General features: G+C 59.0%; 99 protein-coding genes and 1 pseudogene (2 of these 100 running past the window's edge). 54 read left to right on the top strand and 46 right to left on the bottom strand.

Annotated elements, in window-relative coordinates:
• Nucleotides 1-5352, bottom strand: partial view of a leucine-rich repeat domain-containing protein gene (locus ICA16_RS03085; protein WP_228734119.1) — the 5' portion only. It extends 882 nt beyond the left edge of the window; only the first 5352 of its 6234 coding nucleotides appear in the window; its start codon is at nt 5350-5352; its stop codon lies beyond the left edge, outside the window.
• 174 nt (nt 5353-5526) lie between these two features.
• Here ICA16_RS03085 and ICA16_RS03080 point away from each other — a divergent pair, with 174 nt between their 5' ends.
• The 3 genes from ICA16_RS03080 (at nt 5527) to ICA16_RS03070 (ending at nt 8330) form a co-directional block, all read left to right on the top strand.
• Nucleotides 5527-5745, top strand: coding sequence for a DUF2970 domain-containing protein (locus tag ICA16_RS03080; RefSeq protein WP_210552873.1), 219 nt, complete (start codon nt 5527-5529; stop codon nt 5743-5745).
• Between the two features lie 448 nt (nt 5746-6193).
• A complete protein-coding gene (locus ICA16_RS03075; RefSeq protein ID WP_150615443.1) occupies nt 6194-7852 on the top strand; it encodes a nitrite/sulfite reductase in 1659 nt (552 codons plus the stop codon).
• Nucleotides 7836-8330, top strand: a complete 495-nt coding sequence (locus tag ICA16_RS03070; RefSeq protein ID WP_150602473.1) for a DUF934 domain-containing protein — start codon at nt 7836-7838, stop codon at nt 8328-8330. The genes ICA16_RS03075 and ICA16_RS03070 overlap by 17 nt, the downstream gene beginning before the upstream one ends.
• A gap of 63 nt (nt 8331-8393) precedes the next feature.
• Here ICA16_RS03070 and ICA16_RS03065 read toward each other — a convergent pair whose 3' ends face one another.
• Together ICA16_RS03065 and sohB are read right to left on the bottom strand one after the other, a co-directional pair.
• Nucleotides 8394-13226: an NEL-type E3 ubiquitin ligase domain-containing protein gene (locus ICA16_RS03065; RefSeq protein ID WP_228734118.1), complete on the bottom strand. Its 4833-nt coding sequence runs from the start codon at nt 13224-13226 to the stop codon at nt 8394-8396.
• A gap of 196 nt (nt 13227-13422) precedes the next feature.
• The gene (sohB, locus tag ICA16_RS03060) at nt 13423-14454 is read right to left on the bottom strand and encodes a protease SohB (RefSeq protein ID WP_150602474.1); all 1032 of its coding nucleotides are present in this window, start codon (nt 14452-14454) and stop codon (nt 13423-13425) included.
• Between the two features lie 204 nt (nt 14455-14658).
• On the opposite strand from sohB, the gene ICA16_RS03055 reads away from it, so the two are divergent.
• The 6 genes from ICA16_RS03055 (at nt 14659) to ICA16_RS03030 (ending at nt 21226) form a co-directional block, all read left to right on the top strand.
• Entirely contained in the window at nt 14659-15369 is a 711-nt protein-coding gene (locus ICA16_RS03055) for a histidine phosphatase family protein (RefSeq protein ID WP_150602475.1), read from the top strand.
• Between the two features lie 64 nt (nt 15370-15433).
• A complete protein-coding gene (locus ICA16_RS03050; RefSeq protein WP_007946492.1) occupies nt 15434-15748 on the top strand; it encodes an SCP2 sterol-binding domain-containing protein in 315 nt (104 codons plus the stop codon).
• Nucleotides 15749-16100: 352 nt separating this feature from the next.
• Nucleotides 16101-17831 carry a hydrogenase maturation protein gene (locus ICA16_RS03045; RefSeq protein ID WP_210699903.1) on the top strand — a complete coding sequence of 577 codons (1731 nt, stop codon included), beginning with the start codon at nt 16101-16103 and terminating at the stop codon, nt 17829-17831.
• Nucleotides 17832-18020: 189 nt separating this feature from the next.
• The gene (locus ICA16_RS03040) at nt 18021-18884 is read left to right on the top strand and encodes a LysR family transcriptional regulator (protein ID WP_042559420.1); all 864 of its coding nucleotides are present in this window, start codon (nt 18021-18023) and stop codon (nt 18882-18884) included.
• 123 nt (nt 18885-19007) lie between these two features.
• Nucleotides 19008-20153, top strand: coding sequence for a sterol desaturase/SRPBCC family protein (locus ICA16_RS03035; RefSeq protein WP_210699902.1), 1146 nt, complete (start codon nt 19008-19010; stop codon nt 20151-20153).
• Nucleotides 20150-21226 (top strand): SMP-30/gluconolactonase/LRE family protein, encoded by a 1077-nt coding sequence (locus tag ICA16_RS03030; RefSeq protein WP_210699901.1) that lies wholly within the window; start codon nt 20150-20152, stop codon nt 21224-21226. The genes ICA16_RS03035 and ICA16_RS03030 overlap by 4 nt, the downstream gene beginning before the upstream one ends.
• 132 nt (nt 21227-21358) lie before the next feature.
• Here the strand turns inward: ICA16_RS03030 and ICA16_RS03025 are convergent, their stop codons facing one another.
• Together ICA16_RS03025 and ICA16_RS03020 are read right to left on the bottom strand one after the other, a co-directional pair.
• Nucleotides 21359-21523, bottom strand: a complete 165-nt coding sequence (locus ICA16_RS03025) for a hypothetical protein (protein ID WP_191626417.1) — start codon at nt 21521-21523, stop codon at nt 21359-21361.
• A 109-nt stretch (nt 21524-21632) separates the two neighbouring features.
• Nucleotides 21633-21875: a DUF465 domain-containing protein gene (locus tag ICA16_RS03020; protein ID WP_042559423.1), complete on the bottom strand. Its 243-nt coding sequence runs from the start codon at nt 21873-21875 to the stop codon at nt 21633-21635.
• A gap of 206 nt (nt 21876-22081) precedes the next feature.
• Between ICA16_RS03020 and ICA16_RS03015 the strand changes: the two genes are divergently transcribed.
• On the top strand, nt 22082-22603 hold the full coding sequence (locus ICA16_RS03015) for a DUF4142 domain-containing protein (RefSeq protein WP_150602479.1): 522 nt from the start codon (nt 22082-22084) through the stop codon (nt 22601-22603).
• A 62-nt stretch (nt 22604-22665) separates the two neighbouring features.
• Here ICA16_RS03015 and ICA16_RS03010 read toward each other — a convergent pair whose 3' ends face one another.
• The 11 genes from ICA16_RS03010 to lexA all read right to left on the bottom strand — a co-directional run bounded on the left by ICA16_RS03010 (nt 22666) and on the right by lexA (nt 36818).
• Nucleotides 22666-22944: a hypothetical protein gene (locus ICA16_RS03010; RefSeq protein WP_150602480.1), complete on the bottom strand. Its 279-nt coding sequence runs from the start codon at nt 22942-22944 to the stop codon at nt 22666-22668.
• 106 nt (nt 22945-23050) lie between these two features.
• Complete coding sequence (locus ICA16_RS03005) at nt 23051-25684, bottom strand: excinuclease ABC subunit UvrA (protein WP_210699900.1); 2634 nt, start codon at nt 25682-25684, stop codon at nt 23051-23053.
• Nucleotides 25685-25916: 232 nt separating this feature from the next.
• Nucleotides 25917-28028: a hybrid sensor histidine kinase/response regulator gene (locus ICA16_RS03000; protein ID WP_210699899.1), complete on the bottom strand. Its 2112-nt coding sequence runs from the start codon at nt 28026-28028 to the stop codon at nt 25917-25919.
• A gap of 134 nt (nt 28029-28162) precedes the next feature.
• A complete protein-coding gene (locus ICA16_RS02995; RefSeq protein WP_042559433.1) occupies nt 28163-28852 on the bottom strand; it encodes a GntR family transcriptional regulator in 690 nt (229 codons plus the stop codon).
• 221 nt (nt 28853-29073) lie between these two features.
• A complete protein-coding gene (locus ICA16_RS02990; RefSeq protein WP_042559434.1) occupies nt 29074-29733 on the bottom strand; it encodes a DUF799 domain-containing protein in 660 nt (219 codons plus the stop codon).
• The gene (locus ICA16_RS02985; protein ID WP_150615432.1) at nt 29730-30098 is read right to left on the bottom strand and encodes a DUF4810 domain-containing protein; all 369 of its coding nucleotides are present in this window, start codon (nt 30096-30098) and stop codon (nt 29730-29732) included. The genes ICA16_RS02990 and ICA16_RS02985 overlap by 4 nt, the downstream gene beginning before the upstream one ends.
• A 29-nt stretch (nt 30099-30127) precedes the next feature.
• Nucleotides 30128-30814 (bottom strand): CsgG/HfaB family protein, encoded by a 687-nt coding sequence (locus ICA16_RS02980; RefSeq protein WP_191626419.1) that lies wholly within the window; start codon nt 30812-30814, stop codon nt 30128-30130.
• Between the two features lie 272 nt (nt 30815-31086).
• Nucleotides 31087-34164: an error-prone DNA polymerase gene (locus ICA16_RS02975; RefSeq protein ID WP_210699898.1), complete on the bottom strand. Its 3078-nt coding sequence runs from the start codon at nt 34162-34164 to the stop codon at nt 31087-31089.
• On the bottom strand, nt 34161-35576 hold the full coding sequence (locus tag ICA16_RS02970; protein WP_150602492.1) for a Y-family DNA polymerase: 1416 nt from the start codon (nt 35574-35576) through the stop codon (nt 34161-34163). Before ICA16_RS02970 ends, ICA16_RS02975 begins: the two co-directional genes overlap by 4 nt.
• Before the next feature lie 7 nt (nt 35577-35583).
• Nucleotides 35584-36201, bottom strand: coding sequence for a translesion DNA synthesis-associated protein ImuA (gene imuA, locus ICA16_RS02965; RefSeq protein ID WP_150602493.1), 618 nt, complete (start codon nt 36199-36201; stop codon nt 35584-35586).
• Nucleotides 36201-36818, bottom strand: a complete 618-nt coding sequence (lexA, locus tag ICA16_RS02960) for a transcriptional repressor LexA (protein WP_047301573.1) — start codon at nt 36816-36818, stop codon at nt 36201-36203. The genes imuA and lexA overlap by 1 nt, the downstream gene beginning before the upstream one ends.
• Nucleotides 36819-36871: 53 nt before the next feature.
• Here lexA and ICA16_RS02955 point away from each other — a divergent pair, with 53 nt between their 5' ends.
• Nucleotides 36872-37042 carry a hypothetical protein gene (locus tag ICA16_RS02955; RefSeq protein WP_210552882.1) on the top strand — a complete coding sequence of 57 codons (171 nt, stop codon included), beginning with the start codon at nt 36872-36874 and terminating at the stop codon, nt 37040-37042.
• A 6-nt stretch (nt 37043-37048) separates the two neighbouring features.
• Here the strand turns inward: ICA16_RS02955 and ICA16_RS02950 are convergent, their stop codons facing one another.
• Nucleotides 37049-37966 carry a LysR family transcriptional regulator gene (locus ICA16_RS02950; protein ID WP_150615425.1) on the bottom strand — a complete coding sequence of 306 codons (918 nt, stop codon included), beginning with the start codon at nt 37964-37966 and terminating at the stop codon, nt 37049-37051.
• A gap of 103 nt (nt 37967-38069) precedes the next feature.
• Here ICA16_RS02950 and ICA16_RS02945 point away from each other — a divergent pair, with 103 nt between their 5' ends.
• The gene (locus ICA16_RS02945; protein WP_210699897.1) at nt 38070-39812 is read left to right on the top strand and encodes an amidohydrolase; all 1743 of its coding nucleotides are present in this window, start codon (nt 38070-38072) and stop codon (nt 39810-39812) included.
• 145 nt (nt 39813-39957) lie between these two features.
• The gene (locus tag ICA16_RS02940) at nt 39958-40695 is read left to right on the top strand and encodes a TorF family putative porin (RefSeq protein ID WP_210699896.1); all 738 of its coding nucleotides are present in this window, start codon (nt 39958-39960) and stop codon (nt 40693-40695) included.
• Between the two features lie 141 nt (nt 40696-40836).
• Here the strand turns inward: ICA16_RS02940 and ICA16_RS02935 are convergent, their stop codons facing one another.
• The 11 genes from ICA16_RS02935 to ICA16_RS02885 all read right to left on the bottom strand — a co-directional run bounded on the left by ICA16_RS02935 (nt 40837) and on the right by ICA16_RS02885 (nt 51507).
• Nucleotides 40837-41160, bottom strand: a complete 324-nt coding sequence (locus ICA16_RS02935; RefSeq protein WP_210552886.1) for a DUF971 domain-containing protein — start codon at nt 41158-41160, stop codon at nt 40837-40839.
• The gene (locus ICA16_RS02930; protein WP_210699895.1) at nt 41157-42119 is read right to left on the bottom strand and encodes a HEAT repeat domain-containing protein; all 963 of its coding nucleotides are present in this window, start codon (nt 42117-42119) and stop codon (nt 41157-41159) included. Before ICA16_RS02930 ends, ICA16_RS02935 begins: the two co-directional genes overlap by 4 nt.
• The gene (locus ICA16_RS02925; RefSeq protein WP_150615420.1) at nt 42116-42964 is read right to left on the bottom strand and encodes an ABC transporter ATP-binding protein; all 849 of its coding nucleotides are present in this window, start codon (nt 42962-42964) and stop codon (nt 42116-42118) included. The genes ICA16_RS02930 and ICA16_RS02925 overlap by 4 nt, the downstream gene beginning before the upstream one ends.
• Nucleotides 42964-43746: an ABC transporter permease gene (locus ICA16_RS02920; RefSeq protein ID WP_414704727.1), complete on the bottom strand. Its 783-nt coding sequence runs from the start codon at nt 43744-43746 to the stop codon at nt 42964-42966. The genes ICA16_RS02925 and ICA16_RS02920 overlap by 1 nt, the downstream gene beginning before the upstream one ends.
• 142 nt (nt 43747-43888) lie before the next feature.
• Nucleotides 43889-45313: an ABC transporter substrate-binding protein gene (locus tag ICA16_RS02915; RefSeq protein WP_210699894.1), complete on the bottom strand. Its 1425-nt coding sequence runs from the start codon at nt 45311-45313 to the stop codon at nt 43889-43891.
• Nucleotides 45314-45522: 209 nt separating this feature from the next.
• On the bottom strand, nt 45523-45768 hold the full coding sequence (locus ICA16_RS02910) for a 4Fe-4S dicluster domain-containing protein (RefSeq protein ID WP_042559450.1): 246 nt from the start codon (nt 45766-45768) through the stop codon (nt 45523-45525).
• A gap of 26 nt (nt 45769-45794) precedes the next feature.
• Entirely contained in the window at nt 45795-47525 is a 1731-nt protein-coding gene (locus tag ICA16_RS02905; RefSeq protein ID WP_210699893.1) for a fumarate reductase/succinate dehydrogenase flavoprotein subunit, read from the bottom strand.
• A complete protein-coding gene (locus tag ICA16_RS02900) occupies nt 47522-48274 on the bottom strand; it encodes a GntR family transcriptional regulator (protein WP_210699892.1) in 753 nt (250 codons plus the stop codon). The genes ICA16_RS02905 and ICA16_RS02900 overlap by 4 nt, the downstream gene beginning before the upstream one ends.
• A gap of 186 nt (nt 48275-48460) precedes the next feature.
• Nucleotides 48461-49426 (bottom strand): Gfo/Idh/MocA family protein, encoded by a 966-nt coding sequence (locus ICA16_RS02895; protein WP_210699891.1) that lies wholly within the window; start codon nt 49424-49426, stop codon nt 48461-48463.
• 19 nt (nt 49427-49445) lie between these two features.
• Entirely contained in the window at nt 49446-50333 is an 888-nt protein-coding gene (locus ICA16_RS02890; RefSeq protein WP_210699890.1) for a Dyp-type peroxidase, read from the bottom strand.
• A 133-nt stretch (nt 50334-50466) separates the two neighbouring features.
• Nucleotides 50467-51507 (bottom strand): AraC family transcriptional regulator, encoded by a 1041-nt coding sequence (locus ICA16_RS02885; protein WP_210699889.1) that lies wholly within the window; start codon nt 51505-51507, stop codon nt 50467-50469.
• Nucleotides 51508-51717: 210 nt separating this feature from the next.
• On the opposite strand from ICA16_RS02885, the gene ICA16_RS02880 reads away from it, so the two are divergent.
• Nucleotides 51718-52665, top strand: a complete 948-nt coding sequence (locus ICA16_RS02880) for a SphA family protein (protein ID WP_210552894.1) — start codon at nt 51718-51720, stop codon at nt 52663-52665.
• A 178-nt stretch (nt 52666-52843) separates the two neighbouring features.
• Here ICA16_RS02880 and ICA16_RS02875 read toward each other — a convergent pair.
• Together ICA16_RS02875 and ICA16_RS02870 are read right to left on the bottom strand one after the other, a co-directional pair.
• A pseudogene (locus ICA16_RS02875) lies at nt 52844-52990 on the bottom strand (hypothetical protein); the annotation flags it as partial.
• A 256-nt stretch (nt 52991-53246) separates the two neighbouring features.
• Nucleotides 53247-53606: a DUF6124 family protein gene (locus ICA16_RS02870; RefSeq protein WP_150597920.1), complete on the bottom strand. Its 360-nt coding sequence runs from the start codon at nt 53604-53606 to the stop codon at nt 53247-53249.
• Nucleotides 53607-54302: 696 nt separating this feature from the next.
• Here ICA16_RS02870 and ICA16_RS02865 point away from each other — a divergent pair.
• Together ICA16_RS02865 and ICA16_RS02860 are read left to right on the top strand one after the other, a co-directional pair.
• Nucleotides 54303-55439 (top strand): polymorphic toxin type 44 domain-containing protein, encoded by a 1137-nt coding sequence (locus ICA16_RS02865; protein ID WP_210699888.1) that lies wholly within the window; start codon nt 54303-54305, stop codon nt 55437-55439.
• The gene (locus tag ICA16_RS02860; RefSeq protein ID WP_210699887.1) at nt 55426-55818 is read left to right on the top strand and encodes a hypothetical protein; all 393 of its coding nucleotides are present in this window, start codon (nt 55426-55428) and stop codon (nt 55816-55818) included. The genes ICA16_RS02865 and ICA16_RS02860 overlap by 14 nt, the downstream gene beginning before the upstream one ends.
• A 132-nt stretch (nt 55819-55950) precedes the next feature.
• On the opposite strand, the gene ICA16_RS02855 is transcribed toward ICA16_RS02860, so the two are convergent.
• On the bottom strand, nt 55951-56280 hold the full coding sequence (locus ICA16_RS02855) for a DHCW motif cupin fold protein (protein WP_210699886.1): 330 nt from the start codon (nt 56278-56280) through the stop codon (nt 55951-55953).
• A 315-nt stretch (nt 56281-56595) separates the two neighbouring features.
• Between ICA16_RS02855 and yfcF the strand changes: the two genes are divergently transcribed.
• From yfcF to ICA16_RS02825, 6 genes are all read left to right on the top strand, one after another.
• On the top strand, nt 56596-57228 hold the full coding sequence (gene yfcF / locus ICA16_RS02850) for a glutathione transferase (protein WP_210699885.1): 633 nt from the start codon (nt 56596-56598) through the stop codon (nt 57226-57228).
• 418 nt (nt 57229-57646) lie between these two features.
• Nucleotides 57647-58063, top strand: coding sequence for a VOC family protein (locus ICA16_RS02845; RefSeq protein ID WP_338049887.1), 417 nt, complete (start codon nt 57647-57649; stop codon nt 58061-58063).
• Between the two features lie 114 nt (nt 58064-58177).
• Nucleotides 58178-58798: a tyrosine-type recombinase/integrase gene (locus ICA16_RS02840; protein ID WP_024012638.1), complete on the top strand. Its 621-nt coding sequence runs from the start codon at nt 58178-58180 to the stop codon at nt 58796-58798.
• Between the two features lie 106 nt (nt 58799-58904).
• Nucleotides 58905-59426: a hypothetical protein gene (locus tag ICA16_RS02835; RefSeq protein ID WP_210699883.1), complete on the top strand. Its 522-nt coding sequence runs from the start codon at nt 58905-58907 to the stop codon at nt 59424-59426.
• A 39-nt stretch (nt 59427-59465) separates the two neighbouring features.
• Nucleotides 59466-59795 (top strand): hypothetical protein, encoded by a 330-nt coding sequence (locus tag ICA16_RS02830; RefSeq protein WP_210699882.1) that lies wholly within the window; start codon nt 59466-59468, stop codon nt 59793-59795.
• A 531-nt stretch (nt 59796-60326) separates the two neighbouring features.
• On the top strand, nt 60327-60755 hold the full coding sequence (locus tag ICA16_RS02825; protein WP_210699881.1) for an SMI1/KNR4 family protein: 429 nt from the start codon (nt 60327-60329) through the stop codon (nt 60753-60755).
• 505 nt (nt 60756-61260) lie between these two features.
• Here ICA16_RS02825 and ICA16_RS02820 read toward each other — a convergent pair.
• Nucleotides 61261-61701, bottom strand: a complete 441-nt coding sequence (locus tag ICA16_RS02820; RefSeq protein WP_210699880.1) for a carboxymuconolactone decarboxylase family protein — start codon at nt 61699-61701, stop codon at nt 61261-61263.
• A gap of 297 nt (nt 61702-61998) precedes the next feature.
• Here ICA16_RS02820 and pdxR point away from each other — a divergent pair, with 297 nt between their 5' ends.
• The 3 genes from pdxR (at nt 61999) to ICA16_RS02805 (ending at nt 64451) form a co-directional block, all read left to right on the top strand.
• Nucleotides 61999-63432 (top strand): MocR-like pyridoxine biosynthesis transcription factor PdxR, encoded by a 1434-nt coding sequence (gene pdxR / locus ICA16_RS02815; RefSeq protein ID WP_210699879.1) that lies wholly within the window; start codon nt 61999-62001, stop codon nt 63430-63432.
• Between the two features lie 123 nt (nt 63433-63555).
• The gene (locus tag ICA16_RS02810) at nt 63556-63849 is read left to right on the top strand and encodes a putative quinol monooxygenase (protein WP_042559480.1); all 294 of its coding nucleotides are present in this window, start codon (nt 63556-63558) and stop codon (nt 63847-63849) included.
• 200 nt (nt 63850-64049) lie between these two features.
• Nucleotides 64050-64451: a cupin domain-containing protein gene (locus ICA16_RS02805; protein WP_210552909.1), complete on the top strand. Its 402-nt coding sequence runs from the start codon at nt 64050-64052 to the stop codon at nt 64449-64451.
• Nucleotides 64452-64777: 326 nt separating this feature from the next.
• Here the strand turns inward: ICA16_RS02805 and ICA16_RS02800 are convergent, their stop codons facing one another.
• Nucleotides 64778-69673 carry an NAD-glutamate dehydrogenase gene (locus ICA16_RS02800; protein ID WP_210699878.1) on the bottom strand — a complete coding sequence of 1632 codons (4896 nt, stop codon included), beginning with the start codon at nt 69671-69673 and terminating at the stop codon, nt 64778-64780.
• Between the two features lie 505 nt (nt 69674-70178).
• On the opposite strand from ICA16_RS02800, the gene ICA16_RS02795 reads away from it, so the two are divergent.
• The 13 genes from ICA16_RS02795 to ICA16_RS02740 all read left to right on the top strand — a co-directional run bounded on the left by ICA16_RS02795 (nt 70179) and on the right by ICA16_RS02740 (nt 86783).
• Nucleotides 70179-70532, top strand: a complete 354-nt coding sequence (locus ICA16_RS02795) for a hypothetical protein (RefSeq protein WP_210699877.1) — start codon at nt 70179-70181, stop codon at nt 70530-70532.
• A gap of 610 nt (nt 70533-71142) precedes the next feature.
• Nucleotides 71143-72318 carry a YcaO-like family protein gene (locus ICA16_RS02790; RefSeq protein WP_210699876.1) on the top strand — a complete coding sequence of 392 codons (1176 nt, stop codon included), beginning with the start codon at nt 71143-71145 and terminating at the stop codon, nt 72316-72318.
• A 29-nt stretch (nt 72319-72347) separates the two neighbouring features.
• Nucleotides 72348-72803 (top strand): ABC transporter ATP-binding protein, encoded by a 456-nt coding sequence (locus ICA16_RS28150; protein ID WP_228734117.1) that lies wholly within the window; start codon nt 72348-72350, stop codon nt 72801-72803.
• 30 nt (nt 72804-72833) lie between these two features.
• A complete protein-coding gene (locus ICA16_RS02785; protein ID WP_228734116.1) occupies nt 72834-74057 on the top strand; it encodes an ATP-binding cassette domain-containing protein in 1224 nt (407 codons plus the stop codon).
• Between the two features lie 199 nt (nt 74058-74256).
• Nucleotides 74257-75216 carry an AAA family ATPase gene (locus tag ICA16_RS02780; RefSeq protein WP_003218556.1) on the top strand — a complete coding sequence of 320 codons (960 nt, stop codon included), beginning with the start codon at nt 74257-74259 and terminating at the stop codon, nt 75214-75216.
• Between the two features lie 5 nt (nt 75217-75221).
• Nucleotides 75222-76166, top strand: coding sequence for a DUF58 domain-containing protein (locus ICA16_RS02775; RefSeq protein WP_042559487.1), 945 nt, complete (start codon nt 75222-75224; stop codon nt 76164-76166).
• Nucleotides 76163-76660, top strand: a complete 498-nt coding sequence (locus ICA16_RS02770) for a DUF4381 domain-containing protein (RefSeq protein WP_210699875.1) — start codon at nt 76163-76165, stop codon at nt 76658-76660. The genes ICA16_RS02775 and ICA16_RS02770 overlap by 4 nt, the downstream gene beginning before the upstream one ends.
• Nucleotides 76653-77732 carry a vWA domain-containing protein gene (locus ICA16_RS02765; RefSeq protein ID WP_042559489.1) on the top strand — a complete coding sequence of 360 codons (1080 nt, stop codon included), beginning with the start codon at nt 76653-76655 and terminating at the stop codon, nt 77730-77732. Before ICA16_RS02770 ends, ICA16_RS02765 begins: the two co-directional genes overlap by 8 nt.
• A complete protein-coding gene (locus tag ICA16_RS02760) occupies nt 77729-79465 on the top strand; it encodes a tetratricopeptide repeat protein (RefSeq protein ID WP_210699874.1) in 1737 nt (578 codons plus the stop codon). The genes ICA16_RS02765 and ICA16_RS02760 overlap by 4 nt, the downstream gene beginning before the upstream one ends.
• Nucleotides 79462-81099, top strand: coding sequence for a BatD family protein (locus tag ICA16_RS02755; protein WP_210699873.1), 1638 nt, complete (start codon nt 79462-79464; stop codon nt 81097-81099). The genes ICA16_RS02760 and ICA16_RS02755 overlap by 4 nt, the downstream gene beginning before the upstream one ends.
• 220 nt (nt 81100-81319) lie before the next feature.
• The gene (locus ICA16_RS02750) at nt 81320-82564 is read left to right on the top strand and encodes an exonuclease SbcCD subunit D C-terminal domain-containing protein (RefSeq protein ID WP_210699872.1); all 1245 of its coding nucleotides are present in this window, start codon (nt 81320-81322) and stop codon (nt 82562-82564) included.
• Nucleotides 82561-86202, top strand: a complete 3642-nt coding sequence (locus ICA16_RS02745; protein WP_210699871.1) for an AAA family ATPase — start codon at nt 82561-82563, stop codon at nt 86200-86202. The genes ICA16_RS02750 and ICA16_RS02745 overlap by 4 nt, the downstream gene beginning before the upstream one ends.
• The gene (locus ICA16_RS02740; RefSeq protein WP_150602745.1) at nt 86199-86783 is read left to right on the top strand and encodes a glutathione S-transferase; all 585 of its coding nucleotides are present in this window, start codon (nt 86199-86201) and stop codon (nt 86781-86783) included. The genes ICA16_RS02745 and ICA16_RS02740 overlap by 4 nt, the downstream gene beginning before the upstream one ends.
• A gap of 104 nt (nt 86784-86887) precedes the next feature.
• On the opposite strand, the gene ICA16_RS02735 is transcribed toward ICA16_RS02740, so the two are convergent.
• The 8 genes from ICA16_RS02735 to ICA16_RS02700 form a co-directional block, all read right to left on the bottom strand.
• On the bottom strand, nt 86888-87145 hold the full coding sequence (locus ICA16_RS02735; RefSeq protein WP_042559497.1) for a hypothetical protein: 258 nt from the start codon (nt 87143-87145) through the stop codon (nt 86888-86890).
• Nucleotides 87142-87354 (bottom strand): hypothetical protein, encoded by a 213-nt coding sequence (locus ICA16_RS02730; RefSeq protein WP_150602746.1) that lies wholly within the window; start codon nt 87352-87354, stop codon nt 87142-87144. Before ICA16_RS02730 ends, ICA16_RS02735 begins: the two co-directional genes overlap by 4 nt.
• Before the next feature lie 252 nt (nt 87355-87606).
• A complete protein-coding gene (locus ICA16_RS02725; protein WP_150602747.1) occupies nt 87607-87786 on the bottom strand; it encodes a hypothetical protein in 180 nt (59 codons plus the stop codon).
• A 156-nt stretch (nt 87787-87942) separates the two neighbouring features.
• Nucleotides 87943-89118, bottom strand: a complete 1176-nt coding sequence (locus ICA16_RS02720; RefSeq protein ID WP_210699870.1) for a lactonase family protein — start codon at nt 89116-89118, stop codon at nt 87943-87945.
• Entirely contained in the window at nt 89105-89416 is a 312-nt protein-coding gene (locus tag ICA16_RS02715; RefSeq protein WP_210552918.1) for a DUF5629 family protein, read from the bottom strand. Before ICA16_RS02715 ends, ICA16_RS02720 begins: the two co-directional genes overlap by 14 nt.
• A 160-nt stretch (nt 89417-89576) precedes the next feature.
• Nucleotides 89577-91157: an aldehyde dehydrogenase (NADP(+)) gene (locus ICA16_RS02710; RefSeq protein WP_210699869.1), complete on the bottom strand. Its 1581-nt coding sequence runs from the start codon at nt 91155-91157 to the stop codon at nt 89577-89579.
• Between the two features lie 9 nt (nt 91158-91166).
• A complete protein-coding gene (gene araD1, locus ICA16_RS02705; RefSeq protein WP_210699868.1) occupies nt 91167-92159 on the bottom strand; it encodes an AraD1 family protein in 993 nt (330 codons plus the stop codon).
• 145 nt (nt 92160-92304) lie between these two features.
• On the bottom strand, nt 92305-93627 hold the full coding sequence (locus ICA16_RS02700) for an MFS transporter (protein ID WP_150602752.1): 1323 nt from the start codon (nt 93625-93627) through the stop codon (nt 92305-92307).
• A gap of 193 nt (nt 93628-93820) precedes the next feature.
• Between ICA16_RS02700 and ICA16_RS02695 the strand changes: the two genes are divergently transcribed.
• A complete protein-coding gene (locus ICA16_RS02695; protein ID WP_150615390.1) occupies nt 93821-95557 on the top strand; it encodes an IlvD/Edd family dehydratase in 1737 nt (578 codons plus the stop codon).
• 186 nt (nt 95558-95743) lie between these two features.
• Nucleotides 95744-96463, top strand: a complete 720-nt coding sequence (locus ICA16_RS02690; RefSeq protein WP_150592137.1) for a FadR/GntR family transcriptional regulator — start codon at nt 95744-95746, stop codon at nt 96461-96463.
• 206 nt (nt 96464-96669) lie between these two features.
• Here ICA16_RS02690 and ICA16_RS02685 read toward each other — a convergent pair whose 3' ends face one another.
• Together ICA16_RS02685 and ICA16_RS02680 are read right to left on the bottom strand one after the other, a co-directional pair.
• On the bottom strand, nt 96670-99054 hold the full coding sequence (locus ICA16_RS02685) for an efflux RND transporter permease subunit (protein ID WP_150602753.1): 2385 nt from the start codon (nt 99052-99054) through the stop codon (nt 96670-96672).
• Complete coding sequence (locus ICA16_RS02680) at nt 99051-100094, bottom strand: WD40/YVTN/BNR-like repeat-containing protein (protein ID WP_150602754.1); 1044 nt, start codon at nt 100092-100094, stop codon at nt 99051-99053. Before ICA16_RS02680 ends, ICA16_RS02685 begins: the two co-directional genes overlap by 4 nt.
• 448 nt (nt 100095-100542) lie before the next feature.
• Here ICA16_RS02680 and ICA16_RS02675 point away from each other — a divergent pair, with 448 nt between their 5' ends.
• The 7 genes from ICA16_RS02675 to ICA16_RS02645 all read left to right on the top strand — a co-directional run bounded on the left by ICA16_RS02675 (nt 100543) and on the right by ICA16_RS02645 (nt 105879).
• On the top strand, nt 100543-101133 hold the full coding sequence (locus ICA16_RS02675) for an amino acid synthesis family protein (protein ID WP_007917992.1): 591 nt from the start codon (nt 100543-100545) through the stop codon (nt 101131-101133).
• A 31-nt stretch (nt 101134-101164) separates the two neighbouring features.
• Nucleotides 101165-101998, top strand: coding sequence for an alpha/beta fold hydrolase (locus tag ICA16_RS02670; RefSeq protein ID WP_210699867.1), 834 nt, complete (start codon nt 101165-101167; stop codon nt 101996-101998).
• Nucleotides 101995-103476, top strand: a complete 1482-nt coding sequence (locus ICA16_RS02665) for an aldehyde dehydrogenase (RefSeq protein ID WP_210699866.1) — start codon at nt 101995-101997, stop codon at nt 103474-103476. Before ICA16_RS02670 ends, ICA16_RS02665 begins: the two co-directional genes overlap by 4 nt.
• Before the next feature lie 12 nt (nt 103477-103488).
• Nucleotides 103489-103974, top strand: coding sequence for a flavin reductase family protein (locus tag ICA16_RS02660; protein WP_210699865.1), 486 nt, complete (start codon nt 103489-103491; stop codon nt 103972-103974).
• A 127-nt stretch (nt 103975-104101) separates the two neighbouring features.
• Nucleotides 104102-104491 (top strand): carboxymuconolactone decarboxylase family protein, encoded by a 390-nt coding sequence (locus ICA16_RS02655; RefSeq protein WP_065259878.1) that lies wholly within the window; start codon nt 104102-104104, stop codon nt 104489-104491.
• 58 nt (nt 104492-104549) lie between these two features.
• Nucleotides 104550-105314, top strand: a complete 765-nt coding sequence (locus ICA16_RS02650) for a GntR family transcriptional regulator (protein WP_150602758.1) — start codon at nt 104550-104552, stop codon at nt 105312-105314.
• 1 nt (nt 105315) lies between these two features.
• A complete protein-coding gene (locus ICA16_RS02645) occupies nt 105316-105879 on the top strand; it encodes an NUDIX hydrolase (RefSeq protein WP_210699864.1) in 564 nt (187 codons plus the stop codon).
• A 138-nt stretch (nt 105880-106017) separates the two neighbouring features.
• Here the strand turns inward: ICA16_RS02645 and ICA16_RS02640 are convergent, their stop codons facing one another.
• Nucleotides 106018-106311, bottom strand: a complete 294-nt coding sequence (locus tag ICA16_RS02640) for a DUF1330 domain-containing protein (protein ID WP_210699863.1) — start codon at nt 106309-106311, stop codon at nt 106018-106020.
• A gap of 69 nt (nt 106312-106380) precedes the next feature.
• On the opposite strand from ICA16_RS02640, the gene ribBA reads away from it, so the two are divergent.
• The 5 genes from ribBA to ICA16_RS02615 all read left to right on the top strand — a co-directional run bounded on the left by ribBA (nt 106381) and on the right by ICA16_RS02615 (nt 111804).
• Entirely contained in the window at nt 106381-107490 is a 1110-nt protein-coding gene (ribBA, locus tag ICA16_RS02635; protein ID WP_210699862.1) for a bifunctional 3,4-dihydroxy-2-butanone-4-phosphate synthase/GTP cyclohydrolase II, read from the top strand.
• Nucleotides 107491-107847: 357 nt separating this feature from the next.
• Nucleotides 107848-108873 (top strand): ABC transporter substrate-binding protein, encoded by a 1026-nt coding sequence (locus tag ICA16_RS02630; protein WP_150602761.1) that lies wholly within the window; start codon nt 107848-107850, stop codon nt 108871-108873.
• A complete protein-coding gene (locus ICA16_RS02625; RefSeq protein WP_042559517.1) occupies nt 108870-109817 on the top strand; it encodes an ABC transporter permease in 948 nt (315 codons plus the stop codon). Before ICA16_RS02630 ends, ICA16_RS02625 begins: the two co-directional genes overlap by 4 nt.
• Before the next feature lie 6 nt (nt 109818-109823).
• Nucleotides 109824-110633 carry an ABC transporter permease gene (locus ICA16_RS02620; protein WP_007918021.1) on the top strand — a complete coding sequence of 270 codons (810 nt, stop codon included), beginning with the start codon at nt 109824-109826 and terminating at the stop codon, nt 110631-110633.
• Nucleotides 110634-110649: 16 nt separating this feature from the next.
• Complete coding sequence (locus tag ICA16_RS02615; RefSeq protein WP_210699861.1) at nt 110650-111804, top strand: ABC transporter ATP-binding protein; 1155 nt, start codon at nt 110650-110652, stop codon at nt 111802-111804.
• A 221-nt stretch (nt 111805-112025) separates the two neighbouring features.
• Here ICA16_RS02615 and map read toward each other — a convergent pair whose 3' ends face one another.
• Nucleotides 112026-112817 carry a type I methionyl aminopeptidase gene (gene map / locus ICA16_RS02610; RefSeq protein WP_210699860.1) on the bottom strand — a complete coding sequence of 264 codons (792 nt, stop codon included), beginning with the start codon at nt 112815-112817 and terminating at the stop codon, nt 112026-112028.
• On the bottom strand, nt 112814-113041 hold the full coding sequence (locus ICA16_RS02605) for a ParD-like family protein (RefSeq protein ID WP_042559521.1): 228 nt from the start codon (nt 113039-113041) through the stop codon (nt 112814-112816). The genes map and ICA16_RS02605 overlap by 4 nt, the downstream gene beginning before the upstream one ends.
• A 506-nt stretch (nt 113042-113547) precedes the next feature.
• Between ICA16_RS02605 and ICA16_RS02600 the strand changes: the two genes are divergently transcribed.
• A complete protein-coding gene (locus tag ICA16_RS02600; RefSeq protein ID WP_210699859.1) occupies nt 113548-114924 on the top strand; it encodes a pyridoxal-phosphate dependent enzyme in 1377 nt (458 codons plus the stop codon).
• Nucleotides 114921-115343, top strand: the start of a protein-coding gene (locus tag ICA16_RS02595) for a cystathionine gamma-synthase (protein WP_210699858.1). Its footprint extends 750 nt past the window's final position; the window shows 423 of its 1173 coding nt (coding positions 1-423); the start codon lies at nt 114921-114923; the stop codon falls past the right edge of the window. The genes ICA16_RS02600 and ICA16_RS02595 overlap by 4 nt, the downstream gene beginning before the upstream one ends.

The raw sequence follows: 115343 nt of genomic DNA, 5'->3' as shown, positions 1-115343 counted from the left end.
ATTCAACTTGCGCGTTAACGCTTCGCTTTCTTGACGCCATTGGCTAATTTGCTCGCCGATTTGCGGGTCGCTCATCGCGCTGTTGCGCATCCGCTGGATCTTCTCAAGAGCTTGGGCCTCGGTGATTTCCGGGCGAATTTGCTGCAGGCTATAAACAAAACTGTCGCCCTCAACCATTGCCTGTGGAAGCCGCGGCACGCGGCTGAGGACTGTCCACGACGTTTCCGCAGGCGGGAAAACGTTAAAAGGCATTTGTTCGGAGAGTCGCGCTAATGCGCCGGCGGACAAGCCTCTGGCCTGTTCAATCCGCTGTCGCGCCGTAGTCAGAACCTGCTGCCCCTGGTCGTTCAAAGGGTTATTGCCAAGCTCGGTTTTCAGCAGGATATCGTCATGTATAAACACATCCTGCGGCAACGATGAGAGCTGGTTATTGCGCAAGTCGAGCCACGACAGCTTCGGCAGGAATTCCGCGCCGGCTGGCCATGAGCGCAACTGTGTCGCGTTCAAATCCAGCGCTTCAAGCGCAGTCAGTGCCGCAACGTTGATGCTGCCGAGCGGATTGCCGCGCAGATTCAGCCGGGCAAGTTTGGCAAAGCCATTGAACTGCGCCTGCACAGCGGGCGTAAGGACAATATTATTGCCGTGCAGGTCCAGCTGCGTCAGGTCAGGGAGGCTTTCAGGCGCGGCAGGCAGCTCGGTCAAACGGCCGCCGCTGATTTCAAGTATCTGCGCCTTGCTGAAGGCTTTCAGAAAATCTTTTATCTGCGCCACGGGGGCATCCAGCCCGTCGAGGCGCAGCGTTCTCACGTGGGAAAAGCTGCCCGCTGGCAGCGGTGGCAGCTCGGGCAATGTAAAGAGGCGCAATGAGCCCGACAGGTTGTTTCGCAGGTCGATCTCCAGGAGTGACGCGTCAATGCGTGCACCGTACCGTTGGCGAACGAGTCCCCTCCAGTTCCTCTGCAGGGCGTTATATATCGTTGAGCGCGTGCCGCTTAACCAATTCGGTAAAGGTTGCGCCCCCCTTAATGCAGTACCTGTAGCCGACGGGTAGAAAGGTCGGAATATGCCCGCGTGTTCGGCAGTCAGGGCACGAATCCCGGCCAGCTGGTTCTCGGGTGAATCCCAGGTGTGCAGGACACTTTCCCCGACAAGTCCCCCCCCTCGATCGTCGCCAAGGAGATAGTTCAGCTCTCCACGACAATACTCATGCACCATCAGCGTTTCATCCAGACCACTGAGTGGCCCGTTTTTTCGCAGGTATTCATACGCAGGCAAGAATTCGTCATAAGAGAACTTCGACCAATCCAGCGACAGTCCTCTCCATAACTGCTCATGGCCGGTATACATGCTTTCAGGGATTGCACTAATGGCTGTCGCCCTCAGGTCGAGAAACTCCAGTTGGGGCAAGTTCTCGACATTGGCTGGCCATTGACGCATGTGCCTGGCGATAATCCTGAGCCGCTTCAAACCCGCCAACCCGCCCAGCCCTCCAGCACTGAACTCTGGCGAAATGCTCCCACGCATCACCAGATTGAGTTTTTCCAGAGAGGTCAACGCGTTCAGCCGGGTTGAAAATTCTGCCGTTAATGATGCGGAGGCTGATCCGTGACAAGTGAGCGTCCTGAGTGCCGGCATCTCAAGAACGGCCGAGGGCAGCGTTAAAGGCAGAATGGCGGAACCGGTGCCAGGCACGAGTTCGATATTGGATAACCAAAGCTCGCGGATATGGGAAAACGTCGAGAGAAATGCATTCAGGTTGTCATCCATCACTCTGCCCCATGTCACTTGCAGTGTCTGTACATGGGAAAAGTCTGCTTCCAGCACCGGCCACGGCGCCTCGCAGTCGAGCCGCAACATGACGCTGCCGGGTGTTTGCGCCGTTAGCGGTGCGGTACGCCAACTGTCTTTGAGTGCCTGCGCAACACGGACTTTTGCCCGGTATTCCGGCAGTTCAGACTGTGGCCCCGTCCATTGATCAAGTGTTGTCTCAAGCGTCTCCCATTCCCGTGTCTTCGCCTGCAGAACATGATGGATCTGCTGTGGTGTCTTGCCCTCCTGCGCACGCAGAAACGCCTGCGCCTGTTCGGGCGCCGGATAAAGCGCCTCCGCCCGCGCCGTTAGCTGGTCGTCGACCCCACGTCCACGGCCGCTGGCGTAATAACCTGTGCGTGTGCCGTTGATCCTCACGGGTGGTTTGTAGGATTTGGCGCGCGGATTCAGAGCGCTGGCGACTTCACCGCGATGCTCAACGGCGTAATCAATGATGTTGCGCTGCAGCTCGCCGCTCTGCCCGACATGAGGAAGGTCGATGGCGGCACGGGTATCGTCCGGCAGTGCATGCATGATCGAGGCATAAAAATTGTCCCCCTGACTGGGAATACTGTTGAGCGTTTCTCCTCGCTCATTGAATGCCTGGTAGTGGGGGCCGTCTTTCACCAGATACTTTATTTGGGTGGCGGTCTCATTGCCGATGCTGTCGAGCAGCAGGCCGGAAGGGCTTCCGTCACGAACTTCAAGACGCACTGATGCTGGCCAGCCCGGCAAGTTTTCCAAGGCATGCAAGGCCAGTCGACGGCTGTCTGCCGAAGCGATGTTTTCACTGTGCAAGCCGGCAAAAGCCTTGGTTTGTCGTGCTTGCCGCGCATACCAGCGGGCCTCTTCAAGCATTCTCAAAGGCGCACGTCGCGTACTGTCGAGCCGTAAAATTTCCTCGCCACTGGCGTGAGCCAGCACTTCTTGCGCGGCGTTCAGGCCAAGGCCTGGGCACTCGCGCTGCAACGTCCTGACTCGGGCATCGGCGGACTCGACGCCTTTGTAAAGGCTGTCGAAAATCGCCGGTTGCCGGGTTTGCGCATAATCGGCAAAACGTCGGTCCAGCACCTGGGGAATTGTTTCTGTAACCCTTGTGCCTTCCTGTCCAAGCAGGCTGATGATTTCCGGCTCGTCCAGCGCCTGCACGATCCGTGCGGTCAACTGGCCGTTGAGCACATCTGCGCGACTGACCTTGATGGGTGGCCGGGAGGTGCCATCGGGCAACCTGCGTTCAGCACCATAGCGAATAGAACTGCCAGACAGGTCGGCACGCTCGAACACCTCCAGTATCCGCCCCTGCGGCCAGCGCGGCATCTTCGTCAGCAAAGGCAAAGCATGCATGATCCGATCATCTGCCGGTTTCAAATGCTGCAATTGTTCGAGTACTTCACTTGCATCCCTGTCCGCCTTGAGCAGGTCCATGGCGTCTCTCAGCTCGGGAGGCGGTGCGGCATTATCCATGTGCATCTTGCGTAGCGCGTTATCCGTCACGCCACTGACATCGGCGGCCGTCAAAAGCAGCTCGTCCGGGAAGACTTCAGTCGCATGACCCATACGCCGCAGCAGCGTCAGGCGATCCCATTGCATGGGACGCTCTAACGTGTGACGCCATGCCCCGCGGCCGTTGCCCTCCAGAACAGGCTGGTACGCCTCGGCATCGGGGTGTTTGATCCGCCACTTGTTGATGTCCGGGTCGAAAGTTTGCTCAACCACTGTATCGTCCAGGCGTATGTAGGTTTTGCCGTCCACGACGTATTGACCCAGGGCATTCGGGCCAGCCTCCGTATCCAGCACGACATCACGCTTGTAAGCACCGAGATCGGGTTGCCACAGGCGGGTCTTGCCATTGGGCAGCGTGACCGGTTCAAGCCCTTCGATGACCGGCGTAGCCCTGACCGCTACCAGTTTGCCCACCCCTGCCCCGACACCGGCCATAACGGCAACCATTGCCAGGTTTTCAGCGACATCGATCAGGTGGGCTTTGGCCGCTCTCTTATCGCCTTCACCCCATTCAATGGCGCCTTCCAGTGTTTCGTACAACAACTGCCCGGCCATCGCGACCATCATCACTTCGCCCAGCACCGGTACAAACATCGACACAAAGTTGAGCCCCATCAACCCGATTTGCAGAAGATGGGCCAGTTTCTCCGCCCGCGCCTTGGCATCAACATCATCGGAGGGAACGGCATGACTGCGCGCATCAGCCAATACCTTCGCGCAGCTCTGCTTATAGAGGTAATCCCACAGGTCCTGGTTTGGAGACCAGGCAGGGCCGCCCCTCTGGTTAAAAGCAACTGCGCCAATAAAAGGGTCTTCAGCCGGCTCCATTTTGATGTTGCGTCGGGGAGGCAACTCCTTGATGCCCAAAACGTATCCTAATTCACCGAACTCGGTGAAAGTCCGCCAGGGCGATCGCAAGAAGTCAGTGGGTGAGTCGGCAGCCTCCTGCACAAACTGGCTAAAGTAATAAGGGCGTTGATCGTAGGACAGGAACTGGCTGAGGAATCGCTGATAGGCAGTGGGTGCAGCCTGATCAGGTTCGGCAGGATCCCTGGCCGTCAACAGGCGCTTGAATTCCTGCTTGAATTGATCCCAGGTATAACGCTTGAAGGGATGTTCCGGGTCATGGGGGATGTAGACAATCAGCTCTTCGGCATATCGATATTTTTCACAAATCACAAAGACAGCACAGCCCGTCATTCGCTTCTTCATCAGGCCCATGTCGCGAAACCACACTTGCTGCTTGCCCATCCATGGATTCACTTCGCCATTGATGACCGACTGGATCATGGCGTGATCGGCGGGCAAAATATCCTTCGTCAACAATGACTGATCCGCGGCGGCTTTCATCGTTGCTTTCTGCGCGGCGATAAAGTGCTCGCGAAGCGTCTTTTCAACGTCGGCCTCTGGCGGATGGAAGAAAGACCGCAGATAGGCCTGGTATTTCGCGCCGATATCAAGGCTGCGGCACAGGCTCAGAAACTCGCTGACCGAAAGCTTGAGAGGGACAGATTTATATGTGTCTGCGGGCGTCTCTTGCTCTCCAAAGCACGAAGTCTTGTGATAAGCCCCCGCTTTGCACTCCCAGGCTTCAAAATTATGCAGAGCCGCTTGCAGCAGTGTGAGCGTCATGAACTCAAACGAGGCGACTTCAACCTCGAGAATGCTGATTTCGAGGGGGCGTCGCAGAGTCAAAAGCGTTTTGGTGACATCGACCTCCACGCCGTACCGATCCTTCAACTCCTTGGTCAGCAAGGGTTCAGCGAATGCGTCGACGTCCTTGAAAGACGCCATGGTTTTATCCAGTTGCGCCTGTGCAGTCATGCTCGCACTGAAACTGGCATCCAGGGTTTTACGCTGCTCAGCTGACGCGTCTTGATACCACTGAGGCATGACGGTAGAGGTGTTCTTCAACGCTGCCCGTCGCGGCGATGAGGTGTCAATCAGCCACTGAGGAGTGGCTGCTTCAAGAAAGTCGCCATGAATGCTCTCGGTGATTGCGGGCTTGCTGGCATTGCGTATCGAGGGGTTCGAGGACATAAGTCGCTCCTTGTGAATGGAGCGCTAGCACACCATCCGGAACGACCTCGCCTGCGGTACATATATATTGCTTCAATGCGTATGTTTATCAGGATTTGTCGACACCCTCCGGCCGCCGGGAAGCCCGAAGTTGTCTATGCTGTGTGCAAGCAAGACCACTGAAGGAAGGGATTTATGGACGATCCAAAGGACAACAAGCCACCAACGTTATGGCAGATGCTGCACAGCGTGATGGCGGCAGCTTTCGGGGTGCAAAGCGGAAAGAACCGGGCGCGTGATTTCACTCACGGCAAGCCGAGTCATTTTGTGGTGTTGGGGGTTTTGTTTACAGGCGTGTTCGCACTGACGCTGTTCGGCATCGTCAAACTGGTGTTGCATCTGGCCGGGATCTGAGTCCGGCGGCGGCCCTACGGACGTCGCCCGGACTGTGTCGATTATTGATGACTGACCCAGAACACCGCCGTCCCTACTACCAGAATAATCAGGAACAAAATGGCCCATGCGTCAACGCTGCTGTCGCTTTTCCTTGCCTTGGTCGGGTTGCTCATTGCATCGCCTCTTATCGGTTTTATCGGTGATTGCAGAAAGACTCGACCACAGTTAAGACGATGATTGTCCGCACGACAAATGTGGAATAGGTAATAACTGTTCTCGTTAGGCGATTTGGTTCTTTACATATACTCAAACATCACTTTTGCGCATAACTGCAAACGGGTATATTGCCCCGGCTCCGTTATGGAGCGCGCGGCCGTGCGCGCAGAATTGCAGAGGCACCATCGGACTCCAGCAAGCGAAAACGCAGCGTTTTCCGAGTAGCCCAAAGCCTGAGAACAGGACTTATATGTACGTATACGACGAGTACGATCAGCGGATCATCGAGGACCGCGTCAAGCAGTTCCGTGATCAGACCCGACGCTATCTGGCAGGTGAGCTGAGCGAAGAAGAATTCCGCCCCCTTCGCCTGCAAAATGGCCTGTACATCCAGCGTTTCGCGCCGATGTTGCGTGTGGCGGTGCCTTACGGCCAGCTGACTTCGCGTCAGACCCGCATGATGGCGAAGATTGCCCGTGACTACGACAAGGGCTACGCCCACATCAGTACCCGGCAGAACGTGCAGTTCAACTGGCCGGCGGTGGAAGACATCCCGGACATCCTTGCCGAACTGGCCACCGTGCAGATGCACGCGATCCAGACCAGCGGCAACTGCCTGCGCAACGTCACCACCGACCAGTTCGCCGGTGTCGCTGCCGACGAATTGATCGATCCGCGCCCATGGTGCGAAATCGTCCGTCAGTGGACGACCTTCCACCCGGAATTCGCCTACCTGCCGCGTAAATTCAAGATCGCCGTCAACGGTTCGACCGCTGACCGTGCGGCCATCGAAGTCCACGACATCGGTCTTGAGCCGGTGCACAACGCCGCTGGCGAACTCGGTTTCCGCGTGCTGGTCGGTGGTGGCCTCGGTCGTACCCCGGTGGTGGGCGCGTTCATCAACGAGTTCCTGCCATGGCAAGACTTGTTGAGCTACCTCGACGCCATTCTGCGGGTCTACAACCGCTACGGTCGTCGTGACAACAAATACAAGGCGCGGATCAAGATCCTCGTCAAGGCACTGACCCCAGAAGTGTTCGCGCAGAAAGTCGATGCGGAAATGGAACACCTGCGCGGTGGCCAGACCACTCTGACCGAAGCCGAATTGCAACGTGTCGCCAAGCACTTCGTCGATCCGGATTACAAGGCGCTGGACAACCAGACTGCCCAGTTGGCCGATCTCGACAAAGAACACCCGGGCTTCGCCCGCTGGCGTACCCGCAACACCCTGGCGCACAAGAAGCCGGGTTATGTCGCCGTAACCCTGTCGCTGAAGCCGACCGGCGTTGCCCCGGGCGACATTACCGACAAGCAGCTCGACGCTGTCGCCGATCTGGCCGAGCGCTACAGCTTCGGTCAACTGCGCACCTCCCACGAGCAGAACATCATTCTTGCCGATGTCGAGCAGGACAAGCTGTTCACCCTGTGGGGCGAACTGCGTGAAGGCGGTTTCGCCACGCCGAATATCGGCCTGCTGACCGACATCATCTGCTGCCCGGGCGGTGATTTCTGCTCGCTGGCCAACGCCAAGTCGATCCCGATCGCCGAATCGATCCAGCGCCGTTTCGACGACCTCGACTACCTGTTCGACATCGGCGAACTCGACCTGAACATCTCCGGTTGCATGAACGCCTGTGGTCACCACCATGTCGGCCACATCGGCATCCTCGGGGTGGACAAGAAAGGTGAGGAGTTCTACCAGGTGTCCCTCGGCGGCAGCGCAAGCCGTGACGCAAGCCTGGGCAAGATCCTCGGCCCCTCCTTCGCTCAGGACGCCATGCCTGACGTGATCTCGAAGCTGATCGACGTGTACGTGGAACAGCGTACCGAAGACGAGCGCTTCATCGACACCTATCAGCGTATTGGCATCGACCTCTTCAAGGAACGCGTCTATGCAGCGAATCATTAAGAACAACGAAGTCGTCGACGAAACCTGGCACTTGCTGCCCAAGGATTTCAACATCGACGAGATCAGCAACTGCGACGATCTGATTGTGCCGCTGCAACTGTGGCGTGAACACAGTCGCATGCTCCAGGCCCGCGACGGCGGCCTGGGTGTGTGGCTGGACGCCGACGAAGAAGCAGAAGAAATCGGTGACGACGTCGCCGAGTTCCAGGTCATTGCGCTGAATTTTCCGGCGTTCACCGACGGCCGCAACTACTCCAACGCGCGTCTGCTGCGTGACCGTTACGGCTTCAAAGGCGAATTGCGGGCGATCGGCGATGTCCTGCGCGACCAGTTGTTCTACATGCACCGCTGTGGCTTCGATGCCTTTGCCGTGCGTGCGGACAAAGACCCGTACGAAGCCCTGGAAGGTCTCAAGGACTTCTCGGTGACCTATCAGGCGGCCACTGACGAACCGCTGCCGCTGTTCCGTCGCCGTTAACGAACAAACCTTGAACCCCGCCCGGGGTTCAAGGCGCCTGCCCCGCCACGTCGGAACTCAGAATCAAGCAACTTCGTCAGCAGGCAGCGTCACGGCTGGATGTCTCGCCAAGGCTGCAGATGTAAGGCGCTGGACCAGTCGCGCATTCTCGTTTTTGAAATTTTCGACAATCGCCTTCAGACGTCGAGAAGCTTCAGCGCGCTGCAGATTCTCCTGCACTTCAAACTCCCTGAAGGCTTGAGCGCTACGCTGGGTAATAGCGTCAAAATCTGCCGGATAAGTCGCAACCAGGTATTCGTACCAGAAGATCCGGTTATTGAATGAGGTCAGCAACGCGTCGTCTGCCTCGGCTTTGACGACCTCTTCGTAAGCGTGCTGAAGCTGTGCGGGGGTAACGTCAACATTCTGGATGAAATTCATTTCCCTGGGCTGAGCAGGCAGATCCAGACGCCGCGCCAGCCTCACGCGGTAGATCAGACTGAGTTCCTGTGCCTGGGCGTGGGTCATTGGCCCGACAAGCGTGCGACGACCGATCTCGATCATGGCCTGACGCTCTACCTCCTGCAATCGAAACAAGCCCCTCATCAGATGAACCAGCTCTCCTTCCAGTGTGCGATTTCCGGTGCGCGCCGCATGCACGGCTCGAAAACACAGGACCCTCACCTCGATATCGCTGAATTGCCCCGACACATTCTCCGCCCCCACTCGCCCGATGCGAGCCATTCGAAACAACGTGCGGCGCAGCATGTCATCTTCGCCCGCAGCCTCCAGCACGTTCCATACACGCCGACTCAAGTCGATTTGAAGCAGATTGAACTCCGCTGTGTCGTGCATCTGTGCGAGCAGATGAAAGAAATCCCTGGACCATGGATAAGCCGACAGTGAGTCCCAGAGTGCCTGTCTGGAGGCCAATGCATCACCGCTCAGGCCGCGCATCCAGATCGAGCCGCGTCTGGCCGAATCCGGCTGGACTGCCGCAACCTGATGGTACTCGGCGGCCAGAATTCCCAGACTGATGCCGCTGGATCGTTGGTACTCGGCTATTTCACGCAGACTCGAGGTAGAAAATGGATTGCCATCAACATTGGTCCCGCGGTTCAACGCAGGTTCAGCAGCAAAAACCGCCTGAGGGATTTGTGCGATCAGGTTGTCACGCAGATCAAGTGTGCGCAGCGTCGACAGTGCGTGAGCGCCGACTGGCCATTCGACTATCTTCGTACCGCGTAATGCAAGGCGTTGCAATTGTCGCAGCGCGCTGACGTCCGGAGTGCGGCCCAGGGCAGGATTGAAGCTCAGGTCAAGGGCGTGCAACTGATCCCTGTTCCCCAGCCACTGGACCGCTTCCGGCGTCAGTTGAATCTGGTTGTCGCTTAAATCCAGGCTTCTCAATCTGGACATGGCAGCGATCGCTTGAGGGACTCGGGTCAACTGATTGCGGGTCAGACTCAAGGTGCGCAGATTGGCGAAGTTGTGCAAAAACCTGATAAATCCGGCGCTGGTTCCCACGCTGTCCATTTCCAGCGTACCGACATGACTGAAATCGCCGACGATCATCGGCAGTTCGCCCAGAGGTTGCGGATCGAGTCTCAGAATGTAGAGCGTCTCCGGCATGTCGGGTGTAAGGCCGGTCTCCTTGCGCCAGGCGCGCAATATAGAGTGTGCTGCCCGCTCTTTGCTGTGCCTGGGGACCTTGAGCCTGGGTCCGTCACCCTCCTGATAATGCGTCGGGCGATTGATCCAGCGCTCCAGTGCAAAACGGATGGTCTGGAGTTCCTGGCGCATTGCCTCGAGCTTGCGAGTGACCAGCACGTCATCGGTGCCCAGCGTCGTCAGAAAGTGCTCGATCAGGGCGGGCGAGTGAGACGGATAGAGCTCCTGAGCACGCTGCACCAATGCCGCCGAATGTTTTGATGCAGGAGGCAGCCCCAGCAACGTAGCGTCCACAATCAACCGGTCGGCCAGCCCCATGGGTGAACGATATCCCGTGCGCTGCAACTTGATACCAATGGCCAGGGCAATGGCATCACGCCGCTTCAATGCCAGCTCGGTGATTTTCTTCCTCAAGCCGACACCTGCATCGTTGGCCTCGACGCCTAGTGCTTTGCGGGCACTGACCGGCAAGCCTTCCCAGAGCGTTTGAAAAAAATGCGCCCGGGTGCGCTGCAGGTGTGTGGCCAACACCTTGTTATGGCCATCGGTCGCTTTGAACTTGTTCGGGTAAGCCTCGATAAAGAGTTTATTGTCAGCGTCATTCGTACCAATGCTGGCCTTTTTCTCTGAATGCAAGGCCCACTCCGTGATCTCCACAAACACGTCATTCGTCCAGCCCGGCAAGTGTTTGACGGTGTTGAGCACCAATCGGTCCGAGTCCAGTCCGCCAGCCGCGTCAAGGTACAGCCCTTCGTAGGCCCGATTCAGGCGCACCACCTGCGCGTAGCGCCGCGCTTCCTCCACCAGTCGCAAAGGCACAATTGCATTGTCGAGCTCTTGCCACTCGCTGAAGTCGGCGTTGTGCACCAACTCATCAGCAACACTGAAGGGCAGGTCCGCAAACTTTTCCCGAATCACCGCGGCTCTCGGCTCCGTGCTGACATCCAGACGCTGGTAAACCCGGGCAAAAAGAGGCAGTTTCTTGCTTTCCGAATGCTCGGCTATCACTTTGCTCAAGGCTTGAGCCTGGCTCGCCGCATCCGTCGTCAGGCCAAGCAAGCGCGTGCGCTCCTCATCACCAAGGGCACTCAGCAGCGCGGGATAGAACTGTCCCTTTTCCAATAGATCGTTTGCGAGCGTTATCTGTCGGGGAGCAGAAACGGACCCATAGTGACTGACCTCGCTGCCGCCTGTATTGCGGATGCTGATGCTCACGTCCTTAGGCCAACGGCCCATTTCGGTCAACAGGTACAATTGCAGGTCGGGATCGGCTTGGGGCGCAGATAACGGCACGCGCATGCTTTCAACAAAATGGCTGACGTCTTTGTCTGCGCGAAAGCGCCGAACCGTGTCGACCAAGGTCGCCATGGGCCTGGCGCGGTCCAGGAAGAGCTGACGAAGTTGTTGTTCGTCGATGGCGCTGGTGGCGAGAATCTGTGCGCTTTCGCTGTCCGAAAACTCTTCCTCGCGATAGCCGAGGCGCCGGAACAACGTCAGCAGGTTCCATTTCTGCGGCAGTTCGGAATCGTGGCGCCACGCACCGACGCCGTTCGTTTCCATCACGGGTGAATAGCGCTCTGGCGAGGTGGGATGCTCGACCTTCCACAGATCAGTGCCCTTGATGGGACGTATCGCAAAAAGATCCGTGCCGGCTCGCATGTATTGCCGTTCACGCCACGTGACAAGCCCTTTAGCGTCTGCCGCGAGGCTGCCGGGCACCGATGAGGTCTGCTGATACGCCTTCAGGTCCGGTTTCCACAACTTTTTGGGAGCGGTGCCCACCGGAACTGACCGCAAGCGCCCGATCAAGCTCGAGGATTTCATCGTCTTGAAGCCCTTACCTGCCGCCTTACCCGCGCCAGCCATTGCCGCCATCAGCATCAGGTTTTCAATGACGTCAAACATGTAGTCCGTAGCTTGTTCCTGCTCACCCTGGGTCCAGCTCTCGATACCTTCGTAAACCTCTGCGAGCAACTGAATCCCGGCAATAGCAAACATGACCTCCCCGACAACCGGAACGAACGATGAGAGAAACAGCAGCGTATTGAGGCCAATGGTTTTATAGGTCTCCAGCCTGTCCAGGCGTGTTTTCTCATCCTCGTCATCCGTGGGTACCACCAGCAATCGCGCGTCAGCCAAGACATGGGCCGAGCGCTGTTGATACATCAGTGAAAACACCTCTTCTTTGATATCGAATCCATCGAGCGATATGTATCGAGCGGATACAGGAAGTGGCAACCCACCACTGTTTGGATTCAACAGCCGACTAGTGAGAAACGCAAGGAAGTCGGGCTGCTCACTCAACAAGATAAAACGCATGAAGAACTTGCGAAAGTCGGCAGTTCTCAAACGTCTACTCAGTTCGGTTTCAAATTTGGTAAACGATGAATATTCCTTTATCGGGTGCAGCGGGTCCCCGGGAAGGTAAACCACGCATCGATAATCTTCATCGGCAGGTTCAGTGACAGGGCCCACAAACATTGCTCCGTGCAGTGTAAGACCGCGCATTTCCAGTCGCTGATAACCGGGCGTATTGTTACCCAGTTTAAGTGGCACGTCACCGCGCCTGACGGCCTTGAGCAGTGTATATACATCGGCACTGATATGCTTTTTCATGAATGCAATGTGCACATCAACTTCGAACTGGTCTTTTGCAAATGCAACATATTTATCGTGCAGATTATCCTCTTTAAATATCGTATTGATGTGATCTTGATACTGCTTGCCCAGATCCAGTGAGCGACACAGTTTCGCAAACTCTTCAGGTTTTATCGGCAGGATCTTGTTGGTGCGGCCGGTGATACGCTCCGGAATATAGATCAGTGAATTGCCGTCATAGTTATCCGAGCGAGCCTCACTGGCCTCGAAGTTTTCGCACGCTGCCAATAGCAAGTCCCGGCCAATCGGCGTGACGAGTTTCTTGCGCAATTTGAGAAGGCTTGATATCGAGCGTATGTGCTGAAAGACCACGCCTGTTGTTTCGCACGGCATGTGCAACTTTTCCGAAAACGCAGTTTCCAGTAAGGGTCTGCAATATTTTTCAGGTGATTGAAGTTTGCGCAGCGTCGCGGACGCTGCGGCTCGGGACACAAAGCTTGCCATCAGGCTCTTGCGCAACGCGGCACGAACTTCTGATGAAGCCCCAAGCACCCAACCGGGCATTTGCTGTTTAACAACGGAAAAGAACGCACCCTGCTGTTCCGGCGTCATGGTGGGCAGGACGGTAGTGGAATTTTTCGCAGACATATTGATCAACCTCAGACTGATAAGAAAAACCAGACTAACGCTGAATAACTTATTAAAAAACGCTGATTAACTGATCAATAACTGCTTAAACAAGTTTGATTATAAAACTATAAAATACTTATTTACCGCACTCACAACACTTGAATGTGAAGGGCGTTGTCACCGACGCAATGACAACACCCTTCTCACCAGCTTTTTACCAGAAGCGTTGCTGGGTCAACCGACTCCACCAGCTCAACAGCACGCGGTCCACCGAACTGCTTGCCGCCATGCCGATACGTTCTTGCAGGCTTTTGCGCTCGGCATAATGCAGGTGATAGACCTCGGCCTGTTTGGCCTTCTGCGCAAGGTACTCGTCGCTGGTCTTGAGTTCATCGACCAGTTGTTTGTCCAGTGCCGCGATACCCAGCCAGACTTCCCCGGTCGCCACGTCGTCGATGGCAAGTTGCGGGCGGTAGCGAGCAACGAAGTTCTTGAACAGTTGATGGGTGATGTCGAGGTCTTCCTGGAACTTCTCGCGGCCCTTTTCGGTGTTTTCGCCAAACACGGTCAGGGTGCGTTTGTACTCACCAGCGGTCAGCACCTCGAAATCGATATCGTGCTTCTTCAGCAAGCGGTTGACGTTGGGCAACTGCGCAACCACGCCGATCGAGCCGAGAATGGCAAACGGCGCACTGATGATCTTCTCGCCAATGCACGCCATCATGTAGCCGCCGCTGGCCGCGACCTTGTCGATGCACACGGTCAGAGGCACGCCGGCTTCGCGGATACGCGCCAGCTGCGAGGACGCCAGACCGTAGCTGTGGACCATGCCGCCGCCGCTTTCCAGACGCAGGACAACTTCGTCCTTCGGCGTAGCGAGGGTCAGCAACGCAGTGATTTCATGACGCAGGCTCTCGGTGGCCGAGGCCTTGATGTCGCCGTCGAAATCCAGCACGAACACCCGTGGTTTGGCCTCGGGTTTTTTCTTCTGCTTCTTCTCGCTCTTTTCGGACTTGGCCTCGCCCTTGCGCAAGGCCTTGAGCTGATCCTTGTCGAGCAGGGTCTGCTCCAGACGCTCACGCAGGCCTTTATAGAAATCATTGAGCTTGCTGACCTGCAACTGCCCCGCCGACTTGCGCCGCCCCTTGCTGCGCAACGCGGCAAAACTGGCGAGCACCACCAGAATGGCGATCACCAGGGTGACGGTCTTGGCCAGGAAACTGGCGTATTCGGTGAAAAACTCCACAGAGACTCCTCAAAACGATGCGTGGATGTGCGGCACACGCGGAATGGCTCCAGCATACCCATGCGCCGGCTCGTCGACCAGCCGTGAAACCTCTGGCAACACCCCTGTAACGGGCATTTCAAACAAGCGTATGTTTTTTCATTGACAGCTCCCCGGCATCCTCATAACCTCGCCAAACCTTCAACGTACCGGGACGACGCGGACGTGGGCAGCATCTATCTGATTCGACATGGCCAGGCCTCCTTTGGTGCAGACGACTATGACGTCCTGTCGCCGACCGGTGTGCGTCAGGCAGAAATCCTCGGTCAGCACCTTGCTGAACTGGGGATTCGCTTCGATCGCTGCCTGGCAGGTGATCTGCGCCGCCAGCAACACACGGCCACCAGTGCGCTGGAGCAATTCACCGCCAAAGGCCTGTCGGTGCCGACGCTGGAAACCGATTCCGCGTTCAACGAATTCGATGCCGACGCGGTAATCCGCGCCCTGCTCCCGGCGATGTTGCCCGACGAGCCGGAAGCCCTCGATATCTTGCGCAACGCCGCGCAAAACCGCGGCGAGTTCCAGCGCATTTTTGCCCTGATCATCGAGCGCTGGCTGGCCGGCACCTATGACACACCGGGGCTTGAAAGCTGGCTGGGCTTCGTTGAACGGGTTCAGGCCGGATTGCATCGAATTCTTGAACAGGCCGAAAAAAACCAGAAGATCGCGGTGTTCACCTCGGGTGGCACAATCACCGCCCTGCTCCACCTGATTACCCAAATGCCTGCGAAACAGGCTTTTGAATTGAATTGGCAAATCGTCAACACCTCGCTCAACCAGCTGAAGTTTCGTGGTCGCGAGGTGGCTCTGGCTTCCTTCAACAGTCATGCCCATCTGCAACTGCTGAAGGCCCCGGAACTCATCACTTTCCGCTGAGTCCGGATTACTGTGACCCTTGCTGTAATCACCCAGCTCCTATTACCCAAGAAAGGATCGAACCATGACCTCCGTAGCTGATGCCGTACAAGCAATGAAAGCCAAGTTCAACCCAGCCGCTGCTGCCGGCCTGGATCTGGTCTTCGGTTTCCGCATCGACGACACCAAGAACTTCTCGCTGATCGTCAAAGACAGCACCTGCGAGCTGCAAGAAGGCGAGAACCCGGACGCCCAGGTCACGCTGGTAATGGACGGCGAAACTCTGCAAGGCATCGTTGACGGTTCGACCGACGGCATGCAAGCGTTCATGGGCGGCAAACTGCGCGCTGAAGGCGACATGATGCTGGCGATGAAACTGTCCGAGCTGTTCCCTTCGTAATACCGCTGTTCAGTCAAAAAAATCCCGCCCATGTGGCGGGATTTTTGCGTTTGGCGCCAACGCTTTAGCAAGGCGATATCCCTGTAGGAGCTGCGGCACGCTGCGATCTTTTGATCTTGAAACAAAAAACAAGATCAAAAGATCGCAGCGTGCCGCAGCTCCTACAGGGTTTTTGTTGAACATCAGTGTGGGGGCAATTCGTCACTTCGTCCGGCCGCACAACATTTGGCGACACAACGTTGACCAAGATCACTGACGCACACCTTGCCACTGATTACTCTTCCCGCTCCATCGAAGGCCAAGGAAGGCTCACCGGGAGCCTGCGGCTGATCCCATTCAAGGAAGAATCTTCATGCGACCACTCAACATTATTCTGCTGTCATCGGCGTTCAACGGCCTGACCCAACGCGCCTGGCTGGAACTGCGCCAGGCCGGGCATTCGCCCAGCGTTGTAGTGTTTACCGACGAGGCGACGGTGTGCGAACAGATAGAACACAGTGGCGCCGACCTGGTGATCTGTCCGTTTCTCAAGGACCGTGTTCCGCAAGCGCTGTGGAGCAATACCGCACGGCCAGTGGTGATCATCCACCCCGGCATCGTCGGCGATCGCGGCGCGAGTGCGCTGGACTGGGCGATTACCAACGAGTTGTCGCGCTGGGGCGTGACCGCGTTGCAAGCGGTCGAGGAAATGGACGCCGGGCCGGTATGGGCCACTTGCGAGTTCAACCTGCCGGCAGGCCTGCGCAAATCCGAGCTGTACAACGGGCGGGTCAGCGATGCGGCGATCCGCTGCATTCGCGAAGTGGTCGAGAAGTTCAGTGACGGATTCGTTCCTGTGGCGCTGGATTACGCCGACCCCAAGGTGCGCGGCCGCTTGCAGCCGAACATGAAACAAGTTGACCGCAGCTTCAGTTGGCATGACTGCGCACACTTCATCAAACGCTGCATCGACGCGGCGGACGGCCAGCCCGGCGTGCTGGCGAGTCTGGCCGGCGGGCAGTACTACGTGTACGACGCACATCTTGATTCACGCAGCGGGATCCCCGGTGAAATTCTCGCGGTGCACGACGATGCGGTGTTGGTCGCTGCCGGCGACCAGAGCGTGTGGATCGGCTCGCTGCGACGCAAACCGCAGCCCGGCGAAGAGACGTTCAAGCAACCGGCACGGCATGTTCTCGCCGGGCAATTGGCCGCTGTGCCGACGCTGGACTGGTCGATTGCCAGTCAGCCGTTCTGCGACGAGAAGTATCAGCCGATTCGTTACCGCGAATCCGGGCATGTCGGTGAGCTGACCTTCGAGTTCTACAACGGCGCCATGAGCACCGAACAGTGCAAGCGCATGGTCGAGGCGTTGCGTTGGGCCAAGTCCCGCGACACTCAAGTGTTGTTGATCAAGGGCGGGCGCGGGAGTTTTTCCAACGGCGTGCATTTGAATGTGATTCAGGCGGCAAAGGATCCGGGCGCTGAAGCCTGGGCGAATATTCAGGCAATCGACGATGTCTGTGAGGAATTGCTGACAGCGCGGCAACTGGTGGTCAGTGGCGTGACCGGCAGTGCTGGCGCTGGCGGCGTGATGCTCGCGTTGGCCGCAGACATTGTGTTCGCCCGCGCCGACATCGTGCTCAATCCGCATTACAAAAGCATGGGTTTGTACGGCTCGGAATACTGGACCTACAGCCTGCCCCGCGCAGTCGGTCCGGCAATGGCCGAGCAACTGACTCAAGCCTGTTTGCCGGTGAGCGCGACTCAGGCATTGCAAATGGGCATGGTTCAGGAGATCGGGCCGCGCTGCCCGGATGAGTTTTCGCTGTGGTTGCTGCAACGGGCCAACGGCGTTCTGAGCGATCCAACCTACGCCGCCGTGCGTGACCGCAAGTTGCGGATTGATCAGGAACTGATCCGGCAATGTCGCGAAAGCGAGTTGCAAGAGATGCAGGAGGACATGCTCTACAACCGCAATGGGTTTGCCGAGAAGTGTCGGAATTTTGTCTACAAGCGCAAGGTGTGTGGTACGCCAGCGCGGTTGGTGGAGGATTGGGCTCGTCCATCACCGACACTGCAACCCTGCGCGATCTCGGTGTAGGAGCTGCGGCACGCTGCGATCTTTTGACCTGTTTTTCAAAGACAAGATCAAAAGATCGCAGCCTCGTTCTACTCGACAGCTCCTACAGGGTTTTGTGTCGAGCACAGATCTTGCGTACGGCCGCGATGTACGATGACGTGGTATCGGCCCTGCACTTACAATGCCCCCACCTCAAACACCGGCCCGCCCATGGACATCGACCTCGCTCGCACCTTTCTGGAAATCGTCCGTCACGGCAGTCTCGCGGCAGCGGCGCAGAAGCTGTTCGTCACCCAAACGGCGATCACCGCCCGGGTGCAGAAACTCGAAAGCCAGTTGGGCAGTACGCTGTTCGTGCGCAATCGCGCCGGGGCGAAATTGACGCCCAATGGCGAGGCCTTCGTGGTCTATGCCAATCAATTGGTGCAGACCTGGGAAGCGGCGCGACGCGACCTGCCGCTGCCTGAGGGCTATCACAACGTGCTGCACATCGGCGGCGAAGTCAGCCTGTGCAACCCGCTGATGCTTAGCTGGGCGGCCGAGCTGCGCGAGAAGATTCCCGGGCATGCCCTGCGCATGGAAATCCGCGACGGTGAAAACCTGCTGCGCCAGCTAGAACTCGGCGTGCTCGACGCGGCGCTGGTCTATCAACCGGAATACTGGCCGGGGTTGCAGGTCGAGCAGGTGCTGGAGGAAAAACTGATTCTGGTGCGCGCGCCTGATCGCCCGGATCCCTACGTTTATATCGACTGGGGCCCGGACTTCCGCCGCCAGCACGACGCTGCCCTGCCGGAAAAAGCCAAAGCCGCGCTGAGTTTCAACCTCGGCCCACTCGCCCTGCAATACATCCTCGAAAACGGCGGCAGCGGCTACTTCCGCACTCGCGTTGTGCGCACCTATCTGGAAAGCGGCGCACTGGAAACCGTGACCAAAGCCCCGGAATTCGGCTATCCAACCTATCTGGTTTATTCGCGTGATCGGGACTCTGCAACGTTGCAGCAAGCCTTCAATCTGCTGCGTGAAGTGATTCGCACCGATGACGACTGGTCGCAACGCTGGAACCCGCTGAGCTGACGCAAGTACGCGGGCGAGCGCTTTACACCGGATCATGGCGCATGTGGCCTCAAGGTCCGGGCTGCACAAATGGCCGGATCGGCTAATCTGCCGGGTACAACAAAATACCCGCAGGTGAACGCAGTGAGGCAGACCACCGAGGCATTCCGCAGCCGCTATCGCGCGGCGATTCATCCGCTCTACAACCCGTGGCTGCACGGCGCCTTCGTGCTGTTGTTCGGGGTGCTGGCCATCGGCGCGTTCTGGAGCAGCGTGCATCAGGTGAGCTGGCTGGAATGGCTGAGCGTGCCGCTGACCCTGCTGTTTTTCAACTTTGGCGTGTACATGGTCCATCGCCATCTCGGCCATCATAAAAAAACCTTCGCCAAAATGTTCTACGCCCGGCATGCGGGCGACCATCACAGCTTCTTCACGCCCGGCCACATGACCTACGACAGCGCTCGCGACTGGCGGGTGATTCTGTTTCCGGCGTGGCTGATCGTTATTCATACGCTGGTGATTACGCTGCCGCTGTGGTGGCTGTTCGCGCAGTTCAACGCCAACGTCGCCGGGCTGTTCGCTGGCAGCATGGTGCTGGGTTATCTGGCCTACGAGGTGTTTCATGCCGCCGAACACTTGCCGCCGCACAACCCGCTGACGCGGCTGCCGTGGATCCGTCAGATGCGTCGTTTGCACGAGCTGCATCACCGCCGCGAGCGCATGCAAGAGCGCAATTTCAATATTGTTCTGCCGCTGATGGACTACCTGTTCGGCACCCTTTACTGGGAGCCGCAAGCCACCCCTTTGAGCTATTCGAGAATGCCCATGACCCGCATGCAGCACCAGATCGATATCGCTGGCGAACCGATTGCCGTACTCGCCTACGCAGCCAGCGTCGGCCGCTGGCCCGAGTGGCATCCGTCATCGCTGAAGATCGACGGCCCATCCGGTCCGCTGCATGCAGGTGCGCGTTTTGAAGAAGACATTCATGCCGGCGGCCGCGCAGGTCATCTGAGCTGGGCGGTCAGCGAATACCTGCCCGGGCGACGCTGGTGCGCGCGAGCCCAGGGCGATCACGGGCTGTCGCTGGAGTTGACTTACGAGTGCTGCGCCGAGGGTGACGGCACGCGGTTTGTGCGCACGCTGGATTATCGTTTCGGCGGTTTGGGCATGCGTATCGCCAATCGATTGCTGCTCAAGCGGCGCATTGACCGTGAGTCCGCCGCATCCATGCTCGCGCTGCGTGACATGGCTGCGCAGTATCTGGCTTCAGAGAGGGCCAGCGCATGAGGTGGCGGCAGGTTTTGTTGCTGCTGATTGTCGTCGTCATCGCGTTTCTGCTGCTGATGCCCACCAAGGTCGAGCCGGTCGCCTGGACACCGCAGGCGGCGCCCTCGTTGAGCGAAGGGATTTACGCCGATAACCAGCGCCTCAAAGGTGCGGTGCAGGTCGGCCCCAGTGACATCGAAGGGCCGGAAGCGCTGCTGCTGGAAGGGGAATTCCTGATCACCGGTCTGCATGACGGCCGGCTGATCCGCAGCAGTCTGGATGGCAAGGAACGCAAAGTACTCGCCGACACCGGTGGCCGGCCGCTGGGGCTTGCGCGGCATCCCAACGGGCTGCTGGTGATCGCCGACGGGATCAAGGGTTTGTTGTCTCTCGATGCACAGGGCCAGGTGACGGCCTTGACCAAAGAGGCCAATGGTGTGGCCTTCGGTTTCACTGATGACGTGGCGATCGACAAATCCGGGCATTACGCCTACTTCAGCGATGCTTCCAGCCGTTGGGGCTACGGCCATGATGGCGAGGCGATCATTGAGCACGGCGGTGACGGACGTTTGCTGCGCTATGACTTCCAGACCGGCAAGACCAGCATCCTGCTCGATAAATTGCAGTTCGCCAACGGCGTGACGCTCGGCCCCGATGACGCTTATGTGCTGGTCAATGAAACCGGCGCCTACCGCATCAGCCGCTTCTGGCTGAAGGGCCCCCAGGCGGGCACCCATGACCTGTTTATCGACAACTTGCCGGGGTTGCCGGACAACCTGTCATTCAATGGCCGCGACCGGTTCTGGGTTGCGTTGTACGCACCGCGCAATGCCTTGCTCGATGGCACGGCCGGGCATCCGTTCGTGCGCAAGATGATTGTGCGGGCGTTGAGCGTGTTGCCCAAACCCGTGGAGAAGCGCGGGTTTGTGTTGGGGCTGGATTTGCAGGGCAAGGTGATTGCCAATCTGCAGGATGCGAGCGAGGGCAATTATTCGCCGATCACCACGGTGCGTGAGTATGGGGACTGGTTGTATTTCGGGTCTTTGAAGGCCATGCATATGGCGCGGTTGCCGTTGGCTGATGCGCTGAAGTGAGTCTGTCGGTTTTGTGTTGAATTGACAGACGCCATCGCTGGCAAGCCAGCTCCCACAGATATTGGGTCGTGCACATAATCTGTGAACTACATGAACCCCTGTGGGAGCTGGCTTGCCAGCGATAGCGGTCTATCAGTTGCTGGACTTGTCGAACTTTTCGGGGTCTTCGTCTTCAGGAAGATCCTCGACAGGCTCATCCGGATTGGCCGTGGTATGCGCCGGGCTGTTCGGCTCGGGATGCGTCGGCACCGGGTCGAATGCGCCCTGCTCTTCACTCGGGAATTTGGGATCGCTCATGGGGCACCTCGCAAGGAGTCGATGAATTCGGACTCTGAACATTCGAGGTGCCGGTAGGGGCTGTCGTTCCCGTCAATCCGCAACCGTAGGTCGGCGGACAACTAGAGGATCAGGACGGTGCCTGCAAGTGACTGACGATCTCGTCCTTGACCTTCAGACGCTTCTCTTTGAGTTTTTTCAATGCGTCGTCGCTGGGAGCGTCCGAAGTGGCCGTTTCGGCCTTGACCACGTCGGCATCAGCCTGGGAATACTTGTTGATCAGTGAATCCAGTCGCGGATCCTGGGTGCGTTTTTGCTGGATCTCTTCCTTCGTGCAGCTCAAGTCCTGAAACAGGTCATGGGGAACCGGCATGGAACACCTCCGTGAGTTGATCGGTGACCAACGCGACCGATTGCGCTGGCCAGTCATCAGAATGGCCTCGGTCGGGGCGTTCTGTCGACTCCCTGTCAGACCAGCGGTGGCCGTTCGTCGCCCTGTCGCAAATGCGATAAAACCTTTCGTCGGTGCACTCGCTCCATTGAATAACGCTCACAAAAACCTGCGTGGAGATACACCAAATGGACGGATTCAACCTGCGTCACATTGCTCTGGCCGTTGCCCTGAGTGCCAGCATGGGCAGCGCTTTCGCTGCTACCGACAATGACTTCGTCGACAATGCCGCTGCCGGTGGCATCGCCGAAATCGAAACCAGTCGCCTGGCGCTGGAAAAAAGCCAATCGGCCGATATCAAGAAATTCGCCGAAATGATGATCACCGATCACAGCAAGGCCAATGACGAATTGGCGACGATTGCCAAGGCTCACGATATCGAGGTGCCGGACACCACCACGCTGGTCAAACAGGCCAAAGAGAAAATCCTCGAAGTACGTGACGAGTCATTCGACGCGGCCTATGCCAACAACCAGGTGAAGGCTCACGAAGACACCATTGAGTTGTTCAAGAAACAAGCCAATACCGTGACGGACGACAAGGTCAAGGGTGCAACTGAACTGAAAGCCTTTGCCCAGAAAATGCTGCCAGGACTGGAAAAACACCTGGCCGCGGCGAAAGAGCTGCAGGCCAAACACCCAAGCAAGTAAGTATCGGGCAGTCAAAAAAAGGCCGCATCCAATGGATGCGGCCTCGTCGTTTTCAACCTCGATCAACCCCCATCAGTATCAATATCCGCATCCGTCTCCTCCCCCGGCTTCGCCCGGTCCGGCTCAGGTTCGAAACCGGGGCTGAACTCGTTGTCGTTATCGGTGTTCTGGTTCTTCTGATCCACTGCCGGGTCAGCACTTTGCGTCTGGCCTGTATCGCCCTGCTGCTGCGCAGGCTGCGTCGGCGCCGATTGCCCCGGTACTTGCGGGTCGATCGCCGGGTCATTGCGATTGATCGCTTCCCCGGATTGATTGTGCTGCTGTGTCGATTGCTCGTTCATAAGCACCTCATTAGTCATCGCCAGCGCGACTGAAACCAGTCGGGCCTTGCAGATTCGAAGCCGCCATCGCGCCAACGTTCAAAACATCGCGCCTTGGAACTCGCTGTTAACGGCTCAAGGCGCGGGCCAGAAACGGCGCCGTCCGGCTCTTTTTACTGGCGGCAACTTTCTGCGGCGTGCCCGCCACGACAATCTTGCCGCCCTCATCCCCTGCCCCCGGGCCGATGTCGATCACCCAGTCGCTTTGCGCGACCACGCGCATTTCGTGCTCGACCACGATGACCGTGTGCCCTGCTGTCACCAGCGTATCCAGTTGTTCCAACAGTCGGTCGACATCCCGCGGGTGCAGGCCGGTGGTCGGTTCATCCAGCACATACAACGTCGCGCCGCGCTGATTGCGCTGCAACTCGGTGGCCAGTTTGATCCGCTGCGCCTCACCGCCCGACAGCTCCGTGGCCGGTTGACCCAGTCGCAAATAACCAAGGCCGATATCGCGCAGAACCTCCAGCGAACGGCGAATCCCCGGCTGCCCGACAAAAACTTCCACCGCCTCATCGACCGTCAATTGCAGCACCTGAGCGATGCTCAAACCCTCCCACAAAACCGCCAGCGTCTGTGGGTTGTAGCGCGCGCCATGACAGGTCGGGCACGGCGCATACACGCTGGGCATAAACAGCAACTCAACGCTGACAAACCCCTCGCCTTCGCACGTCGCGCAACGGCCCTTGGCAACGTTGAAGGAAAACTGCCCGGCGTCATAGCCCGCCGCTCGCGCCTGGGGAGTGGCGGCAAACAGCTTGCGCACGTTGTCGAACAGCCCGGTGTAGGTCGCCAGATTGGAGCGTGGCGTACGGCCGATGGGTTTCTGATCGACCTGCACCAGGCGCTTGATCGACTCCAGCCCGGCCGTGATCTGGCCGCTGCTGACTTGCGGCGCGTCGTCTTCAAGGCTCAGCTCTTCAGCCTCAGCCTCAGTGCTTGGCCGTCCCAGTTGTGCACCGACCAGTTCCAGCAACGCCTGACTGACCAGACTCGACTTGCCGGAACCGGAGACACCGGTCACCGACGTGAAGCAGCCCAAAGGAAACTCGGCGCTGAGGTTGTTGAGGTTATTGCGGGTGATGCCCTCCAGCTTCAGCCACGCCGTCGGCTTGCGCGCGGCACGCGTCTGGCGTGGCGCTTCGGCGAACAGATAAGCCCGGGTCTGCGATTGTTCGATGTCAGCCAGCCCCGCAGGTGGGCCGCTGTACAACACCTGACCGCCCTTCTCACCCGCCGCCGGCCCGACGTCAATCAACCAGTCAGCGCGGCGCATGGTTTCCAGATCATGCTCAACCACAAACAGCGTGTTGCCATCGGCCTTCAAGCGCTGCAAGGCTTCGAACAACGCCTCACCATCGGCCGGATGCAAACCGGCGGAGGGCTCATCAAGCACGTAGATCACGCCAAACAACTGCGAGCCCAATTGCGTCGCCAGTCGCAGGCGCTGCAACTCTCCGGACGACAAGGTCGGCGTGCTGCGTTCCAGAGCCAGATAGCCCAGCCCCAGTTCGGTCAACGTGGTGACCCGTTCCAGCAGATCCTCGGCAATGCGCTGCGCCGCCAGGCGTTTTTCCAGTGACAGGTTCGGTGTATGGCGCACATCTGGCGCGCTGGCGTGACCACTGGCCCCCTTTGCGACGCGTTGTTGACGGGCCTCGCGGGTTTGCGCGTGACTGAGGGTTTCGCCGGTTTCCTCGGCATGTTCGAGGTAACTGGCGGCCGCCACCGGTTTTAGAACTTCGGCGACTTGCAGCAGCGGCATCTGTGACAACTCGCCGATGTCGTACCCGGCAAACGTCACCGCCAACGCCTCGCGCTTCAGCCGTTTGCCATCGCACAACGGGCAAGGACTGCCGAGCATGAACCGCGCCACGCGCTTTTTCATCAGCGCACTTTGCGAGTGGGTGAAGGTGTGCAGGATGTAGCGGCGGGCGCCGGTGAAGGTGCCTTGATAGCTCGGTTCCATCTTGCGTTTGAGGGCGACACGGGTCTCTTCCGGGGTCAGCCCGGCGTACACCGGCACGGTCGGGGTTTCTTCGGTGAAGAGAATCCAGTCGCGCTGCTTCTTCGGCAATTTGCGCCACGGGATGTCGACGTCGATGCCCATGGTCACGAGGATGTCGCGCAGGTTCTGCCCCTGCCATGCCAGCGGCCAGGACGCCACGGCACGCTGGCGAATGGTCAGGTTCGGGTCAGGTACCATCAATTGTTCGGTGACTTCATAAACCCGCCCGAGACCATGACAATCAGGGCAGGCGCCCTGCGGCGTGTTCGGCGAAAAGTCTTCGGCGTACAGCATCGCCTGCCCCGGCGGGTAACTGCCGGCGCGGGAATAGAGCATGCGGATCAGGCTCGACAACGTAGTGACACTGCCCACCGAGGAACGCGTGCTCGGCGTACCCCGCTGCTGTTGCAGGGCCACGGCGGGCGGCAAGCCTTCGATGGAATCGACATCCGGCACCCCGACCTGATCAATCAGCCGCCGCGCGTAGGGCGCGACCGATTCGAAGTAGCGGCGCTGGGCCTCGGCATACAAGGTGGAAAAAGCCAGGGACGACTTGCCCGACCCGGACACGCCGGTGAACACCACCAATGCATCGCGGGGGATGTCGATGTCGACGTTCTTCAGGTTGTGCTCACGGGCGCCACGCACGCGGACCATGCCGGCGGGTGCTTTGGAGGTGCGTTTGGAAGTCATTGGCGGGCCTTGTTCAGGAGTCTGGATTATCTGTCGATAGTTATGCAGACCCTGTGGTGAGGGGATTTATCCCCGACGGAGTGCGAAGCGCTCCCCCGGCATTTTTCCAGACATACCGCAGGCTCAGGTTTTGCGACGGCTGCGCCGCCGATCGGGGATAAATCCCCTCGCCACGGATGACTTTCTCATCACAGGTGATCTTCCTCGCCATGAAGAAAGGGGTGAATTGGGGTCAAGCGCCGAGCACCGAACGAATCATCTGCAACATCGACTCCGGGCTATAGGGTTTACCGAGCAAATGTGTGTCGGGGCTCAACTGGTGGTTGCGCGAGATGATGTCGCGGGTATGGCCGGAGGTGAACAGCACCGCCACCGGTGGCGTCTGCACCTTGGCCCAGGCGAACAGGTCGGAACTTTTTATAAGCCCGGGCATGACCACGTCGGTGAAGATCAGATCGACTTCGACACCGTCCAGCAGCATTTGCATTGCCGCATCGCCATTGCCGGCAGTCAACACGCGATAACCCTCTTCGCGCAGCAGTTCCACTGCCGAGGCGCGCACCGCGTCGTTATCCTCGACCACCAGAACGGTCTCGTGACCGCCGCCCAGCGGTTCGTCGGTCGCCGGTGATTCTTCGCGAATCGGCCGCAGACTGCGCGGGAAGTACAGCTGCACGCGCGTACCCTCGCCCAGCGTGCTGTCGATCTCGACATGCCCGCCGCTCTGTTTGACGAAACCGAACACCATGCTCAAACCCAGCCCCGTGCCCTGGCCGTCGGCCTTGGTGGTGAAGAACGGTTCGAACACCTGCTCCAGAATCTGCGAGGGAATGCCGGCGCCGGTATCGCTGACCGCCACCCGCACGAATTCGCCGGGAACGATGCCTTTGCCGGCGCAAAACGTGCTGTCCAGAAAAGTATTGAAGGCGCTCAGTACAATCGTGCCCTCGCCTTTCATGGCATCGCGAGCGTTGATCGCCAAATTGAGAATGGCGTTTTCCAGTTGATTGCGGTCGACGTTGATGTGCCACGGCTCTTGCGGCAATTGCACATCGATCTGAATGGTTTCGCCCAGCGCCCGTTGCAGCAACTCACCGACGCCTTCAAAGATCTGCTGCGGATTGCACACGGCCGGCGACAGCGGTTGACGCCGGGCAAACGCGAGCAGTTGCGAAGACAGCTTGGCCCCGCGCTCGACCGCCGCCAGCGAAGCGCTGACGCGCCGCTGCACATTGGCGTTATCCGGCTCATGCCGCGCCAGCAGGTGCAGGTTGCCGGCAATTACCTGCAACAGGTTATTGAAGTCATGGGCCACGCCACCGGTAAGTCCGCCAATGGACTCGAGCTTCTGCGACTGGCGCAGTTGTTCTTCGGCTGTCAGCCGCGCTTCGACTTCATCGGCCACGCGCTGTTCGAGGTTACGGGTGAACTTGAGCAGGGATTCTTCGGCGCTCTTGCGCTCGTGGATATCGATCAACACCCCGGGAAAACGCAGCGCTTCGCCGTGCTCGTCGAATTCGCAACCGCCGCTGGCCAGCACCCAAAGGTAACTGCCATCGCTGCGCAGTACGCGGTATTCGACGTTGTACGGCGCGCCAGTCTTTACGCAATGGTCAATATTTTCCTGAACCCAGGCACGGTCATCGGGGTGAATTCGCGATTGCGCAATGTGTTGTGCCAGGTTGCTCAGATCATGTTCCGGCGGGTAAGAAAACGTGCGGGCAAAACGCTCATCCGCCGACAACACATTGTTCTTCACATCCCAGACAAACGAGCCGAGCAAAGCCCCGGCGTTGAGCGCCAGGCGCACGCGTTCGTTGTCGGCCCGGAAGGCTTCCTCGGCGGCTTGACGCAATTGCTCGGACCGCACGAGTTCGGTGGTTTCCACCACCATTGCCATCACCCCGGACGGACGTCCTTCGTCATTGGCCACGGGGCTGTAATACAGATCCATCCAGACGTTTTCAGGAACCCCGTCGCGCAACAACACCAGCTCTTTGTTGCGAAACGACAAAGTGCCACCCGCCAGGCAAGTGTCGACCACATGCCGATTGAACTCGGCAACTTCCGGCCAACCCAACTCCACCGGCGCACCGAGCAAGTAAGGATGGCGGCCACCGGCAAATTCCGAATAAGCATCGTTGTAGATCATGTAACCGGCGCGGCCCCAGAGCATGACCATCGGCAACGGCGAGGCGAGCATCATCTGCACGGCGCAGCACAGGCTGGCGGGCCAGGTATCGAGCGGACCCAGTTCGGTATGGCTCCAGTCGAACGCGCAGATGCGTCCGGCCATTTCGCCTTTCCAGCCTTCACAACCGTGGCTATCGGATAAAAACTGCATCGAGTGACTCGGTGTCCTGTGTGTTTGCCCGAATGATCGCGAAGCCAAATCGCTGCGATCGCCCGTCTGTTTCGAGCATCGTCTGACTCATTGGTTTCATTAGAGGTATAGCCGATTTCAAGGCCGGCTCAGGATTAAACGCCGATCAGGTGTTTGAGCGGATGGTAGCCAGTTTTCATCTTCGCGGCGACGTCGAGAATCGCCTTCTCGATGCCGTTGAGGTGTGTGCAGGTCAACTCGATGGCAGCGCTCTGATCGCCGGCCTCGATGTATTCGATCAGGCGCAGGTGTTCGTTGTCGCGGCAGGCCTCATGGCTGTCGTCGTCCAGCGCGGCAATGTACAGCGAGGCGCGGGAAATCAGCTTCTGGAACCAGTCGAGCAGCACCGGGTTGTTGAGGCTGCGCGCGAGTTTGATGTGGAACTCGCCGAGCAAGTGAATCAGCCGCGGATGGTCCCCGGCCGCGTGGGCCTCTTCCTCCAGCAGCAGGTGTTCACGCAGCTCTTGCATCGCTGCGGTGTCCTTGCGGCGGCACAGTTCAGTGACGATGCCGATCTCGATCAAGCGCCGGGTTTCGAACAGCGAACGGATCTCTTCATTGCTCGGCAACGACACCGACGCACCTTTATTGGGCTCGGTCGTCACCAGTCCATCGGCCTCCAATTGCTTGAGCGCGGCGCGAACCGACGTGCGGCTGACATTAAATAACTCCGCCAGCGAGGCTTCGCCCAGTTTCATCCCCGGACGCAACGAGCGCTTGCTGATCGCCTCGTAAACCCCTTGGTAGACGCGGTCGACCGTGGTTTCCGGTTTTTTCTCGGTCATTCGAAAGCTCCTTCAGTGCTGGCAACGCAGCAGTGGCGCATGAACTGTCGCGCAGAATATCGCCTTCGGCCTGAAGATGCAGGGTCTTGATTACGAGTCGATGAGATGCCGAGCGCTTTGGGCTCCTGAAAGCAAAAGATCGCAGCCTTCGGCAGCTCCTACAGGGAAATACATTCCGAATGTAGGGGCTGCCGAAGGCTGCGATCTTTTGATCTGCGTTTTTAGTCCGTGCCGTACTTCGGCGAACGCGGACCGTACAACAGACCTGCCGGATGCCCGGCCGACAGCAGGCGATTACTGGCCACGCCGGCAATCGGGAAACCGGCATCGGTGGAACTGTTGATGATCTGCTTCACCGCCGCCGTGATCAGCATGCCGATCAGGCCGCCGCCACCGTTGTTGCCGCCCTCTTCGCTCGATGCACGGGCCGAGCCGGTCCACAGCGTGGTGCCGCTTTTCAGATCAACCAGTTTCGCCGTTGCAGTAACTGCGGTTTCGCTGCTGATCACCATGTAACGCGTCCCGTATTCGGTCACGGTGATGTACAACGCCGCGTCGGCGCCGAAGATTTCCTGCAGTTTGTTGGCCGGTGCCTGGTGGATATCATCCGGCGTGGTCAAACCGTTCTGGCGAAAAGTCTCGTCAACCAGTGTGATCGGCAACACGTAGTAACCGGCCTCGGCCAGTGGAAATGTTACCTGCGACAGCAGGCTGTAGGAGGCTTTGACGTCAGGTGAAGTGTTCAGCGGCGGCAATACCAGAATGGTCTTGGGCCGTGCCTGCTTGTACGCCGAATAGTCCACGGTCTTGGGCTTGACGCAGCCACCGAGCACGCTCAGTGCCAGCACGCCGACCAGCAGTTTCACTGCACGCGGGATCATTTGGCGTCTCCGGTCTTGGCGTTTTTAAGCAGAAAATCCATGTACGTGCCGGACTCGGGAAACAGAGTCTTTTCTGTACGGAACTGCTGCACCATCTGATCATCCTTGCCCATGCTCAGATAGAGCAGACCCAGGTGCGCGTGGTAACCCGGTGGTACGGCTTTACCCGAGGAGCGGATTTTTTGCAGGTCGGCTTCCAGCGCTTCGGCCTGGGCTTCTTTCGGTGTTTCGCTTTTGAAGTATTCGTAGACCTGCGGTTCGTAGCCTTCCCACTGGTACAGGGTTTTCGGGCCGGCACAACCGGCCAGCAAGGTGCTGGCGGCCAGGGTCAAGGCCAGCAGCGACCGCGACAGAGTCAAATTCATGTGTTGTTGCTCCTTGCAATGGGCGTCGATCAGTTGCCCGGTTTCCAGGCACCGGCGTTCATGCCATCCACCAGACGATTGATCGCCTCGCGCATGGCCAGATCCAGGACTTTGCCGTTGAGGGTGGAGTCGTAGGCAGCGGTGCCGCCGAAGCCGATGATTTCGCGGTTGGACAAGGCGTACTCGCCTGCGCCCTGGGTCGAATACACCACTTCCGAAGTGCTGATGTTGACGATGTTCAGGTTGACCTTGGCGTAAGCGACCTGGGTCTTGCCACGGCCGAGAATGCCGAACAACTGGTGATCGCCAGTCTCTTTGCGGCCGAACTCGGTGACGTCACCGGTGACCACGTAATCGGCGCCTTTCAGACGCTGGGCCTGGCCCTTGATCGCCGCTTCCTGCTGGATTTCGCCCATGTTGTCGCGATCCAGCACGGAGAAACGGTTGGTCTGCTGCAAGTGCGTGATCAGGATGGTCTTGGCCTGACCGCCGAGACGGTCAACGCCATCGGAAAAGATCCCGCGCATGTAGCTGGAACGGTTGTCGAACTTGCCCACCGCCATCGGCACACGAACGCCGGTCCAGACTTGAGAAGCACTTTCAACCTTGGCCACCGGCAGCGCACGGGAGCTTTCGGTGGCGCAACCGGCGAGGGTGCTGGCCAGCGTGCCGAGCACGGCGATTGCAACGCCTGAGACCAACATCCGGGAGATCATTCTCACTGAGTATTCCTTCTTGAAAAACGGTGTGTCCCGGCACGGCAACGCGCTGGGGAGCTGAAAAGGGGCGGCATTATGACAAAGTGCCATCATTCACGACAGGTTTTTTTGACGCCAATTAATCGGCTGGCGGGCATCACACAAAACCCTGTAGGAGTGAGCCTGCTCGCGATGGCGTCTTATCAGATGAATATTCTTTAACTGATAGATCGCTATCGCGAGCAGGCTCACTCCTACAGAGGGTTCATGGCAGGCTGGGATAAAGCTGATCAGTGAAAATCGCGGCTCTGTACGCGGATGCCGTTGAGCAGCGGGCTCAGGTCACTCAGGCGTCCGGCGATCAGGTGGCGCACTTCGCCCTGGCGCTCCCAGCGGCCATCGACCCTGAGCAGTTGCGAGCCGACCAGCACCTGGCGTTGACGCTCGGCGAGGTCGCGCCAGACCACCACGTTGACGTTGCCAAACTCGTCTTCCAGCGTCACGAATGTCACGCCGCTGGCGGTGCCCGGACGTTGCCGGCCCGTGACCAATCCGGCAATGCTGACCGGGCGTCCATGCTCGACATCGAGCAACTCTTGCGAACTGCGGCAGCGCCGCGCCTTCAACTCATCGCGCAGCAGTGCCAGCGGATGTGGTCCCAACGTGGTGCCGACCGTTGTGTAATCCGCGTGCAAGTCCTCGCCGACACTGGGTTTGGGCAGCACCACGTCAGGCTCTTCCTGACTCGACAACCCGGCAAACAACCCAAGCTGTTTCTGCACCCCGGCCACTTCCCAGCGCGCCCGATGCCGATGCCCGGCCAAACCGCGTAACGCCCCGGAATCTGCCAGCAACGCCTGCGCCCGACTGTCGAGTTCGGCGCGTTCCCCCAGATCGGCGACATCGGCAAATGCTCCGCGTGCCCGCGCCGCTTCGATACGCCGGGCGTCGTCCTCGCGAAAACCCTTGATCATGCGCAGGCCCATGCGAATCGCCGGTTGCGCGCCGCTGATCGGCTCCAGACTGCAATCCCAGTCACTGGCGCGCACATCCACCGCACGGATCTGCAACTGATGCCGACGCGCGTCCTGCAGAATCTGGTCAGGGCTATAGAACCCCATCGGCCAACTGTTGATCAGTGCACAAGCGAACGCCGCCGGTTCATGGCACTTGAGCCAGCAACTGGCGTAGGTCAGCAAGGCGAAACTGGCGGCGTGGGATTCGGGAAAGCCGTAACTGCCGAAGCCTTTGATCTGCTCGAAAATCTGCGCGGCGAACTCCGGTGTGTAGCCGTTTTTCTTCATGCCGGCAGCGAGTCGTTCCTTGTGTGGTTCCAGCCCGCCGTGGCGTTTCCAGGCGGCCATGGAGCGGCGCAACTGATCGGCCTCGCCGGGGCTGTAGTCGGCGGCGACGATGGCGATCTGCATCACCTGTTCCTGAAACAGCGGCACGCCGAGGGTGCGTTTGAGCACCACTTCCAGTTCCGGCGAAGGATAGGTTTCCGCCTCTTCCTTGTTTCTGCGGCGTAGATACGGATGGACCATACCACCCTGAATCGGCCCCGGCCGGACGATGGCCACTTCGATCACCAGATCGTAAAACTTCGCCGGTTTCAGGCGTGGCAGCATCGACATCTGCGCGCGGGACTCGATCTGGAACACGCCGATGGTGTCGGCACGGCTGATCATCTCGTAGGTCGGTTTGTCTTCTGGGGGGATCGTCGCCAATGTCAGGTCTTGATGGCGATGACGGCGCAGCAGATCGAAACAGCGGCGAATCGCACTGAGCATGCCGAGGGCAAGAATATCGACCTTGAGCAACCCGACCGCATCGAGGTCGTCCTTGTCCCACTGGATGATCGTGCGGTCAGCCATCGCCGCATTTTCCACCGGCACCAGACTGTCGAGCGGCTGTTCGGAAATCACGAAACCGCCGGGATGTTGCGACAGGTGCCGGGGAAAACCGATCAGTTGCCCGGTCAGGCTCAGCACCCGGCGCAGCACCGGACTGTCAGGGTCGAATCCGCCTTCGAGCAAACGCGCAAGAGGCGGCGTTTCATCGCTCCAATGGCCGCAGCAATCGGCCAGCGCGTTGATCTGATCCGGCGGCAGGCCCAGGGCCTTGGCCACATCGCGCACCGCGCCGGCGGCGTGATACGTGCTGACCACCGCCGTCAACGCCGCACGGTTGCGACCATAACGACGAAACACGTATTGCAGGACTTCTTCGCGACGTTCGTGTTCGAAATCGACGTCGATGTCCGGCGGCTCGTTGCGCTCTTTCGACATGAAGCGTTCGAACAACAGCGTGGTGCGATCCGGATCAATTTCGGTGATGCCCAAGGCAAAACACACCGCCGAGTTGGCCGCCGAACCGCGGCCCTGACAGAGGATGTGCTGTTCGCGGGCGAAGTTCACTACGTCATGCACAGTGAGGAAGTAACTTTCGTAGCCGAGCTCGGCGATCAGCGTCAACTCATCGTCGATCTGCTTGAGCACTTTGGCTTGCGGACCTTTCGGCCAGCGCCAGGCGATGCCTTCGTCAGTCAGATGGCGCAACCAGGAACTGGCGCTATGCCCTTCAGGCACCAGCTCTTTGGGATATTGATAACGCAACTGACTCAGGTCGAAGGTGCAACGCCGAGCCAGCGCCACTGACTCATCCAGCAACGCCGGCGGATACAGTTCCCGTTGCACCTCGACGCTGCGCAGATGCCGCTCGCCGTTGGGGTGCAGGCGCAATCCGGCTTCGGCCACCGGCACGTGGTGCCGAATCGCCGTCATGGTGTCCTGCAAGGCACGCCGGCCACGGGCGTGCATGTGCACATCGCCACTGGCCACCGCAGCAATCCCCAACTCAGCGGCCAGGCTCAACAACGCCGCCAATCGCCGCTGATCGTCCTGCCCGCGATGCAGTTGCACCGCCAGCCACAGCCGTTCGCCGAAGGTTTGCCGCAGCAAGCGCCCCTCCTCAACGTCATCGACGCTGTCCGGCACCCAAAGCGTCAGCAACCCCGGCAATGGCTCGCTGAAGTCCTCGCGCAGCACCTGATACTGGCCTTTTTGCGTACGCCGCCGGGCGCGGGTGATCAAGCCGCACAGCGCCTGATAACCGGCAAGGTTCTCCACCAGCAGCACCAGTTTCGGGCCGTTTTCGATGCGGATTTCGCTGCCGATAATCAACGGCAGCTCAACGGATTTCGCCGCTTGCCAGGCACGCACGATCCCGGCCAAGGTGCATTCATCGGTGATCGCCAGCGCCTGATAGCCGTGCTTTTTCGCCCGCTGGAACAGCTCCAGCGCACTCGAGGCACCGCGTTGGAAACTGAAGTTCGACAGGCAGTGCAGTTCGGCGTAGCCATTGTTCATGCGAACCAGCCCTGCAGCCACAACGGACCGCCCTCGCCCACCGCCCGATAAGCCCAGCCCTGCTGCCCGGCGCGGTTCTGGATCAGGTAGTAATCGCGGCGCACATCGTCACCGTCCCACCAGCCGGATTCGATACGCTCAGGGCCCATGAGGATCCGTGCCGAACCCTGCGCTACGCTCTGCGGCTCGCCCAGCAACCAGCCCGGTCGCTGGACACTCGGCAAACCGGCGCAGCGTTGTTTGTCGACGGCGTTTTGCCACGCGCACTCCGGACGATGGTCGGCCTGAAAACGCAGGCCTTGCACCGCGTCGTCGCCCAGCCGTGCGCGCAGGCGTTCGCGCAATTGCTCCCAGGGCAAGGTCTGCTGCGGACGGTCGTCGAACAACTCCTGAAACTGCGGCACGAAACTCGGCAGATCTTCGGCGCGCAGCCGGAAGCCGCGCACCGGGGCCTCGACCTGCACTTGTTCCAGTCGGCCACGGGCCAGTTCGAAGAGCATCGCCGGATCGCGCTCGGCGCTGAGCAGACCGACCTTGATCAGCGTATCCGGCAACCCGGCATGTTCCAGATGCAGATCGAAACGCTGCACGCCGCTGTCGCGCCCACACAGGAACGCCGATAGATCGCCGGTCAAACGTCGCAAAGGAAATAAAAGCGCCTGATGGGATTGCACGTCGAAATTGAGTTCGATGCGCACATCGAAACGATCCGGCGGCAGATAAAACGCCAGCGCCAGCGGACGTGCGCCAAACAGGGTGTCGAGATGCTTGAGCATCTGCGCTTCGAAGCGTCGCGCCAACGCCTGACGCGGCAGGCTCTGCACCTGACTGAGATTGCGCAGGCCCATGCGCGACAATGCCGTGGCCACACCCGGCTCCAGACCGACGCGGTCGATGGGCAATTGCCCCAGGTGATGCTGCAAGGCTTCACCGTCCGGCACCACCAAACCGTCATAAGCATTGGCCAGCACTCGCGCCGCCACCGGGTTGGGCGCGGCGACGATGCGATGACGGAAACCCAGCTCGGTCAGCTCTTTGCGCAGCCGCACTTCGAACTGCGCCCAGGAACCGAACAGGCCCAGACTCGATTCGATCTCGAACACCACGGTACGCGGGTAATGCACGCTGACCTGTGAGCTGAAACGATAGGCCCATGCGGCGAGAAACTGCTGCCAGTGCTCGACCTCGGCGACATCGTAATCGGCGGTGGCAAAGCCTTTGCTCAAGGCTTGCGCGGCGGTCATGGACTGGCCGGGACGCAAGCCAAGTTTGCGCGCCGCGCCATTCACGGCTTGCAGCACCCGGCGCTGGGCCGGGCCGCTGAGCAGCACCAACGGTTCATCGGGTTCGGGGCGCTGACGCAGCACAGCGTCGAGGGCCAATTGCGGGAACAGAATACACACCCAGCGCATGACGACCTCAGTGACCCACGGTAAAGGCAATAGGCGTCGCGCGTGCCAGCCCGCCACGGCACTTGAGCACGCGCAACTGGGCAGGTTTGGCATCAATGGCAATGCGCAGCGCCGCCGGCGACGGGTTGACCGCCTCGCTCAACGAGCGCCAGGCAAAGGCCAGGGTCTGGCCGGTTTCCGCCGCCACCTGCAAACGCCGTAACGCGCGGTCATCAGCCTTGTGCGGCCAGCACAGCACCGCGCCACAACTGCCCGAACGCAGGCATTGTTCCGCCGCCCACAAGGCATCGCGCTCACTGGCCTGAATCACCGACAACTGCCGCAGATCGACCCCGGCGTTTTCCCACGCTTGCGGGTATGGCACGAACGGCGGCGCCACCAGCACGATGCGCTCGCCCGCCGCCGACAGCCGCGCCAGCGTTGGCCAGACCAGTTGCAGTTCGCCGACCCCGGGGCCGGCCAGGAGGATTTCGCTCAGCGCCGCTTCCGGCCAGCCACCACTGGGCAACGCTGCATCCAGTGCGGCATGCCCGGTCGGTTGCGGGCTCGCGGCCGGTGGCGCAGGCCGGCCTTTCCAGACCTGGCCGCCATTGAACAACGTATCCAACGCAACGACGGCGCCCATCAGCCTTGCCTCACCAAGCCGCAGAACACTCCCTCAATAGCCAGATCCTGATCATCACGCACGACAATCGGCTGGTAGGCCGGGTTGCGCGGCAGCAGGCGAACCTCATCGCCCGTGCGCTCAAAGCGTTTGATGGTGACTTCACCGTCGAGCCGCGCCACGACGATCTGGCCGTTGAGCGCCTCGGGATTGCGCCGCACGCCGACCAGATCGCCGTCGAGAATGCCATCCTCGATCATCGAGTCGCCCTGCACCCGCAGCATGTAGTCGGGCGTACGGGAGAACAGCGCCGGGTCGAGCAGCAAACGGCTATGGAGATCGGCATCGGCGCCAATCGGCGCACCGGCGGCCACCCGGCCGAGCACGGGAATGTCGAGCAACTCCGGTCGCGCCGGTTGCCCAAGTAAGCGAATGCCCCGCGCCTGATGCGGGTTGACCTCGATAAACCCGGCTTCAGTGAGCGCCAGCACATGCTTGCGCGCCACGCTGCGCGAGGCAAAACCAAAAGCCTCGCTGATTTCAGCGAGGCTTGGGGGCTGACCGTGTTCGGCGATGCGTTCGCGGATAAAAGTCAGAATGGCGGTACGGCGGGGAGTCAGGTTTGTCATGGAGTACATTTGTACTCCTGTAGGATTTTCCTGACAAGCACCGCCAGTCGGCGGCGGGTGCGGTGGCGCTGATTGCACAAACCCCTGTAGGAGCTGCCGAAGGCTGCGATCTTTTGATTTTAATTTTTAAGAGCAAGATCAAAAGATCGCAGCCTTCGGCAGCTCCTACAGGAGACGTGTTCAGCCAACAAAAAGAGGGCATTCAGTCAAAGCCGCGTTCAACCATCAAATGAGTGCAGTCAGCTCAAGCCGCGCTCGGCGAGGAAAGCGGCGATGTAGTCGATGAACGCCACCACTTTGGCCGTGGCGCGGCGATGGCTCGGGTACACCGCGAGAATGTGCGGGCCAAAGCTGTCGGGGTCTATTTCATAGTCGTCCATGACCCGCACCAGTCGTCCGCCTGCAATGTAGGGCGCGGCGCTCCACAGCGGCGTGTGCAGCAAGCCGCGCCCGGCCAGGGCACTGGCCAGGAGCAAGTCGTAATTGTCACTGCGCAATCGAGGGTTTGCGGGTTGTGCCAGGCTCAGGCGCTGGCCGTCGCGCTCGGCCCACCAGAATTCGCGGCTGAGCAACGGATGCTTATAGAGCAGCCATTCATGCTGATCGAGGGTCTGCGGACTGACCGGCAAGCCCTTGCGCGCCAGGTATTCGGGGCTGCCGCACAGGGCTAGACGATTGCTGCCGACCACGCGGGCGATCAATCCTGGCAGGTCGTCATGACCCTCGCGCAGTGCCAGGTCGTACCCGCTTTCGAGCAGGTTGACGAACTCGTCGCACAAATCCACTTGCAGGCTGATCTGCGGGTATTGCTGCAAAAAACCGTCACACACCTGATCGAGAAACGCCCGCCCGTACGCCAGTGGTGCGGTGATTTTCAGGCTGCCGCGCAAGCCGTGCTGCAACTGCTCGATTTCCTCGCTGGCCTCGTCCAGTCGCTGCAACACCAGCCGCGCAGTTTCCAGATACACCCGGCCGATCTCGGTTAGCAAAATCCGCCGGGTGCTGCGTTCGAACAGCCGAGCGCCGAGTTCGGCCTCCAGATGATTGACCGCTTTGGTCAGCGCCGACGGGGTTTTGCCCAACTGTTCGGCGGCGCGACTGAAACTGCCGAGTTGCGCAGTGACCACGAACATTTTCAATGCACCCAACTTGTCCATGCTTTTTCCATTCAGGCAAAAACGTTTTTCGTGAGGGAGGCGTTCTGTCGGCCGGCCTCAGTCACTAATCTGGCCATCAGACGCAATAACAAGGAAATCTTCAATGAAAAGATTCATCCCGAAGCTGTTGGCGGTTGCCGTAAGTTTTGCCTCGATGGAAGCCATGGCCGCTGCCGATCTAGTGCTGGTCAACGGCAAGATTTTTACAGCTGATCGCGCTCAACCCAAGGTGCAGGCGCTGGCCGTGGAGAACGGCAAAGTATTGAAGGTCGGCAGCGACGCGCAGATCAAGACGTTGATCGAACCCGGCACCAAAGTCATCGATCTGCAAGGCAAAGCGTTGATGCCCGGCCTCATCGATAGCCATTCCCACGCGATTTTCGGCGGCCTGGAAATGGTCTCGGCGAACATGGAAGACGAAGTCGTCGCCCTTGATGAGCTGGAAAAAAACCTGCGCGCCTGGCGTGACGACGGCAAGGCCCGGCACGGCGATGTGCTGAGTATTGCCGGCATGAGTTCGGTGTATTGGGCGCAGGCAGAGGCCCTGGGCAAAACCTTCAATCAGGGCGAATGGGCCAACGTGCCGGTGGTGTTCATCGGTAGCGATCACCACACCGCATGGGCGAACAACGTCATGCTCAAACGCGCGGGCATCGACGCCGCGCTGCTGAAAACCTTGCCGGACGCGGAAAAAGACACGATTGGCAAACTGGCCAATGGCGAGCCGAACGGCTTTGTCGTCGACGCCGGTTGGGATCGAGTGGCCTCGAAAATGCCGGTACCGAGCCCCGCCGCCATGCTCAACGCGGCGAAATCCGCGGTGCGCTACAACAACAGCCTTGGCATCACGGCGTGGATGGACCCCGCCGCCAACGCCGCGCCGGGCGAGCCGGTCTTCGCCCTCAAACCCACCGAGAAAACCGTCGGTGTGCTGCCGGCCTACAAGGCGCTGTCAGAGAGCGGCGAGATGAGCGTCCACGTCGCCGCGCTGCTGGTGGCCAATTCGAAAAGCGTGCCCGCCGACCTCGACACCCTCGACAAGGTGCGCCAGCAATTTCAGGGCATCCCCAACCTCACCCTGCCCGGCGTGAAGATTTTCGCTGACGGTGTGATCGAATTCCCGGCGCAAAGTGCGGCGATGATCGACCCCTACAGCAACTCGCACAAACAGGGTGAATTGCTGATCGATCCGCAGCATTTTGGTGAACTGGTCAGTGCCATCGACCAGCGCGGCTGGCTGGTGCATATCCACGCCATCGGTGACCGCGCTGTGCGCGAATCGCTGAATGGCATCGCCCAGGCGCGCAAGGACCGGCAGAGCGGCGTGACGCACTCGATCACTCACCTGCAGATGGTCAATCCGCAAGAGTTTGCCCGTTTCAAACCGCTCAACGTGATCGCCTCGATGCAACTGTTGTGGGCCAGTGCCGACGACTACACCACCGAGATGATCAAGCCCTACGTCAGCGCCCTCGCCTTCCGCTATCAGTACCCGGCGCATTCACTGCTCAAGCAGGGTGCGACGATTGCCGGCGCCAGCGACTGGCCGGTGTCATCGCCAAGCCCGTTCAACGCCATGGCGCAGGCCATCACCCGCACCGGTCCGCTGGGCGTGCTCAACGCCGAGGAGCGTCTGGACCGCGAAACCATGTTCTACGCCTACACCGCCAACGCGGCGCGCACCATTGGCCTGGACAAGCAGATCGGCTCGCTGACGCCGGGCAAACAGGCCGACTTCATCGTGCTGGATCGCGATGTGTTCAGCGTCGACGACAAGGCCCTGCACGACACCCAAGTGCTGCAAACCTGGTTCGGCGGACGTCAGGTCTATACCGCCGCAAAATAACAACATTGATCCCCCTGTAGGAGCTGCCGAAGGCTGCGATCTTTTGATGTTGATTGTAAAAAACAAGATCAAAAGATCGCAGCCTGCGGCAGCTCCTACAGGTTTACCTCCTGCCCCCATAACAATCACAACATCGGGACTTCACATGAAAGCCTTGCCTTTGTTCGCCCTCGTTTCCTTGAGTTCGCTGCCCTTGAGCAGCCACGCGATCCCCTTTAACGATGACTTTGCGCTGCTGGTGGATATCAATCTGGCCACTGATTACCGCACCCGCGGCATCTCGCAAACCCAGAACGACCCGGCGCTACAAGCCGGGCTGACCCTCGCCCACAGCAACGGCCTGTACCTCGGCGCCTGGAGTTCCAACGTCGATTACGGTGGTGGCCTGAAAACCCGTCAGGAAGTCGATTACTACGGCGGCTGGCTGTGGCAGGCCACCGATGCGGTCAGCCTGGATCTGGGTTACATCAAGTACGCCTATCCCAAGGAAAGTCAGTTCAACCAGAGTGAGGTTTACGGGATTATTGGCGCTTACGGAGTGAAGCTCGCGGCGTATTACTCAAGCGATGCGCCGGGGATCGATAGCAAGCAGAGTTCGCTCTACAGCTATGTCAGTTATGAAACCGAGTTGCCGTTCGATTCAGGGCTGAAGTTGCGTTACGGCCATATGGATTTCAAGGATCCGCATCTGTACTCGGCCTCCGGTGATGGCGAAGAGTCGTACCGGGAATGGGAGGTCAAACTCACCCATAATCTGGCCGGGGTGGTGTTGGGGTTGAGCTATATCGACACTGATCTGTCGCAAACCCAGTGCCTGAGCAATTGGGGCTTCAAGGATGTGTGCACGGCGACGGTGGTTGCCAACATGAGCAAGTCTTTCTGACCCAACGCAAATCCCTTTGTAGGAGCTGCCGAAGGCTGCGATCTTTTGATCTTGCTCTTAAAATCAAAATCAAAAGATCGCAGCCTTCGGCAGCTCCTACAGGGGTGAGTTTTTGCCAGGTAAGCCCATGCAGTATTTGGTTCAAGGGGGTGAGTTTTTTACCAGGCAAGCCCGTGCAGTATTTAGTTCAAGGGTGAGTTGTGCCAGGTAGGTCCACGGGTAGATGCCGCGTTGATGACCATCGCTGAATACCAGTTGCACGCCGTAACCCTGCGGGTTGAGTTCGATGATACGTACTCGCTCGTCCACCAGAGGCGCCGAGCCGCGCAGGCGAAACGCGCGGCACTGCGAGCAGGGGCACTGGCGGCGCAGTTCGGCGTGAGCGATCAGCGATTCGCGACCGTTCGGCCAACTCAGGCGCAGGGTTTGCTCGCTCTGCGAGTTACAGATCGCCAGCGGATTCATTGCAACTGACTCAAGGCAATCCGCACTGCTTTGCGCACTTCCGGATCGCCGTCATCCTGCGCCGCCTGCAACGCAGCCACTGCGCCACGATCATTCAACTCACCCAAAGCCAATGCGGCTTCCTTGCGCAGGTTGCTGATGCGATGCCCGAGAGTATCGATCAAGGCGTCCAGCGCTGGGCCAAAACGCAAGCGGCCGAGGCTGCGGGTGGCGCGCAAACGCACTTGCCAATAGTCGTCGCTCAAGGCTTCGATCAATGCCGGGCCGGCGTCGCTGTGGCCGACTTTGCCCAAGGTGGTTGCGGCTTCTTCGCGCACTTGCCAGGCGTTGTCCTGCAAGGCCTGACGCAGCGCTGGCAGGACCTCAGCGCTGGACGCCAGGCCGAGCGCTCCGGTCGCAGCGCGGCGCACTTCGGTGTCCGGGTCAGCGCTGGCCAATCGGGCCAATGCCGGTAGCGCGTCGAGTTGCTTGAGCCAGCCGAGCACGCCCACGGCCTCGCGGCGCACGCTGGCATCGGCATCATTCAGCGCCGCGACGGCAGCGGGCGCAGCATCGGCAAAGCGCAGTTCGCGCAGAGCTCGAAACGCGGCATTGCGTACGCTGACTTCAGCATGATCGGTCCACGGCAGAATCACCCGCCCGGCCGCTTCGGTCTTGAGCAAACTCAGACTTTGCGCAGCGGCAGATTGCACGGCGGGCGATGGATCGGTCAGCGCTTGGCACAAGGCTGCAACCACCGGTTCGTCCTCCCAGGCTTCCAGCAGACGCGCCGCTTCAGCACGCACCTCTTCAGCGGGATCCTCGGACAGCCGCTCGACCAGCCAGAGCAAACCATCGGGTTCTTCCAGATCCGCCAGCTCAATCAGCGCAATGCGCCGCACACCGGCGTCTGCAGCGGTCAGGCGTGGTTGCAGGGCAAGGATTTCAAGGTTATCGGTCACAGCAAAAATAGAGGTCACAGGGCAAATCTCGGCAAAGGGTTTTCGGGCGGCAGGCCGAGCGGATTGAGGCGCGGCAGCGGTCGGTCGTCGTCATGGCGCAGCAGGTCGAGGCAGTGGCGCTTCAGTCGGGAGAATTCAGCGCTGGTGACCAGTTCGCTGGTGCGTGGTCGGGCGAAGTCGAGGCGCAGATCTTCGATGATTCGTCCCGGCCGCGCGCTCATCACCAGCAAGCGATCGGCGAGGAATAGCGCCTCATCGATGTCATGGGTGACAAACACCACGGTGGTGCGAATCCGTGTCCAGATGTTCAGCAGCAGCTCTTGCATGTTCAATCGGGTCAGCGCATCGAGCGCGCCAAACGGCTCGTCCATCAGCAACAGCCGCGGGCGATTGACCAGCACCCGGGCGATTTCCACCCGTTGCTGCATGCCGCCAGAGAGTTGATCGGGCCAGCGCTCGGCGAAGCCGTCGAGGCCGACCAGTTGAAGAATTTCATCAGCGGCGCGATGACGCTCGGCCTTGCCGATGCCACGCATTTTCAGGCCGAAAGCGACGTTGTCGCGCACCGTGCGCCACGGGAACAGTGTGTGATGCTGGAACACCATGCCACGCTGTGGCGAAGGGCCGGACACCGCGCCGCCATCGACCTTCAGGCTGCCGGCATGCGCCTTCAAGTGCCCGGCCAAGGCGCCCAGCAGGGTCGACTTACCGCAACCGGACGGGCCGAGAATGCACACGAACTGGCCGGGTTCGATCTGGCAATCGAGGCCCTGCACCGCTTCGAATGCTTCGCGGCCTTCGCCGAGGACGATCGACAACTGGCGAATGTCGATCCGCCCTTCGGGGGTTTGCATCACGCTCATCAGGCTTTTCCTCGCGGTCGATGCCAAGGCGTGAACAAGCCGCCCAGACGTTTGATCAACAGACTGCTGCCCATGCCCAACACACCGATCAGCAACATGCCGACGACGATGTCGGCGTAGTTCTGGATGGTGTAGGACTCCCAGGTGTAGTAACCGATGCCGAACTGGCCGGAGATCATTTCCGTCGTCACCAGGCAAAACCATGAAGTGCCCATGCCGATCGCGAGGCCGGTGATGATGCTCGGTGCAGCGCCCGGCAGAATGACTTCGAGCAGGATCGCCCGGCGCCCTGCCCCAAGGCTTTTCGCTGAGGCGATCAAGCGTGGATCGACGCCTTCGACGCCGTGCACGGTGTTGAGCAGGATCGGGAACAGTGCGCCGGTGAAGGTGATGAAAACCATCGACAACTCGGACGACGGGAACATCAGGATCGCCAACGGAATCCACGCCACGGCCGGGATCGGGCGCAGCACTTCCAGTGGGGGCAACAGCAAGTCTTCGGCCCATTTCGAGCGGCCGATGGCCAGGCCCAGGGCAATGCCGACCACCAGCGCGGCGAGGTAGCCGGCAAACACGCGGCCGAGACTGGCAGTCAGGTGTTGCAGCAACTTGCCGGAGTCGCCCAGGCCCAGCGCGGCTTCAATCACAGCCAATGGCGTGGGGACGTTGGCGAAGGTGACCAGGCCGAGGTTCCAGTGATGGCTCGCGGCGAGTTGCCAGAATATGAGGCAGAGCAGCAGTGAGGCGGATCTTGAAACCCAGCGAGAAAATGATCGGTACACAGTTATTCCTCCCCACCGAGATCCCCTGTAGGAGCTGCCAAAGGCTCGGGCCGCGATCGGACGATCTTTTGACCTTATTTTCAAATCAAGATCAAAAGATCGCAGCCTTCGGCAGCTCCTACAGGGAAGCGGTGTTGTGCTGTTAACGGGTGGCTACGGCCTGGGTCGTGGCGTCGGTGAAATCGAAAACCTTGCCGCCCTGCGCCGCTGCAAATTGCTGCGCCTGCCCCTTGAGCAGAAACGCGCTCAAACGGCCCTTGGCATCGCTGGCAAACCACGCCTGATCGGCCAGCAACTTGATCCCGCTGTCACTCGCCTGCGCATACACCGCACGAATGGTTTTGCCGTCCTGCTTCAAACCTGCCAACGCGGTGAAGGCAGATTCGGCGGAGACGTACTGGCGCACCTTGTCTTCGCCACGCACCCAGATTTCGGCGACATGGCTGAAGTCAGTGATGGCCTTGCCGCTGACCGCATCCACATTCTTCAGCGGCGTCTGCGCGTAGTTGGCCAACTGCGCGGTGTAATCCAGATTTGACGCCTTGAACGCCGCGCGGATGTATTGATCGTCGATGAAGGTGTTCAAATCGAGACCACGATCGGCCTTCTTCAGGAGCTTCAAGGTATCAATGGCCGTACCCACCGCCTGGCGATATTCCGGCTTCCAGCTGAGGTCGCGGGTCTGCACGCCGAGCGGGCCGTGGAACAGGTAATTGACCTCGGCATCGACGCCGGTGACTTTGGCGATCAGTTCGCTGTACTTCTCCGGTTCGGCGGCCAGCAGTTGATTGGCCTCGATGCTCGCGCGCAGGTAGGCGACGACGATCTGCGGGTGTTTTTTCGCGTAGGCCTGCTCCACCAGCGCACCGTGGAAGGTCGGCGCATTGGCTTGGGCGCCGTCGTAGATCTTGCGAGCGAAACCACGGCTGGGGAACAACTCGGCAAACGGCACGAAATCGGCGTGGGCGTCGATCTTGCCGGCCTGCAACGCGGAGCCGGCGACTTCCGGCGGCTGGGCGATGATGTTCACATCCTTGAGCGGGTCCCAGCCCTGTTCCGCCACCGCACGCAACAACATGCCGTGGGCTGTCGAAGCGAACGGTACCGAAATGGTCTTGCCCTTGAGTTCGCTCAGCGACTGCACGCCGGACGCGCTCGGCACAACGATACCGTTGCCGCTACCCTTGATGCTGCCCGACAGCACGCTGATGAACAGGCTGTGTTTGCCGGCCGTCTCAAACGCCACACCGTTGAACGCGCCGGGGAAATCGGCCATGGCGCCGAAGTCGAGTTTGCCCGCGACCATCTCGTTGGTCAGCGGCGCGCCGCTGGTGAAGTTTTTCCATTGCACGTCGTATTTGGCGTCCTTGTAGACGCCGTCGTGGGGCAGGTATTTTTCGAGCAAACCGAGCTCGCGAATCAACAACCCACCGGCGGCGCAGTTGATGGTGGTGTCCTGGGTGCCGATGGCGATGCGGATGGTTTCGGCCGAGGCCGACAGGGTGAACGAAGCCAGTACCAGACCGGCGAGTGCTGCACGCAACATGAGTGTTTCCCCTCGAATCATTTGTAGGATGTTCGTCTCCGCCGCGATCAGGGCGCGGTGGGAAACGAGGGGTGTTGTTGAATCCAGCGTCCGGGGTTTCCGGATGGCTTTGGTTTGTCACAAATCCAATGTAGGAGTGAGCCTGCTCGCGATAGCGGTGGGTCAGTCATTGATGTGTTGTCTGACACACCGCTATCGCGAGCAGGCTCACTCCTACAGGGGAAAGCGTTTCAACGCAGGAGATAGGGGATATCGACTTTCACCGCACCCGTCGGGCAATCCTTTTCACACGGCATGCAGTACCAGCATTCATCGAACGCCATATAAGCCTTTTGCGTGGCCGGGTTGATCGCCAGCAAGTCCATCGGACAGACATCGACACACACGGTGCAGCCCTTGTCGGCGATGCATTTGTCCTCGTCCACGGTGACGGGGGCATTGGAGCGGAAGAAGATTTCCTGAGCTTGATAGGCCATGGTTCGGGCTCTCTTTTAATGATGCATCACGCGGCAAAGGCGCCAACCCGCAAGCGGTCGTAAGCCTGCATTTCCTCGGCATCGAGCGGGATGATGTAGGGCTCGACGGCTTTCTTGAAACTGGTCATCTGACCGTCATCGCCCTTCTTCAGGTGGCAATGGCAGAACCAGTCAGCGTCATTGCGCTGCGGGTGATCGACCCGATAGTGGTACAGACCCCAGCGACTCTCGGCGCGGAACAACGAGGCGCGGGCAGCCATTTCGGCGCAGTCGCGGATCACGCTGGTTTCCATAGCGCGCATCAGTTCATGGGCGTTGTTGGCCTTCATCTGATCGAGATCACGCTCGATGTCGCTGAAGCGCTGCAAGCCGATCTGCATTTTTTTGGTCACTTTCGGCGGTTGCAGGTAGTCGTTGACGAAGCGCCGCAGCTTGTATTCGACCTGAGCCGGCGGCAGACCGTGTTCGCGATCCAGCGGAGCGTAGACCCGTGCTTTCTCTTTCTCGATCTGCCCGGTATCCAGCGCAGAGAACTCGCGCCCGGCAACAAAATCCGCCGCGTTGTGCCCGGCAAACCAGCCGTAGGTGAACGCGCCAAGCATGTAGTTGTGCGGCACCGCTGCCATGTCCCCGGCGGAATACAAGCCTTTCACAGAGGTTTCGGCACGCTCGTTGACCCACACGCCGGACGCCGAATGGCCGCTGCAAAAACCGATCTCGGAGATGTGCATCTCGACCATTTGCGTGCGGTAGTCGGTGCCACGGTTGGCGTGGAACTGACCGCGACTAGGGCGTTCGTTGCTGTGCAAAATCTCTTCGATGTTCTGGATGGTTTCCTCGGCCAGGTGATCGAGTTTGAGGAACACCGGGCCGTTGCCGCTTTCCAGTTCCTGGTGGAACTCCCACATCATCTGCCCGCTCCAGTAGTCGCATTCGATGAAGCGTTCGCCCTTGTTGTTCGCGGTGTAGCCACCCAGCGGTCCGGTCACGTAGGCGCAAGCCGGGCCGTTGTAATCCTTGATCAGCGGGTTGATCTGGAAGCATTCCAGATTCGCCAGTTCGGCCCCGGCGTGATAGGCCATCGCGTAACCGTCGCCAGCGTTGGTCGGGTTTTCGTAGGTGCCCATCAGGTAACCGGAGGACGGCAGACCCAGGCGACCAGCAGCGCCACACGCGAGGATTACAGCCTTGGCCTTGATCACATGGAAGTCGGCGGTGCGGCAATCGAAGCCCATCAAGCCGTTGACCGCACCCTCCTCGTCGGTCAGCAACCGCGTGCAGACCAGCCGATTGGTGATGCTCACTCGCGCGCGCTTCAACTGGCGATACAGAACCTTTTTGATGTCGTGCCCTTCCGGCATCGGCAACACATAGGCGCCCATGTGGTGGACTTTTTTCACCGCGTAATCACCGGTTTCGTCCTTCTCGAACTTCACGCCCCAGCGGTCGAGCTGTTCGATGGTTTCGAAGCTGTGCGTCGCGTAGGCGTACACCGCTGCCTGATTGACGATGCCGTCATTGGCGATGGTGATTTCCTTGGTGTACTGCTCAGGCGTCGAGTGGCCGGGGATGATCGCGTTGTTCAGGCCATCCATGCCCATGCTGATCGCACCGCTACGTTTGACGTTGGCCTTGTCGACCAGCAACACACGCAAGTCGCGGTTCTTCTCTTTGGCCTTGATCGCCGCCATCGGCCCGGCTGTGCCACCGCCGATCACGACGATGTCGTATTCCTGCTCAAGCGTATTGCGTGTCATGCCTGCTCCCCTTTTTGCCGGTCGATCCGCAGGCGGTACTGGAACGCATCGCCACGGTAGTAAAGGTGTTCGAAGTCCAGCGGCTGGCCCTGCGCGTCGTGAGTCAGGCGCTCGATGCGCATGATCGGCGAGCCGGCCTCGACGTTGAGTGCCTGGGTCAAATCGCTGTCGGCGAGCACGGCGTCGATGGCCAGGTCGGCGTGGCCGAGGGCGATTCCGCAGTCGTTTTCGAGAATCAGAAAAATGTCGCGGGTGACCAGATCAGCCTTCTCCAGCCGTTCGCCGATGGCTTTGGGCAGGTAGGTGATTTCCAGCGAGATCGGCTCGCGATTGATCAGCCGTACACGTTTGATCTGCGCCACAGTTTCGCCCTCGGCGACCTGCAAACGCTCGGCGACACGCTTGTCCGCCGGGATGAATTTGAAGCTGCGCAGGCGGTTGATCACCTCGTAGCCACGCCCGGTCATGGATTCGGCGAGGCCTTGCAGGCTGCTGACGTTCTGAAAGGTTTTCGGCTTGGCGACGAAGGTGCCCTTGCCGTGGATCTTAAAGATCAGTCCTTCCTTTTGCAGATCGCCCAGTGCCTGGCGCACGGTGATGCGGCTGACTTTGAACAGCGCACCGAGCTCGCTTTCGGAGGGCATCTGGCTGTCTTGCGGGTATTCGCCGTCGAGGATGCGGGCGCGCAGGACGTCGCGCAGTTGGGTGTGCAGCGGGACACTTGATAGAGACAGAACGTTATCGGACATCACGGGATCACTTGTTATAACGAGTTATGACGTGATCTTAGAGACGTTATGACAAGGTTGAGAAATACCGAATGGGCATAACCTTAGATGCAGGTTTCAGGATCAAAAGATCGCAGCCTTCGGCAGCTCCTACAGTTTGAAATGCATTCCCATGTAGGAGCTGCCGAAGGCTGCGATCTTTTGATCTTAGCGCTTGAGGATCTGGTCCATGACCCAGTCGGTCTTGACGGCCTGTTCGGCCATCGCCGGATGCTCTGATTCACCACGAATATGCGCATTCATGCCCAGCACGTGATGCCACTGAATGTGTTCGTGATGGGCAATGTCCAGGCTGATCTGCTCATCGGCATGCAGCTCGACCGGATGCTCATCAAACACTGAAAAGCTGATCCGACCGAGGCTGCCGATGATCTCGACCCGATCCTCGCGCCGATCGGCAACAAAACTCCAGCAGCCCATGCCCAGCGCCCCAGAGGCAAAGCGCCAACTGGCACTGACCGCATCTTCCGCCGCGTACAACCCGGCCTGCTGCGCGGTGAAACCGGCGACCTCGACAATGTCGCCGAGCAGATACTGGAACAGGTCAAAACCGTGGCTGGCCAAATCTGCGAAGTAACCGCCACCCGCCACCGCCGGGTCGGTGCGCCAGTTGTCACGGCCATCCAGATCGGCCGGCGACGGTGCCTTGGTCAGCGTCCAGCTCAAATGCCGCACTTCGCCGATCCGCCCCTGTTCGAGCCATTGCCGCACCTGCGCAAAGCGCGGCAACGAACGACGATAGTAGGAAACGAACAGATGCAAACCGGCGTCGGCAAACGCCTGCTGCATCTCGCGGCTTTGCCCGGCGTTGAGTGCCATGGGCTTTTCCACGCAGCAATGTTTGCCGGCGGCGGCGACTTTCAGGCTGTAGGCGTGGTGGCTGTCGGGCGGCGTGGCGATGTACACCGCGTCCACCTCGGGATCGTTGATGAGTGCATCGACGTCGGTGTAAACCCGAGCGATACCGTGGCGCGCTGCGTAATCACTGACGGCTTCAAGGCGTCGGCCCATCACCGCCACCAGCGCGGAACCGGGCGCCTTGTAGAAGGCCGGCCCGCTTTTGCGTTCCGCGACACTGCCGCAACCGATCATGCCCCAGCGCACCACGTTCATCTTTAGTCCTTTTGCAGAATCAGCCGATGCGCAAGGCGCGCAGATCAAGATGGCCGTCCTTGAGCGGCGGGCACCAGTAATAGCCGCCGGTGATCGGCCGGCTGATGCGGTACAAGCCATCGGCGATGCCATCTTCCAGACCGCTCATGCGCCGCAATTGCGCTTCGAAGGCATCCAGCGAGAAACCGAACGCGAGGAACATCAGCCCGGCGCGATCACCTTCAATCCACGGCATCGAGCGACGCACGACGAACGCTTCAGGTGCGAAGCTTTCCTGCGCGGTGCGTTTGACGTGAGCGGACACCGGCGCGTCGTCGATCTCTTCGTTATCGCTCAAGCGACGCCCCATGATGTTGTCTTTGTCGTCGGCAGACAGTTTGTGGAACCCCTTGAGGTCGTGCTGCCACTGCTGGATCGCGGCGAAACTGCCACCGACCAGACCGTCAGCGCCTTCGCTCTGCAACGCGGCAGCAACAGCGGCTTCGTCATGAGGGTTTTCGGTGCCGTCTTCGTAACCGGTCAGGTCGTGACCTTCCTTGTGGCGGAAGGCTTCCTGCATTTCTACCAGACGCAAGGCCGGGGCCAGCGCCGCTTCGACGGCGTTGCAGCGATTGAGCAGATCACCACGGTCAACACCGTGCAGCCAGACCCACAGCGCATGCTGGGTGGACGGGTTGTTCACGCCCACGCCGCTCATGGCCGGGAAACTGCGCAGACCGGCGATTTCCACGTTGAGGGCCTTGGTCAGGGACTCACCGAAACCGACCACCGCCGACTTGCCATCCACCAGGTTCAGCAGGTTGTCGATCGCCTGCGGCAAGGCTTCAACCGACGCCAGAGCGAAAAACAGATGACGTGCTTGCAACGGAACAGGGGTGGCGAGAATGCCCGGCTGGTAGTGACTCATGTGAACTCCTTGAAAAAGTGCGCGGAGTTTACCTGTAGCCAGACAGTTTGTGTGGTTGAAGCAAGATCTAAAGATCGCAGCCTTCGGCAGCTCCTACACGAACCTCGGTAGGAACTTGCGATCTTTGGATCTCCTAAAGCGTCATGCTGGTCTCGACGCGCCACGCACTCGGGCTCAGCCCCGTCCAGCGTTTGAACGCCCGGCGAAAGCTGCGCACATCGCTGTAGCCGACCTCTTCGGTGATCCGCTCGATCGGCATGTCCGGATTGGCCAGCAGACTCATCGTCCGCGCCTGCCGCACTTGTTCCAGCAAGGCTTCAAAGGTCAGCGCATGCTCGGTCAGGCGCCGGCGCAATGTGCGGCTGCTCATGTTCAGGTCGCCGGCTATCTTTTCGATATGACTGCCCCGGCTCAGGTCGCGGGCGATCGCACGCTCCACGGCTTGAATCAGGTCGATTTTTTGGTGCACCTGCGCCGCTTCCAGTTCCAGCAACGCGACAGCCTGACGCAACGCCAGTGAATGATGATTGGGCAGGCTGACGTCCAGCCATTGCACATCAATCAGCATGCGATTGTGCAGGCATCCAAAGCGCACTTGCGGCCCAAGCAGACGCTGATATTCACTGAGGTAATCCGGCGCCGCATGCACGAATTCCACAGCGATCGGCTTGAAATCGGCGCCGGCCAGTGCGCGGCCGTACACCAGCAAACTGGCGAAAAACTCCTCGACCGCGAACACCTGCACATCGGCAAACGGCAGGCGACATTCGGCATCGAGATGCACCTGATCACCGACCACATTGACGCTGGAAACCACAATCCCGCCCGAGGTGTGCTGATGGCGAATCCCCACGGCAAACGCATCGCGCAAGGTTTTGCACAGTGAAAGCACGTGCCCGAGCAACCCCAGTGTGCCAAGTACGTTCTGAGCGCCGACCCACAAGCCCAACCCTTGGTTCGGCAGGACTTTGAGCGCGCGTTGAATCATCGCCACGGCCTGACGATAGGAAATCCGCTGCGTCGGGTCCTGCAGATCTTCAAGGGTAAAACCCAGGCCACGGCACAGGCTCTCGGGCTCGACGCCTTTGTTCTGCGCGACTTCAGCGAGGGTTTGCAGGAGAAATGGCGACACCAACGCCAGTTCAAAGGTCGGGTCTTGGACTTTTACGTTCATGTGGGCTGACATTCCGGATCATGCTTGATTGTTATTTTTGTTACCGGTTATGTCGAAGGAAGTTAGCACAGGGTTTGTCGACTGTCCGCAGAAGTCCCCCTAACTGTCCGCCAATACCCTGCCCCGTCGGGCTCAGAGCGCTTATTTCTATCGTGCCGGGCGACCTGCGTGCCCGCGTTGCGCTCCAACACAATAATAATGAGGACGGATATGCACCCGAACCGCGCGACATTGCCCCTGCGTCTGGCCCTGATTTTGCTGGGCTGCACCGCGACTCTTCCAGCCCTGGCCACCGAGGCCGGCGTCGACAACATCGGTACCGGCACCGACGGCTTCTTCATGCTGCCGATGGAGGTCGACAGCCTTCCGGAGAACATGGTCGCGTTCAACCTCTACTACAACCATTACAAGGCCAGAAAACTCAATATCAGCTCGTTGGGCGGCAAGGTGCCGGACGTCGAAATCGAGTCGACGGCGGTGATTCCGCGCCTCGATTACTTGAGTCCGGTGCGGATCTTTGGCGGACGCCTGGCCGGTTACATCGCGCAACCGTGGCTGAAGCAGGAAGTGTCGGTGTTCGGCTTGAGCGACACCCGCGAAGGCATGGGCGATACCACCGTCGCGCCGATCATCCTGTGGGATATGGGCAAGGACCTGACCCTTGGCGCCGCGCTGGAAATCACCGTACCGACCGGCGAATACAGCGTCGACCGGCTGGCCAACACCAGCAACAATTTCTACACCTACAAGCCGCTGTTCTCCTTCACCTGGTTGCCGACTGAGCGCACCGAAGTCTCGATGAAGACCACCTACAGCTTCAACGAGAAAAACAAGGACACCGACTATAAGTCCGGGCAGATTTTCCACTTCGACTACTCGGCCAGCTACAAGCTCACCGACGACCTGATGCTCGGCCTCAACGGCTACTACCTCAAGCAGACCACCGACGACAAACAGTTTGGCCACACCGTGCAGTTCGCCGGGCAAGACGTGGACGACGGAGTGCGCGGCGAGGTGTTCGCAATTGGCCCGGCGCTGCACTTCACCTTCCTCAAATACGCCAGCGCGGAGATTCGCTGGGCCAAGGAATTCGATGTCGAGAACCGCCCCGAGGGCGAGATGCTCTGGGCCAAAATCAGCATTCCCTACGCGTTCTGAGCCCCGCGCAATCCCTTGTAGGAGTGAGCCTGCTCGCGATAGCGGTGTGTCAGACAACACATCAGCAACTGACACGCCACTATCGCGAGCAGGCTCACTCCTACAAGGGGTTGTGGTCCGTTCAGAAAGTATTTTTCACACAAAAAAAGGGCGGCCAAACGTACTGCACGAGAGTCTGTTACAGCGCCAGTTGCCCACGCTCCTCCTCGGTCAGCTGCTGTTTCGCCTGTTCATCCAGCGCCCCGTCGCCCAGCACTTGCACCGGACTGTTCGGGTTGTAGCCCGGGGCCGCAGCACGACTGGCGCCATCGCGGGATGGCGCGAGGACTTTCAACGAACAGCCGTCGATTCAGGTCACTACGGCTGAACAGTGGGCTCGGGACAACCTGGCAGTCGACTGACGCAAAGAAAGCACCCCGCCACTCCCGGGTACAGAAACGCGTACATCGTTTCGGTATTTATCGCGGCTGAAGAGCCAGCGCACTCCCACCTTGCAACGCGCTCAAAGGTGGGAGCGAGCCTGCTCGCGAACGCGTCAGAACAGACACCCAATCAATCACCAGGTGATTCCGATACGCGCATCACCCCGGCAACTGCAAATTATCCAAAGCCCGATTCACCGCCAACTCCCCGAGCATGATCAACTGCGCAATCCCCAACAACGCCCGACGCTGCGACGCCGGCAACAGACTGGCGACGTTCTGGGCAATGGTTTGCGCCGAAGCGAGTGTTTCACTGGCATCGATTAGCAGTTCTTCGTTTTTGTTGTCCGCAGTCACGGCGTACATCCCGCGGGTTTTACGTGGAGGCGGCGTGGAACCGGGCGGACAGAGGTAATGGTCGAGCGCGCGGTCGGCGGCTTCGTGGAGTTTTTTTGAGTCGAGGGATTCGTAGGGGGAAACCGAATCGGTTTCGGGCGGGTTGGGTGTTGGTTTGATCATGAGTGAATCTCCAAATCGTAGAAAAGGAGCCATCATCTTTCGCTACCAAACGAAGGGGTGGTGGCCATACGAAGGTTGGTAGACCGGTGACTTGGAAAACCGGCGCGCCCGAAGACGCCCTGCGCATGGCCACCATAAATACACAGCCCCAAAAAGGCCTGTTTCGGGTGACGCTATGCGCCAAGTCTAAGCCGGGCTACCAAACCCGATCGCTGATTCGTCAGCGACCGGACCACAATAAAACCCGCCCCCAAAGCGCACAAGCCGGCGGATTCTGGCGTAGCTGTAGGCAAAGGCGCAAGGGTGTGTAGCCTGAGAGAGTGTTTGGAGATGTCTTTTTAAACATTGGCGTTTATCAACTGAAAATCTCGGCCACGAGATCATTCTATTTTTTGCGATACATCTCGACGCGCACCTCCCCAAGACGCCCCTATTACCCACCTGTGCTTTTCGGGTAACCGCTCGGTCATTTCCAAAGACTTGTGTCGGCCAAAAGAAGTCAGTCGAATGTAAATACGGAACCTGAGACGACTCACCACGCCCAGGCATCTTTTATAGAAAACAGCTGACACGGAAAAGGGAGATTTTCAGCAAGGCTTTTAGGATTTGTCTTGCAGCCATTGTTTGAGCTTCCCGGTAAAGTCAGACTACCGCAGCCACAAGCTGGCACGCCTCGCAACGATTCAAGGACGATACATGATCGCTTCTGCACGACTGGGTGATGAACATGTCTGCCCTTTGCCCGGCCATGGCACCTCCCCGATTGCCTCCGCCAGTGGCGACGTAAATATCAACTTTATGGGCTCCGCCCGCGTTGGTGATACATGTGGGTGTGGCGCCGTAATCACAACAGGGTTTCCATCGATTCAAGTGAATGGCCGTCCTATGGCCCACCTTGGTAGTCCTACCAGCCATGGTGGAACCATCATCACCGGGTCAAGCGATGTAGGTGGCGGGTTTGTCATGGGCGATGCTGGCGGTGCAACCATCGTCAACTTCATGGCACTGGGAGCGTTCCGCCCAGATGGGACCGTGGACGATGAAAAGATGGCGACCTTGCTCGCTGATCCAAATTTGAAAGAGAAAGCTCTGGCGGCGAATGCCTTGGTAGATCCACAAGCCAGTACGGAAAAACCCGAAGCTAAGACAGAGCCGGAAGCACCTACTACGTGCAAAGACCCTGACATGATGGAGCAACTGGCCAATTACATCGCCGATGAGATGAACCGCAATATCAATGACCCAGCAGTCCTGGAAATGAAAGAATTAAACAGCTTCGATCCTGAGGCGGAAACCAAGAAATTTAGGGAGCTTCCGCTCTACCTGCGCCTAGGGCAGGACCCCCAGTTTTACAGCATGGCACTTGGAAAAAAGGCGAAGGCTTTCGCCATCTGGACGAATAAGGTGGGACAGGGTCAGGATTGGGATCACAAGCCCAAATTGGCCAAGATGTTTGGTGCACCTTGGCATAAACAGGGGCCGTATGACTTCTACTACGATATCTGGTCGAACATCCATTATGGGTACGTCGGCTTAGCCGGTGGACTTTCTGACAGCGTGCAGTTGGATGGCGCTGGAGTTGAGCAAATAGGATCAGACAGTTGGCGCTTCCTTAAAGACCCCAAGAGGTTTGATGGCCCACGAAGGACAGAAGGTATCGAAGGGATGCGAGCATGGGACGATGCGCCTGATAGAGTGTCGATCATTCTCGGAATGGAACTCTACAAGGAATATCCGAACGGCGGTGTCACTGCACAAATCATCATGGACAAGGTGTTGGCGGTGCCAATTGCTGAATGGGGTACAGGGGTTCAAAAACATGTCTGCAAGTGAAAAGCGACCACGACGTATTGGCCGGTGGATAGGGCTGTTCCTCATTGGTGCAGTGGCGTGCTGGTACATAGCTATACCGCGAGTTGTCGTTTACTACTCAAAGGACGGCACCAAGAACATTAATTACGTCCTGAACACACAGCACACCATCGTTCGCGGTGAACTGCTGCCGGGAAAGTCAACGGGTGATGTAGGACATATCTTTCCTGACGATGAGTTCTTCATGCGTCTGGACTGGTGGAATGCAAAGGGCTTGAACCGTTGCGTCAGCATTACGCCCCAATGGCCGACAACGGAAATTCATATTGACCGTAACGGCGAGATTGACACCCGTGAGGGTAGTGGCACTGACGGAGCGCGATTGAAAGCTTGTCAGTAGGATTTAAGCAAGCCATAGGTGGCTGCTTCCGGCCAAAAGCAGTCATTCCTAGAGGTATATTTCAGATCCCTGATTACGGGAGCATTCGCTGCCAACGGATTGGTGGGGTGCGTTTACAGGTCGCCCCCACGACTAATCCACAATGTACAACTTCGCCCCGATCGTGGTGGATGAACGATGCCCCTCAGCATTATTGCCCACTTGATAGCTCATGCCTGGCGTCAGTGTGAACTGACGACCATCTTCAAGTTCTGTATCCAATTGACCCTCCAGGCACAACAGGATGTGCCCCCTCCAACACCAGTGATCGGCCAAATATCCAGGGCTGTATTCGACCATCCGCACACGAGCTGATCCAAACTGGCAGGTACGCCAATAGGCTGTACCTGTCTGACCGGCATGCGCCACCGGCTCTATCGTTGACCAATCGGTGGTATCAAATTGGATTGCAGTGAGATCCATTTTTGCCTCATCGATATGCAATAAATGCAGACCGTATCATTCGGGCGATGGTGCCGACAGACACAGACGGCCCGCATTTATAGGATACAGGGTGGGAGAAACTGCCTAGTCTTCAGCACGACCGCTGAATGATAAGCCGGGGTACCTGTCGTGACGGGGTCACCTTCAAAACAAAGCGCGCCCAATCTGAAGGAAGCCAGACAAGGGCAGGCGGCAACAAAGTATTCCGGTCAGGAATACGCCCATGAAAATCATGAATTTTATTTATCGCTGTGGATCTCGTAGCGTGCCTCCTTCTGCATAAGGAGATGACCTGTGAATAATTCCCGCCTGCGCTTGTACGTTGACTCTCAATTTTGCAGCCCCTATGCCATGTCGGCTTTCGTGGTACTCCGCGAAAAGGGCATCGAATTTGAAATGATCCCGCTAGACCTCGACTCGTCCGAAAACCAGTCAGAGGACTATGCCAGCCTCTCGCAGACCCAGCGGGTACCCACACTTGTGCACGGCGACTTCGCCTTATCTGAATCGTCGGCTATCACTGAGTACCTGGAAGACGTTTTCCCCCAGGCGCCCGTTTACCCACAAGACCTGATGCAGCATGCAAAGGCACGACAAGTCCAGGCATGGGTGCGGAGTGACCTGCTGCCCATTCGGCAGGAACGATCCACATTGGTTGTGTTTTATGGACTCAAATCAAACCCCTTGTCGCCAGCTGCCGAGTCGGCAGCGCGCAAGCTGTGCGGTGCCGCACAAACGCTACTGGCGGACAGCCCCGAGTACCTGTTCGGTCAATGGTCGATCGCCGATGTGGATCTGGCCTTGATGCTCAACCGGCTGATATTCAATGGCGACTCCGTACCACCCGCGCTGGTGGAGTACGCGCAGCGCCAATGGCAACGACCAACCGTACAGGAGTGGGTCAAATTGCAACGTCCTCCGATGTAGTCGGCACACCTATCGTTTGTGGAGAGCGGCTTATATTTAGAGAGGCTTTCGGGCTCGTTTCAAAAACTAGGCCTGGAACCCATTCTCGATCGCCGGATGTAACGCAAGCAGCTTCGGGAACAGGTACAGGGTACCAATCGAAAAACGCTTTCGATCAGCGGCGGCGATTGTAATCGGAGTGGACATCGCGTTTCTGAGCAAACTCCAAGTTCGCCGACTGACCGAACGCTGGCAGATTTTCCGTAAAGACGAGGACTTCAAAATGCTGCTTGTGCTTTCACACAGCCTGGGTCGATAGCAGCACTTCACCACACGCAGCAATCGGCCCCGTTACTGTAAAAACGTCTTCCAAGTTCGACTGAGTATGTTTCAGGCCAGAGGTTGAACACTGCCTGAAAATTCTTGGTATGTTGCGAGAATGCTTCCTCTTTTTAGGACAAAAATGATTTCACATGTATTCATCGGAGTGAATGACTTCAATAGAGCACTTGTGTTTTATCAAGGGGTCATGGAGATACTCGGACTTGATCTCAAGTTCACAGACTTTGAACGCCCATGGGCTGGCTGGAAACACCCCGACACTGCACGCCCTCTTTTCGTGGTGGGCAAACCGTTCGACAGCCAATCTGCGACGCTAGGGAATGGGCAAATGATTGCTCTGCTAGCACCTAATAGACAGATCGTACGCAAAGCCCATGCTTTGGCGTTGGTCTTGGATGGAACATGCGAAGGCACTCCGGGCCTGCGACCCGAATACCACCCGAATTTTTATGGGGCGTACTTTCGAGACCCTGAAGGAAACAAGCTTTGCGTCTGTTGTCACGATCCAGAATAGATCAAGTGCAGGATATAAGATGTCTCAGGCGCCTTTCTAACGGCCGGTTATGGCCGGTTAGCGACCCTTTCTCTGGTCAGCCATCCTTGTCCTTCGACACGTGGAGGACTCGTCATGAACATCTTCGCTACCTGCAGCCGCCAGCCTTGGAACAAAGGAAAACTGGTCGGGCAGAAAGCTCCACTCAGACTGAGAGATATCTGGGCCATCCGGGTAAGGCTTCAAATTGCAGAACGAACCCGTGATCTTGCGCTCTTCGATCTGGCCATCGACAGCAAGCTTCGGGCCTGCGACTTAACCAAGCTTCGTGTGCGTGACGTCGCCCATGGCGAGCACGTATCACCACGCGCCATCGTGATGCAGCAGAAAACGCTGCGGCCAGTGCAGTTCGAGATCACCGAACAAACACGGTTTGCTATCGCAGCCTGGATACACCAGGCCCAACTCCGGAGCGAGGACTGCCTTTTTCCGAGCCAGCTGCATACCTCAGACCATCTATCAACACGTCAATACGCACGTATCGTCAAAGGCTGGGTGGAAGCAATTGGCCTTGATCCAGCTATGTATGGCACTCACACAATGAGGCGTACGAAGGCATCGCTGATCTATCGCAGGACGAAGAATCTGCGAGCGGTTCAACTGCTGCTTGGCCATACGAAGCTGGAGAGCACCGTTCGATATCTGGGAATTGAAGTCGACGACGCCCTAGAGATGGCGGAACAGACCGAGGTTTGAATATGCATAGCGACGGTCGAGCCCTGACCGTCGCTAACCGGCCAAGAGCAGACGTAATGGCCTTTGTGTAGTATCAGCTTCTTTTTCCACATATATGAGGTGCTCGATGCCTGGTCGCCACTCCTCATCCCCGGCAAGATCTGTCAGAGACCTGCAAAACGCCCGTTCGCTTTTGGGAAAGCGACTGAGCGTGCTGTTGCACGACCAGTACTATTTTAACGACGAGAAAGATCTGGGAGATATAGGTTCTTTAGAATGGCGTTTTGGCGAAAGAGAAGTTTTATCCATGTATCTCGTGAGTGATGGGGAGCGAGTAGGCGCGGACTTGTTGCCGTCTGATACGCCGGTGTCCTTCGAGATAGAGCCAAACGTAACCTGCTCCTGGAAGAGGGAGAACCTGCTTGTAGATTTATCAGCAACCCACCTTGAGAACACAAAAATTTGTGCAGTTGAGGGAATTCTTGACTCTTTCAACGGGCAAGAGCCTTGGCTGGCCGGATTCAGAGTTACGTTCGAGACAGGTGATTCATTGATCTACCTTAACCAGGGCGACAATGCCGTCGCATTGATTAATGCGCCACCGCCAGTCAGTGTTGGACTCGAAACCCGCTTTGTTACCTCAATTTGATGAACTCCTTGGCGTCGATAGCAGCCTCCGGGGGAGAAGATGAACGAAGAATTCAGCTATGTCTGGCTATTGCCGCTGCTTGAGAAACCTTTCGAAACAGCTGCAATCGACTTGCCAGATGCGCTAAGAGCCCTTAGCAAAAAATATACGCTACCTGCCGACATAGCGTTGCAGCCGCTGGTGATCACAGCCTTGATGTCGTATTCCGAATATTGGTCGGGACTAGCGCTTAAATGGCTGGAGGATGGCTTTCCTATAGACATTCCGCTCACCGCGCTCTTGGCTCATTGCGCCGAGGACAAAACGCTGTCTCAGTCTCGCCGTCATAGAGCACGCAGGCTTGTCGGCCGGAAAAAATCATGGGGCTGAATCCTATGTATAAGAGGAAGGTCATGTACGCTTTCGCGATTAGAGAAGGCTATGGCAGCAACAAACTGCTAATTGAGTTCTATCCACAGCCATCAGACATTGGGTTTCAGGAAGCGCTCCGCGCGGTACTGGCGCCATTGGGATTTTCAGTCAACACCACTGAGCATGGCATATGGGCGTCCCACTCCCATCTAGAAAGTAAGTTTGGAACTGTCCGAATTGACAGCGACTCTTGGAGTTCTTTCGGGGAAGCCGATCAGTATTCCGATAATTCAACTCTCAATAGGCAACTAATTTATGAACTCGGCTCAGTACTGACCACAAGCGGGGCATTCCAAGAAGTTCCGTGGCATTGCGCTGGCAAGTCGTCCGACTAAACGTCTGTACAAGGCTAGTGAGTGAGGACAGCTACCGGCCAGAAGCTGTCTCTCGCATCCTGCGGTTGAATCCACACTGCTCTTTGCAGAAGATGTTCCATATCGAAAAAAAGGGGGCTTTGCAGATGGAAAAACATAATTACGGAGGGCTGGTATGAAAATAGACTGGTGCTCTTTCGGAATCGAACAAGGTTCCTCAGTGGATAGCAATACGATTTTCCAAGTAGAAGAATTACTTGGCATAAGTTTTCCAAAATCTTACTTGGACTTGGTCACATTTTCCGATAAGGCCGCTCCGGAGATATCTTCATTTTCATATGGCAACGAAAAGACGTGCATAAGCGAGTTCTTTTCGTTCTCGCCTGATGTCGCCTCGCATACCATCTTATGGTACTCAGGGGCAGGAAAACCCCTAGGGATTCCCAAACAAATGATCCCCATAGCAAGGGATGCAGGTGGTTATCTGGTCTGCCTAAATTTCAACACGTCCTCCGTTGCTGTTGAGATATTTGATCCCAACTCAAGCAAAGTTAACTTCGTTGCTAACAATTTTAGTGATTTTGTTAATTTGTGGAGTGAGTAACGCAACGAGCGAAGATAGTCGGGTAATGATCGTTTCAACGACCAGAAGTAGTTGGTCATGAACGACTGCTACTGGCCGAAAGAGGACATTCACGACAGACATCCTCTAGCCAAAGGCAACCAAGCACACTCCCGGCAATCCAGACCGCACCACCACAGCTGAAACAACAAATAGGTGCCTTCAACCCCGCAAGTCACGGCCTCACCAGTGAATAAGCGACCGCCGAATCAGGTTGGCCTGGCGACACCGGCGGCGACCAGCACGCGGATGGGTAATACGTTTGGCACGTCGGTGAAGCCGCAGCGTCCACCATCTAATTCTGGAACCTCACCATTGTTGATCGGCAAATAGCTCACCTGTGGCGAGGGGATTTATCCCCGATCGGCTGCGAAGCAGTCGTAAATCCAGTCAACCCGGTTTAAATGAAAAGACTGTGCCGAATGGTTTTGGGGCCGCTTCGCAGCCCATCGGGGATAAATCCCCTCGCCACAGGGGAATGTGCGCGTCAGTCACTTGGGGTTTGGCGAAAGCTCACTGCCAGCCGATTCCAGCTGTTGATGGTGGTGACGGCCATAGTCATGTCGACCAGTTCGCCTTCGTTGAATTGCTCGCGTGCCTGCTGGTAAACGTCGTCCGGCACATGGCTTTCGGCAAGCAGCGTCACTGCCTCGGCCCACGCCAGCGCCGCGCGTTCACGGGGATTGAAGAAGTCGCTATCGCGCCAGACTGCAATGGCATACAACCGCCGATCACTCTCCCCGGCTCGCCGTGCGTCCACCGAATGCATGTCGGTGCAGAACGCACAGCCGTTGAGTTGCGAAGCGCGGATCCGGATCAGTTGCAGCAACGGTTGCTCGATGCTCAAGTTAGCGGTCAGTGCCTCCATGGCAATCATCGCTTTCATCGCCTTGGGCGAAGCGTTGTAGTAATCCAGGCGCGGGGACATGGCTGTTCTCGGTAGACGGAATAGTGACTTCACCGTAAACGCCGACAGCGATGCATTACAGCCCCAATTCCACGGAAAACCGCTACACCACTTGAACACAATCCCCTGTAGGAGCTGCCGCAGGCTGCGATCTTTTGGTGTTGATCTTAAAAAAACCAGATAAAAAGATCGCAGCCTGCGGCAGCTCCTACAGGGATTTAGGCCAATTTCGGGTTTTTGTGGTGCGCAACTATTGCCAATCAAACAACAGCGGTAATCTGGCGGGCACACCCAATAGCCCCCCGGAGCCTCGTCGGTATGGAACTTCACGTCGTGATCAACGGCCGCAAGGATCTTGCCGGTCAGTTGTATCAGCAACTGCGCGGGGCCATTGAATCCGGGCGTCTGGCCGCGGGTACGCAATTGCCGCCCAGCCGCTTGCTGGCCGAACAATTGGGCATATCACGCAAGACCATTTCCGACACCTACGCGCAGCTGACGTACGAAAACTTCCTCACCGGCGTGATCGGCAAAGGCACCTACGTCAATGCGCGCCCGGCGCAAGTCCAGCGCAAGCAAAGCCACACCGAGCTGGCCGGTGCAGAGGTGATCGAAAGTTGGCGCAACTTGCCGGTGTTCCTGCGTCATCCGACGCTGCAAGGTGCGCTGCGCTACGACTTCATCGGTGGGGCCACCAGCAAGGGCCAGTTCCCCCATGACGACTGGCGCCGCTGCGTCTCCCACGCCATGCGCAAAATGGCCGCGTCCAAAGGTTTCTACAGCGTGCCCGAAGGCCTGCCGGCGCTGCGCAATGCGATTGCCCGGCACATCGCGTTTTCTCGCGGGGTCAACTGTCAGGACGAAGACACCGTGGTGTGCAACGGCGCGCAACAGGCGCTGGACCTGATCACTCGCGTGTTGATCAGCCCCGGCAGCCTGGTGGCGATGGAAGATCCCGGTTATCCGCCGGCACGTCTGTTGTTCGGCACCCACGGCGCCGAGGTGGTCGGTATTCCCGTGGATGCCGAGGGGATACAGGTCGAACACATCCCTGATGGCACGCGGCTGATTTATGTCACGCCGTCGCATCAGTTTCCGCTAAGCATGCCGATGAGTCCGGCGCGCCGCGAAGCCTTGCTGGCTCGGGCTTATGAACTGGGGGCGATCATCATCGAGGACGACTATGACAGCGAATTTCGCTATGAAGGGCGTCCGACCGATTCGCTGCACAGCCTCGACCAGCGCGGCATCGTCGCCTACGTCGGCACCTTCTCCAAGACTCTGCTGCCGGAGCTGCGCCTGGGTTACGCGATCCTGCCGCCGGCGATCCTCGAAGCGGTGATCCGCGCCAAGCAGCTCACCGATCTGCATGCCTCGACCCTGCCGCAATGGGCGCTGGCCAAGTTCATCGCCGAGGGCTGCCTGCTCAAACACATCCGCCGCTGCCATACGATTTACGCCCAGCGGCGCGAACGGATTCTGGCGCGCATGGCCAGCGATCTGTCGCCGTGGCTCGAGGCCGTGCCGCCCAGTGCCGGGTTCCACATGGCCGCGTTGTGCAAGGTGCCAATCGACCTGCCGCTGCTGATCGAACTGGCGAAAAAAGTCGAGGTCGGGCTGTATTCCATCGACGGTTTCTATTACCAGCAGCCGGTGCGCAGCGGTTTGTATTTCGGCTTCGGCGCCATCGAGACCCTCGACATCGATATCGCCCTGAATCGCCTGCGCGACATTTTGCAACAAGTTGCCTGAATGATTGGTCTCGGCGATTAACCGCCGATTGGTTATTGGTGATCGACTAGGGCAGGCCTATTCTGCACAGGCGTTATCCCTCAATGAGCAGGATTCGTCCGGCCTGATTCAGGAGTGTGAGTAATGTCCAACGAAGTGATCAACACGGTGCAACTGCAGGCTGCCGCCGGCCGCTCGGATGAACTGGGCAGGCAACTGCAGAAGATCGTCGACACCCTGCGCGAAACGCCGGGCTGCGATTCCTATCTGGTCGACCGCTGCCCCGAAGACAACCACCGCTGGACGGTCAGTGCGCGATGGCAGTCGGAAGCGGCGATGCAGGCGCATTTCAACCGGCCAGAGGCGCAGGGGTTTATTGACCTGATCGACAGTCGATTGGCCAACAGTGTGGATTTCAACAGCTTCCCGATTGTTTAACGGCAAGATCAAAAGATCGCAGCCTTCGGCAGCTCCTACAGGGAACGCATTCCAATGTAGGAGCTGCCGAAGGCTGCGATCTTTTGCTTTTGGCATCAGGCCAAATGGTCACCCGATCTTCCCGAATATTGGCCGTTTGCATGCCCCGCCCCGGGGACTAGTGTGATCACCGACATCCCCACTTCAACAGGTGATCCGCCATGAAAGTCCTGTACGTCTTCGCCGCTACCCTCGCCCTCGGCATTTCGGCCACGGCACTGGCCCACGACCCTTCCGAAAAAATCACCGTCCTGCAAGAACAATTACTGAAAAACGCTCCCGGCAAAAAAGCCATGATGATCGAAGTCGATTACCAACCCGGTCAATCGTCCATCGCCCACAAACACGACGGCACCGCGATGGCTTACGTGCTCGAAGGCGAAATCACTTCTCAGGTCAAAGGCGAACAGGCAATCACCTACAAGAAAGGTCAGTTCTGGTATGAACCCGCCGGCTCCGAACATCTGGTGTCGAAAAATGCCAGCCAGTCCAAGCCTGCCAAGTTGCTGGTGTTCATGGTCTTGGCCCCGGATGAACAGGTGCTGATCCCGCTGAAAGACTGATGAATGTTTAGCCAGCATGTTCGCGGATATTAATCAGTAGCAGGAGGTGCGAGTTCGGGGAATGCAGAAGTTCGCCCGATCGCTCAGTGAGTTTTGAGCTGAACAACGAATAAAGTGTCGATGCTGGATAGTAAACAAGATCAGAAGTTGTATTGAATGTAAGGGCCTCATCGCTGGCAAGCCAGCTCCCACAGGTATTGCGAACGCCACAAAACCTGTGGGAGCTGGCTTGCCAGCGATGAGGCCAGACCAGCCACCACAAAACCCTCAGACAGAAAAAAGCCCCGGCATCTCACGATACCGGGGCTTTTTCATTCAGCGCCTACTTAAGCCAGCTCAGGCTCGGCATTGGCCGTGGCAGGTGCCACCACCGCTTGCCCACTCAACGCCAGATCCAGCAGTTCACGGTTGGCAACCGCATACATGGCGTAGTCAGTGCCGCTCGCGGCACGGATTTCCACCAGCATGGCGCGCCAGCGCGAGATCATGCCTTCGTGCTGTTCCATCCACAGCGCCAGACGTGCTTCCACATCCAGAGTGCCGTCGCCCTGTTGCAGGACAGAGATGGTGATCGCACGTTGCTGCCAGTCGACATCATCACGGAACGCTTCACGGGCCAGCGCCTGCCAGTTGTTTTCAACCGGCAGAGCACTGATCTGTTGCAGGTACCAGGTGATGTCCAGCGCACTGCCCACGGCGAAGTAGGCCTTGGCCACTTCGGCAGGGTTCTGGCCAGTCACGTCGGACGCTTCGATGATCGGCAGCAGGGTGTACAGGTGCGACGTGCCCGCAACCATACGCGCCAGCAACTCCGGTACACCGGCTGCGACGTAAGCCTGATAACGCGCCTGCCAGTTTTCGCGGATTTCGCCGCTCAGCAGTTCGTCGAGCTTCAGACCCAGCTCTTTGAGGTGCGGACCGAAATGCGCGACGTCGCGGGCAGCGTTCTGCTCGTTACGACGGGCACGCAGGAACCAGCGAGTGGCACGGCGACCCAGACGCATCAGCTCGTCCATCAGCTCCAGCTGTACGTCAGCGGAAACCTGATAGTCCAGCGCTTCGATCTGACGGAACCAGTGCGGGAGGTGGAAGATGTCGCGCACGATCACATAAGCGCCGGCCACGTTCGCCGGGCTCATGCCGGTCGACTCTTTGAGTCGCTGAACGAAGGTGATGCCCATGTGGTTGACCAGATCGTTGGCGATCTGGGTGCTGACGATCTCGCGCTTCAGACGGTGACGACGCATGGCTTCGGAGAACTTGCTGACCAGGCTCGGCGGGAACGCCGTTTCCATGTCGCGAGTCAGGTAGTCATCGTCCGGCACCATGGAGCCCAGCAACTGCTCCTTGAGGTCGATCTTGCTGTACGAGATCAGCACCGACAGCTCAGGACGCGTCAGGCCGTGGCCTTCGGCGATACGCTCAGCCAGTTGCTCTTCGGTCGGCAGGAATTCGATGGCACGGTCGAGCTTGCCACGGCCTTCCAGATCGCCCATCAGACGCTTGTACTCAGCGATGCGCTCGTAAGCACGGCGCGCCGCCAGAGACAGGGCCTGAGTCTGCTTGTAGTTGTTGCCCAGCACCAGATTGCCGACTTCGTCGGTCATGCTCGCCAGCAACTGGTTGCGTTGCTTGTCGGTCATGTCACCGGCCTGAACCACTTCGTTCAGCAGGATCTTGATGTTCACTTCGTGGTCGGAGCAGTCCACACCACCAGCGTTGTCGATGAAGTCGGTGTTGGAGCCGCCGCCATTGAGGCCGAATTCCACACGACCCAGTTGGGTCATGCCGAGGTTACCGCCCTCGCCCACGACTTTGCAGCGCAGTTCGTTGCCGTTCACGCGCAGCGCATCGTTGGCCTTGTCGCCGACATCGGCGTGGCTTTCGGTGCTGGCCTTGACGTAAGTACCGATGCCGCCGTTCCACAGCAGATCCACCGGCGCCTTGAGCAAGGCGTTCAGCAATTCGGTCGGGGTCAGCTTGTCAGCCTTGATGTCGAAGCGTTCCTGCATCTGCGGGGAAATAGCGATGCTCTTCGCGCTGCGCGAGAAGATACCGCCACCTTCGGACATGATGCTGGTGTCGTAATCGGTCCAGGCCGAACGCGGCAGATCGAACATGCGCTGACGCTCGACGAAGCTGGTCGCCGGATTCGGGTTTGGATCGATGAAGATGTGCAGGTGGTTGAACGCAGCAACCAGTTGCAGCTTGTCCGACATCAACAGGCCGTTACCGAACACGTCACCGGCCATGTCGCCGACGCCGACCACAGTAATGCTGTCTTCCTGAACATTGATGCCGCGCTCGCGGAAGTGGCGTTGTACGCCAACCCACGCGCCTTTGGCGGTGATGCCCATTTTCTTGTGGTCGTAACCCGCCGAACCACCGGAAGCAAACGCGTCACCCAACCAGAAGCCGTAGTCGATGGCGATGCCGTTGGCGATGTCGGAGAAGGTTGCAGTGCCCTTGTCCGCGGCTACTACCAGGTACGGGTCGTCATCGTCGTGGCGAACCACGTTCAATGGCGGAACCAGCGCGCCGTCTTTCAGGTTGTCGGTGATGTCCAACAGACCGGAAATGAAGATGCGGTAGCAGGCGATGCCTTCGGCCGCGATCTCGTCACGGCTGCCGCCCAGTGGCAGACGACGCGGCAGGAAGCCGCCCTTCGCACCCACCGGCACGATGACCGAGTTCTTCACTTGTTGAGCTTTAACCAGACCGAGGACTTCGGTACGGAAGTCTTCTTCACGGTCGGACCAGCGCAGACCACCGCGAGCAACGTTGCCGAAGCGCAGGTGCACGCCTTCAACGCGTGGCGAGTAGACGAAGATTTCGAACTTCGGTACTGGCTTCGGCAGTTCTGGAATTGCGTGCGGGTTGAACTTGAAGCTGAAGTACGACTTGTTCTGGCCGTTGGCATCAGTCTGATAGAAGTTGGTCCGCAGGGTCGCTTTGATCAGGTCGAGGTAACGACGCAGGATGCGGTCTTCGTTAAGCACCTGAACGTCGTCCAGTGCGGTCAGAATCGCTTGTTCCAGACGCTGCTGTTTGTCTTCCAGATCGTCGCTGCCGAGCTTGCGTGCCAGGTAGAAACGGGTTTTGAACAACCGGGTCAGTTCGCGAGCGATGTCGGTGTGGTTGTTCAGGGTGCTGGCGATGTAACCCAGATCGAAGCCCAGACGAATCTGCTTCAGGTAACGGGCGTAGGCACGCAGCAGCGCAACGTCGCGCCACGGCAGGCCGGCAGTCAGTACCAGACGGTTGAACGCATCGTTCTCGGCGTCGCCGCGCACGATGTGGACGAAGGCGTCCTGCAGGGTGTCGTTGAGTTGCTGGATGTCGAGGTCCAGGCCTTCAGCGGCCGTGAACGCGAAATCGTGAATCCAGAACTCGCGGCCATTGGTGTGGCGCAGGCGGTACGGGAATTCACCCAGTACGCGCAGGCCAAGGTTTTCCAGAATCGGCAGGACGTCGGAGAGTGCCAGCGGCGTATCGGCGTGATACAGCTTGCAATGCAGCTCGCGTTGACCGGAAACCTGACCCAGTGGCTGATAGAAGCTCATTACCAGCGGATTTTTTTCGTTCAGGCTCAGCAGGTGCTGCATGTCGACCACTGCCGAATGCGCCGCGAAACGCTCGCGGTAGCCAGCCGGGAAGCCTTTCGGGAAGTCAGCCAGCACATTGGTGCCGTGGGCTTCGCCGAAGCTTTCGACGGTCAGTGCGGCGTAGTCGTCCTGCCAGCTGCGGCAGGCCTGAACCACTTCTTTTTCCAGCAGCAGCGGGTCGATGTCGAGACGGTTCTTTGGATCGACACGCAGGATCAACTGCACGCGCGCCAGTACGGACTCGGAGAAGAACGTCCAGAACTCGCAGTCGGAGGCTTTCAGACGTTCCATCAATACTTGCTGGATCTTCTGACGCACTTCGGTGGAGTAGATGTCGCGCGGCACGTAGGCCAGGCAGTAGCAGAAACGACCGTACGGGTCTTTGCGCAGGAACACGCGGATCTTGTTGCGTTCCTGGATCTGCACAATCGACATCACGGTGGTGAAGAGTTCGTCGACCGGAGTCTGGAACAGATCATCACGCGGCAACACTTCGAGCACCTGCGCCAGTTCCTTGCCCAGGTGAGCCTTGGACTGGAAGCCGGAGCGGTGTTCGATTTCTTCGACCTTGCGGCGGATGAACGGGATGACCCGCACGCTCTCGCCATACACCGAAGAGGTGTACAGGCCCATGAAACGGTGTTCCTTGATCACTTTGCCGTCGGCGTCGATTTCTCGGATCGACACGTAGTCCGGGTAAGCCGGACGGTGTACACGGCTCGGGTGCGCGGCTTTGGCGAACGACAGCAGGGTCGGTTCGCGCAGATAGCTCACGGCGTAGTCTTCGATGCGCAGGTCATCGTAGGTCAGGCCGGTGCGCAGCAGTTTGGTCAGGCCGAGGAAGGAGTTCTGGTCGTACTCGATGTGGCCGCCATCGGCCTGATTGGTAACCACAAACTCTTCGTAGCCGAGGAAGGTGAAGTGGTTGCCCACCAGCCATTCCAGGAAACTTTTGACTTCGTTCTTCTCGTCGGCATCGACGGCGAAGGCGCTGTTGTCGAGCTTGGTGAGGATTTCCTGCACCTTGGCTTTCATCGGCTCGAAATCGGCGACCGCGACGCGGACTTCACCGAGAACCTGTTCCAGCTCTTTGCTCAGCACATTCAGTTCGGCCGCGTTGGCGCAGCGGTCGATTTCCAGGTACATCAGCGACTCTTGCAGAATGTCGTCGCCCTGGGTGCCCTTCGGCAGAATTTCCAGCAGCTCGCCCTTGCTGCCACGACGTACGCTGAGCACGGTGGTTTGCAGGGTGTGGATGCTGTAGCCGCGGCGGTTCAGCTCGGTACGGACCGAGTCGACCAGAAACGGCAGGTCATGGTGCAGGACTTCGACCGCGGTGTGGGTCGACTGCCAGCCATGACGCTCGTAATCGGGGTTGTAGACGCGCACTTGCGGTTGCGCGTGATCGAAGCGCTCAAGCAGGCGCCACGCAGAGAGAGTACAGCCAGCGAGGTCGGAGAGGCGACGCTGGGTCAGCTCGTCCAGGGAAATGATGCCGAAGAATTGTTCAGCGAACAGCGCCACTTGTGGCAGTGCCTGTTCACTGATGTGCTGCGCCAGTGCCGCTTGCAGTTGGTGCTGGAAGTCGGCTTTGCTGGCTGCGGTGAAGAACGCCATCTGTGGTACTCCGCTTAAGCTTGTTATTAATGGAAAGCGTCGCGTGCAACACCCCTTTCGGGGCTTGTGTCGCCCTGTTCCTGATTCTCGGGCAGAGGAAACAGGGAGACAGGTGGGTGAAGCTGGACGGGACACTCAGGTCACATTCACCTTCCATGAATGAGCATCTGCAAAAGCGACTGTACGGGGCTGCCGGCAATGCCTTTACGGGTGCTCATCCGTTGCGCAGCTTAATGGGTGCGACAATGTGTCTGCTTGCGGTGCTGCGACATATTCGGTCATTGGCACGTAAACCAAGGCTCTGGCTGCGTTAAACACTAGCATTCGTGGCGCAGAACGTCGGTCTGAATGCCCGGTTTTACGGTACATCCGTGCCAGAAATGACCATTGACCTGTGTCGCGTTCACGACACATCCTCTGACACTCTCACATGCAGAAATTCCCGAGGGCTGGCAGAATCGCGCCCAATTGCGACCAACACGCCCCTTGAGGCAGGAATTCCCCCATGCAAATGACCACCGCCCTACTGATCGTCAACCCGTGTGACGACGAAGAAGACAACATGGCCATGCTCTGCTGCCACAGCGACAAGGGCGACATGTTCCTGATGAGCCGCTATCCGGACGAGGATGAGCTGGAGATCACCCTGGATGGCGAGCCTTCGACGCTCGATGGCGTCAAAGTGACCCTGACGTCGACGCTGCTGAAGATTGAAATCGCGGCGGCGGATGCTGATGTGTTGAACGGTGATGATGTGCTGGAGATCAGCTTCAACCCGGATATGGTTGATCTGGATGAGGTTGTGGAGACCCTGAAGAACATCCTTGATGGCACTGGGACTTTCGTTAGCGAAGTTTGATGGTGTCCGGACGGGCCCCATCGCTGGCAAGCCAGCTCCCACAGGTATCAGCTGTGTGCATGCGATTTATGCAACACAGCGATCCCTGTGGGAGCTGGCTTGCCAGCGATGAGGCCAGAACTGCTAGCTCGATAGTCCCCTGCTACAAAAATCCAATAATCCCCCGAAGTATTTCCCGCACTTTGCGCGAAACATTATTAAACATTGCAACTCATTGAAGTGAAAAGTTAAAAACCCCCACCTCTTATAACCGAAAAAACCGTAAGCAACCCCCTACTCAGCAGCAAGAACAATCCCACAGAAGCTTGGGAAGTATCGCTGCCGGCCTCAATTGAAAATCAGATAGCCCACTGTTATTAATAAATCACTTGCATTCCTATCATTGCAAGTGCACCAACTACCGGTTAGCGCCACATCAATAACAAGGAGTTAATATCATGGGTAAAAAACGTACCGAGATCGGCCCTTGGGATAGTCTTCAAGAGATGCTGTATACATCAGATAGTTTTCTGGCTTCTGAAGTGAGCTTCTTTGCCTCACTAACTAACTGACCGACACTGCAGGAAAGTGCCGGAGAAACACTCCGGCATTTATACTATAGGAGACTGTTATGTCTGAGCGGGAGTTTTGCCCTTTTGTAGTGCAATCAAAAATTGAGAAAATAATACACTCCTTAGATCTAGAGGCGATTACACGCTATACCGACAACCACAAACTGGTAGCAGTTGCCGAGCTTTTTGACAAGTCCAACACCGCAGTTGAGGCTGGAGCGGGTAAAGGGCCAAATTCGCTTGTTGGAGCACTGGCTGAAAGCGTCGAACATTACTGCGCACTTCAATTGAGCTCTGCCGAATCGAGCATCCAGCAATGTGACTTTATCTCGAATCAGCACGCTGCCAGCCACGATGGATTCCTGACGAGCTTGCGATTCAAAAATGAAGCAATCGAGTGTTTCAAACTAACAACACTGGATAGAACGGAGGACCTCTTCATTCCAAGCCTCCTGCTTCGCCCAAAGCTCCACGATCAACCACACAGCGAAGCCCATCTCTTTTTGAGCCGCTACTCCTCCAACTCAGGTTCTGCTTTCGGCTGTACTAAAGCTGAGGCACTACTACACGGCGCAAACGAACTCATCGAGAGACATGTTTTATCAAAATTATTTCTGGCAATTTGTAGTTTGGGCCCTTCCATTAGCTTGTACAGGCCGTCGAGCGCTCTGCTAGCAAGGTCGTTACAGAACGACCCCCACGCGCTGGGGCTTGCAGAAAAACTACAAATCATCGTTGTACACAGCTCAATGAATAGTTATTTTTCTGTTGCGCTTCCAAAATCTGGCCCAGGTTATTTCCATCTATCCCCAATCGGCTCAGGAAACTCTCTAGATATACAAACTGCGATCCACCGGGCAGTCACAGAACAAATTCAAGCGAGTGCGCTTTATGATGCTCCACAAGAGAAAATTGACAGCAAAACATTCGCTTTTCTCGCCAACTCTAAATCTCTCCGCCACCTGATAGATTTTGAGCCCATTAGGGCTTTAAAGCTTCCGCCAATCGATGAACCATCACCCCACTTCACCTCAAGTGTTCCGTTACAACTGAAAACGCTGAACAACAACATCACGAACTCAGGCCGAAAACTTTTTTACAGAGTCATTACCGACTTTCCCGGAAACGGCATTGTTTGCCAAAGCTATATACCTGGCCTTGAACGCTTTAACATTATAAGGAATGGAAGTCTGGTAGCACCGCAGGCCATCTTGCGTCAATTACCCGCGAGATAATGTTAGCGCTACACCACTGAAGACATTCAATGCAAACACTCATCAGAACCGCTTGCAAAAATCACGCATGGTTATTGATCTCAACCATCACCACTGTCATAGCGCTGAAAATCCTTGCACTAGCACCGCCACTGCTACTAGGCAAAATCGTCGACGCACTAAACAGCCAAACCCCAACAGCGCTCAACCTACTGCTATTTTTGACAGCAGGAATTACCCTGGCCGGGTGCATTCAAGCAGCAATCAATCCGCTGCAAATCTATTTCCTTTCCAAGTTGGTACAACAGGTAGTGATGGACGCGTCAATTGGCTGGATAGCACAGCTGATGCGCAAAGAGTTCCAGCAATTCAACACGTGGCGTATTGGCCATTTCATTAAGTCAGTAGAGCGTGGGATTACCGCTCATGAGCAATTGCTGACGTTTTTCATCACCACCGGTTTGCCGCTGTGTCTGGAGTTCATCATCGTCGGGCTGGCTTTTTAATACATGGGTGGGGCAGGTATTTTTCTGGCAATGACTGGCATGGCGATCCTTTACTTGTTTGCCGCCCACCGAATCATCAAATGGCGCAGAAAGCACATTGATGCAGTTAATGAGCAGGAGGACGAACTAAGCGCGCTGCTTTTCAGCACCCTGAATACCGGCAAATCGATAAAGCTGGAAAGCGCCGAGCACACGGCAACTCAACCCTTGAACCATGCCTTCCGGCAGTACGCCAAAGCGGCAGTGACGGTGGCCAGTTCCGGAGGGTTCTTGAGTGGAGCGAAAATCCTCTTTGTCAGCCTGTCTACTGGAGGGTTGCTGGGTTGGGGAGTCATTGACCAGTTGTCAGGCGAGCCAAGTATCAGCGTTGGCCAACTGGTTGCCGTATTCGCCATTGCCGGAAGCTTTTTGCTCAACATCTCGGCGCTGACTGAAGGTTATCGAGTACTCGATCAGTTTCTGGCTGATCAGCGAAGACTACGCTACCTGCTGTCACTGCCAGACTTTGATGATAACAGTCGACAAGTCGATATCACGTCGCAGAACGAGTCGACGCTCGCACTCGATCCTTGCACAGTCAGCGACAATAACGCTGTGCAGTTGACCATCAGCAAAACCATGACGTTTTACCAAGGCCAGTCGGTTGCAATTACCGGCCCCAGTGGTGCCGGCAAATCCACCCTGCTTGAAGCACTGGCCGGGCTGAACGCTTCAGCGAGAGCCCACCTGAGTATCGATGAGGTGCAAATCGGCAAACTGAACGCCCAGACTCACTTGGAGGTGTTGAGGTATTGCCCTCAATTGCCGCAGTTTCTGGAGGGTAGTTTTTCCAAGTCGGTGTTATTTGGTATGGAACTATCACCAGACCTGCAATTGGCGATTGAACGTTTAAATCTTGAGGACATTGTTTCGCAACGCAAACTCACCGAGAACGCCTCCAATATTTCCGGTGGGGAGGCGAAACGCCTGTCTTTGCTTCGCCTGATAAACAGGCCGGGGCGGTTCAATCTGTTCGACGAACCCAGCGCCTCCATTGAACCGAAGTTGGCCGCACCGGTTTGGGATCTTTTGTTCGATACGTTTGCGACTCGCGGATTGATCTGTGTCACCCATGATCTCGCCCACCTGTACCGCTTTGATCGGGTCATCGTCATGCAGAACGGCGCGATTATTGAAGATGGCCCCTGGCAGGAATTGGTCGACACAGCCGCAGTCAAACTTCTGTTAACTGATCTTCAGATGGTTGATGAGTAAAAAACTTCAAAAGATGACCGCCTTCGGCAGCTCCTACACGGGATCGCATTCCAATGCAGGAGCTGCCGCAGGCTGCGATCTTTTGCTCTTTTCTACAAAATGCCGTTAGTCGCCACCCCCCGCGATGGATTAAAGTAACGCCCCCAGCCCCGGCGTTACCCGAACGCCTGTGGCCACCCCTTTCCAGGAACATTCACCGATGGAACATCGTGAAGCGCTGCTGGCGCTGCGAACCTTTCTTTCAACGCAGATTCTCGGCCAGGAAAAACTCATCGAGCGTTTGCTCATCGCCCTGCTCGCCGACGGCCACATGCTGGTCGAGGGCGCTCCGGGTCTGGCCAAGACCAAAGCGATCAAAGAACTCGCCGAGGGCATCGAAGCCCAGTTCCATCGCATCCAGTTCACCCCCGACCTGTTGCCTGCCGACATCACCGGCACCGAGATCTATCGCCCGGAAACCGGCAGTTTCGTGTTCCAGCAAGGGCCGATTTTCCACAACCTGGTGCTGGCGGACGAAATCAACCGTGCCCCGGCCAAGGTGCAATCGGCGTTGCTCGAAGCGATGGCCGAGCGTCAGGTCAGCGTCGGGCGCAGCACTTATGAGCTGTCGCCGCTGTTTCTGGTGATGGCCACGCAGAACCCGATCGAGCAGGAAGGCACCTACCCGTTGCCGGAAGCGCAACTCGACCGCTTCCTGATGCACGTCAAGATCGGTTTCCCCGACGCTGCCGTGGAACGCCGCATCCTTCAGCAGGCCCGTGGCGAAGCGCTGAACGGCGAGACCAAGCCCGAGCGCCGGGTCAGTCAGCAGGCGATCTTCGCCGCCCGCAAGGAAATCCTCGGTCTGTACATGGCTGACGCCGTTGAGGAATACCTCGTGCAACTGGTCATGGCCACGCGCACTCCGGCCAAGTTCGACCCGGAAATGGCCGAATGGATCGCCTATGGCGCCAGCCCGCGCGGCTCTATCGCCCTCGACCGCTGCGCCCGGGCCCACGCCTGGCTGGCCGGGCGCGACTTTGTCAGCCCCGAAGACATTCAGGCTGTGCTGTTCGATGTGCTGCGTCACCGCATCATTCTGTCGTTTGAAGCCGAGGCCGCCGGCATCGACCAGGATCGCGTGGTGCAGCGGATTCTCGACGTCGTAGCCGTCGCTTGACCCCCATGAACGCCCCTCTGCCGTCCGAACCGGGCATCCGCGTCAGCCTCGCCGAGCTGATCGAGATGCGCCACCGTGTGCGCGAAGTGCAGCTGTTTTCCACGCCGAGCCAGCGCAGCCCGCTGATTGGCTTGCACCACTCGAAATTCCGCGGTCGTGGTGTCGACTTCGATCAGGTACGGGTTTATCAGGCCGGCGACGACGTGCGTACCATCGACTGGCGCGTTACCGCTCGCACCCAGGAGCCGCACACCAAGCTGTTCCATGAGGAACGCGAACGGCCGATCTTCATCATGGTCGAGCAAAGCACGCGGTTGTTTTTCGGCTCGGGGCTGATGTTCAAATCGGTACTGGCGGCGCAAGTGGCGGCGTTGATCGGCTGGGCCGCGCTCGGCCATAACGACCGGGTCGGCGGGCTGGTGTTCGGCGACAACGAGCACTACGAAATCAAGCCACGACGGAGCAAACAGAGCCTGCTGCAACTGCTCAACCGTTTGGTGAAAGTCAACCAGTCGTTGCACACCGAGCGCGAACCGGATCGCGATACGCTCGGCGTGGCCCTGCGCCGCGCCCGTGAAGTGCTGCGTCCGGGCAGTCTGGTGATCGTGATTTGCGATGAGCGCGCATTGTCTGATAGCGCCGAGCAGCAACTGAGTCTGCTTTCTCGGCATTGCGACTTGCTGATGCTGCCGCTGTCCGATCCGCTCGATCACGCCCTGCCCGCCGCCGGTCTTTTGCGCTTCGCCGAACGAGGCGCGCAACTGGAACTCGACACGCTCAATTTCGACCTGCGCCAGACCTATCGCGCCCAGGCCGAAGCACGTATCGCCCGTTGGGAATTGCTCGCGCAAAAGCTGCGGGTGTTGCTGATGCCGCTGAGCACACAAAGCGAGATGGTCGAGCAGATGCGCGAGTTCCTCAATCCGCAGCGACCGGGGAAAGGTCGATGAACGGCCTCGAACAACTGCAACCGCTGATCTCCCCGCCACCGATTGCCTTCTGGCCGCCGGCGCCGGGCTGGTGGCTTTTGCTTCTGGCGCTGCCGCTGCTCGGTTTTGCCGTGTGGCGTTTGCGCCGTTTCATCCCGATTAAAAAACGTCCCGTGGTGCGCGCCGAACAGCCGCTCGACCCGGTGCGCGTCGCCGCCCTCGCCGAACTGGCACAAATGCCCAAACCCTATGACGGCGCTCCGGCCGGAGCCTGGCTGCAACAACTCAACGGCCTGCTCAAACGCCTGTGCCGCAACCATTACCCCTACAGCCAGAGCCACACGCTCAATGGCCGCAAGTGGCTGGCGTTTCTCGACAACCGTTGCCCGGCCGCCGGGCTGACGCGCTGGATGGTGCTGGTCGAAGGCGCCTACAAACCGGAATGCAAACTCGACGACAAAGCCATCGCCGGCCTGACCCAGGCGGTAGACACCTGGATTCGCAAGCATGTTTGAATTCGCGTGGCCGTGGATCTTTGTGCTGTTGCCGCTGCCGTGGCTGATGCGCCTTGTGCTGCCGGTGGCCGACAGCGGCGAACCGGCGTTGAAAGTCAGTTTCCTCTCGGACCTTGAAGGCCTTGCGCGTCGTCGTGCTCGGGCCAATCTGCCGGCGTGGCGCCAACAGGCACCGTTCATTTTGCTGTGGCTGCTGCTATTGAGCGCCGCTGCGCGTCCGCAATGGCTTGGCGAACCGCTGCCGATTGCTGCCAGCGGGCGTGATCTGCTGGTCGCGGTGGACGTGTCCGGATCGATGGACTTCCCCGACATGCAGTGGCAGGACGAGGACGTCAGCCGCCTGACTCTGGTGCAGCACTTGCTCGGCGACTTCCTCGAAAGCCGCGACGGCGATCGCGTTGGCCTGATCCTCTTCGGCAGCCAGGCTTATCTGCAAGCACCGCTGACCTTCGACCGCCACACCGTGCGCGTCTGGCTCGACGAAGCGCGGATCGGCATCGCCGGCAAGAACACCGCTATCGGCGACGCCATCGGTCTGGCCCTGAAACGCCTGCGTCTGCGTCCGGCGCAAAGTCGCGTGCTGATTCTGGTCACGGACGGCGCCAACAATGGCGGCGAAATCGACCCGCTGACCGCAGCGAAACTGGCGGCGAGCGAAGGCGTGAAGATCTACCCGATCGGCATCGGCGCCAATCCGGAAGACAGCGGTTCCACCGCGTTGCTCGGGGTCAATCCGAGCCTGGACCTTGACGAACCGGCGCTCAAGGCCATCGCTGAAGTGACCGGCGGCCAGTACTTCCGCGCCCATGACGGCAAAGAGCTGCAAGCGATCAAGGACACCCTCGACCAACTCGAACCGGTGACCCAACAACCGACTCAAGCGCGTCCGGCGCAGGCGTTGTATCACTGGCCTCTGGCGTTGACCCTGTGGCTGAGCCTGTTGTTGGTCGCGCGCGAATTGTGGCCGGACAACCCGTTGCAACGCCTTTTCAACAAGGAGCTGTACCTGCAAAGTCCGCTGCCTGACTGGCGTGAGCGCCTCAAACGCTTGCGTCTGCGGAGGCGCCGATGATCGCCCTCTGGCCACACTGGTTCCGTCCGTGGTGGTTGCTGCTATTGCCGTTGCTCGGCTGGCTGATCTGGCAACTCTGGCATCGGCAAAAACGCGCTGGCCGCTGGCAGATGATTTTGCCGCCGGCATTCCACGCCACTCTGCTCAGCGGCGGTAACGGTCGCGACAGCAAATTGCCGTGGGTCGCCCTCGGTGTTGCGTGGCTGCTGACGATTCTGGCGTTGCTTGGGCCGAGTTGGGAGCGCGTCGAACAGACCAGTCAGAAACCTGCCGATCCGTTGGTGGTGGTACTGGAACTGACTCCGGAAATGCTTGCAACCGACTCGCCACCCACGCGTCTGGAACAGGCGCGGCGCAAGTTGTTTGACCTGTTGCAGGCACGCAGCGATGCGCAGACCGCCATCGTCGTCTATGCCGGCAGCGCGCATACGCTGGTGCCGCTGTCGGATGACCTGGCGACCAGTCGCAATCTGCTCGACGCCCTAAAGCCTTCGCTGATGCCGCAAAGCGGTCATCGCGCTGACCTTGCGGTGAGCAAAGCGCTGGCATTGCTCAAACAAGGCGCGCTCGGCCAAGGACGGATTCTGTTGATCGGCTCATCCCTGAATGAAGACGAGCGCCAAGGCATTCGTCGCGCCCTGAGCGGTGAGTCGGCGCAACTGTTGATGCTCGGCGTCGGCACCGCTGAAGGCGCACCGATTGCCCAGGAGGACGGCAGTTTCCTCAAGGACGAACAAGGCGCGATCCGCGTCCCGCAACTCGACAGTCCGGGCCTCGGCGCCTTCCTCAACAGCGTCGGCGGTGACTATCACGTCGCACGGCTGGACGAAGGCGATCTGGGTGCCCTCGGCCTGCTCAACGGCCCGCGCAGCCTGCGCGATGACGGCCAGACCGTGCGCCTCGACACCTGGGCTGATCAGGGCTACTGGCTGCTGTTGCCGCTGTTGTTGCTGGCGGCGTGTGCCGGGCGTCGCGGCTGGTTGTTCTGTCTGCCGCTGCTGTTTTGCCTGCCGCAGCCAAGCTACGCTTTTGACTTCGAAGACTTATGGCTGCGCCCCGATCAGCGCGGGCTGCACTTGCTCAAGCAGAAACGCCCCGCCGAAGCGGCGCAACATTTTGCCGATCATCAGTGGCAAGGGGTGGCGTTGTACGAGGCCGGCGACTACAGTGGCGCCGCCCAGCGTTTCGCCGAAGGCAGCGATGCCCGCGCCCACTACAATCGAGGCAACGCGCTGGCGAAAAGCGGTGAACTGGACGCCGCAATCGATGCCTACGAACAGGCCCTGGAGTTGCAACCGGACTTGCGCCCCGCGCAGACCAACAAGGCGCTGGTGGAAAATCTGCTGAAGCTGAAAAAAACACCACCGGCCGCTGAACCGGAGCGCAATCCGACGGAGCAAAACCTGCCCGGCGATGAACCGCCGCCAGCGACCGCGCCGCCACCTGCGGTACAAAGTGAAACTCAAAGCGAGGCTCAGCCCGCCGAGTCGGCCAGCGAACCACCACCGACCGCCCCGCCGCTGCCAGGCCCCGACGAATTGCCAGGCAGTGAGGAGGAAGAGGAAACGAACACCGTGCCGACGCTGCGCCCCAGCGAGGACAACCTCGAAGGCGAGCAACGTCAGGCACTGGAACAATGGCTGGGCAAGATCCCGGATGACCCCGGCGAACTGCTGCGACGCAAATTCTGGTACGAACAGCAACAACATCAGGATCAGGAAAACACTCGATGACCCGCTTCACCGTTCTCTTGCTGCCCCTGCTGATCTGCACGGCCACCGCGCACGCGGCCGAGTTGACCGCCAGTGTGGATCGCAGTCGCCTGAACTCCGGCGAGACGGTCGAACTCACCCTCGAAACCAGCGACGTCACCCAGTTCGGCAAACCCGACCTGACACCGCTCGAGCCGCTGTTCGAAGTACGCGGCACGCGGCAGGTCAACCAGTTGAACACCCTCAGCGGTGACAACCGCGCCACCACGCGCTGGATCATCACCCTGTTGCCGAAGGAAAACGGCAGCGTGCTGATTCCGCCGCTGCAATTGGGCGATGTACAGAGCCAGCCGATCACCGTGCAAGTGGTCGAAAGCGATAGCCGCGAGGACAACAACAAACTCGATCCGGTGTTCATCGAGGCCAGCCTCGATCAGTCCAGCGTCTACGTGCAGGCCCAGGCGATCCTGACCCTGCGCATCTACCATTCGGTGTCGTTGTACGACGACAGCAGCCTGACCCCGCTGCAAATCGCCGACGCGCGCATCGAGCAACTGGGCGACACGCGCACCTACGAGAAAGACATCAACGGCGTGCGCCATGGCGTGATCGAAATGCGCTATGCGATCTACCCGCAGCACAGCGGCTTGTTGACCATTGCGCCGCAGACGTTCAGCGCAACGCTGGTCGAGACTCAGCCCGCCCAGGACTCGACCGCTCAAGGGCCGAAACCCGGCAAGCTGATGCGAGTCAACTCTGCGCAAATCCCCCTCACGGTCAAACCCAAGCCGCTGACCTACCCGATCGATGCACCATGGCTGCCGGCCCGCAGCTTGAGCCTGAGCGAAAGCTGGAACCCTGAGCCCGAACACACTCAGGTCGGCGACTCGCTGACACGCAGCCTGACCCTGAAGGTCGAAGGCCTGGCCAGCTCTCAATTGCCGGCCATGCCCGCCACCGAAGTCAGCGGCCTGCGGCGCTATCCGGATCAGCCGGTGCTGAGCAACCAGAGCAGCGACCGTGGCCTGATCGGCAGTCGTGAAGAACGCGAAGCGCTGGTGCCGAGTCGCAGCGGCTCCATCGACCTGCCGACAGTCGATGTGGTGTGGTGGAACACTTTCGAAGATCACCTGGAACACACGAGCTTGCCGGCGCGCACCCTGCAAGTGGCCAACAACCCGAGCCTGCAAGTCGACACCCCGACCGGCAGTCTGCAACCGGTAATTGTCGACGGCGATACGCTGTGGTGGTGGAAACTCAGCACGCTGATCCTGGCCTGCACCACCCTCCTCGGCTTCGGCCTTTGGTGGCGCGCACGCTGGCAACCGGCGATCCTGCGCGCCGCACAAACCGGCCCGAGCCCGCGCACATTGATGGATGACATCAAGCGTGCGAGCCAGGCCAACGATCCGCACGCAACCCGCCAGGCACTGGATGCCTGGGCCCGTCAGCAACCAGAAACCCTGGCTGACATGGCTGCGCGGTTTGTGCCGCTGTCGGATGCCTTGGACGGGCTCAACGGTGCGCTGTACAGCGAGACCGGCCAGCACTGGCAAGGCGAGGATTTGTGGCGGGCGATCCGAACCATTCCGGCGGCGGAACGGGTGCAGGATCCGGTGGGTGATAGCGGGTTGCCGCCGCTTTATCCGAAGTAAAAAGCAAAAGATCGCAGCCTTCGGCAGCTCCTACAGTACATCTGTGTTTACCCCTCCATTTCGGCGTGAACGGATCCCCTTTAGGAGTTGCCGAAGGCTGCGATCTTTTGATCCATCAAGCCTTTGGGCAAGCCTGCGCATTTGCCAGTAAACTCTCCCCTCTTTCGCCGCCCCTCATTTCCCCGCGGCCATCACCTCTTTAATTGTTGCGGAGTCCACCTTGCGTCTGTTTCACACCTCCGACTGGCACCTTGGGCAAAACCTGCACGGCCAGGAGCGCGATTTCGAGCACGCGTGCTTCCTCGAATGGCTGCTGCGCCAGCTGCAACTGGCGCAGCCGGACGTGCTGTTGATTGCCGGTGACATCTTTGACACGGTCAATCCACCGGTCAAAGCCCAGGAACGCCTCTACGATTTCATCGTCAGCGCCCACGAGCAGCAGCCGTTGCTGACCATCGTGATGATCGCCGGCAACCACGATTCCGGCTCACGAATCGAGTTGCCCGCGCCTTTGATGCGTCGTTTGCGCACCCACGCACTGGGTCGCGTGCTGTGGCTGGACGATGGCCAACTCGATGCCGAACGTCTGTTGCTGCCCTTGCCGAATGCCCAAGGCGAAATCGCCGCGTGGTGTCTGGCGTTGCCGTTCCTGCGCCCGGCGGAAGTGACTGGCGCGCACTTGGGCGACGACTATTTGCGCGGCATTGGTCAGGTGCATGAATGGCTGATCGAAGCGGCGAATGCCAAGCGCAAGCCGGGCCAGGCGCTGATCGCCATCAGCCATGCGCACATGGCCGGTGGTTCGGTTTCGGAAGACTCCGAGCGCAGCCTGATCATCGGTAATGCTGAAGCCCTGCCCGCCAGCCTGTTCGGGCCAAGCATCAGCTACGTTGCCCTCGGCCACTTGCACAAACCGCAGAAGGTCAACGGTGAGGAGCGCATTCGCTACAGCGGCTCGCCGATTCCGTTGTCGTTCTCGGAGATTGGTTATCAGCACCAGATTCTCGACGTCACCCTCGACGGCGAAACGCTGGTCAGCGTCGAGCCGAAACTGATCCCCCGCGCCGTCAACTTGCAGCGCATCGGCCCGGTGCCCTTGGCGGAAATCCTCGTGCAACTGGCGGACTTGCCGAACGTCGATCTGCTCGCTGAAACCCAGCGCCAACCGTGGCTGGAAGTGCGCGTGCGCCTCGACGAGCCGCAACCGGATCTGCGCCATCAGGTAGAAACCGCCCTGCAAGGCAAAGCCGTGCGTCTGGTGCGCATCGCCGCCGAATACGCCGGCAACCGTGGCGCCGATGGCGCGGAGGACGGCACCGCGCTGATCGAACTTGACCAACTCACGCCCCAGGAATTGTTCAGCCGCGCGTGGCTCGACAACTATGGCAACGAGGTCGATGAGCAGACGCTCAAGGACTTCGCCGAACTGTTGCAAGACGTGCAAATGGAGGGCGAGCAGCCATGAAGATTCTCGCCATTCGTTTGAAGAACCTCGCCTCGCTGGCAGGTCCGTTTGAAATCGACTTCACTGCCGAACCGCTGGCCAGCGCCGGTCTGTTCGCGATCACCGGCCCGACCGGCGCCGGTAAAAGTACCCTGCTCGATGCCTTGTGCCTGGCGCTGTTCGGCGCCGTGCCGCGTCTGAACAACACCGGCCGTGACGCCAAAGTCCCGGATGCCGATGGCGAAATCGCCACCGGCGACCCGCGCACGTTGCTGCGTCGCGGTACCGGTGAAGGCTACGCCGAGGTGGATTTTGTTGGTGTCGACGGTCGTCGCTACCGTGCGCGCTGGGAAGCCAATCGTGCACGGGAAAAGGCTGGCGGCAAGTTACAGGCCAGTCGGCAGAGCCTGCGCGACATCGATCAGGATCAACTACTCGCCAGCCAGAAAGGCGAATACAAGACTCAACTGGAAGCCGCGCTGGGCCTGAACTTCGAACAGTTCACCCGCGCCGTGCTGCTGGCTCAGAGCGAGTTCAGTGCCTTCCTCAAGGCTGACGACAACGATCGCAGCGAACTGCTGGAAAAACTCACCGACACCGCGCTGTACACCCGCCTCGGTCGTCGCGCCTTCGACAAGACCAAGGAGGCCCGCGAAGCGCACAAGCTGTTGCAGGATCAGGCTACCGGCGTCACCCCGCTTGCGCCCGAAGCCCGGGCGGAACTGGATGAGCGTTTCAACACAGCGCAGCAACAACTGAAGTTGCAGCAGACGCAACTCAAGCAGCTTGAACAGCAGCACGGTTGGCTGAAGGATTTGCGCCTGTTGCAGGACTCGCAGCAAGCCGCCACCGAGCAACTGCACAGCGCGCAACAGCAATGGGAAAGTCTGGCCGGCGAGCGCGTCAAGCTGACGCGCCTGGAGCAACTCGGCCCGCAACGTCACCAGTTCGCGCGTAAATCCGAACTGGATGCGCTGCTCACACCGTTGGCCGCACAGATTGCCGCGCACACCCAGCAACATGCAGAACTGAGCAACCAGCAGACGCTGCTGGAGCAAAATCTGGCGGCGGCGAAAGTCGCCCTGAGCGAGGCACAACAGCGTCAAAGCGAGAATGCCCCGCTGTTGCGTCAGGCCTTCGAAGAACAAAGCACTCTCGCCCGCCTCGCCAAGGAAGCAGCCAGCAGCGCCGATGCCAAACAGAATGCGCAGCAAGCGTGCACGCAAGGCCAGAGCGACATTCAAGCCTTGCTGGAAAAGCAGGGCCAGGTCGCTGAACGCCTGCAACGCATCGCCGCCGGGCTTGAGCAAAGCGCTCACCTTGCACCGTTGAGCGATGCGTGGAATGCCTACCGCGATCGTCTCAAACAGTTAATGCAGATCGGCAATCGGCTCAATCATGGTCAGGCCGAACTGGCTTCGCTCGAAGAGAGCGCCACGCGCAACGCTGAGGCATTCGCCGCACAGAAGCAGCAACTTGAAGTGCTGTTCAAGGAGGCCGGCGCCGAACCCGATGCCGTCGCTGAACAGATCGGCATCCTCGGCAATCTGTTGCAGGACAATCGCAAGCAACTGCGTGCCTTCGAAGATCTGTCGCGCCTGTGGGCCAGCCAACAGGATCTGCACAAGCGCAGCAGCGAGCTGCAACAACGCCAACTCAGCGCCCAGCAGGAACGTGATCGCCTGACCCAGGACGGCGTGAAAACCAAGGCCGAACTGACCGTCGCCGAACAGACCCTCAACGTCACCCGCGAACTGCTGGAGCGTCAGCGTCTGGCCCGCAGTGCCAGTGTCGAAGAGCTGCGCGAGCAGTTGCAGGACGATCAGCCCTGCCCGGTTTGCGGCAGCAAAGAGCACCCATATCACCAGCCCGAAGCGCTGCTGCAAAGCCTTGGTCGCCACGATGAAAGCGAGCAGGCCAACGCCCAGAAAGTGGTCGATCAGCTCAAGGAAAAGCTGGTTGAACTGCGCGCTGAGGTTGGTGGAGTCATTGCTCAGCAAAAAGAGCTGCTGCAACAACAGGAACAATTGGCCGCTCAGCAACAGGCGCTGGCGCCGAGCCTCGACGCTCATCCGCTGTCGGCGCAGTTGCATAATCAAGATGCCGATAAACGCGACGCCTGGCTCACCCGCCAAAACGAGCAATTGAATCAAAGCATCGCTCAGGACGAACAACGCCAAGGCGCCCTGCTCACTCTGCAACAGGACGCCGCGCGCCTGACCCAGCAACTGCGTCAGGCCGAAACTGCGCATCAGCAAGCGGCGCAGCACTTGAGTAACCAGCAGCGCGAGTTGAGCAGCGATCGCCAGCGCCTAGACGAAGAACTCACCGCGTTTGGCAGTCTGCTGCCGGCGGACACCCTCGAAGCCTTGCGCCTGGAACCGGCCGCGACGTTCATGCAGCTCGATCAGCAGATTGCCGAGCGCCTGGCGCAAGTCGAGCAGCAGAAGGAAGAACTGGCCGAGCAGCAACAACGTCAGCAAACGCTGGAGAAAGAACAGGATCGCCAGCAGACCCGCCTGCAGCAATCGCAAGCCGCCGAACAGCAATTCAATGCGCTGGCCGAGCAACAACAGGCTTGCCAGCAAAAACTCACGCAACTGCTCGGTGAGCACAGCAGCGCCGAGCACTGGCAGCAGCAACTCGAACTCGCCGTTGAGCAGGTACGCAACGCCGAAACAAGCACGGCTCAAGCGCTGCAAAACGTCAGCACGCAACGCGTGCAGATCGCCGCCGAGCTCAAGGCACAGCGTGAACGTTTACAAGCCCTGGAAAGCGAAGACAAGGATCTCGCCGGCAAGATTGCCGACTGGCGCGCCCGCCATCCCGAGCTGGACGACGGCGGCCTCGAAGACCTGTTGCGGGTCGATGATGCGCAACTGGCTGAATTACGCGAACACTTGCAGCGCAATGAAAAAGCCATTGAACAGGCCAAAGTGCTGGTGCAGGAACGCGATCAGCGTTTGCTCGATCATCAGGCGCAGCACAACGGCAATCTCGATGCCGAACAACTCGCCAGCGCCCTCGTTGACCTGCAGCACCAGTTCAACGTCAGCGAACAGCAATGCGCCGAATTGCGCGCCGAACAGGCTGAAGACCAGCGCCGACAGAACGCCAATCAGGCACTGGCGCAGCAAATCGCCGACGCCTATGCCGAATACCAGCGCTGGGCACGTCTGAGTGCGTTGATCGGTTCGGCGACGGGCGACACTTTCCGCAAGATCGCCCAGGCCTACAACCTCGATTTGCTCGTGCACCACGCCAACGTGCAGTTGCGCCAACTGGTCAAACGCTATCGCCTGAAACGCGGCGGCAGCATGCTCGGCCTTCTGGTGATGGACAAGGAGATGGGCGACGAATTGCGCTCGGTGCATTCGTTGTCCGGCGGCGAGACGTTCCTGGTATCGCTGGCCCTTGCGCTGGGCCTGGCATCAATGGCGTCGAGCACGCTGAAAATCGAATCGCTGTTTATCGACGAAGGCTTTGGCAGCCTTGATCCGGAATCCCTGCAACTGGCGATGGATGCCCTCGACGGCTTGCAGGCGCAGGGCCGCAAGGTCGCGGTGATTTCCCACGTGCAGGAGATGCACGAGCGAATCCCGGTGCAGATTCAAGTGCTGCGCCAGGGCAACGGTTTGAGCACGCTGGAGGTGAAATGAATACGCTGTACTCATTCCGCCGCTGCCCTTACGCCATGCGCGCGCGGATGGCCCTGCGTTATTGCGGCGTGCCGGTGGAAATCGTCGAGGTCAGCCTCAAGGCCAAACCGGCCGAGATGCTCGCGATCTCGCCCAAGGGCACGGTACCGGTGCTGGATGCGGATGGTCGGGTGATCGATGAAAGCCTGGAAATCATGCGCTGGGCGCTGGCGCAGAATGATCCGCAGGATTGGTTGCTCAGCGGTGATGCTCGGGTTGCCGAGTTGATCGAAGCCAATGATCAGGTGTTCAAGGTCCATTTGAACCGCTACAAATATGCCGAGCGCTATCCCGAGCAGCCGATGGAAGTTTATCGGGCCGAGGGGGCGGAGTTTTTACGCAGGCTGGACGAATTGCTTGAAGGGCGCGATTACTTGCTGACCGATCATCCGAGCCTGGCGGATGTGGCGTTATTGCCGTTCGTACGCCAGTTCGCCCATGTCGATCGCGAGTGGTTTGCGCAGACGCCGTACGTTCGCTTGCAGGCATGGCTTCAACACTTTCTCGAATCTGATCTCTTCACCTCGATCATGAAGAAATAACCCTTCGCCTTCTGCATGCACATTACCTGTGTTGAGGGGATTTATCCCCTCAACACAATGAATTTCACTCAAGGCAAGTGTTGGAGTTTGGTCAAACCTGCAGGTCAAGCCAGCACCTGGCACATCCCGAGGGCCGAGCAATCGACTTCGAACGGCCCGAGAAAATTCGCTGCGGCCTTGCTCGGCGGATTGCCGGCCAGCAGCCCCAGCGTATTCGCCCGTTCGATGTCGTGGGCGATGTTGTGATTGGCCTCTATGGCTCGCGCCAGCGCTCCCACCGAGCCCTGCCCAATGCCCAGCAACGACGCGCCGTTAGTCATCAACGCGAGACTGGCGATAACCCAAAGTCTGTAGCCTTTCATGCGCCGCCGACCCCTGCGAGTTCAGCCCGGTCGACCATCACGCTTTGCGAGCGGTGTTCGAACTGAATGCCGGGACTTGCGACCTGAATCGGTGCGTCGAAGCTGTGTTCCATCTGCGATGAGATGCTGACGATCAGCACCAGCGCCAGGTAAAGGCCGATGGCCAGGTAGGCGCCGAATTTGGCAGAAGAGATGATTGCGCTGGCCATGGTGTTCTCCCGTGGGCATGTTTCGATGCCCACAGAATCGATCAAAAAAGCTGTGGCAACCACTCAGGGTTTTCCATAGTGAACATCAGCTTCGTTGATCATTAAGCCGGTCTATTTCGGCGTTGAATAAAACCTATCGTGTGGTCAAACGCACACACATGTAGGAGCTGCCGAAGGCTGCGATCTTTTGACGTTGAAGATCAAAAGATCGCAGCCTTCGGCAGCTCCTACAGGGGAGTTTTGTCTGTGTGCTCAGTGTTGGGCTTTGTGATCCAGCGCAGCGTAGAAGTTGGCGCTTTGTTGCAGATATTTCTGGGTGTAGCTCTGGGCGTGGGATTTTTTGCTGTTGATTTCGACGTTGGCACTGGCTGGCAGAACCACGGTGGCGGAGATGGCGGAAGCGGCGATGACGGAGAAAAGATTGAAGTTCATGGCGGTAACCCTCGTGTTCGGTTGGCTTGCTTGCCCGGTTGGGCTGTGGAGCCAACTTAACGCTCGAGGGTTGAACGCTTGAAATGCTTTGTAACAGTAGCAGTTATCAGCGCGATTAATACATAGAGACAGGCCCCGCGAACCGGGGCCTGTGGCTTATTGTCGCACTACAAACTTCAGGTCGCTCGGCGCGTCCATCGGCAGTTTCTGCACGGTTTTGCCGAGCAGACCGGTCTTGCCATCGCGTTCGACAACGACAATCTCATTGCTCTTCTGGTTGGCAATCAGCAGGAATTTGCCACTCGGGTCGAGGCTGAATTCGCGCGGGTGATCACCTTCCACCGAACGTTTTTGCAGCTCTTTGAGTTGGCCGGTGGCCGGATCAATGCTGAACACGACCAACTGATTGGCGGTGCCACGGTTGCTGACGTAGAGGAATTTGCCGTCAGCGGAAGCATGCAGCGCAGCCCCTGCCTTGTCCGAGGTCGGTTGGCCAGCCGCGAGGTCTACCAGTTGTGTCTGAGTCAGCACGCCGTCGTTGTAATCGAATACCGCGACTTGAGCACTCATTTCCATGGTCAGCCAGGCATGTTTGCCGTCAGCACTGAACAACAGATGACGCGGACCGCTGCCGGCAGGCATGGCCACCGAGGCGGTTTTTGCCGGGGTCAGCGGCAAATCCGGGTTGGCCTTCGGGTCGAACTGGTAGATGAAGACCTTGTCCGCGCCCAGATCATTGGAGAACACATAACGGCCGTCCGGCGAGGAGACCGTCGAATGCACGTGGTTCGACGCCTGACGCTCGGGATTGACCCGGCTCGCCGGGTGGGCGCTCATCTGCACCACCGGTTTGAGTTTGCCGTCTGCCCCTACCGGCAACACCGCGAGCGTGCCGCCCGGATCTTCCATCACCGAATAGTTGCTGACGAACAAATGGCTGGCGTCACCACTGAGGCTCGAATGGGTCGGCTCGTTGCCCAGGCTTTGTACTTGATTGATCAGACTAAGCGCATGGGTTTTCGGATCGATCGCATAACTGCTGACGCGACCGACCGGATCGGTTTGGCCTGGACCATTTTCGTTGACCACGAACAAGCGTTTCTGGTCTTTGGACAGAGTGAGCCACGATGGGTTTTCGCTTTTCACCACTTGCAGTGGTTTGGCTTCGATCTGACCAGTGGCGCTATCGAAGCTCATCCGATAGATGCCTTGGCTCGCGCCGGCAGTGTAAGAGCCGACCAGCAGCTGGAAGCTTTCAGCGGATGCACTGGAAAGGCCCATCGCACCGACGCTGCCGGCCATCAGCAGCGGCCAGAATTTACGCATTTTCATCAGTTTCATCCTCGTCGTCGCTGCTGCTGACTACGTCGCCAAGGCACACCAGACGGTGTTCGCCGGTGGTCTTGGTATCGCTGGCATAGCCAATGACTAGCCAGCTCTGCAGAGCTTCGTCAAACGTCGCCGCTTCAACTTGAGCCGGGGTGAATTCCCAATGCTTGGCCGCTCGGCCATCGATGCATTCGATGTGCAGATTGTCGTCTTCATCGAGGGCGAATTCGAAAGCGTGCAGGCCGTCGATTTCGACCATTCCGCAGTGTTCGAGGGCGTTGAGAAGGGTTGGGGCAGTCATGGTGAACAGTCTTTGTAGGGGGGAAAGAGCGAATGATAGCTTATTGTCGATGCAGATCCCTGTGGGAGCTGGCTTGCCAGCGATAGCAATCTGTCTGACACATCAATGTGGGATGTGCCGCAGTCATCGCTGGCAAGTCCCACAGGTTATGGGTGTTGCCTTACAACGCTTCGCGCGATGGCTTGCCATCCACCAGGCGCTGGATACGCAACGGGTTGGCGTTTTTCAGCGGTTCCGGCAGCAAGCTGTCCGGGTAGTTCTGGAAACACACCGGACGCAGGAAACGGTCGATAGCCAGCGTGCCGACCGAAGTGCCACGGGCATCGGATGTTGCCGGATACGGACCTCCATGGACCATCGAATCACACACCTCGACACCGGTCGGATAACCGTTTAGCAGGATCCGCCCGACCTTCTGCTCCAGCAGCGGCGTGAGTTCTGCGAACTGCTCAAAATCACTAGGCTCGCCGATAATCGTCGCGGTGAGCTGCCCGTGCAAACCGTTCAATGCGGCACTGAGTTGCACTTGATCGGCCACCTCGACAATCACTGTCGTTGGGCCGAACACCTCTTCCTGCAGTACTTCATCGCCGTTGATCAAAAGGCTGACATCCGCTTTGAAAAGTTGCGGCTGCGCTTGATTGCCCTGCTGCGGATTGCCCGCCAGATGCTCAATGCCTTGATGCGCGAGAAGCTTCTGCAAGCCGTTGCCGTAACTGCCAAGGGTGCCGGCATTGAGCATGGTTTGCGCCGATTGGTCGCCGATCAAACCTGCAACCTGTTGCACGAATGCGCTGAATTCAGGCGAGCGAATACCGATGACCAAACCGGGATTGGTGCAGAACTGACCGCAGCCCTGCACGACCGACGCGGTGAGGTCGCGAGCGACGCTTTCCGAGCGAGCGGCCAGCGCCTGCGGCAAGACGATGACCGGGTTGATGCTCGACATCTCGGCAAACACCGGGATCGGTTGCGGGCGTGCCGCGGCCATGTCGCACAACGCACGTCCACCCTTGAGCGAACCGGTGAAACCCACAGCCTGAATCGCCGGATGCTTGACCAGCCACTCGCCGACGCCACCGCCGTAGATCATGTTGAACACACCCGCTGGCATCTCGGTTTTTTCCGCCGCACGAATCAGTGCATCAGCCACCAGCTCGGCCGTGGCCATGTGACCGCTGTGCGCCTTGAACACCACCGGGCAACCGGCAGCGAGTGCCGATGCGGTGTCTCCGCCGGCAGTGGAAAACGCCAGTGGAAAATTGCTCGCGCCGAACACCGCAACCGGGCCAAGGCCGATGCGGTACTGACGCAGATCCGGGCGCGGCAATGGCTGGCGATCCGGCAACGGCAAATCGATCCGTGCCCCATAGAAATCGCCACGGCGCAGCACTTTGGCGAACAGGCGCATCTGGCCGCTGGTGCGACCGCGTTCGCCCTGAATGCGGCCAGCCGGCAACGCGGTTTCGCGGCAGACAACGGCGACGAAATCATCACCGAGCGCGTCCAGTTCGTCGGCAATCGCGTCTAGAAACTGCGCGCGGCGCTCGGCGCTGAGGCTGCGATAGGCCGGGTAGGCGGCAGCGGCGGCTTTGGCGGCGGCGTCAACTTCTTCGGCCGTCGCCTGGATGAAATCGTGAGGCAGTTGTTCGCCCGTCGTCGCGTCGACGCTTTGCAGTTTGACGTTGCCGGCAGCGCTACGCTGACCGCCGATGTAGTTGTGACCGAGAATCTGAGTCATGGGATCTCCTTAAAGGGTGCCGATGCTGTCCGGTTCGAAAACCGCTTGAACCGGGGCGATGCCATTGATCAGCGGTGCGCCGAATTCGGCCTGGCTGATTTCGAAAACGTCACCCGGTTGGGTGCGAATGCCATCGGCGAACGACAAGGTCGCGGTGCCGAAAAAGTGAATGTGCACGTCGCCCGGGCGCAGGAACTGGCTGTACTTGAAGTGGTGGTATTCGAGGTTCGCCAGGCTGTGGCACATGTTGGCCTCGCCACTGAGGAACTCGTTCTGCCACAACACTTCGCCATCACGCAGGATACGACTGGTGCCTGCAAGGTGTTGGGGTAGCTCACCGACGCGAAGTTCCGGGCCATAACTGCAACTGCGCAATTTCGAGTGGGCCAGGTACAGGTAATTCTTGCGCTCCATGACGTGATCGGAGAACTCGTTGCCGACGGCGAAGCCCAGGCGATACGGCTTGCCGTCGTGGCCGATGATGTACAGGCCGGCCATCTCCGGCTCTTCGCCAGCGTCTTCGGCAAACGGCGGCAACGGGAAGGCTTCGCCCGGACGCACGACGATGCTGCCGTCGCCCTTGTAGAACCATTCCGGCTGAACACCCGCCTGCCCCGCCGCCGGTTTGCCACCCTCGACGCCCCATTTGAAGATTTTCATGGTGTCGGTCATCGCGGTTTCGTCACCGGCCTGCTGGTGCATCTTGTCGCGGGCCGAGGCGCTGCCCAGATGCGTCAGACCGGTGCCGCTGACCAGCATGTGCGCCGGGTCCGGGTGATCAAGCGGCGGCAGGATGCGCAGGTCTTTGAGCAACTGCGCATAGTCATGGCTGGTGCCCAGGCCGAGGCTTTTTACTTGCTGCTCCAGAGTGCCGCCGGCTTCGATGGCGGCCAGGGCCAGATCACGCACGCTGCGGGCATCCTGCACTTCGCGCACCACAGCGCTTTCGACCACGCCGACGCGGCGTTCGCCGTTACTCAATTCGAATTGAACCAGATGCATGTTTTTCTCCTATTGCTTCAAAAACACCGCAGATCCCTGTAGGAGTGAGCCTGCTCGCGATAGCGGTGTATCAGCCACCAACAATGTTGAATGTGCCGGCGCTATCGCGAGCAGGCTCACTCCTACAGAGGCCGGTATCAGTCATTTAGGTGCGGGTCGCACCACGCGCACTCGCGGCAAATTGATCAGCCGGCAACACGTGTTTACGCTCCAGCACGCGATACACCACGCCAGTCAGAATCAGCCCAAACACCATCACTCCCGACAGGAAGTACAACCCCGAAGCCAGATTGCCGGTGTGTTCTTTCAGCGCCCCGATCACGAACGGCCCGATGTAGCCGCCGAGGTTGCCCACCGAGTTGATCAGCGCGATCCCCGCCGCCGCACTCGCACCGGCAAAGAACCGCCCCGGCAGCGTCCAGAACACCGCCGTGCAGGAAAACAGCGCAAACGCCACCAGACACAGCGCTGCCAGTTGCGCCACCGGCAATGTCAGCCAGGCACTGAGGAACAAGCCAATCGCGCCCAGTACATAAAGCACCGCCAAATGCCCGTAGCGATCGTTCATGCGATCGGAACTGCGCGGGATGATCAGCAGACCGATGATCCCGAAGATGTACGGCACCGACGACACGAAACCGGTCATCAGATCGCTGCCGCCGAACTGTTTGATCAACGTCGGCAACCACAAGCCGAGGCCGTAAATGCTCAGAGTCACCGGCAGATAGAACAGCGCCAGCAGCAACACGCGTTTGTCTTTCAGCGCATGCAAAGGATTGCCGTGACGGGTCTGGCCGTACTCCTGCAGATCCTTTTTCAGCTCGCCGGTCAGCCAGTCTTTCTCGGCCTGATCCATCCACTTCACCTGTTGCGGGCCGTCAGGCAACCAGCGCAGCACCGGCCAGGTCAGCAGGATCGCCGGGGTGCCGATGACGATGAACAGCCACTGCCAGCCGTGCAGGCCGAGAATGCCGTCCATGCCCAGCAAACCGCCGGACACGGGACCGGTGATCATCATGGCGATGGGTTGCGAAAGAATGAACAGCCCGAGGATCTTGCCGCGATGGCGCACCGGGAACCATTGGGTGATGTAGTAGAGAACGCCGGGGAAGAACCCTGCTTCTGCCGCGCCGAGCAAAAAGCGCATGACATAGAAGCTGTGCGGGCCCTGGACGAAGGCCATGCCGATGGTGATCGCGCCCCAGGTGATCATGATCCGCGCAAACCAGCGCCGCGCGCCGAAGCGTTCGAGCATCAGGTTGCTGGGGATTTCGAAAAGGAAATAACCAATGAAGAACAGCCCGGCACCGAGGCCATAGGCCGCATCGCCGATGCCGATGTCGGCGCCCATGTGCAGCTTGGCGAAGCCGACGGCGGAGCGATCCACATAGGCGATCAGGTACAGCAGGATCAGGAAGGGAATCAGTTTCAGTGTGATGCGCCGTATCAGGCGCAATTCCTGGCTCATGAGATCGGTCTCCGATTGTTGTTTTTATAGAACCTCGGGGGACGCCTCTCACGGAAAACCGCCAGGGCCATCCCTCCGTCGAAAACGACTATATAGTAATACTAATTACCCAACAACACTTCCAAACAGCTGAATTTGAGCTTATGTTAAGCCACAGCTGGAACACTATAGTCATACAATAAGAGAATCGATCATGTCTGATAAGAAACCCACCCTGCGCTCCGCCCAATGGTTTGGCACGGCCGACAAGAACGGCTTCATGTACCGCAGCTGGATGAAGAATCAGGGCATCGCCGACCACCAGTTTCATGGCAAGCCGATCATCGGCATCTGCAATACCTGGTCGGAACTGACCCCGTGCAACGCGCATTTCCGCCAGATCGCGGAGCACGTCAAACGCGGGGTGATCGAGGCTGGTGGATTCCCGGTGGAATTCCCGGTGTTCTCCAACGGCGAATCGAACCTGCGCCCGACCGCCATGCTCACCCGCAACCTGGCGAGCATGGACGTTGAGGAAGCGATTCGCGGTAACCCGATTGACGGCGTGGTGCTGCTGACCGGTTGCGACAAAACCACTCCGGCGCTGCTCATGGGCGCAGCCAGTTGCGACGTGCCGGCCATCGTCGTCACTGGCGGGCCGATGCTCAACGGCAAGCACAAGGGCAAGGACATTGGCTCCGGCACCGTCGTCTGGCAGCTCAGCGAACAGGTCAAGGCTGGCACCATCACCATTGACGACTTCCTCGCGGCCGAGGGCGGAATGTCGCGTTCGGCGGGCACCTGCAACACCATGGGCACCGCGTCGACCATGGCCTGCATGGCCGAAGCGCTGGGCACTTCGCTGCCGCACAACGCGGCGATTCCAGCGGTGGATGCGCGGCGTTATGTGCTGGCGCACATGTCCGGCATGCGTGCGGTGGAGATGGTTCGCGAAGATCTGAAACTGTCGAAGATCCTCACCAAGGAAGCCTTCGAAAACGCCATCCGTGTTAACGCCGCGATCGGTGGTTCGACCAACGCCGTGATCCACTTGAAAGCCATCGCCGGACGCATTGGCGTCGAGCTGGATCTGGACGACTGGACGCGCATCGGCCGCGGCATGCCGACGATTGTCGATCTGCAACCGTCCGGGCGTTTCTTGATGGAAGAGTTTTACTACGCTGGAGGCTTGCCAGCGGTGTTGCGTCGTCTTGGTGAAGCGAATCTGATCCCCAATCCGAATGCGCTGACCGTCAACGGCAAGTCCATCGGCGAGAACACCAAGGACGCGCCGATCTATGGCGAAGACGAGGTGATCCGCACGCTCGACAATCCGATTCGTGCCGACGGCGGTATCTGCGTGCTGCGCGGTAACTTGGCGCCACTGGGCGCGGTACTCAAACCGTCCGCCGCCAGCGCCGAACTGATGCAGCATCGCGGTCGTGCAGTGGTGTTCGAGAACTTCGACATGTACAAGGCGCGAATCAACGATCCGGAACTGGATGTTGATAAAGATTCGATTCTGGTAATGAAAAACTGTGGGCCGAAGGGTTATCCGGGCATGGCCGAAGTCGGCAACATGGGCCTACCTGCCAAGCTGTTGGCCCAGGGTGTGACCGACATGGTGCGCATTTCTGATGCGCGGATGAGCGGCACGGCGTACGGCACGGTGGTTTTGCACGTCGCGCCGGAAGCGGCAGCCGGTGGGCCGCTGGCCACGGTGAAGGAAGGCGACTGGATCGAACTCGATTGCGCCACTGGCCGTTTGCACCTGGACATTCCGGATGCCGAACTGGCGGCGCGCATGGCCGATCTGCAACCACCGCAGCAATTGCTGGTGGGCGGTTATCGTCAGCTGTACATCGACCATGTGTTGCAGGCGGATCAGGGCTGTGACTTTGACTTTTTGGTGGGTTGCCGAGGGGCTGAAGTGCCGCGTCATTCTCACTGACAGCACAAACCCCTGTAGGAGTGAGCCTGCTCGCGATAGCAATCTGTCAGTTGACACCTCTATTGACTGTCACACCGCGATCGCGAGCAGGCTCACTCCTACATTCGGTTTTGCATCCACATCAAGAATGCCCGGTGCCTGTTATGATGCGCGGCATCTCCATCGCTCAGGATCGCGCCGCTCCCCATGGATTACCGTAAACCTTCCGACCGCAAAAGCATGCACTCGCGCATTGTCCAGGAACTGGGCAAGCAGATCGTCTCCGGACGCTTTTTGCCCGATGACAAACTGCCCGCCGAAGCCTTGTTGTGCGAGGAGTACGCGGTCAGCCGGCCAGTGTTGCGCGAAGCCACGCGGGTGTTGGTGGCCAAAGGTCTGGTGTATTCGAAGCCGCGCGTCGGCACGGTGGTCAAGGCGCGCCGCGAATGGCACATGCTCGACCCGGACGTGCTGCACTGGCTGATGCAAAGCAGCCCGCAGAATGAGTTTTTCAATGTGCTGACCAGCGTGCGCAGCATCATCGAACCGGCCGCTGCCGCCCTCGCCGCCCAGCATGCGACCGATGCCGACATTGCCGCCATCGGCGAAGCCTACCAACGCATGGAAGCGGCGCCGACGCCGGAAGCACTGCTGCAACCGGACCTGGATTTTCATAGCCGCATTGCCGATGCGACGCACAATGATTTGTTGGCGAACCTGTGCAACATGTTGTCGGTGGCGATTGCCGAGGCGTTGAAACATTCGAATCAGCGGCCGAATCTGCATGAACTGGCGCTGCCGAGGCACAAGGCGATTTTGACGGCCATTGAAAATCGCGATGCGCTGGGTGCTCGGCATGCAACGTTGGTGCAGCTGGATGATGCGCGCAGTGCGTTGAGTGTTGTGTTGGGGGCTGAGCTTTCTTGAAGCAAAGTCAAAAGATCGCAGCCTTCGGCAGCTCCTACAGGGGCTGAGTGCATCCGCAGTTCAACGATGCATGGGGCATCTAACCTGAATGAAACCCATGTAGGAGCTGCCGAAGGCTCGGGCCGCGATCGGACGATCTTTTGATCTTGATCCACAAAAAAAGCCGCAACCCTAAGGTTGCGGCTTTGTCGTTTCAGCCCTTCAGATCAATGTGCAAACAGCGAATTGCCCTTCTGCCCCGCCAGTTTCTCTGGCTTGATCAGGAACTTCGCCAGTGCCGGCAGCAGCCACAGCGCACCGAACATGTTCCACAGCAGCATAAAGGTCAGCATCAGGCCCATGTCGGCCTGGAACTTGATCGCCGAGAAGATCCAGGTGCACACGCCGATGGCCAGGCACAGACCGGTGAACAGCACCGCTTTACCGGTGGATTTCAGGGTCTGGTAATAGGCTTCCTGCAACGGCAGACCGGCACGCAGGAAACTTTCCAGGCGGCTGTAGATGTAGATCCCGTAGTCGACGCCGATACCCACGCCCAGCGCCACCACCGGCAACGTCGCCACTTTTACACCGATGCCCATGAACGCCATCAGCGCGTTGCCGAGTACCGAAGTCAGCACCAGCGGCAGCACGATACACAAGGTCGCCGCCCATGAACGGAAGGTGATCATGCACATCACCGCCACGCAGATGTACACCAGGATCAGGATGGTCAGCTCAGCCTGTTTGATGACTTCGTTGGTGGCCGCTTCGATGCCGGCGTTACCCGCCGCAAGGATGAATTCCAGGCCGTCCTTGTTGTTGTCCTTGGCGAATTCCTGCACCGCATGCACCGCACGATCAAGGGTTTCCGCCTTGTGGTCGTTGAGGAACACCAGCACCGGCGCCAGCGAGCAGCTGTTGTTGTACAAACCATCAGCACGGGCAATCGAGTTGTTCAGCACGTCCGGGTTGCGCGACAGGGTTTCCCATTTCAGGTTGCCCTCGTTCATGCCTTTGATCATCTGCTTGGACACAGTCACCAACGAGATCGCCGACTGCACGCCCTCAGTGTTCTGCATCTTCCACATCAGCTCATCGATCGGCGCCATGGCTTCAATGCGTGAGCAGCCTTCAGCCTTGGTCTTGACCATCACCACCAGCACGTCGGAACTGGTCGAATAGTTGCTGATGATGAAGTTGTTGTCCTTGTTGTAGCGCGAATCAGGACGCAACTCCGGCGCGCCTTGGTCGAGGTCGCCGATTTTCAGGTTCTGGCTGTACCAGAGGCCCCCACCGAAGGCGACCAGCGCCAGAGCGACGGAGATCGGTGCAACTTTCGGGCTGGCAAAGTTCGACAGCAGGCGCCAGAACGGATGTTCGCGGTTCGCGTCCTTCTTGCTCTTGGCGATAGCGCGTTTACTGATGCCGACATAGGAGATGGCGACCGGCAACAGGATCAGGTTGGTAAACACGATCACCGCCACACCGATGGACGCACCGATGGCCAGTTCGCGGATAACACCGATGTCGATGATCAGCAGCGTGATGAAGCCCACCGCATCCGCGAGAATCGCGATCATCCCCGGCAGGAACAGTTGCCGGAAGGTGCGTCGTGCAGCCGTAAGCGCGTTGTCCGCCTCACTGGATTGCAGAGCGATACCGTTGATCTTCTGCACGCCATGAGAGATGCCGATGGCGAAAATCAGGAACGGCACCAGCATCGAATACGGATCGAGTCCGAAGCCGAAGAAGTGCATCAAGCCGAGTTGCCAGACCACCGCCACCAGCGTCGTGCTCAATACCGCGATGGTGCTGCGCACGCAGTTGGTGAACCACAGCAGCAGAATCAGGGTGATCACGAAGGCGATGCCGAAGAACAGCACCACCATCACCAGACCGTCAATCAGGTCGCCGACCTTCTTGGCGAAACCGACGATGTGGATCTTGATGTTCGGGTTCTGTGCTTCGAACTTGTTGCGGATCTTGTCTTCCAGCTCATGGGAGAACTTGCGGTAATCCAGCGCCAGCAACTTGCCCTGGTCCTGCGGGTCCGGGTAGGACTCCAGCAGCGGGATGTCGACGATGCTCGACTTGAAGTCGTTGGCCACCAGACGCCCGACCTGACCGGACTTGAGCACGTTGTTGCGCAGCAGATCGAGGCTGTCCTGCGAGCCGTTGTAGCTCTGCGGAATCACCTCACCGCCGGCGAAACCCTCCTCGGTCACTTCGGTCCAGCGCACGCTCGGGCTCCACAGCGACTTCAGCCCGGAGCGGTCAACGCCGGAAATGTAGAACACCTCGTCGTTGATCTGGCGCAGGGTCTCCATGTACTCCTTGGAGAAGATGTCGCCATCGGTAGCTTCCACCGAAATCCGCACGGTGTTGCCCAGGTTCGCCAGATCGTTGCGGTGCTCCATCATCTTCTCGATGAACGGATGCTGCAGCGGGATCATTTTTTCGAAACTGGTGGACGGCCGGATCAGCGTGGCCTGCCAGAACAGGAAAATGCTCACCACCAGGCAGATCAGGATCACAGCCGGGCGGTTGTTGAAAATCAGGCGTTCGAGGACCGTCGCCTTTTCTTGGTTATGTGTGTTCAAGGAAGTCATAGCCCCGCCTTCTTATTATTGATCTCGGCGCCGTTCGGCAGCGTGGTATGGACGCCACCCTGCCCGGTCAGAATCAGGTTGCCGTTGCCGGCGGCGGTGACCGACGACAGGGATATGCGATCCGCGCGGTTGAATACGCTGAAGGTTTCGCCGTTGTCGCTGCTGCTGATCACCGAGCCGCCGTTGCCGACGATGACGATTGAGCCGTCTTCAAGCAAGGTCGCGCCGGAAAGGCCGAATTCCAGTGATCCGCGCGCGGCTTTCAGCTCGACCTGTTCCCAGTTGCTGCCGAAATCGCTGGAGCGGTAGAGGTTGCCCCGCAAGCCGTAAGCCAGCAGCGTCTGCGGTTGAGCCGTGCCGATCACGCCGAACAGCGAGCCTTCGTATGGGCCTTCGAGTTTTTCCCAGGTCTGGCCCTCGTCGGCGGAGCGGAACATGCTGCCCGATTCGCCGACGATGAACAGCCCGGCGTCTTTCACAGCAGCGATGGCGTTGAGGTGGAACTGGTCTTCGTTGTCGAGGCGGTCACTGACGTCTTCCCAGTTTTTACCGCCATCGGTGGTTTCCAGCAGCGCGCCGTAAGCGCCCACGGCAAAGCCGCTGCTGGCGTCCTTGAACCAGACGTCGAGCAGCGGCGATTCACGTTTGAGGTCTTCGAATTGTTTGGTCCAGGTCAGGCCGCCGTCCTCGCTGGCGAGGATTTGCGCGTCATGGCCGACCGCCCAGCCGTGCTTGTCGTCGACAAAATACACGGCCGTCAGCAACTGCCGGCTCGGCACCTTGGCCTGAGTCCAGGTCTTGCCCTGGTCATCGGAATAGAGAATGTGCCCGCGATCCCCGACCGCCACCAACCGGGCGCCGGCGTGGACAACATCAAGAATGAGGCTTTTCGCGGCTTTGGCTGATTCGGTGGCATAAACCACATCGGCTGGAGCCTGGGCGGCAATCACAGGTGCCGACAACATGGCAAAGCCCAGCATCGAGAGTGCTGTGGCCAGCAACGCGGTGTTGCGTAACGCCGGCGGGCGGCAACGACTCATAGACCTTCCCCTATTTATTATTGTTAGGCCATTTGGCCTTCAAGGGCGCCGCAAGGGTGTTCGAGCGATCGCTGGTCAGAAGCATAGTCCTGAAACCCGCAATCCAGAGCCCCTTCGGTAGCTGGCTCATCCTATCGGGCTTTGGAAACGTCTGACAATCGGCGCCACGTTATCTTTTGTTAACCGCCGGGGAACGACACAACCCCTGTAGGAGCTGCGGCACGCTGCGATCTTTTGATCCTGATGTTTAAAAACAGGATCAAAAGATCGCAGCGTGCCGCAGCTCCTACATATAAATCGCCTCCGCTCCGATGGATTGCGACGGCGGCTGAATGCACCGCCATTCGCCGGATGGATGACGCAAAACTCGCAAGGGGGACTTGCGCGATAGGTATTATGGTATACCATCAGACGGACAGACACTTTGAATCCCCCACCGGAGCAGCTCATGAGTTTCGAAATTCGCAAGATCGTCAGCTATGTCGAAGAAACCTTCATCGAAGGCGGCAAAGCCACCGACAAGCCAGTGACCATGGTTGGTCTCGCCGTGGTGATGAAAAACCCTTGGGTGGGCAACGGCTTTGTTGAAGACCTCAAGCCGCAGATCCGCGCCAACTGCTCCGACCTCGGCGCGCTGATGGTTGAGCGACTGGTGGGGATCATTGGCGGCGCAGAAAAAATCGAGGCCTACGGCAAAGCCGCTGTCGTCGGCGCTGATGGCGAGATCGAGCACGCCTCCGCCGTGATCCACACCCTGCGCTTCGGCAACCACTACCGCGAAGCGGTCAACGCAAAGAGCTACCTGAGCTTCACCAACAAGCGCGGCGGCCCGGGTACCTCGATTCAAATCCCGATGATGCACAAAGACGACGAAGGCCAGCGTTCGCACTACATCACCCTGGAAATGCAGATCGAAGACGCGCCGCGCGCCGACGAAATCGTCGTCGTGCTGGGTTGCGCCGACGGTGGTCGCCTGCACCCGCGCATCGGTAACCGCTACATCGATCTGGAAGAACTGGCCGCCGAAAAAGCCCAGTAATCACAATAAAAAAGGCAAGCAGGAGCGCTCCATGATTCGGCTCACCGCTGAACTCACCCCGGCTGGCACCAGTTACCTGGCGACCGGCCAAGGCCAGCCCGTGGTTTTGATCCACGGCGTGGGCCTGAACAAAGAAATGTGGGGCGGCCAGATTGTCGGCCTCGCCAGCCAATATCAGGTGATCGCCTACGACATGCTCGGCCACGGTGCCAGCCCACGACCGGCCAGCGGCACCAACCTGCTCGGTTATGCCGATCAGTTGCTGGAGCTGCTCGATCACTTGAACTTGCCTGAGGCAGCGGTGATCGGCTTCTCCATGGGCGGTCTGGTGGCGCGGGCGTTTGCCCTGCATTACCCGCAGCGTCTGCAAAGCCTGGTGGTGCTTAACAGTGTGTTCAATCGCAGCGAAGAGCAGCGTAATGGCGTCATCGAACGCACCGCTCAGGCGGCCGAACACGGCCCTGATGCCAATGCCGAAGCGGCGCTTTCACGCTGGTTCAGCCGAGAATATCAGGCAGCGAATCCGGCGCAGATCGCCGCGTTGCGTCAGACCCTGGCGAACAACGATCCGCAGGGTTACCTGACCACTTACGAGCTGTTCGCCACCCAAGACATGTATCGCGCCGAAGACCTGGGCAGCATTCAGGCGCCGACGCTGATCGCCACCGGTGAGCTCGATCCGGGCTCGACCCCGGAAATGGCCGAGCAACTGGCCCTGCGCATCCCCGGCGCCAAGGTTGCCGTGTTGCCCGAGCAACGGCATATGATGCCCGTAGAGTCGCCGCGTCTGGTCAACCAGGCATTGCTGGAATTTCTCGAATTCGCACACTCCCGACAAAATCAAATAAAGGGGATCGTTGCATGACGCTCGCACGCTTCCAGATGTGCATCGGCGGAGAATGGGTCGACGCCCTCTCCGGCAAGACTTTCGAAAGCCTCAACCCGGCCACGGCCCAAGCCTGGGCCGAATTGCCCGACGCTGGTGAAGCTGACGTCGAACGCGCCGTGCAATCGGCGCAAAACGCTTTCGACAGCCCGGCGTGGCGTGGTCTGACCGCCACTGCGCGCGGCAAACTGCTGCGTCGTCTCGGTGACTTGATCGCTGAGAACAAGGAACAACTGGCGCAACTGGAAAGCCGCGACAACGGCAAACTGATCCGCGAAACCCGTGGTCAGGTCAGTTATCTACCAGAATTTTTCCACTACACCGCAGGGCTTGCCGACAAGCTCGAAGGCGGCACCTTGCCGCTGGATAAGCCGGATCTGTTCGCCTACACGGTGCACGAAGCCATGGGTGTGGTCGCCGCGATCATTCCGTGGAACAGCCCGCTCTATCTGACCGCGATCAAACTCGCCCCGGCCCTCGCCGCCGGCAACACGATTGTGATCAAGCCATCGGAACATGCTTCTGCGACCATTCTTGAGCTGGCGCGCCTGGCCCTCGAAGCCGGGATTCCGCCAGGCGTGGTCAACGTCGTCACCGGTTACGGCCCGAGCACCGGCGCCGCCCTCACCCGCCATCCACTGATCCGCAAGATCGCCTTCACAGGCGGCGCGGCCACAGCACGGCACGTGGTGCGCAGCAGTGCCGAGAACTTCGCCAAGTTGTCGCTGGAACTCGGCGGCAAATCGCCGAACATCATCTTCGCCGACGCCGATCTCGACAGCGCGATCAACGGCGCGATTGCCGGGATTTACGCGGCATCCGGTCAGAGTTGTGTGTCCGGCTCGCGGCTGTTGGTGCAGGACGAAATCTACGACGAGTTCGTCAGTCGACTGGTCGAGCGCGCCCAGCGCATTCGCATCGGCAACCCGCAGGAAGACAGCAGTGAAATGGGCCCGATGGCAACCGCGCAGCAGCTGGCGGTGGTTGAAGGTCTGGTGGCTGATGCGATCGCCGAAGGTGCAGTTTTGCGTACCGGTGGCAAGCGCCCGACGGGGCTTGGTGACGGCTGGTTCTACGAGCCGACGCTGTTCGAGTGCGACAGCAATTCGATGAAGATCATGCAGGAAGAGGTTTTCGGCCCTGTCGCCTCGGTCATTCGCTTTAAAGATGAAACCGAAGCGCTGGCCATCGCCAACGATTCACAGTTTGGCCTCGCCGCCGGTATCTGGACCCGTGACCTGGGCCGCGCCCATCGCCTCGCTCGGGATGTGCGGTCGGGGATTATCTGGGTCAACACCTACCGCGCGGTGTCGGCCATGGCGCCGATTGGCGGCTTCAAGAACAGTGGCTATGGACGCGAAAGCGGCATCGATTCGGTGCTGGCCTACACCGAACTGAAAACGGTGTGGATCAACCTTTCTCAGGCACCAATGCCTGATCCGTTTGTGATGCGCTAGGAGACCTGCGACATGATCGAACCCGGCATATATAAAGACGTGATGAGCTCGTTTCCGTCCGGCGTCACGGTGGTCACCGCCCTCGACCCGGACGGCGGCATCGTCGGCATCACCGCGAGCGCCTTCAGCGCACTGTCGATTGACCCGGCATTGGTGCTGTTCTGCCCCAACTACGCTTCCGACACCTACCCGATCTTGCGCGACAGCAAGCGCTTCGCCATTCATTTGCTCTCAGCCGAGCAGACTGCCGAGGCCTACGCCTTTGCCGGCAAAGGCAAGGACAAGGCCAAAGACATCGAGTGGCATTTGAGCGAACTGGGCAACCCGATATTGGCCAAGGCTACGGCGATCATCGAGTGCGAGTTGTGGCGTGAATACGATGGCGGCGATCACGCGATCATCGTTGGCGCGGTGAAAAATCTGATCCTGCCCGAGCAACCAGTGACGCCGATGATTTATCACAAGGGCAAGCTAGGCGCGTTGCCGACCCTGGCCTGACGGATTCACACAATCCCCTGTAGGAGCTGCCGAAGGCTGCGATCTTTTGACTTTGATTTTTAAAGACAAGATCAAAAGATCGCAGCCTTCGGCAGCTCCTACAGGGGAATGTGTGTGAGGAGGAATGATGAACAATGAAAAGTACGAAAAAGGCCTGAAGATCCGCACTCAGGTATTGGGCGAAGCCTATGTGCAACGCTCAATAGAGAACGCCGACGACTTCACCCGCCCGTTGCAGGAAATGGTCACCGAATACTGCTGGGGCCATGTCTGGGGTCGCGAGGGTTTGTCGCTCAAGGAGCGCAGCATGATCAACCTGGCGATGATCTCGGCGCTCAACCGCCCGCATGAACTCAAGCTGCATGTGCGTGGCGCCTTGCGTAACGGCCTGAGTCGTGAGCAAATACGCGAAATTCTGCTTCAAGTCGGCATTTATTGCGGCGTCCCGGCGGCCGTGGACAGTTTCCGGCTCGCCCGTGAAGCCTTTGCCGAAGCCGACGCGGAGGCCTCCAGTTAACCCCTCGGCTGTTTTGATGCCCGTCTGGCATGGACAGCCACAGTAAAGAGCGGACCCCATGAAACGCCAGCCACTCGACGACAGCTTCAAGGTCAATCGCAACCCCGTTACCCTGCGCGAAATCGTGCTGGATAAACTGCGTAGCGCGATCATGAATTTCCAGCTTATGCCAGGGGATCGTCTGGTCGAACGCGATCTGTGTGATCGCCTGGGCGTCAGCCGTACGTCGGTGCGCGAAGCCTTGCGTCACCTCGAATCCGAAGGGCTGGTGGAGTTCGCCGATGCCAAGGGCCCCCGCGTCGCCATCATCACCCTCGCCGATGCCGTCGATATCTACGAACTGCGTTGCGTGCTGGAGGGCTTGATCGTGCAACTGTTCACCCTGCGCGCCAAAGCCAAGGACATCAAAGCCCTGGAGAAAGCCCTCGACGAGAACCGCAAGGCGCTCAAGGACGGCGAATTGCAGCAAGTGATCGACTCGGTACAAGGTTTCTACGATGTGCTGCTGGAAGGTTCGGGCAACCATGTAGCGGCCACGCAATTGCGTCAGTTGCAGGCCCGTATCAGCTACCTGCGCGCGACCTCGGTGTCTCAGGAAAACCGTCGCGGCGCGAGTAACCAGGAAATGGAAAAAATGGTCGAGGCGATCAAGAGCGGTGATCCGCTGCTGGCGCATCAGGCTTGCGTGGATCACGTTCGCGCTGCCGCTGCCGTTGCTCTCGACTACCTCAAGCGCAAGCAGGAAGAAACCGGTGTCGCCGTCAAAGGCACGCCACCGATCACCCTGCCCATCGCGCTCAAAGAACCTCGTATAGGTCACTGACATGTTCAGCCCGAGCTTTTGCCCAAAGTGCGGTGGCCCTGATCTCGGTCAGCAGGTACCGCCGGGCGATACGCACGAGCGCCTGATGTGCCGCGGTTGCGGCTTCATCCACTACGTCAATCCGAAGATCATCGCCGGCTGCATCATTGAGCAGGACGGCAAATACCTCTTGTGCCAACGGGCGATTCCCCCGCGCCCGGGCACCTGGACGCTGCCCGCAGGCTTCATGGAAAGCGGCGAAACCACCGAGCAGGCCGCGCTGCGTGAAGTCTGGGAAGAAAGCGGCGTGCGCGCGGAAATCCTCTCGCCCTACTCGATTTTCAGCGTGCCGACGATCAGCGAGGTGTACATCATCTTCCGCGCCATCGCGCTGGAGATCACCGGCCAGTTCGGCCCGGAAACCCTCGACTATAAGTTCTTCGCTCCGGAAGATATTCCGTGGGAGCAGATCTATTACCCGGCGATCCGGCAGATCCTCGAACGCTATATCGAGGAACGCCAGGCTGGGGTTTACGGGATCTATGTGGGCAATGACGACAGCGGCAAGATCCATTTCATCCGCTAATCCCCAGACAACGTAGTCCCCGTAGGAGCTGCCGAAGGCTGCGATCTTTTGATCTTGTCTTTAGAAAAACAACATCAAAAGATCGTCCGATCGCGGCCCGAGCCTTCGGCAGCTCCTACAGGGTGATCGTATGTTCGGTTAGGGGGCGATGCCTTCGACAATGATGATTTCCGCCCTCGCCCATCCCTCGCGGTAACTTTTCGCCTCTTGATACGCCGCCGAGTGGTAGCACGCCACCGCTTGTTCATAGCTATCAAACTCGATCACCACGCTGCGCTGCGGGGTCTTGCGTCCTTCCATCGCCTCGCTGCGACCGCCTCTGGCCAAGAACCGCCCACCAAACTCCGCAAACGCCTTCGGCCCGCGCTGGGTGTATTGGCTGTAGTGGTCGGGATCGGCAATGTCTACGTGAGCAATCCAGTACGCCTTCATAGTGACCTCTTTGATGATTATGTATTATGGTATACCAATAATATTTCCAACAAACACTGAGAGTCCAGCATGGCCTTCAACAGCATCGAAGAAATCATCGCAGATTATCGCCTCGGCAAAATGGTCTTGCTGGTCGATGACGAAGATCGGGAAAACGAAGGCGACCTGTTGCTGGCCGCCGACTGTTGCACGCCCGAGGCGATCAGTTTCATGGCCCGTGAAGCACGCGGCCTGATCTGCCTGACGTTGACCGACGAACATTGCCAGCGGCTAGGTCTGGAGCAGATGGTGCCGAGCAATGGCAGCGTGTTCAGCACCGCGTTTACCGTGTCGATTGAAGCGGCGGTTGGCGTGACCACCGGTATTTCTGCAGCGGATCGCGCCTGCACGGTGGCAGCCGCGGTGGCCCCGAACGCCAGCGCCGAAGACCTGGTGCAGCCCGGCCACATCTTCCCGCTGCGCGCCAAGGAAGGTGGCGTGCTGACCCGCGCCGGCCATACGGAGGCAGGTTGCGATCTGGCCAGACTGGCCGGTTTTACGCCGGCCTCGGTCATCGTCGAAGTGATGAACGACGACGGCACCATGGCTCGTCGCCCGGATCTGGAAGTGTTTGCGCGCCAGCACGGGATCAAGATCGGCACCATTGCCGACCTGATCCACCATCGTTTGAGCACCGAGCACACCATCGAACGTATTGGCGAACGCGACCTGCCGACGGTGCATGGCACGTTCCGCCTGATCACCTTTGAAGACCGTATCGAGGGCGGCGTGCACATGGCGATGGTCATGGGTGACGTGCGCCGTGAGGAACCGACGCTGGTGCGCGTGCACGTGATCGATCCGCTGCGTGATCTGGTCGGTGCCGACTACAGCGGGCCAAGCAACTGGACGCTGTGGGCGGCGCTGCAGCGGGTCGCGGCTGAAGGGCATGGAGTGGTTGTGGTGCTGGCCAATCATGAGTCTTCGCAGGCGTTACTGGAGCGGGTTCCGCAACTGACCCAACCGCCACGGCAGTTCAGCCGGTCGCAGTCGCGGATTTATTCGGAGGTGGGGACTGGGGCGCAGATTCTGCAGAACCTTGGGGTTGGCAAATTGCGCCATCTTGGGCCGCCGCTGAAATATGCGGGGTTGACGGGGTATGACCTGGAAGTGGTCGAGAGCATCCCCTACACCGAATAACCCACAGTTATCGATGAGCCCCTGTGGTGAGGGGATTTATCCCCGTTGGGCTGCGAAGCGGCCCCAAATCCTGCCAACGCGATCCTTCAGGAATAGCGCGTTTTCCGCTTTCAGGGCTGCTCCGCAGCCCAGCGGGGATAAATCCCCTCGCCACAATTTCATCCACTGCACATCTTCGGTGCCCCCCCAAAAACTACTTCGCCAGATAACCGGTCAGGCAAAGTGCTTGCAGAAAGCTTGGAATACCATAATATGATATTCCATAGACCGGACACTCCAACGAACGTCCATCTACTGCTCCCGACAGGCGGGCAACAACGCAAGCCCGCTCAAAAACACAACAATGAGGGCGTGAACATGGTGTTGAACAAAGCTGCAACCGCGATCTTTTTTGCGGGACTGCTCAGCGTTACCGGCCAGGCTGCAATGGCCGCCGAAAGCGTGAATTTTGTCAGTTGGGGCGGAAGCACCCAGGATGCGCAAAAACAGGCCTGGGCTGATCCGTTCAGCAAGGCCAGCGGCATCACCGTCGTTCAGGATGGCCCGACCGACTACGGCAAACTCAAAGCCATGGTTGAAAGCGGCAACGTGCAATGGGATGTGGTCGATGTCGAAGCCGATTTCGCCCTGCGCGCTGCGGCTGAAGGCCTGCTCGAACCCCTCGATTTCAAAGTCATCCAGCGCGACAAAATCGACCCGCGTTTTGTCAGCGATCACGGCGTCGGCTCGTTCTTCTTCTCCTTCGTCCTCGGCTACAACGAGAGCAAACTCGGCGCCAACAAGCCGCAGGACTGGAGCGCCCTGTTCGACACGAAGACCTACCCCGGCAAACGCGCCCTGTACAAATGGCCAAGCCCCGGCGTACTCGAACTGGCGCTGCTGGCCGATGGCGTAGCCGCCGACAAGCTCTATCCGCTGGATCTGGATCGCGCCTTCAAGAAACTCGACACCATCAAGAAAAACATCGTCTGGTGGGGCGGCGGCGCGCAGTCGCAGCAACTGCTGGCATCCGGCGAAGCGAGCATGGGCCAGTTCTGGAACGGCCGCGTTCACGCCTTGCAGGAAGACGGCGCGCCAGTCGGCGTGAGCTGGAAACAGAACCTGGTCATGGCCGACATTCTGGTCATTCCCAAAGGCTCGAAAAACAAGGACGCGGCGATGAAGTTTCTGGCCAACGCCAGCAGCGCCAAGGGCCAGGCCGACTTCTCCAACCTGACCGCCTACGCCCCGGTCAACCTCGACAGTGTGGAGCGTCTGGATTCGACGCTGGCCCCCAACCTGCCGACTGCCTACGCTAAGGATCAGATCACTCTTGATTTCGCGTACTGGGCCAAGAACGGTCCGGCCATCGCGACACGGTGGAACGAATGGCTGGTCAAATGAAAATGGCGGCCACTGCGTCCCGTCCCTCCACTGCCACCGGGAGCGCCGCACGCGCTGCCGGCTCGGCCGAAGGCAAAAAGGCGATTGCGATGCCGCAAGCCGAGTCCCTCAAACAACGCTGGCGCGGTGCCGGCAACCTCCTCCCGGCGCTGCTGTTTCTCGGCCTGTTCTTTCTTGCGCCGCTGATTGGCCTGCTGTTGCGCGGCGTGCTGGAACCTGTGCCTGGCCTGGGCAACTATGAACAACTGTTCGCTAACTCGGCGTACGCCCGAGTGCTGCTCAACACCTTTTCGGTGGCCGGGCTGGTAACGGTGTTCAGTCTGCTGTTGGGCTTTCCGCTGGCCTGGGCGATCACGTTGGTGCCACGCGGCTGGGGGCGCTGGATTCTCAACATCGTGCTGCTGTCGATGTGGACCAGCCTGCTCGCCCGCACCTATTCGTGGCTGGTGCTGCTGCAAGCTTCGGGGGTGATCAACAAAGCGCTGATGGCGATGGGCATCATTGATCAGCCGCTGGAAATGGTGCACAACCTGACCGGTGTGGTGATCGGCATGAGCTACATCATGATTCCGTTCATCGTGCTGCCGTTGCAGGCGACCATGCAGGCCATCGACCCGATGATTCTGCAGGCCGGCTCGATCTGCGGCGCCAGTCCCTGGACCAATTTCTTCCGGGTGTTCCTGCCGCTGTGCCGGCCAGGTCTGGCGTCCGGCGGCTTGATGGTGTTCGTGATGTCGCTCGGTTACTACGTCACCCCGGCGCTGCTCGGCGGGGCGCAGAACATGATGCTGCCGGAGTTCATCATTCAGCAGGTGCAATCGTTCCTCAATTGGGGCCTGGCCAGTGCCGGCGCCGCGTTGCTGATCGCGATCACGCTGGTGCTGTTCTACTTCTACCTGAAGCTTCAGCCGGAATCCCCGGTTGGCGCCAGCAACGCGAGGTAAGCCGACATGCTCCTGACTCCCAACGCAATGAGCCGGCGCATGCGTTTCGGCCTCTACGCCACCACCGGGTTGATCGGTCTGTTTTTGCTGTTGCCGATCGTCTTTATCGTGCTGCTGTCGTTCGGTTCATCCCAGTGGCTGGTGTTTCCGCCACCGGGCTGGACGCTGAAATGGTATGGCCAGTTCTTCTCCAACCCGGACTGGATGAACGCCGCAGCGGCCAGCCTCAAGGTCGCGGTACTGACGACGATCTGTGCCGTGGCCCTCGGTTTGCCGACGGCGTTTGCCTTGGTGCGTGGGCGTTTTCCCGGCCGCGAGATGCTCTACGGCCTGTTCACCCTGCCGATGATCGTGCCGCTGGTGATCATTGCCGTGGCGGTGTACGCGCTGTTTCTCAAGCTCGGTTACACCGGGACGATGTTCGCCTTCGTCGTCAGCCATGTGATCGTCGCACTGCCGTTCACCATCATCTCGATCATCAACTCGTTGAAGCTGTTCGATCAGTCGATTGAAGACGCAGCGGTGATCTGCGGGGCCTCACGCCTGCAAGCGGTATTCAAGGTGACGTTCCCGGCGATTCGTCCGGGCATGGTCGCCGGCGCCCTCTTCGCCTTCCTGGTTTCGTGGGACGAAGTGGTGCTCAGCGTGATGATGGCCAGCCCGACGCTGCAAACCCTTCCCGTAAAAATGTGGACCACCCTGCGTCAAGACCTGACACCGGTGATCGCCGTCGCTTCGACGCTGCTGATCGGGCTGTCAGTATTGGTCATGGTGATCGCCGCCGCTCTGCGCCGGCGCAACGAAATCAGCGCTTGAGCGCCAGGAGTACGACATGAGTGCCGTGATCAAAGACGCATCCCAGCAGAACGACAAACCCCTGGTCAGCCTGCGCAACCTGAACAAGCACTACGGCGACTTTGCTGCCGTGGACGACATCTCGCTGGACATCAAGGACGGTGAATTCCTCACCTTCCTCGGCTCCAGCGGCTCCGGCAAAAGCACCACGCTGTCGATGCTTGCCGGTTTCGAAACGCCGAGCAGCGGCGAGATCCTCGTCAACGGTCAGTCGCTGGTCAACGTGCCGCCGCACAAGCGCGACATCGGCATGGTGTTCCAGCGTTATTCGCTGTTCCCGCATCTGTCGGTGCGCGACAACATCGCGTTCCCGTTGGCGATCCGCAAACTCGCTACGGCCGAACGCGAACGGCGTGTCGATGCGATGTTGAAGCTGGTGCAACTCGAACAGTTCGCCCATCGCCGCCCTTCGCAACTGTCCGGTGGCCAACAGCAGCGTGTAGCAATTGCTCGCGCACTGGTTTACGAGCCACGCATTCTGCTGATGGACGAACCGCTGGGGGCGCTGGACAAAAAGCTGCGCGAAGATTTGCAGGATGAACTGCGCCAGTTGCATCGGCGTCTGGGCATCACCATCGTCTACGTGACCCACGATCAGGAAGAAGCGATGCGCTTGTCGCAGCGCATCGCGATTTTCAGCCACGGCAAGATTGTCGGTTTGGGCAGCGGGTATGACCTTTATCAGAACCCGCCGAATGCCTTTGTCGCGTCGTTTCTTGGCAATTCAAACTTCCTCAAGCTCAAGGCGCAGGGCAATGCAGCGGCTTCGTTTGAAGGGCAGTCGTTGTCGATTCGACTGACGGCCGGATTGCATGCTGATCAGGATGTGTTGCTGATGGTGCGCCCGGAAAAGGCGCAGGCGTTGAGCGTATCGCAAGCGATCAGCGAACCGCTGGCGGCGGGTTGGAATGAAGTGTCCGCGAAGGTTGTTGAGGTGCTGTTTCTGGGTGAGAGCCAGACGTGCAGTGTGGTGACGTCGGGCGGGACTTCGATGACGGTCAAGGCGTTGTCGGCGGCGGGCATGCCGCTCAAGGCTGGGGATCCGGTGCAGGTACGCTGGGCCACCGCCGACGCTTGCGTCTACACCGAATGGACTGAAAGCGATCTGAACAAAGCCGCCGGAGCCCACTGAGCCCCCCCTGTAGGAGCTGCCGCAGGCTGCGATCTTTTGATCTTGCTGTGAAAAAACAAGATCAAAAGATCGCAGCCTCGTTTCACTCGACAGCTCCTACAAGAATATATTCCGAATGTGGGAGCGAGCCTGCTCGCGAATGCGGTGTGTCATTCAATGTTGATGTTGACTGATACGGCCTCTTCGCGAGCAGGCTCGCTCCCACAGTGATTTTGCGGTGCTCAGACGATCGGGGTAAAACCCTCAATCTCATCCGGCCAAGCCGTCAGCACTTCAAACCCCGTTTCCGTCACCGCCACCATATGCTCCCACTGCGCCGACAACGAGCCATCCTTGGTCAGCACGGTCCAGCCATCCGGCATGTTCTTCACATGGCGTTTACCGGCATTGAGCATCGGCTCAACGGTAAAAATCATCCCGGCCTTGAGCTTCATGCCCTGATTCGGGAAGCCGTAATGCAGGATCTGCGGGTCATCGTGATAAACCTTGCCGATCCCGTGGCCGCAATACTCACGCACCACGCTGAAGCCTTCTTTCTCCGCCAGGCTCTGGATTGCATGGCCGATATCGCCCAAGGTCGCGCCCGGACGCACTACGCGAATGCCCGCGCACATGGCGTCGTACGTCGTTTTGATCAGGTGCTGCGCCTCAGGCGTCGCCTCCCCGACCACGTACATGCGGCTGGTATCGCCAAACCAGCCATCCTTGATGACGGCGATGTCGAGGTTGACGATATCGCCATCCTTGAGCGGCGTGCCCGACGGGATACCGTGGCACACCACATCGTTGACCGAGGCGCACACGGTTTTCGGGAAACCGTGATAACCGACATTGGCGGGAATGGCTTTCTGCACATTGACGATGTAGTCGTTGCACAACCGATCCAGGTCATCGGTAGTGACGCCTGCCTTGACGTGCGGCACCAGCATCGCCAGCACTTGCGCGGCGAGTTTGCCGGCGGCGCGCGATTGGGCGATGTCGGCCGGGGTGTTGATCTTGATCTGGTTTCTCATGCCGTGACGTCTTCCTGAGTCAGTTGTTGCAGGTCCAGCCCGCCGTTTTGTTCAGCACGAATCAGCAAACGGCAGATCGCGCTATGGTCGAGGTTGGGGTGCAGTTCGGCGAGCATGCCGATGCGCATCCAGTGCTCGGCTTGCGCGTTGATCGAGCGGCTGAGTGCGTTGCTGGAGATGCGCAGATTCTCGTGCATATCCTCTGAAATCTTTACGATGCCCATGGTGAAATCCGATACGAAGTGTATATGGTTCGTATATTAGCCAGGCCTGTTGAGGAATTGCAAATCGAACCCTGCAGGCAAGGAATTTCAGGCAAAAAAAAGCTGCCGGAAATGGCAGCCAAAAACTTTGAAGAACACGCGATGTGTTGGGCTCAGTATGGTTGTCGAATAATGACAGTGTCATGACAGCAACACTTCACCGCTGATCCCTGTGGGAGCTGGCTTGCCAGCGATGAGGCCCGGACACTCGACATTGATGCTGGCTGACCCACCGTCATCGCTGGCAAGCCATCTCCCACATTTTTTCTGTACAGCCCTCGAACTCGCATGGCCCTCCTCCCGTTGATAACGCCCCGCCCCTCGGCAAATTCAGTTCTATAGTTAGATCAAAATCGCTGAGCTTTTCAGCCCACTGGGTGGTTGCGGCAGATCCCTTCACGGCCTATGTTGCAGGCGAGCTTTTCCCCGCGAATGGAACGCGATCAATCACCAACAAGAGGTGAAGAATGTCGAAGGAATCCCGCCCTGCCGTACTTGGGCTGATAGGAAATACGCCGCTGGTAAAAGTGACCCGCTTCGATACCGGCCCCTGCACACTGTTTCTCAAACTCGAATCGCAAAACCCCGGCGGCTCGATCAAGGACCGAATCGGTCTGGCGATGATCGACGCCGCCGAACGCGACGGGCGCCTCACTCCCGGTGGCACCATCGTCGAAGCCACCGCCGGCAATACCGGCCTGGGCCTGGCACTGGTCGGCCGCGCCAAGGGTTATCGCGTGGTGCTGGTGGTTCCGGACAAAATGTCCACGGAAAAAGTCCTGCACTTGAAAGCCATGGGCGCCGAGGTGCACATCACCCGCTCCGACGTCGGCAAGGGTCATCCCGAGTATTACCAAGACGTCGCCGCGCGGTTGGCGAAAGACATTCCCGGGGCATTTTTTGCCGATCAGTTCAACAACCCGGCCAATCCGCTGGCCCATGAATGCAGTACTGCGCCGGAAATCTGGGCGCAAACCGAACATGATCTGGATGCAATTGTGGTCGGCGTCGGCTCGGCCGGCACCCTGACCGGGCTGACCCGTTTTTTCAAACGTGTGCAACCGGAACTGGAAATGGTTCTGGCCGATCCGGTCGGCTCAGTGATGGCGCAATACAGCCGCGACGGCTCGCTGCCAACCCCCGGTTCATGGGCGGTTGAAGGCATTGGCGAGGACTTCATTCCGTCGATCACCGACCTCTCCAGCGTGCGCCACGCCTACTCGATCAGCGACGAAGAAAGCTTCGACCATGCCCGTCAATTGCTGCGTGCCGAGGGCATTCTCGGTGGGTCATCGACAGGCACCCTGCTCGCTGCCGCGCTGCGCTATTGCCGCGAACAGACCGAGCCAAAACGCGTGGTGAGTTTCGTCTGCGACACCGGCACGCGCTATTTGTCGAAGGTCTACAACGACCAGTGGATGACCGATCAGGGCCTGTTGCAGCGCAAAGGCTATGGCGACCTGCGGGACTTGATCGCCCGCCGTTTTGAAGACGGTCGTGTCATCAGCGTCGGCCCCGATGACACACTGCTAACCGCCTTCCAGCGCATGCGCCTGGCGGATGTCTCGCAACTGCCCGTGCTGGTGGAAGGCAAACAACTGGTCGGCGTGATCGACGAATCGGACATTTTGCTGGGAGTGCACGAGGACGCCGCACGCTTCAGCCAATCGGTCTCCAGCGTGATGACCGACAAACTGCAAACCCTCGCGCCCGACGCCCCCCTCGCCGAGCTGGAATCGGTGCTCAGCCGTGGCCTCGTCGCCATCATCGCCGACGCTTCGGGCTTCCATGGCCTGATCACCCGCGTCGACATGCTCAACCAATTACGGAGATCCCTCGCATGAGTCAGCAGGACAACAATGCCCAAGGTTTCGCGACCCGGGTAATCCATGCCGGGCAAGAGCCCGACCCGACCACCGGCGCGTTGATGCCGCCCATTTACGCCAACTCCACGTACCTGCAAGACAGCCCCGGCGTGCACAAGGGTTTCGACTACGGGCGCTCGCATAACCCGACGCGATTTGCCCTTGAGCGCTGCGTGGCGGATCTGGAAGGTGGCACCCGGGCCTTTGCGTTTGCCTCCGGGCTGGCGACGATTTCCACCGTTCTTGAGTTGATCGATGCCGGCTCGCACGTGATTTCCGGAAACGACTTGTACGGCGGCACCTTTCGCTTGTTCGACAAGGTGCGCCAACGCAGCGCCGGGCACCGCTTCAGCTACGTCGACCTGACTGACCTGTCGGCATTCGAAGCGTCGTTACAG

Origin of the sequence: Pseudomonas anatoliensis, assembly GCF_017976235.1 — a bacterium.
Classification (GTDB): domain Bacteria; phylum Pseudomonadota; class Gammaproteobacteria; order Pseudomonadales; family Pseudomonadaceae; genus Aquipseudomonas; species Aquipseudomonas anatoliensis.
Note: the sequence above shows the minus strand (reverse complement) of the source record. Positions and strands in the feature narration are given on the sequence as shown.

Bases quoted from the DNA above. Each gene is read 5' to 3' on its own strand.
- ICA16_RS03015 (WP_150602479.1), top strand. From the start codon at position 22,082: ATGGACGGATTCAACCTGCGTCACATTGCTCTGGCCGTTGCCCTGAGT.
- ICA16_RS02945 (WP_210699897.1), top strand. From the start codon at position 38,070: ATGAAAAGATTCATCCCGAAGCTGTTGGCGGTTGCCGTAAGTTTTGCC.
- ICA16_RS02990 (WP_042559434.1), bottom strand. From the start codon at position 29,733: ATGATCCCGCGTGCAGTGAAACTGCTGGTCGGCGTGCTGGCACTGAGC.
- ICA16_RS02600 (WP_210699859.1), top strand. From the start codon at position 113,548: ATGTCGAAGGAATCCCGCCCTGCCGTACTTGGGCTGATAGGAAATACG.
- ICA16_RS02800 (WP_210699878.1), bottom strand. From the start codon at position 69,673: ATGGCGTTCTTCACCGCAGCCAGCAAAGCCGACTTCCAGCACCAACTG.
- ICA16_RS03010 (WP_150602480.1), bottom strand. From the start codon at position 22,944: ATGAACGAGCAATCGACACAGCAGCACAATCAATCCGGGGAAGCGATC.
- ICA16_RS02655 (WP_065259878.1), top strand. From the start codon at position 104,102: ATGAACAATGAAAAGTACGAAAAAGGCCTGAAGATCCGCACTCAGGTA.
- ICA16_RS28150 (WP_228734117.1), top strand. From the start codon at position 72,348: ATGCAAACACTCATCAGAACCGCTTGCAAAAATCACGCATGGTTATTG.
- ICA16_RS02925 (WP_150615420.1), bottom strand. From the start codon at position 42,964: ATGAGCGTGATGCAAACCCCCGAAGGGCGGATCGACATTCGCCAGTTG.
- map (WP_210699860.1), bottom strand. From the start codon at position 112,817: ATGAGAAACCAGATCAAGATCAACACCCCGGCCGACATCGCCCAATCG.
- ICA16_RS02780 (WP_003218556.1), top strand. From the start codon at position 74,257: ATGGAACATCGTGAAGCGCTGCTGGCGCTGCGAACCTTTCTTTCAACG.
- ICA16_RS03020 (WP_042559423.1), bottom strand. From the start codon at position 21,875: ATGCCGGTTCCCCATGACCTGTTTCAGGACTTGAGCTGCACGAAGGAA.
- imuA (WP_150602493.1), bottom strand. From the start codon at position 36,201: ATGGGCGCCGTCGTTGCGTTGGATACGTTGTTCAATGGCGGCCAGGTC.
- ICA16_RS03070 (WP_150602473.1), top strand. From the start codon at position 7,836: ATGCAGCGAATCATTAAGAACAACGAAGTCGTCGACGAAACCTGGCAC.
- ICA16_RS02950 (WP_150615425.1), bottom strand. From the start codon at position 37,966: ATGGACAAGTTGGGTGCATTGAAAATGTTCGTGGTCACTGCGCAACTC.
- pdxR (WP_210699879.1), top strand. From the start codon at position 61,999: ATGGAACTTCACGTCGTGATCAACGGCCGCAAGGATCTTGCCGGTCAG.
- ICA16_RS02625 (WP_042559517.1), top strand. From the start codon at position 108,870: ATGAAAATGGCGGCCACTGCGTCCCGTCCCTCCACTGCCACCGGGAGC.
- ICA16_RS02905 (WP_210699893.1), bottom strand. From the start codon at position 47,525: ATGACACGCAATACGCTTGAGCAGGAATACGACATCGTCGTGATCGGC.
- ICA16_RS02735 (WP_042559497.1), bottom strand. From the start codon at position 87,145: ATGAAAGGCTACAGACTTTGGGTTATCGCCAGTCTCGCGTTGATGACT.
- ICA16_RS02810 (WP_042559480.1), top strand. From the start codon at position 63,556: ATGTCCAACGAAGTGATCAACACGGTGCAACTGCAGGCTGCCGCCGGC.
- ICA16_RS02740 (WP_150602745.1), top strand. From the start codon at position 86,199: ATGAATACGCTGTACTCATTCCGCCGCTGCCCTTACGCCATGCGCGCG.
- ICA16_RS02835 (WP_210699883.1), top strand. From the start codon at position 58,905: ATGCCTGGTCGCCACTCCTCATCCCCGGCAAGATCTGTCAGAGACCTG.
- araD1 (WP_210699868.1), bottom strand. From the start codon at position 92,159: ATGCATCTGGTTCAATTCGAATTGAGTAACGGCGAACGCCGCGTCGGC.
- ICA16_RS02675 (WP_007917992.1), top strand. From the start codon at position 100,543: ATGAGTTTCGAAATTCGCAAGATCGTCAGCTATGTCGAAGAAACCTTC.
- ICA16_RS02820 (WP_210699880.1), bottom strand. From the start codon at position 61,701: ATGTCCCCGCGCCTGGATTACTACAACGCTTCGCCCAAGGCGATGAAA.
- ICA16_RS02995 (WP_042559433.1), bottom strand. From the start codon at position 28,852: ATGACCGAGAAAAAACCGGAAACCACGGTCGACCGCGTCTACCAAGGG.
- ICA16_RS02650 (WP_150602758.1), top strand. From the start codon at position 104,550: ATGAAACGCCAGCCACTCGACGACAGCTTCAAGGTCAATCGCAACCCC.
- ICA16_RS02790 (WP_210699876.1), top strand. From the start codon at position 71,143: ATGTCTGAGCGGGAGTTTTGCCCTTTTGTAGTGCAATCAAAAATTGAG.
- ICA16_RS02615 (WP_210699861.1), top strand. From the start codon at position 110,650: ATGAGTGCCGTGATCAAAGACGCATCCCAGCAGAACGACAAACCCCTG.
- ICA16_RS02880 (WP_210552894.1), top strand. From the start codon at position 51,718: ATGCACCCGAACCGCGCGACATTGCCCCTGCGTCTGGCCCTGATTTTG.
- ICA16_RS03050 (WP_007946492.1), top strand. From the start codon at position 15,434: ATGACCTCCGTAGCTGATGCCGTACAAGCAATGAAAGCCAAGTTCAAC.
- ICA16_RS02830 (WP_210699882.1), top strand. From the start codon at position 59,466: ATGAACGAAGAATTCAGCTATGTCTGGCTATTGCCGCTGCTTGAGAAA.
- ICA16_RS02940 (WP_210699896.1), top strand. From the start codon at position 39,958: ATGAAAGCCTTGCCTTTGTTCGCCCTCGTTTCCTTGAGTTCGCTGCCC.
- ICA16_RS02765 (WP_042559489.1), top strand. From the start codon at position 76,653: ATGTTTGAATTCGCGTGGCCGTGGATCTTTGTGCTGTTGCCGCTGCCG.
- ICA16_RS02975 (WP_210699898.1), bottom strand. From the start codon at position 34,164: ATGAACAATGGCTACGCCGAACTGCACTGCCTGTCGAACTTCAGTTTC.
- ICA16_RS02660 (WP_210699865.1), top strand. From the start codon at position 103,489: ATGATCGAACCCGGCATATATAAAGACGTGATGAGCTCGTTTCCGTCC.
- ICA16_RS02710 (WP_210699869.1), bottom strand. From the start codon at position 91,157: ATGACTCAGATTCTCGGTCACAACTACATCGGCGGTCAGCGTAGCGCT.
- ICA16_RS02845 (WP_338049887.1), top strand. From the start codon at position 57,647: ATGCTTCCTCTTTTTAGGACAAAAATGATTTCACATGTATTCATCGGA.
- ICA16_RS02935 (WP_210552886.1), bottom strand. From the start codon at position 41,160: ATGAATCCGCTGGCGATCTGTAACTCGCAGAGCGAGCAAACCCTGCGC.
- ICA16_RS02645 (WP_210699864.1), top strand. From the start codon at position 105,316: ATGTTCAGCCCGAGCTTTTGCCCAAAGTGCGGTGGCCCTGATCTCGGT.
- ICA16_RS02730 (WP_150602746.1), bottom strand. From the start codon at position 87,354: ATGGCCAGCGCAATCATCTCTTCTGCCAAATTCGGCGCCTACCTGGCC.
- ICA16_RS02900 (WP_210699892.1), bottom strand. From the start codon at position 48,274: ATGTCCGATAACGTTCTGTCTCTATCAAGTGTCCCGCTGCACACCCAA.
- ICA16_RS03005 (WP_210699900.1), bottom strand. From the start codon at position 25,684: ATGACTTCCAAACGCACCTCCAAAGCACCCGCCGGCATGGTCCGCGTG.
- ICA16_RS02725 (WP_150602747.1), bottom strand. From the start codon at position 87,786: ATGAACTTCAATCTTTTCTCCGTCATCGCCGCTTCCGCCATCTCCGCC.
- ICA16_RS02980 (WP_191626419.1), bottom strand. From the start codon at position 30,814: ATGATCTCCCGGATGTTGGTCTCAGGCGTTGCAATCGCCGTGCTCGGC.
- ICA16_RS03030 (WP_210699901.1), top strand. From the start codon at position 20,150: ATGAGGTGGCGGCAGGTTTTGTTGCTGCTGATTGTCGTCGTCATCGCG.
- ICA16_RS03065 (WP_228734118.1), bottom strand. From the start codon at position 13,226: ATGTCTGCGAAAAATTCCACTACCGTCCTGCCCACCATGACGCCGGAA.
- ICA16_RS02855 (WP_210699886.1), bottom strand. From the start codon at position 56,280: ATGGATCTCACTGCAATCCAATTTGATACCACCGATTGGTCAACGATA.
- ICA16_RS03080 (WP_210552873.1), top strand. From the start codon at position 5,527: ATGGACGATCCAAAGGACAACAAGCCACCAACGTTATGGCAGATGCTG.
- ICA16_RS02795 (WP_210699877.1), top strand. From the start codon at position 70,179: ATGCAAATGACCACCGCCCTACTGATCGTCAACCCGTGTGACGACGAA.
- ICA16_RS02715 (WP_210552918.1), bottom strand. From the start codon at position 89,416: ATGACTGCCCCAACCCTTCTCAACGCCCTCGAACACTGCGGAATGGTC.
- ICA16_RS02690 (WP_150592137.1), top strand. From the start codon at position 95,744: ATGGATTACCGTAAACCTTCCGACCGCAAAAGCATGCACTCGCGCATT.
- ICA16_RS02665 (WP_210699866.1), top strand. From the start codon at position 101,995: ATGACGCTCGCACGCTTCCAGATGTGCATCGGCGGAGAATGGGTCGAC.
- ICA16_RS02775 (WP_042559487.1), top strand. From the start codon at position 75,222: ATGAACGCCCCTCTGCCGTCCGAACCGGGCATCCGCGTCAGCCTCGCC.
- ICA16_RS02865 (WP_210699888.1), top strand. From the start codon at position 54,303: ATGATCGCTTCTGCACGACTGGGTGATGAACATGTCTGCCCTTTGCCC.
- ICA16_RS02785 (WP_228734116.1), top strand. From the start codon at position 72,834: ATGACTGGCATGGCGATCCTTTACTTGTTTGCCGCCCACCGAATCATC.
- ICA16_RS02640 (WP_210699863.1), bottom strand. From the start codon at position 106,311: ATGAAGGCGTACTGGATTGCTCACGTAGACATTGCCGATCCCGACCAC.
- ICA16_RS03025 (WP_191626417.1), bottom strand. From the start codon at position 21,523: ATGAGCGATCCCAAATTCCCGAGTGAAGAGCAGGGCGCATTCGACCCG.
- lexA (WP_047301573.1), bottom strand. From the start codon at position 36,818: ATGTACTCCATGACAAACCTGACTCCCCGCCGTACCGCCATTCTGACT.
- ICA16_RS02670 (WP_210699867.1), top strand. From the start codon at position 101,165: ATGATTCGGCTCACCGCTGAACTCACCCCGGCTGGCACCAGTTACCTG.
- ICA16_RS03040 (WP_042559420.1), top strand. From the start codon at position 18,021: ATGGACATCGACCTCGCTCGCACCTTTCTGGAAATCGTCCGTCACGGC.
- ICA16_RS02680 (WP_150602754.1), bottom strand. From the start codon at position 100,094: ATGAGTCGTTGCCGCCCGCCGGCGTTACGCAACACCGCGTTGCTGGCC.
- ribBA (WP_210699862.1), top strand. From the start codon at position 106,381: ATGGCCTTCAACAGCATCGAAGAAATCATCGCAGATTATCGCCTCGGC.
- ICA16_RS02760 (WP_210699874.1), top strand. From the start codon at position 77,729: ATGATCGCCCTCTGGCCACACTGGTTCCGTCCGTGGTGGTTGCTGCTA.
- ICA16_RS02870 (WP_150597920.1), bottom strand. From the start codon at position 53,606: ATGATCAAACCAACACCCAACCCGCCCGAAACCGATTCGGTTTCCCCC.
- ICA16_RS03045 (WP_210699903.1), top strand. From the start codon at position 16,101: ATGCGACCACTCAACATTATTCTGCTGTCATCGGCGTTCAACGGCCTG.
- ICA16_RS02620 (WP_007918021.1), top strand. From the start codon at position 109,824: ATGCTCCTGACTCCCAACGCAATGAGCCGGCGCATGCGTTTCGGCCTC.
- ICA16_RS02755 (WP_210699873.1), top strand. From the start codon at position 79,462: ATGACCCGCTTCACCGTTCTCTTGCTGCCCCTGCTGATCTGCACGGCC.
- ICA16_RS02890 (WP_210699890.1), bottom strand. From the start codon at position 50,333: ATGAGTCACTACCAGCCGGGCATTCTCGCCACCCCTGTTCCGTTGCAA.
- ICA16_RS02695 (WP_150615390.1), top strand. From the start codon at position 93,821: ATGTCTGATAAGAAACCCACCCTGCGCTCCGCCCAATGGTTTGGCACG.
- ICA16_RS02720 (WP_210699870.1), bottom strand. From the start codon at position 89,118: ATGAAAATGCGTAAATTCTGGCCGCTGCTGATGGCCGGCAGCGTCGGT.
- ICA16_RS02895 (WP_210699891.1), bottom strand. From the start codon at position 49,426: ATGAACGTGGTGCGCTGGGGCATGATCGGTTGCGGCAGTGTCGCGGAA.
- ICA16_RS02700 (WP_150602752.1), bottom strand. From the start codon at position 93,627: ATGAGCCAGGAATTGCGCCTGATACGGCGCATCACACTGAAACTGATT.
- ICA16_RS02805 (WP_210552909.1), top strand. From the start codon at position 64,050: ATGAAAGTCCTGTACGTCTTCGCCGCTACCCTCGCCCTCGGCATTTCG.
- ICA16_RS02840 (WP_024012638.1), top strand. From the start codon at position 58,178: ATGAACATCTTCGCTACCTGCAGCCGCCAGCCTTGGAACAAAGGAAAA.
- ICA16_RS02985 (WP_150615432.1), bottom strand. From the start codon at position 30,098: ATGAATTTGACTCTGTCGCGGTCGCTGCTGGCCTTGACCCTGGCCGCC.
- ICA16_RS03075 (WP_150615443.1), top strand. From the start codon at position 6,194: ATGTACGTATACGACGAGTACGATCAGCGGATCATCGAGGACCGCGTC.
- ICA16_RS03000 (WP_210699899.1), bottom strand. From the start codon at position 28,028: ATGCAGTTTTTATCCGATAGCCACGGTTGTGAAGGCTGGAAAGGCGAA.
- ICA16_RS02915 (WP_210699894.1), bottom strand. From the start codon at position 45,313: ATGATTCGAGGGGAAACACTCATGTTGCGTGCAGCACTCGCCGGTCTG.
- ICA16_RS02605 (WP_042559521.1), bottom strand. From the start codon at position 113,041: ATGGGCATCGTAAAGATTTCAGAGGATATGCACGAGAATCTGCGCATC.
- ICA16_RS02770 (WP_210699875.1), top strand. From the start codon at position 76,163: ATGAACGGCCTCGAACAACTGCAACCGCTGATCTCCCCGCCACCGATT.
- ICA16_RS02885 (WP_210699889.1), bottom strand. From the start codon at position 51,507: ATGAACGTAAAAGTCCAAGACCCGACCTTTGAACTGGCGTTGGTGTCG.
- ICA16_RS02630 (WP_150602761.1), top strand. From the start codon at position 107,848: ATGGTGTTGAACAAAGCTGCAACCGCGATCTTTTTTGCGGGACTGCTC.
- ICA16_RS02910 (WP_042559450.1), bottom strand. From the start codon at position 45,768: ATGGCCTATCAAGCTCAGGAAATCTTCTTCCGCTCCAATGCCCCCGTC.
- ICA16_RS02825 (WP_210699881.1), top strand. From the start codon at position 60,327: ATGAAAATAGACTGGTGCTCTTTCGGAATCGAACAAGGTTCCTCAGTG.
- ICA16_RS02745 (WP_210699871.1), top strand. From the start codon at position 82,561: ATGAAGATTCTCGCCATTCGTTTGAAGAACCTCGCCTCGCTGGCAGGT.
- ICA16_RS02860 (WP_210699887.1), top strand. From the start codon at position 55,426: ATGTCTGCAAGTGAAAAGCGACCACGACGTATTGGCCGGTGGATAGGG.
- ICA16_RS02970 (WP_150602492.1), bottom strand. From the start codon at position 35,576: ATGCGCTGGGTGTGTATTCTGTTCCCGCAATTGGCCCTCGACGCTGTG.
- ICA16_RS02685 (WP_150602753.1), bottom strand. From the start codon at position 99,054: ATGACTTCCTTGAACACACATAACCAAGAAAAGGCGACGGTCCTCGAA.